This window comes from Pseudopontixanthobacter vadosimaris, from assembly GCF_012979275.1.
Lineage (GTDB): Bacteria > Pseudomonadota > Alphaproteobacteria > Sphingomonadales > Sphingomonadaceae > Pseudopontixanthobacter > Pseudopontixanthobacter vadosimaris.
Genome location: NZ_JABASZ010000002.1, coordinates 1 through 97,824, shown reverse-complemented (window position 1 = coordinate 97,824; position 97,824 = coordinate 1). Strand labels below are relative to the sequence as shown.

General features: G+C 64.0%; 100 protein-coding genes. 50 read left to right on the top strand and 50 right to left on the bottom strand.

From position 1 onward, the window contains the following. The coding region (xseA, locus tag HG250_RS00505) for an exodeoxyribonuclease VII large subunit (protein ID WP_170001756.1) at nucleotides 1–1,171 on the bottom strand (1,171 nt) is incomplete at its 3' end. Here xseA and purD point away from each other — a divergent pair. After that, entirely contained in the window at nucleotides 1,170–2,471 is a 1,302-nt protein-coding gene (purD, locus tag HG250_RS00500; RefSeq protein WP_170001754.1) for a phosphoribosylamine--glycine ligase, read from the top strand. The two genes, xseA and purD, sit on opposite strands and share 2 nt — an antisense overlap. Before the next feature lie 46 nt (nucleotides 2,472–2,517). On the opposite strand, the gene HG250_RS00495 is transcribed toward purD, so the two are convergent. After that, entirely contained in the window at nucleotides 2,518–3,513 is a 996-nt protein-coding gene (locus tag HG250_RS00495) for an adenosine kinase (RefSeq protein ID WP_420821297.1), read from the bottom strand. 150 nt (nucleotides 3,514–3,663) lie between these two features. Here HG250_RS00495 and HG250_RS00490 point away from each other — a divergent pair, with 150 nt between their 5' ends. Together HG250_RS00490 and HG250_RS00485 are read left to right on the top strand one after the other, a co-directional pair. Beyond that, nucleotides 3,664–4,365: an EI24 domain-containing protein gene (locus HG250_RS00490; RefSeq protein WP_170001750.1), complete on the top strand. Its 702-nt coding sequence runs from the start codon at nucleotides 3,664–3,666 to the stop codon at nucleotides 4,363–4,365. Continuing rightward, nucleotides 4,358–4,807, top strand: a complete 450-nt coding sequence (locus tag HG250_RS00485) for a hypothetical protein (protein ID WP_170001748.1) — start codon at nucleotides 4,358–4,360, stop codon at nucleotides 4,805–4,807. Before HG250_RS00490 ends, HG250_RS00485 begins: the two co-directional genes overlap by 8 nt. Nucleotides 4,808–4,809: 2 nt before the next feature. On the opposite strand, the gene HG250_RS00480 is transcribed toward HG250_RS00485, so the two are convergent. From HG250_RS00480 to HG250_RS00435, 10 genes are all read right to left on the bottom strand, one after another. Beyond that, complete coding sequence (locus HG250_RS00480) at nucleotides 4,810–5,094, bottom strand: hypothetical protein (protein ID WP_170001746.1); 285 nt, start codon at nucleotides 5,092–5,094, stop codon at nucleotides 4,810–4,812. A gap of 85 nt (nucleotides 5,095–5,179) precedes the next feature. After that, nucleotides 5,180–5,533: a HesB/IscA family protein gene (locus tag HG250_RS00475; RefSeq protein WP_170001744.1), complete on the bottom strand. Its 354-nt coding sequence runs from the start codon at nucleotides 5,531–5,533 to the stop codon at nucleotides 5,180–5,182. A 44-nt stretch (nucleotides 5,534–5,577) separates the two neighbouring features. Further along, nucleotides 5,578–6,102 (bottom strand): SUF system Fe-S cluster assembly protein, encoded by a 525-nt coding sequence (locus HG250_RS00470; RefSeq protein ID WP_170001742.1) that lies wholly within the window; start codon nucleotides 6,100–6,102, stop codon nucleotides 5,578–5,580. Next, nucleotides 6,102–7,325, bottom strand: coding sequence for an aminotransferase class V-fold PLP-dependent enzyme (locus HG250_RS00465; protein ID WP_170001740.1), 1,224 nt, complete (start codon nucleotides 7,323–7,325; stop codon nucleotides 6,102–6,104). Before HG250_RS00465 ends, HG250_RS00470 begins: the two co-directional genes overlap by 1 nt. Then, nucleotides 7,322–8,077, bottom strand: coding sequence for a SufD family Fe-S cluster assembly protein (locus tag HG250_RS00460; RefSeq protein ID WP_170001738.1), 756 nt, complete (start codon nucleotides 8,075–8,077; stop codon nucleotides 7,322–7,324). Before HG250_RS00460 ends, HG250_RS00465 begins: the two co-directional genes overlap by 4 nt. Continuing rightward, nucleotides 8,077–8,820 carry a Fe-S cluster assembly ATPase SufC gene (gene sufC / locus HG250_RS00455; RefSeq protein ID WP_170001737.1) on the bottom strand — a complete coding sequence of 248 codons (744 nt, stop codon included), beginning with the start codon at nucleotides 8,818–8,820 and terminating at the stop codon, nucleotides 8,077–8,079. Before sufC ends, HG250_RS00460 begins: the two co-directional genes overlap by 1 nt. A 47-nt stretch (nucleotides 8,821–8,867) precedes the next feature. Next, a complete protein-coding gene (locus tag HG250_RS00450; RefSeq protein WP_170001735.1) occupies nucleotides 8,868–9,389 on the bottom strand; it encodes an endonuclease domain-containing protein in 522 nt (173 codons plus the stop codon). Next, a complete protein-coding gene (sufB, locus tag HG250_RS00445; protein ID WP_170001733.1) occupies nucleotides 9,386–10,921 on the bottom strand; it encodes a Fe-S cluster assembly protein SufB in 1,536 nt (511 codons plus the stop codon). Before sufB ends, HG250_RS00450 begins: the two co-directional genes overlap by 4 nt. Then, nucleotides 10,918–11,400, bottom strand: a complete 483-nt coding sequence (locus HG250_RS00440; RefSeq protein ID WP_170001731.1) for an SUF system Fe-S cluster assembly regulator — start codon at nucleotides 11,398–11,400, stop codon at nucleotides 10,918–10,920. The genes sufB and HG250_RS00440 overlap by 4 nt, the downstream gene beginning before the upstream one ends. Nucleotides 11,401–11,530: 130 nt before the next feature. Continuing rightward, a complete protein-coding gene (locus HG250_RS00435) occupies nucleotides 11,531–13,354 on the bottom strand; it encodes a DUF885 domain-containing protein (RefSeq protein ID WP_170001729.1) in 1,824 nt (607 codons plus the stop codon). A 430-nt stretch (nucleotides 13,355–13,784) separates the two neighbouring features. On the opposite strand from HG250_RS00435, the gene HG250_RS00430 reads away from it, so the two are divergent. The 3 genes from HG250_RS00430 to HG250_RS00420 all read left to right on the top strand — a co-directional run bounded on the left by HG250_RS00430 (nucleotide 13,785) and on the right by HG250_RS00420 (nucleotide 18,533). Next, nucleotides 13,785–14,855 carry a quinone-dependent dihydroorotate dehydrogenase gene (locus tag HG250_RS00430; protein WP_170001727.1) on the top strand — a complete coding sequence of 357 codons (1,071 nt, stop codon included), beginning with the start codon at nucleotides 13,785–13,787 and terminating at the stop codon, nucleotides 14,853–14,855. 10 nt (nucleotides 14,856–14,865) lie between these two features. After that, complete coding sequence (ggt, locus tag HG250_RS00425; protein WP_170001725.1) at nucleotides 14,866–16,623, top strand: gamma-glutamyltransferase; 1,758 nt, start codon at nucleotides 14,866–14,868, stop codon at nucleotides 16,621–16,623. Between the two features lie 62 nt (nucleotides 16,624–16,685). Beyond that, entirely contained in the window at nucleotides 16,686–18,533 is a 1,848-nt protein-coding gene (locus HG250_RS00420; protein WP_170001723.1) for an AMP-dependent synthetase/ligase, read from the top strand. Here HG250_RS00420 and HG250_RS00415 read toward each other — a convergent pair. The 4 genes from HG250_RS00415 to HG250_RS00400 form a co-directional block, all read right to left on the bottom strand. Next, nucleotides 18,530–19,063 (bottom strand): hypothetical protein, encoded by a 534-nt coding sequence (locus HG250_RS00415; protein ID WP_170001721.1) that lies wholly within the window; start codon nucleotides 19,061–19,063, stop codon nucleotides 18,530–18,532. The genes HG250_RS00420 and HG250_RS00415 overlap by 4 nt on opposite strands. Before the next feature lie 56 nt (nucleotides 19,064–19,119). Then, nucleotides 19,120–19,647, bottom strand: coding sequence for a hypothetical protein (locus HG250_RS00410; RefSeq protein ID WP_170001719.1), 528 nt, complete (start codon nucleotides 19,645–19,647; stop codon nucleotides 19,120–19,122). A gap of 94 nt (nucleotides 19,648–19,741) precedes the next feature. Beyond that, nucleotides 19,742–20,779 carry a sulfur carrier protein ThiS gene (gene thiS / locus HG250_RS00405; RefSeq protein WP_170001717.1) on the bottom strand — a complete coding sequence of 346 codons (1,038 nt, stop codon included), beginning with the start codon at nucleotides 20,777–20,779 and terminating at the stop codon, nucleotides 19,742–19,744. A 17-nt stretch (nucleotides 20,780–20,796) separates the two neighbouring features. Beyond that, nucleotides 20,797–21,186: a MerC domain-containing protein gene (locus HG250_RS00400; protein WP_170001715.1), complete on the bottom strand. Its 390-nt coding sequence runs from the start codon at nucleotides 21,184–21,186 to the stop codon at nucleotides 20,797–20,799. 131 nt (nucleotides 21,187–21,317) lie between these two features. On the opposite strand from HG250_RS00400, the gene HG250_RS00395 reads away from it, so the two are divergent. The 3 genes from HG250_RS00395 to rpsI all read left to right on the top strand — a co-directional run bounded on the left by HG250_RS00395 (nucleotide 21,318) and on the right by rpsI (nucleotide 23,685). Then, nucleotides 21,318–22,433 (top strand): COX15/CtaA family protein, encoded by a 1,116-nt coding sequence (locus tag HG250_RS00395; protein ID WP_170001713.1) that lies wholly within the window; start codon nucleotides 21,318–21,320, stop codon nucleotides 22,431–22,433. A 137-nt stretch (nucleotides 22,434–22,570) separates the two neighbouring features. Then, complete coding sequence (rplM, locus tag HG250_RS00390; RefSeq protein ID WP_170001711.1) at nucleotides 22,571–23,050, top strand: 50S ribosomal protein L13; 480 nt, start codon at nucleotides 22,571–22,573, stop codon at nucleotides 23,048–23,050. Further along, nucleotides 23,050–23,685: a 30S ribosomal protein S9 gene (gene rpsI, locus HG250_RS00385; RefSeq protein ID WP_420821296.1), complete on the top strand. Its 636-nt coding sequence runs from the start codon at nucleotides 23,050–23,052 to the stop codon at nucleotides 23,683–23,685. The genes rplM and rpsI overlap by 1 nt, the downstream gene beginning before the upstream one ends. A gap of 79 nt (nucleotides 23,686–23,764) precedes the next feature. Here rpsI and HG250_RS00380 read toward each other — a convergent pair whose 3' ends face one another. The 6 genes from HG250_RS00380 to HG250_RS00355 all read right to left on the bottom strand — a co-directional run bounded on the left by HG250_RS00380 (nucleotide 23,765) and on the right by HG250_RS00355 (nucleotide 29,507). Next, nucleotides 23,765–24,622, bottom strand: a complete 858-nt coding sequence (locus HG250_RS00380) for a metallophosphoesterase family protein (RefSeq protein ID WP_170001709.1) — start codon at nucleotides 24,620–24,622, stop codon at nucleotides 23,765–23,767. Continuing rightward, entirely contained in the window at nucleotides 24,615–25,481 is an 867-nt protein-coding gene (locus HG250_RS00375) for a diacylglycerol kinase family protein (RefSeq protein WP_170001707.1), read from the bottom strand. Before HG250_RS00375 ends, HG250_RS00380 begins: the two co-directional genes overlap by 8 nt. 64 nt (nucleotides 25,482–25,545) lie before the next feature. After that, nucleotides 25,546–25,821, bottom strand: a complete 276-nt coding sequence (locus HG250_RS00370) for a hypothetical protein (protein WP_170001705.1) — start codon at nucleotides 25,819–25,821, stop codon at nucleotides 25,546–25,548. A gap of 38 nt (nucleotides 25,822–25,859) precedes the next feature. Next, entirely contained in the window at nucleotides 25,860–26,651 is a 792-nt protein-coding gene (locus HG250_RS00365) for a LytR/AlgR family response regulator transcription factor (RefSeq protein WP_170001703.1), read from the bottom strand. After that, nucleotides 26,635–27,906 carry a sensor histidine kinase gene (locus tag HG250_RS00360; protein WP_170001701.1) on the bottom strand — a complete coding sequence of 424 codons (1,272 nt, stop codon included), beginning with the start codon at nucleotides 27,904–27,906 and terminating at the stop codon, nucleotides 26,635–26,637. The genes HG250_RS00365 and HG250_RS00360 overlap by 17 nt, the downstream gene beginning before the upstream one ends. A gap of 77 nt (nucleotides 27,907–27,983) precedes the next feature. Beyond that, nucleotides 27,984–29,507 carry a fumarate hydratase gene (locus HG250_RS00355; RefSeq protein ID WP_170001778.1) on the bottom strand — a complete coding sequence of 508 codons (1,524 nt, stop codon included), beginning with the start codon at nucleotides 29,505–29,507 and terminating at the stop codon, nucleotides 27,984–27,986. A 146-nt stretch (nucleotides 29,508–29,653) separates the two neighbouring features. On the opposite strand from HG250_RS00355, the gene HG250_RS00350 reads away from it, so the two are divergent. From HG250_RS00350 to HG250_RS00330, 5 genes are all read left to right on the top strand, one after another. Beyond that, nucleotides 29,654–30,259, top strand: a complete 606-nt coding sequence (locus tag HG250_RS00350; protein WP_240956815.1) for a protein-L-isoaspartate O-methyltransferase family protein — start codon at nucleotides 29,654–29,656, stop codon at nucleotides 30,257–30,259. Nucleotides 30,260–30,261: 2 nt separating this feature from the next. Next, nucleotides 30,262–31,794 (top strand): TolC family outer membrane protein, encoded by a 1,533-nt coding sequence (locus HG250_RS00345; protein ID WP_170001699.1) that lies wholly within the window; start codon nucleotides 30,262–30,264, stop codon nucleotides 31,792–31,794. A 50-nt stretch (nucleotides 31,795–31,844) separates the two neighbouring features. Further along, entirely contained in the window at nucleotides 31,845–32,396 is a 552-nt protein-coding gene (locus tag HG250_RS00340) for a DUF2497 domain-containing protein (RefSeq protein ID WP_170001697.1), read from the top strand. A 74-nt stretch (nucleotides 32,397–32,470) separates the two neighbouring features. Further along, nucleotides 32,471–34,672, top strand: coding sequence for a S9 family peptidase (locus tag HG250_RS00335; RefSeq protein WP_170001695.1), 2,202 nt, complete (start codon nucleotides 32,471–32,473; stop codon nucleotides 34,670–34,672). 23 nt (nucleotides 34,673–34,695) lie between these two features. Then, nucleotides 34,696–35,130 (top strand): (2Fe-2S) ferredoxin domain-containing protein, encoded by a 435-nt coding sequence (locus HG250_RS00330; RefSeq protein ID WP_170001774.1) that lies wholly within the window; start codon nucleotides 34,696–34,698, stop codon nucleotides 35,128–35,130. A gap of 3 nt (nucleotides 35,131–35,133) precedes the next feature. On the opposite strand, the gene HG250_RS00325 is transcribed toward HG250_RS00330, so the two are convergent. Further along, a complete protein-coding gene (locus tag HG250_RS00325; protein ID WP_170001693.1) occupies nucleotides 35,134–35,442 on the bottom strand; it encodes a hypothetical protein in 309 nt (102 codons plus the stop codon). A gap of 132 nt (nucleotides 35,443–35,574) precedes the next feature. On the opposite strand from HG250_RS00325, the gene HG250_RS00320 reads away from it, so the two are divergent. From HG250_RS00320 to xth, 3 genes are all read left to right on the top strand, one after another. Beyond that, the gene (locus HG250_RS00320) at nucleotides 35,575–36,006 is read left to right on the top strand and encodes a CBS domain-containing protein (RefSeq protein ID WP_170001691.1); all 432 of its coding nucleotides are present in this window, start codon (nucleotides 35,575–35,577) and stop codon (nucleotides 36,004–36,006) included. Nucleotides 36,007–36,061: 55 nt separating this feature from the next. Next, complete coding sequence (erpA, locus tag HG250_RS00315) at nucleotides 36,062–36,391, top strand: iron-sulfur cluster insertion protein ErpA (RefSeq protein WP_170001689.1); 330 nt, start codon at nucleotides 36,062–36,064, stop codon at nucleotides 36,389–36,391. A gap of 78 nt (nucleotides 36,392–36,469) precedes the next feature. Further along, on the top strand, nucleotides 36,470–37,249 hold the full coding sequence (gene xth / locus HG250_RS00310; protein WP_170001687.1) for an exodeoxyribonuclease III: 780 nt from the start codon (nucleotides 36,470–36,472) through the stop codon (nucleotides 37,247–37,249). 29 nt (nucleotides 37,250–37,278) lie between these two features. Here the strand turns inward: xth and HG250_RS00305 are convergent, their stop codons facing one another. The 10 genes from HG250_RS00305 to HG250_RS00260 all read right to left on the bottom strand — a co-directional run bounded on the left by HG250_RS00305 (nucleotide 37,279) and on the right by HG250_RS00260 (nucleotide 43,965). Continuing rightward, nucleotides 37,279–37,983 (bottom strand): cell wall hydrolase, encoded by a 705-nt coding sequence (locus HG250_RS00305; RefSeq protein WP_170001685.1) that lies wholly within the window; start codon nucleotides 37,981–37,983, stop codon nucleotides 37,279–37,281. A gap of 193 nt (nucleotides 37,984–38,176) precedes the next feature. Continuing rightward, on the bottom strand, nucleotides 38,177–38,524 hold the full coding sequence (locus HG250_RS00300) for a DUF1491 family protein (RefSeq protein ID WP_170001683.1): 348 nt from the start codon (nucleotides 38,522–38,524) through the stop codon (nucleotides 38,177–38,179). Further along, the gene (locus tag HG250_RS00295) at nucleotides 38,525–38,986 is read right to left on the bottom strand and encodes a PaaI family thioesterase (RefSeq protein WP_170001681.1); all 462 of its coding nucleotides are present in this window, start codon (nucleotides 38,984–38,986) and stop codon (nucleotides 38,525–38,527) included. Then, entirely contained in the window at nucleotides 38,976–39,437 is a 462-nt protein-coding gene (locus tag HG250_RS00290; RefSeq protein WP_170001679.1) for a PTS sugar transporter subunit IIA, read from the bottom strand. The genes HG250_RS00295 and HG250_RS00290 overlap by 11 nt, the downstream gene beginning before the upstream one ends. A gap of 127 nt (nucleotides 39,438–39,564) precedes the next feature. Next, complete coding sequence (gene hpf, locus HG250_RS00285) at nucleotides 39,565–40,164, bottom strand: ribosome hibernation-promoting factor, HPF/YfiA family (protein ID WP_170001677.1); 600 nt, start codon at nucleotides 40,162–40,164, stop codon at nucleotides 39,565–39,567. A 50-nt stretch (nucleotides 40,165–40,214) separates the two neighbouring features. After that, nucleotides 40,215–40,934 carry a DNA polymerase III subunit epsilon gene (dnaQ, locus tag HG250_RS00280; protein ID WP_170001675.1) on the bottom strand — a complete coding sequence of 240 codons (720 nt, stop codon included), beginning with the start codon at nucleotides 40,932–40,934 and terminating at the stop codon, nucleotides 40,215–40,217. 83 nt (nucleotides 40,935–41,017) lie between these two features. Further along, nucleotides 41,018–41,614, bottom strand: coding sequence for a dephospho-CoA kinase (coaE, locus tag HG250_RS00275; RefSeq protein ID WP_170001673.1), 597 nt, complete (start codon nucleotides 41,612–41,614; stop codon nucleotides 41,018–41,020). After that, nucleotides 41,611–42,468: a shikimate dehydrogenase family protein gene (locus HG250_RS00270; protein ID WP_170001671.1), complete on the bottom strand. Its 858-nt coding sequence runs from the start codon at nucleotides 42,466–42,468 to the stop codon at nucleotides 41,611–41,613. Before HG250_RS00270 ends, coaE begins: the two co-directional genes overlap by 4 nt. Beyond that, the gene (locus HG250_RS00265) at nucleotides 42,465–43,049 is read right to left on the bottom strand and encodes a Maf family protein (protein WP_170001669.1); all 585 of its coding nucleotides are present in this window, start codon (nucleotides 43,047–43,049) and stop codon (nucleotides 42,465–42,467) included. The genes HG250_RS00270 and HG250_RS00265 overlap by 4 nt, the downstream gene beginning before the upstream one ends. 19 nt (nucleotides 43,050–43,068) lie before the next feature. Next, complete coding sequence (locus HG250_RS00260) at nucleotides 43,069–43,965, bottom strand: pyruvate, water dikinase regulatory protein (protein ID WP_170001667.1); 897 nt, start codon at nucleotides 43,963–43,965, stop codon at nucleotides 43,069–43,071. A gap of 383 nt (nucleotides 43,966–44,348) precedes the next feature. On the opposite strand from HG250_RS00260, the gene hemE reads away from it, so the two are divergent. The 3 genes from hemE to rho all read left to right on the top strand — a co-directional run bounded on the left by hemE (nucleotide 44,349) and on the right by rho (nucleotide 47,324). Further along, nucleotides 44,349–45,374 carry a uroporphyrinogen decarboxylase gene (gene hemE, locus HG250_RS00255; protein WP_170001665.1) on the top strand — a complete coding sequence of 342 codons (1,026 nt, stop codon included), beginning with the start codon at nucleotides 44,349–44,351 and terminating at the stop codon, nucleotides 45,372–45,374. A 75-nt stretch (nucleotides 45,375–45,449) separates the two neighbouring features. Next, nucleotides 45,450–45,893, top strand: coding sequence for a CopD family protein (locus tag HG250_RS00250; RefSeq protein ID WP_170001663.1), 444 nt, complete (start codon nucleotides 45,450–45,452; stop codon nucleotides 45,891–45,893). Between the two features lie 165 nt (nucleotides 45,894–46,058). After that, nucleotides 46,059–47,324, top strand: coding sequence for a transcription termination factor Rho (rho, locus tag HG250_RS00245; RefSeq protein WP_170001661.1), 1,266 nt, complete (start codon nucleotides 46,059–46,061; stop codon nucleotides 47,322–47,324). A 179-nt stretch (nucleotides 47,325–47,503) separates the two neighbouring features. Here the strand turns inward: rho and HG250_RS00240 are convergent, their stop codons facing one another. Together HG250_RS00240 and HG250_RS00235 are read right to left on the bottom strand one after the other, a co-directional pair. Then, nucleotides 47,504–49,120, bottom strand: a complete 1,617-nt coding sequence (locus tag HG250_RS00240) for an FMN-binding glutamate synthase family protein (RefSeq protein ID WP_170001659.1) — start codon at nucleotides 49,118–49,120, stop codon at nucleotides 47,504–47,506. Between the two features lie 5 nt (nucleotides 49,121–49,125). Then, complete coding sequence (locus HG250_RS00235) at nucleotides 49,126–49,821, bottom strand: dienelactone hydrolase family protein (RefSeq protein WP_170001657.1); 696 nt, start codon at nucleotides 49,819–49,821, stop codon at nucleotides 49,126–49,128. A gap of 108 nt (nucleotides 49,822–49,929) precedes the next feature. Here HG250_RS00235 and HG250_RS00230 point away from each other — a divergent pair, with 108 nt between their 5' ends. The 9 genes from HG250_RS00230 to HG250_RS00190 all read left to right on the top strand — a co-directional run bounded on the left by HG250_RS00230 (nucleotide 49,930) and on the right by HG250_RS00190 (nucleotide 60,380). Beyond that, complete coding sequence (locus HG250_RS00230; RefSeq protein ID WP_170001655.1) at nucleotides 49,930–50,202, top strand: DUF6489 family protein; 273 nt, start codon at nucleotides 49,930–49,932, stop codon at nucleotides 50,200–50,202. Nucleotides 50,203–50,215: 13 nt separating this feature from the next. Continuing rightward, nucleotides 50,216–51,490 carry a tRNA uridine-5-carboxymethylaminomethyl(34) synthesis GTPase MnmE gene (mnmE, locus tag HG250_RS00225; RefSeq protein WP_170001653.1) on the top strand — a complete coding sequence of 425 codons (1,275 nt, stop codon included), beginning with the start codon at nucleotides 50,216–50,218 and terminating at the stop codon, nucleotides 51,488–51,490. A gap of 90 nt (nucleotides 51,491–51,580) precedes the next feature. After that, on the top strand, nucleotides 51,581–53,434 hold the full coding sequence (gene mnmG / locus HG250_RS00220) for a tRNA uridine-5-carboxymethylaminomethyl(34) synthesis enzyme MnmG (protein WP_170001651.1): 1,854 nt from the start codon (nucleotides 51,581–51,583) through the stop codon (nucleotides 53,432–53,434). Further along, entirely contained in the window at nucleotides 53,431–54,063 is a 633-nt protein-coding gene (gene rsmG, locus HG250_RS00215) for a 16S rRNA (guanine(527)-N(7))-methyltransferase RsmG (RefSeq protein WP_170001649.1), read from the top strand. The genes mnmG and rsmG overlap by 4 nt, the downstream gene beginning before the upstream one ends. Then, complete coding sequence (locus HG250_RS00210) at nucleotides 54,060–54,836, top strand: ParA family protein (RefSeq protein WP_170001647.1); 777 nt, start codon at nucleotides 54,060–54,062, stop codon at nucleotides 54,834–54,836. The genes rsmG and HG250_RS00210 overlap by 4 nt, the downstream gene beginning before the upstream one ends. Continuing rightward, complete coding sequence (locus tag HG250_RS00205) at nucleotides 54,833–55,825, top strand: ParB/RepB/Spo0J family partition protein (protein WP_170001645.1); 993 nt, start codon at nucleotides 54,833–54,835, stop codon at nucleotides 55,823–55,825. Before HG250_RS00210 ends, HG250_RS00205 begins: the two co-directional genes overlap by 4 nt. Before the next feature lie 189 nt (nucleotides 55,826–56,014). Continuing rightward, the gene (locus HG250_RS00200; protein ID WP_170001643.1) at nucleotides 56,015–56,593 is read left to right on the top strand and encodes a DUF4402 domain-containing protein; all 579 of its coding nucleotides are present in this window, start codon (nucleotides 56,015–56,017) and stop codon (nucleotides 56,591–56,593) included. A gap of 186 nt (nucleotides 56,594–56,779) precedes the next feature. Next, nucleotides 56,780–57,616, top strand: coding sequence for a fimbrial biogenesis chaperone (locus HG250_RS00195; protein ID WP_240956814.1), 837 nt, complete (start codon nucleotides 56,780–56,782; stop codon nucleotides 57,614–57,616). A 79-nt stretch (nucleotides 57,617–57,695) separates the two neighbouring features. Continuing rightward, entirely contained in the window at nucleotides 57,696–60,380 is a 2,685-nt protein-coding gene (locus tag HG250_RS00190) for an MSCRAMM family protein (RefSeq protein WP_170001641.1), read from the top strand. A gap of 32 nt (nucleotides 60,381–60,412) precedes the next feature. Here HG250_RS00190 and HG250_RS00185 read toward each other — a convergent pair whose 3' ends face one another. Further along, entirely contained in the window at nucleotides 60,413–61,186 is a 774-nt protein-coding gene (locus HG250_RS00185) for a glycine zipper 2TM domain-containing protein (protein ID WP_170001639.1), read from the bottom strand. Between the two features lie 104 nt (nucleotides 61,187–61,290). Then, nucleotides 61,291–61,773, bottom strand: a complete 483-nt coding sequence (locus tag HG250_RS00180; RefSeq protein WP_170001637.1) for a GAF domain-containing protein — start codon at nucleotides 61,771–61,773, stop codon at nucleotides 61,291–61,293. Nucleotides 61,774–61,836: 63 nt separating this feature from the next. Here HG250_RS00180 and HG250_RS00175 point away from each other — a divergent pair, with 63 nt between their 5' ends. Then, the gene (locus HG250_RS00175) at nucleotides 61,837–63,273 is read left to right on the top strand and encodes a PQQ-dependent sugar dehydrogenase (protein ID WP_170001635.1); all 1,437 of its coding nucleotides are present in this window, start codon (nucleotides 61,837–61,839) and stop codon (nucleotides 63,271–63,273) included. Nucleotides 63,274–63,285: 12 nt separating this feature from the next. Here the strand turns inward: HG250_RS00175 and HG250_RS00170 are convergent, their stop codons facing one another. Continuing rightward, nucleotides 63,286–64,113 (bottom strand): DUF815 domain-containing protein, encoded by an 828-nt coding sequence (locus HG250_RS00170; protein ID WP_170001633.1) that lies wholly within the window; start codon nucleotides 64,111–64,113, stop codon nucleotides 63,286–63,288. 30 nt (nucleotides 64,114–64,143) lie between these two features. Beyond that, the gene (locus HG250_RS00165) at nucleotides 64,144–65,886 is read right to left on the bottom strand and encodes an acyl-CoA dehydrogenase family protein (protein ID WP_170001631.1); all 1,743 of its coding nucleotides are present in this window, start codon (nucleotides 65,884–65,886) and stop codon (nucleotides 64,144–64,146) included. Nucleotides 65,887–65,934: 48 nt separating this feature from the next. Between HG250_RS00165 and HG250_RS00160 the strand changes: the two genes are divergently transcribed. After that, a complete protein-coding gene (locus HG250_RS00160; protein WP_170001629.1) occupies nucleotides 65,935–66,876 on the top strand; it encodes an L-threonylcarbamoyladenylate synthase in 942 nt (313 codons plus the stop codon). 4 nt (nucleotides 66,877–66,880) lie between these two features. Here HG250_RS00160 and HG250_RS00155 read toward each other — a convergent pair whose 3' ends face one another. From HG250_RS00155 to HG250_RS00130, 6 genes are all read right to left on the bottom strand, one after another. Next, nucleotides 66,881–67,210: a hypothetical protein gene (locus HG250_RS00155; RefSeq protein ID WP_420821295.1), complete on the bottom strand. Its 330-nt coding sequence runs from the start codon at nucleotides 67,208–67,210 to the stop codon at nucleotides 66,881–66,883. A gap of 138 nt (nucleotides 67,211–67,348) precedes the next feature. After that, entirely contained in the window at nucleotides 67,349–67,882 is a 534-nt protein-coding gene (locus tag HG250_RS00150) for a CarD family transcriptional regulator (RefSeq protein WP_170001627.1), read from the bottom strand. 250 nt (nucleotides 67,883–68,132) lie between these two features. Further along, complete coding sequence (locus HG250_RS00145; protein WP_170001625.1) at nucleotides 68,133–68,993, bottom strand: YihY/virulence factor BrkB family protein; 861 nt, start codon at nucleotides 68,991–68,993, stop codon at nucleotides 68,133–68,135. Further along, nucleotides 68,990–69,328 carry a ferredoxin FdxA gene (gene fdxA / locus HG250_RS00140; RefSeq protein ID WP_170001623.1) on the bottom strand — a complete coding sequence of 113 codons (339 nt, stop codon included), beginning with the start codon at nucleotides 69,326–69,328 and terminating at the stop codon, nucleotides 68,990–68,992. The genes HG250_RS00145 and fdxA overlap by 4 nt, the downstream gene beginning before the upstream one ends. A gap of 21 nt (nucleotides 69,329–69,349) precedes the next feature. Further along, nucleotides 69,350–69,676, bottom strand: coding sequence for an RNA-binding S4 domain-containing protein (locus HG250_RS00135; RefSeq protein WP_338103805.1), 327 nt, complete (start codon nucleotides 69,674–69,676; stop codon nucleotides 69,350–69,352). A 41-nt stretch (nucleotides 69,677–69,717) separates the two neighbouring features. Beyond that, a complete protein-coding gene (locus HG250_RS00130; protein ID WP_170001766.1) occupies nucleotides 69,718–72,378 on the bottom strand; it encodes a helicase-related protein in 2,661 nt (886 codons plus the stop codon). Between the two features lie 222 nt (nucleotides 72,379–72,600). Here HG250_RS00130 and HG250_RS00125 point away from each other — a divergent pair, with 222 nt between their 5' ends. The 4 genes from HG250_RS00125 to HG250_RS00110 are packed head-to-tail and all read left to right on the top strand — an operon-like array spanning nucleotide 72,601 to nucleotide 76,463. Beyond that, entirely contained in the window at nucleotides 72,601–74,268 is a 1,668-nt protein-coding gene (locus tag HG250_RS00125; protein WP_338103804.1) for a peptidoglycan DD-metalloendopeptidase family protein, read from the top strand. A gap of 44 nt (nucleotides 74,269–74,312) precedes the next feature. After that, complete coding sequence (gene hemB, locus HG250_RS00120) at nucleotides 74,313–75,308, top strand: porphobilinogen synthase (protein WP_170001621.1); 996 nt, start codon at nucleotides 74,313–74,315, stop codon at nucleotides 75,306–75,308. Continuing rightward, nucleotides 75,301–75,876 carry a GNAT family N-acetyltransferase gene (locus HG250_RS00115; protein ID WP_170001619.1) on the top strand — a complete coding sequence of 192 codons (576 nt, stop codon included), beginning with the start codon at nucleotides 75,301–75,303 and terminating at the stop codon, nucleotides 75,874–75,876. The genes hemB and HG250_RS00115 overlap by 8 nt, the downstream gene beginning before the upstream one ends. Further along, on the top strand, nucleotides 75,873–76,463 hold the full coding sequence (locus HG250_RS00110) for a gamma carbonic anhydrase family protein (RefSeq protein WP_170001618.1): 591 nt from the start codon (nucleotides 75,873–75,875) through the stop codon (nucleotides 76,461–76,463). The genes HG250_RS00115 and HG250_RS00110 overlap by 4 nt, the downstream gene beginning before the upstream one ends. A 51-nt stretch (nucleotides 76,464–76,514) precedes the next feature. Here the strand turns inward: HG250_RS00110 and HG250_RS00105 are convergent, their stop codons facing one another. The 4 genes from HG250_RS00105 to HG250_RS00090 form a co-directional block, all read right to left on the bottom strand. Next, nucleotides 76,515–78,134 (bottom strand): cisplatin damage response ATP-dependent DNA ligase, encoded by a 1,620-nt coding sequence (locus tag HG250_RS00105; RefSeq protein WP_170001616.1) that lies wholly within the window; start codon nucleotides 78,132–78,134, stop codon nucleotides 76,515–76,517. A 16-nt stretch (nucleotides 78,135–78,150) separates the two neighbouring features. Next, nucleotides 78,151–79,170, bottom strand: coding sequence for a ligase-associated DNA damage response exonuclease (locus tag HG250_RS00100; protein ID WP_170001614.1), 1,020 nt, complete (start codon nucleotides 79,168–79,170; stop codon nucleotides 78,151–78,153). 56 nt (nucleotides 79,171–79,226) lie between these two features. Beyond that, entirely contained in the window at nucleotides 79,227–81,605 is a 2,379-nt protein-coding gene (gene clpA / locus HG250_RS00095; protein ID WP_170001612.1) for an ATP-dependent Clp protease ATP-binding subunit ClpA, read from the bottom strand. Nucleotides 81,606–81,813: 208 nt separating this feature from the next. Continuing rightward, a complete protein-coding gene (locus tag HG250_RS00090) occupies nucleotides 81,814–82,017 on the bottom strand; it encodes a DUF1192 domain-containing protein (protein ID WP_170001610.1) in 204 nt (67 codons plus the stop codon). Nucleotides 82,018–82,108: 91 nt separating this feature from the next. Here HG250_RS00090 and HG250_RS00085 point away from each other — a divergent pair, with 91 nt between their 5' ends. From HG250_RS00085 to HG250_RS00075, 3 genes are all read left to right on the top strand, one after another. Next, nucleotides 82,109–83,128, top strand: a complete 1,020-nt coding sequence (locus HG250_RS00085) for a zinc-binding dehydrogenase (protein ID WP_170001608.1) — start codon at nucleotides 82,109–82,111, stop codon at nucleotides 83,126–83,128. A 164-nt stretch (nucleotides 83,129–83,292) separates the two neighbouring features. Then, nucleotides 83,293–84,063 (top strand): DUF1013 domain-containing protein, encoded by a 771-nt coding sequence (locus HG250_RS00080; RefSeq protein WP_170001606.1) that lies wholly within the window; start codon nucleotides 83,293–83,295, stop codon nucleotides 84,061–84,063. A gap of 81 nt (nucleotides 84,064–84,144) precedes the next feature. Then, nucleotides 84,145–85,854 (top strand): long-chain-fatty-acid--CoA ligase, encoded by a 1,710-nt coding sequence (locus HG250_RS00075; protein WP_170001604.1) that lies wholly within the window; start codon nucleotides 84,145–84,147, stop codon nucleotides 85,852–85,854. Nucleotides 85,855–85,878: 24 nt separating this feature from the next. Here HG250_RS00075 and HG250_RS00070 read toward each other — a convergent pair whose 3' ends face one another. Next, on the bottom strand, nucleotides 85,879–87,033 hold the full coding sequence (locus tag HG250_RS00070) for a M23 family metallopeptidase (protein WP_240956813.1): 1,155 nt from the start codon (nucleotides 87,031–87,033) through the stop codon (nucleotides 85,879–85,881). 249 nt (nucleotides 87,034–87,282) lie between these two features. Here HG250_RS00070 and HG250_RS00065 point away from each other — a divergent pair, with 249 nt between their 5' ends. The 12 genes from HG250_RS00065 to HG250_RS00010 form a co-directional block, all read left to right on the top strand. Beyond that, nucleotides 87,283–88,323, top strand: a complete 1,041-nt coding sequence (locus tag HG250_RS00065) for an aldo/keto reductase (protein WP_170001602.1) — start codon at nucleotides 87,283–87,285, stop codon at nucleotides 88,321–88,323. A gap of 7 nt (nucleotides 88,324–88,330) precedes the next feature. Further along, nucleotides 88,331–89,011 (top strand): nicotinate-nucleotide adenylyltransferase, encoded by a 681-nt coding sequence (locus HG250_RS00060; RefSeq protein ID WP_170001600.1) that lies wholly within the window; start codon nucleotides 88,331–88,333, stop codon nucleotides 89,009–89,011. A gap of 146 nt (nucleotides 89,012–89,157) precedes the next feature. Next, on the top strand, nucleotides 89,158–89,514 hold the full coding sequence (rsfS, locus tag HG250_RS00055; RefSeq protein WP_170001760.1) for a ribosome silencing factor: 357 nt from the start codon (nucleotides 89,158–89,160) through the stop codon (nucleotides 89,512–89,514). Between the two features lie 35 nt (nucleotides 89,515–89,549). Beyond that, on the top strand, nucleotides 89,550–89,969 hold the full coding sequence (locus tag HG250_RS00050) for a 23S rRNA (pseudouridine(1915)-N(3))-methyltransferase RlmH (RefSeq protein ID WP_170001598.1): 420 nt from the start codon (nucleotides 89,550–89,552) through the stop codon (nucleotides 89,967–89,969). A gap of 49 nt (nucleotides 89,970–90,018) precedes the next feature. Then, on the top strand, nucleotides 90,019–91,266 hold the full coding sequence (locus HG250_RS00045) for a murein hydrolase activator EnvC family protein (protein WP_170001596.1): 1,248 nt from the start codon (nucleotides 90,019–90,021) through the stop codon (nucleotides 91,264–91,266). A 127-nt stretch (nucleotides 91,267–91,393) separates the two neighbouring features. After that, nucleotides 91,394–92,731, top strand: a complete 1,338-nt coding sequence (locus HG250_RS00040; RefSeq protein ID WP_170001594.1) for a S41 family peptidase — start codon at nucleotides 91,394–91,396, stop codon at nucleotides 92,729–92,731. A gap of 18 nt (nucleotides 92,732–92,749) precedes the next feature. Further along, the gene (locus HG250_RS00035; protein ID WP_170001592.1) at nucleotides 92,750–93,232 is read left to right on the top strand and encodes a disulfide bond formation protein B; all 483 of its coding nucleotides are present in this window, start codon (nucleotides 92,750–92,752) and stop codon (nucleotides 93,230–93,232) included. A 116-nt stretch (nucleotides 93,233–93,348) separates the two neighbouring features. Beyond that, nucleotides 93,349–93,861: a demethoxyubiquinone hydroxylase family protein gene (locus HG250_RS00030; protein WP_240956816.1), complete on the top strand. Its 513-nt coding sequence runs from the start codon at nucleotides 93,349–93,351 to the stop codon at nucleotides 93,859–93,861. Nucleotides 93,862–93,983: 122 nt separating this feature from the next. Next, nucleotides 93,984–94,571 carry a hypothetical protein gene (locus HG250_RS00025; protein ID WP_170001590.1) on the top strand — a complete coding sequence of 196 codons (588 nt, stop codon included), beginning with the start codon at nucleotides 93,984–93,986 and terminating at the stop codon, nucleotides 94,569–94,571. A gap of 61 nt (nucleotides 94,572–94,632) precedes the next feature. Then, nucleotides 94,633–95,754, top strand: a complete 1,122-nt coding sequence (wecB, locus tag HG250_RS00020) for a non-hydrolyzing UDP-N-acetylglucosamine 2-epimerase (protein ID WP_170001588.1) — start codon at nucleotides 94,633–94,635, stop codon at nucleotides 95,752–95,754. 77 nt (nucleotides 95,755–95,831) lie between these two features. After that, nucleotides 95,832–97,121 (top strand): UDP-N-acetyl-D-mannosamine dehydrogenase, encoded by a 1,290-nt coding sequence (gene wecC / locus HG250_RS00015; RefSeq protein ID WP_170001586.1) that lies wholly within the window; start codon nucleotides 95,832–95,834, stop codon nucleotides 97,119–97,121. 155 nt (nucleotides 97,122–97,276) lie between these two features. Further along, on the top strand, nucleotides 97,277–97,824 hold a 548-nt coding region (locus HG250_RS00010; RefSeq protein ID WP_170001584.1), incomplete at its 3' end, for a nucleotide sugar dehydrogenase.

Below are 97,824 nucleotides of genomic sequence, written 5' to 3'. Positions count from 1 at the left end.
CGGGGGTGACGCGCGCACCGCTCCACCGCGCCCGCAGCAGCGGTGCGCTCAGCCTGGCGCTGTCGCCCTGCAGCTTCTCGCGGGCCTGCGCGGCGCGGTCCATGAGGCCGCGCTTCAACCGTTCCGCCAGATCGTCCAGGCGCTGTGTCTGCCCCTGCAACAGAGATTCGGGCCGGGGCAGCCTGCCGACGCGGGCCTCCAGCCTCTCGCGTCCCAAGGCGACGGGGCGCAGGGCGCAGCGTTTCTTGCGATGGGCCAGATCGCCGATCACCGCCTGCAATTCGGCTTTTACCGGAACGGCGATTTCCGCCGCGGCCGTGGGAGTCGGTGCGCGTCGATCGGCGGCATGGTCGCACAGTGTCGTATCGGTTTCATGCCCGACCGCGCTGATGATCGGGATCGTGCTTTCGGCAATGGCGCGGACGACCGCTTCCTCGTTGAAGCCCCACAGATCCTCCACCGATCCGCCGCCGCGCGCCACGATCACGATGTCGGGCCGCGGCACTTTTCCGCCTGGCACGAGGCCTGAAAAGCCCCGCACGGCATTCGCCACCTGCTCCGCCGCGCCCTGCCCCTGCACCAGCACCGGCCAGACGAGCACATGGCTGGGAAAGCGGTCAGCAAGGCGGTGCAGAATGTCGCGAATCACGGCACCTGTCGGCGAGGTGACGACGCCGATCGTCTGCGGCAGGAACGGCAGCGCCCGCTTGCGTGCAGGATCGAACAGCCCTTCGGCCTCCAGCCGCAGCCGGGTCTTTTCCAGCAGGGCCAGCAAGGCACCTTCGCCCGCGATCTCCATGCTGTCGATCACGATCTGGTATTTGGACCGGCCAGCATAGGTCGTGACCTTGCCGGTGGCGACCACCTCGATCCCGTCTTCCGGCACGAAAGGAAGCGCCCCGGCGGCCCCCTTCCACATCACCCCGTCGATCACCGCCTTGTCATCCTTCAGCGCGCAGTAGAGATGCCCCGATGCTGCCCGCTTCACGCCCGACAGTTCCCCGCGCAGGCGCACATGGCCGAACCTGTCCTCCACGGTGCGTTTCAGCGCGGCGGAAATCTGGGTGACGGTCAGCGGCTCGGCGTTGTCGCCCCGGCGCGGGCGCGCTACGAGCCCCTGCTGGCCCGGTTCACCATCGGGACCGGTTGCGAAAAGCGGAGGCTGAGGCATGAATATCCTGTTGCTGGGTTCGGGCGGGCGCGAACATGCGCTGGCATGGAAGCTGGCGCAATCCCGTTTGCTGGCGAAGCCGGGAGATAGGCTGTATGCCGCACCGGGCAACCCCGGCATCGCCGATCATGCCGAATTGGTTAATTTGGACGTTACAAACCATGGCAGCGTGGTTCGTTTTTGCGCCGATAGACGAATAGGGCTTGTGGTTGTCGGGCCCGAAGCACCGCTGGTGGACGGACTTGCCGACACCTTGCGCGCCGCAGGTGTCCGCGTATTCGGCCCCTCGGCCGCTGCCGCGCAGCTTGAAGGCAGCAAGGGATTCACCAAGGATCTGTGCGCCCGTGCCGGCATCCCCACCGCCGGCTATGTCCGGGTGAAGAACCTGCAGGATGCGCTGGCGGCGCTCGACGGCTTCGCCGCGCCTTACGTGCTGAAGGCCGATGGGCTGGCCGCGGGCAAGGGTGTCGTCATCGCGGAAGACCGGGCCGATGCCGAGGCTGCTCTGGGTGACATGTTCGACGGCAAATTCGTCGATTCGGCATCCGGCGCGGGAGCGGAGGTGGTGATCGAGGAGTTTATGAAGGGCGAGGAAGCGAGCTTCTTCGCGCTGACCGATGGGGCCAGCATCATGGCTTTCGGCACGGCGCAGGATCACAAGCGGGTGGGCGAAGGCGACACCGGGCCGAATACCGGCGGCATGGGCGCCTACAGCCCCGCCCCCGTGCTCGACGCCATGCGCCGGGGCGAGGCGCTGGAGCGGATCATCGCGCCCACGGTGCGCGCCATGGCCGATGCGGGCATGCCCTATTCGGGCGTGCTCTATGCCGGGCTGATGCTGACGGACGAGGGGCCGAAGCTGATCGAATATAATTGCCGGTTCGGCGACCCCGAATGCCAGGTGCTGATGATGCGACTGCAATCCGATCTCGGCGAATTGATGCTGGCTTGCGCCGAAAACCGCCTGTCGCGCAGCGAAGCCGCCCGCTTTTCCGCCGATACCGCGCTGACGGTGGTCATGGCGGCGGAGGGTTATCCCGGAACGCCGCAGAAGGGCGGCACCATCCATCTGGCCGAGAAGGAGGCAGAGGGTGTGAAGATCTTCCACGCCGGCACTGCGCGCGGCGCAGAGGGCGATCTCGTTGCGAATGGCGGCCGGGTGCTGAACGTCAGCGCCAGGGGTGCGAATGTCACCGCCGCCCGGCAGAAGGCCTATGAAGCGGTCGACGCGATCCAATTTCCCAGCGGCTTCTGCCGGCGCGACATCGGCTGGCGGGAAATCGCGCGCGAGGCGGGCTGAAACCCGCCGCGCCCGACGCCGCTTGCAACAGGGGCGGCATGGCTCGTCAGGCGAATCGCTTCGCCACCAGGCTCTTCAGATCGGCTTCGGGCCGCGCGCCGTAATGCGAGATGATTTCGGCTGCCGCGAGTGCGCCCATGGTCAGGCATTCTTCCGGGCTGCGTCCGCTGGCATGGCCCGCCAGGAAACCGGCCGCGAACAGATCGCCCGCGCCGGTCGTGTCGACGACCTCGTCAACGGGTTCGGCATCGACGCGGCAGGTCTTGCCCTCTGTCACGACGACCGCGCCGTTCGCGCCACGCGTGGCGACCAGAACCGGCACCTTGCCCGACAGGCTGGAGAGACCGTCATCGAAGCTGTCCTTGCCGGTCAGGGTCGCCAATTCGCTCTCGTTCACGAACAGGATGTCGATCAGCCCGTCTTCGATCATAGCCCTGAAATCATCGCCATGCCGGTCGATGACGAAGCTTTCGCTGGCGGTGAAGGCGACTTTCCGCCCGGCGTCGCGCGCCACGCCGATGGCCCGGCGCATCGCGGCGCGTGGTTCCTCCGGATCCCAGAGATACCCTTCCAGATACAGGATGGCGGCGCTGCGGATGGCGTCTTCGTCCAGCGCGCTGGCGGGAAGATATTGCGATGCGCCGAGGAAGGTGTTCATCGTCCGCTCGCCATCAGGCGTCACGAAGATGAGGCAGCGGCCGGTTGCCGGCTCGCCAGCACGCGTCTCGGTCGCAAAGGCAATGCCGGCGGCGCGGATGTCATGGCTGAACACCTCGCCCAGCTGGTCATCGGCCACCTGACCGATGAACTGGCATTTCATGCCCAGCGCGGCCAGCCCGGCCAGCGTGTTTGCGGCAGATCCGCCCGAGATCTCACGCGCGGGGCCCATCGCGTCATAAAGCTGCGTCGCGCCATCGGCATCCACCAGGGTCATGCCGCCACGGTTCAGCCCCAGCTTCGCGATCAGCGCATCGTCGCAAGGCGCCATCACGTCGACAATGGCGTTGCCGATGGCAATGACGTCGTACTCGGGCGCGTCGATGTCAGGCTGGCTCATGCAAATTCCTCCGGTCGATCTGAAATCAGCGCCCGCCTAGCCGCTTGGCCGGGTATCGCCAATAGGCTGCGGCCGGCTTCGATGATCGCAGGGCGATTGACTTGGCCGGGCGGGCGCTCGAATGGGATACCCACCATGACGTCGCTGCCATCCTCCTTCGGCCTGGCCCTGTCCCAATTGGGCGATCCGCGCATTCTGCGGGTGCTGGTGAAGAGTGTCCTTGTCACGCTGACCCTTTTCATCCTGCTGGGCGTGAGCGGCTACTATGCACTTTCCGCAGTGCTGGCGGGCTGGGGCGTGGATGGCAGCAGCACCATCGGTGCGTTGGTCGCGCTGCTGCTGACCATAATCGGCGGATGGCTGCTGTTCCGGCTGGTGGCACTCGCGGTGCTGCAGTTCTTCGCCGACGAAGTGGTTCTTGCCGTGGAACAGCGCCATTATCCGGAGCATGGCTTGACCGCCCGGCGGATCGGCTTCGCAGAGGAACTGAAAAATTCCGCCCGATCAACCCTGCGGGCCGTGCTGGTCAACCTGGCGGTCCTGCCATTCGCCCTTGTCCTGCTTGCCACCGGCATCGGTACTGCGATATTGTTCCTGCTTGCAAATGGCTGGCTTCTCGGGCGCGAATTGCAGGACATGGTCTGGCTGCGGCATCGGCGGGACAGGAGCGCAACCGCACCTATCCCGGCGATTTCCCGTTTCCTGCTCGGCCTGACGGTGGCAGGGTTGCTGGCGATTCCCTTCATCAATCTGCTGGCGCCGATCCTGGGGGCGGCGGCCGCAACTCACCTCGTCCACCGCCGGGTCCACCGCCGGAAAAAGGTTCCAGATGCCTGAATTTGCCGCCCGCTCCAGAATTCTTATCCTCGGCCTGCTGCCGGCGCTTGCCGCTTGCGCGACCGCAGTCCCGCAGGCCGGCCAGCCGCAGGGTGCGACGCGGCCCGGGGTGCGGGCGCCGGCGGTTCGCATACCGCCGACTCAGCCCGCTCCCTCGGCGACCGGATTTCGCTCCGCCAAGGTGATGAATTTGCCGGGTCTGGACGGGATCATCGGTGCCGAGCGCGCAGGTCTGCTGTCACGTTTCGGTCAGCCGCGGCTCGATGTCGTCGAAGGCGATGTCAGGAAGCTGCAATTCGTCGGCACGGCGTGCGTGCTCGACATCTTCCTCTATCCGCCCGCACCGGGTGCGGAGCCGCGCGCGACCTATGTCGATGCGCGTCGGTCGAGCGACGGGCTGGATGTCGACCGCGCCGCCTGCGCCGCTGCGCTTCAGCGCTGAACTTACTGGAATTCGAATAGATTGCGGCCATCGGCGGCGACAATCCTCTGCGGCCGTCGCTTGGCCTTCAGTTCAGCCTTGCCTTTGACGATGCGCAGAGTCGCACCCCGTGTGACCTGCACCACTGCCCGGGCACTGGCGATCCGCGGCACTTGCCGCAGCACCTTCTTCACCTTGCTCGCGTCGCTTCTGCTGGCGCGCGCGTTGTCGACCGAAACGGCAGCATTAGCCTGCGGCGAAAACAGGGCGGCGGCACAGGCGGCCACCGACAGGAGAAAGGTTCTCATGCCGGTTTAACGTAGGAAAACGGCAATGTTTCCAGTTATTTAAAGTAAGCGCTGTATTAACCACCAGGACGAGTGGAAAGCCTGGTCAGACCATGAAACTTTCGCCGCAACCACATGCGCCCTTGGCGTTGGGATTCTCAAAAGTGAACCCGGCCGTGAAATCGTCCTCCACCCAGTCCATGACCGATCCGACGAGATAGAGCACGCTGGCACCGTCGATGTAAAAGGTACCTCCCGGCGTCACGATCTTCTCGTCGAACGGGGCTTCCTCGGTGATGTAATCGACCGAGTAGGCGAGGCCGGAACAGCCCCGGCGCGGCGTCGAGAGTTTCACGCCCACCGCATCATCGGGCGCTTTCGCCATCAGATCGGCCACGCGCTGTTCCGCTGCCGCAGTCAGCGTCAACGCTGCGGGGATGGACCGGGTTTTCGTAGCCATTTCGGTTAGCTCCTTCTGCTCCTTGCGCGCCTGATCGGTGACAATCACAGCATCCCGAGCTCGAGCCGCGCCTCGTCGCTCATTTTCTGCGGATCCCATGGCGGATCCCAGACGAGGACGACTTCGGCATCGCGTACACCCGGCACGCTGCCTGCGCGCAATTCGACCTCTGCCGGCATGGATTCGGCCACGGGGCAATTGGGCGTGGTCAGGGTCATCGACACCACCACGTCGCTGTCCGGCGACACGTCGACCCCGTAGATCAGACCCAGATCGTAGATGTTGACCGGGATTTCGGGATCGTAGATTTCCTTCAGCGCTTCGATGACTGCTTCATAAAGCGGGCCGCCCGGCTCGCCTGCGGGCGTGACCTCCGGCTTCTTCTGGAGAAATCCCTCAAGGTAATCGCGCTTGCGCTCCATCGTCTGACGCGGGCTTTCCACCTCGTCATCAATGACGTCCGACACGCGGGCGCGCGGCGGCTTCGGCGGCGGCTCGGGGGGCGCGATGACCTGCTCGTTCGGGGCAGGCGCCGCGATGTATTCCTTCTTCTCTTCAGACGGTTCCATCAGCCGAAAATCCTCCTGGTCCGTTCGATGCCCCGAAGCAGTGCCTCGACATCGCTTTCGTCGCTATAGAGGCCGAAACTGGCCCGCGCGGTGGCCGGAATGCCCAGATGATCCATCAGCGGCTGCGCGCAATGATGGCCGGCACGGATGGCGACGTTCTCTTCATCCAATATAGTGCCCAGATCATGCGGATGAACCCCATCGATCAGGAAACTGACGATCCCGGCGCTGTCTTCCGGGCCGAACAGGCGGATATCGTTCATGGGGCGCAGGCCTTCGCGCAAGTGGGCGACGAGGGCGTACTCATGCGCCGCGATCTCTTCCATGCCGATCGCCTCGACATAATCGACCGCCGCTGCAAAGCCGATCGCCTCGGCAATGGCGGGCGTGCCCGCCTCGAACCTTTGCGGCGGGGGGGCATAGGTGCTGCCGGTGAAGGTTACCTTCTCGATCATCGCACCGCCGCCTTCCCACGGCGGCATGGATTCGAGCAACTCGCCGCGTGCCCAGAGCGCGCCCACTCCGGTTGGGCCATAGAGCTTGTGCGAGGAAAAGACGTAGAAATCGCATTCCAGCGCGGCGACATTCACGGCCATGCGCGGCACCGACTGGCACCCGTCGAGCAGCAGTTTCGCGCCCACCGCATGCGCCAGATCCGCAGCGCGCCGCGCGTCGAGAGTCGAACCCAGCACATTGGACACATGCGCGAAGCTGACCAGCTTGTGATCGCGCGTCAGCATCTTTTCCGCCGCGTCCAGATCGATGCGGCCATCGCCGGTGATCGGGCAGACATCGATAAGCGCGCCGGTGCGCGCCGCCAGCAATTGCCACGGAACGATGTTGGAATGATGCTCCAGCTGCGAAAGCAGGATGCGGTCGCCGGCGCGCAGATTGGCCGCGCCCCAGCTTTGCGCGACCAGGTTGATCGCCTCGGTCGCGCCGCGCGTGAAGACGAGTTCGTCCTCCGCCCCGCCCACGAATTCCGCCACGCGGCGGCGAGCGGCTTCGTAGCCCAGCGTCATCTGTGCGCTGCGGGAATAGACGCCGCGGTGCACGGTCGCGTAATCGCGCCCCAGAACCCGCGCGACCGTGTCGATCACTGCCTGCGGTTTCTGGCTGGTCGCCGCCGTGTCAAGATAATGCCACGGCTTGCCATGGTCGGTGACCAGGCCGGGGAAATCCTGCTTCCGGTCAATTGCCTGTGTCTCAACCGCGATGTTCATGCCCGCTCGCCCAGCGCATCCAGCGCCAACTCGAGCAGGCGTTCCCGCTCCGCTTCATCGCCAAGCGCAAGGAACGCATCTGCCAGAAAGGCACGAATGAGCAATTTCTGCGACAATTCGGGCGGGATTCCGCGCGCCGCCATGTAGAACCGCGCCGCTTCGTCCAGCTGGCCCACCGTCGCGCCGTGATTGCATTTCACATCGTCGGCAAAAATCTCGAGCTGCGGCACGGCATTGGCGCTGGCGCCCTTGTTCAGCAGCAGGGCCTTGAAATCCTGGCCTGCATTCGTTTTCTGCGCATCGCGGACGACGTCGATGCGGCCGAGGAAATTTCCCGTGCCGCTGTCCCAATGCACGCTGCGGACGGTCTGGTTCGATGTCGCACCCGGTTCACCATGCGCGACGCGCGTGACGAATTCCCGCGTGGTGTCGCCGCCGCCCAGGGTCACGCCGCCGAATTCGAAATGCGCGCCCGTCGCCAGTCGCACGACGATCTCCACGCGGCCCAGCCGCCCCCCGGCATTTACCGCGAACAATTCGCAGCGCCCGCCTTTGCCGATCCTGACGCGCAGGCGCCGCAGATCCGTCCCGCTGGCGGCATCGATGACGATGCTTTCGCAGACGCTTTCCCCGGCAGCGACATCGATGTCGCGCCAGTTCTCGAAAGTGTCCTGGTCAAGGCTGGCGAGCGCCTCCACATCGGAATAGCGCCAGTCCTCGTCGCGGCGGGTGGGGGACAGGGCCGGTTCCATCAGGCCGCCACCGCCTCATAGCCTTCGCTTTCCAGCGTCAGCGCCAGATCGGCACCGCCCGTCTTCACGATGCGGCCTTTCGCGAGCACATGCACGAAATCGGGCTTCACCACCTCCAGCAGGCGCTGGTAATGGGTGATGAGCAGCACCGCCTTGTCAGGTGCGCGCTGCATCGCGTTGATGCCGTCACCGACGATCCGCAGCGCGTCGATGTCGAGGCCGCTGTCGGTTTCGTCCAGCACCGCCATTTTCGGGCCGAGGATGCCCATCTGCACCATCTCGGCGCGCTTCTTTTCGCCGCCGGAGAAGCCGACATTCACGTTCCGCTTCAGCATGTCCATGTCCATCTGCAGCAGCGCGGCCTTCTCGCGCGCCAGCTTCAGGAAATCGCCGGCGGACAGCGGTTCCTCGCCCCGGCTCTTGCGCTGCGCGTTCAGCGCCTCGCGCAGGAACTGCACATTGGATACGCCGGGAATCTCGACCGGGTACTGGAACCCGAGGAACAGGCCAAGCGCGGCGCGTTCATGCGGGTCCATGTCGAGCAGATTCTTGCCCATGAAGCTGACCGATCCGTCCGTCACCTGGTAACCGGGTCGTCCGCCCAGCACATAGGCGAGCGTGGATTTGCCCGCACCGTTGGGGCCCATGATGGCGTGGATTTCGCCCGCATTCACCTCAAGCGTCAGTCCGTTCAGGATCTGCGTTCCGCCAACTTCGGCGTGGAGATTGTCGATTTTCAGCATGTCTGTTCCAAATGTATCTTCTTGTTTCGCCCGTTCCCGTTCCGCGATCAGCGGATGGATCCCTGGCGATTGAAGTCGCGGCGCGGCGCGGCCTGGCTGCGCTCGCCGCTACTGGCCGGGCCGGCAATCTGCGGCCGTTCGAACGGCGCGCGCAGTTCGGTCAGGATCTCGTCGCAAACCGCGTCTGTCTCCTCCATCACCCGCTGTTCGGTGAAACGCATCACCCGCACGCCCACAGCCGTCAGCTTGCGATCGCTCAATGCCTCGATCGCGGCCTGCGCTGCATCGGGCGAGGTAATCTCCACCACCAGCCAGCGCGGGCGGCAGGCGAAATCGACAATGGCCGATCCCATCACCACCTGCGGGCGGAAGTTGAAGCTGCCGAGCTTCGAATCCTTCAGCCGTTCCCATAGTTTGGCCTGCGCGCCGGTGGGGTTGCGGCGCATATCGCGGGCGCGTTCCTTCAACGCCTTCGCCCGCGCATCCGAAATGTTCCAGGCGCGGATCGCATCCTGCGGCGACATGGACCCATCGGACCCGCCTGCGCCAAGCGTCAGGACCGGCTTCATCCGACGCTCCCTTCGAGGCTTATGGCGAGCAGCTTCTGCGCTTCCACGGCAAATTCCATCGGCAGCTGGCGCATGACATCCTTGGCAAAACCGTTGACGATGAGCGCCACGGCCTCTTCCTCGTCCAGCCCGCGCTGCGTGGCGTAGAACAGCTGGTCGTCCGAAATCTTGCTGGTCGTCGCCTCATGCTCGATCTGGGCGGAGGGATTCTTCACCTCGATATAGGGCACGGTATGCGCGCCGCAGCGATCGCCCAGCAGCAGCGAATCGCATTGCGTGAAATTGCGCACATCGTCGGCATTCGGCCCGACGCGGACCAGACCGCGATAGGTGTTGTCGCTCTGCCCCGCGCTGATACCCTTGGATATGATGGTGGAGCGCGAGCCCTTGCCATTGTGGATCATCTTGGTGCCGGTATCGGCCTGCTGGTGATTGTTCGTCAGCGCGACGGAGTAGAATTCGCCCACGCTGTCCTCGCCATTCAGCACGCAGGAGGGGTATTTCCAGGTAATCGCGCTGCCGGTTTCCACCTGCGTCCACGAAATCTTCGACCGGTCGCCCTGGCACAATCCGCGCTTGGTGACGAAATTATAGATGCCACCCTTGCCGTCCTTGTCGCCAGGATACCAGTTCTGGACGGTGCTGTATTTGATCTCCGCATCTTCCATCGCGACCAGTTCGACCACGGCGGCATGGAGCTGGTTTTCATCGCGCATCGGCGCGGTGCAGCCTTCCAGATAGCTGACATAGCTGCCCTTCTCGGCAACGATCAGCGTGCGTTCGAACTGGCCGGTATTTTCGGCATTGATGCGGAAATAGGTCGACAGTTCCATCGGGCAGCGCACGCCTTCGGGAATGTAGACGAAGGTGCCGTCGGAAAAGACCGCGCTGTTCAGCGTCGCGAAGAAATTGTCGCGCTGCGGCACCACCTTGCCCAGCCATTTGCGGACGAGATCGGGATATTCGCGGATCGCCTCGCTGATCGAGCGGAAGATGACCCCCGCCTTTTCGAGTTCCGCACGGAAAGTGGTGGCGACGGACACCGAATCGAACACCGCGTCCACGGCCACTTTCCGCGCACCTTCGACACCGGCCAGAACCTCCTGTTCGGCGATGGGGATGCCCAGCTTGTCATAGACGGCCTTAATCTCGGGATCGAGTTCGTCGAGGCTTTCCAGCGACGGTTTCTTGCGCGGTTCGGCGTAATAGAACGCATCCTGATAGTCGATCGGGTCGACCTTCAGCTTGGCCCAGTTCGGCGCTTCCATGGTCTGCCACAGGCGGAATGCCTTCAGACGCCAGTCGAGCATCCATTCGGGTTCGTTCTTCTTGGCCGAGATGAAACGGACGGTATCTTCATTCAGGCCCTTGGGCGCGAAATCCTGCTCGATGTCGCTGGAAAATCCGTAGGCATAGGTTTCCTGCGCCCTGGAGGCATCGCGCGCGGCCTGATCCTGCACCGGCTTTTCCGCCCGGTCGTGACGGACAGCAGTGTCGTTCCCGGTATCGAGCAGAGTGGCATGTTCGTTCATCGTGTCATTTCCATCCCGGCGGGCGAACCGCCATGGCTTCGCGCGGAAGGCGCGGGTGCGTTGAGATCGGCGAGGCGAGTCAGCGGAATGCCGGCAAGGGCATCGCGCATGACGGCATTCACCATCGGCCAGTGCGGGCGGACGGCGCAGCTGTCCTCCATGCCGCAATCGCGTTTGCCACTTTCCGCCGTGCCGCTCTCGACGCAGGCGGTCAGCGCGATCGGTCCCTCCACGGCCTCGACGATATCGGCAAGGGTGATGGCAGCAGCAGGCCGCGCCAGTTGCAGCCCGCCCTTCGCGCCGCGCAGCGACCTCAGCAGCCCGGCCGCAACCAGCCGGCTGACCAGTTTCTGCACCGTGGGTGCGGGAAGGCCCGTTTCCAGCGCCAGTTCCGCGGCGGAGATGCGCGCGAAGCCGCAATGACGCGCGGCGGCGCTCATCACGACCACGGCATAATCCGCGAGATTGGAAAGACGCATGTCACCCTTCCGGTGAAATCAGAGCAAATCGCTCCGATTTCACCTAGGAAGGGGTGGGCAGCCTTTCAATGACAATCGGCTTGTTGCGAGTCGTTAGCATTTCTGCGGGTTTGCGGGTCTATGCTGATCCTCAGGCCCGCTCGGCAGCGATATAGGCCTCGACATTCTCCTCCAGAATATCGAGCGGCACCGGACCCGACTTCAGCACCGCATCGTGGAATTCGCGAATGTCGAACCGGTCGCCAAGCTGGGTACGGGCACGTTCGCGCAGTTCCATGATCTTCAGCTTGCCGATCATATAGGCCGTCGCCTGGCCCGGATAGACGATATAGCGTTCGATGGCCTTGCGGATGTCGCCATCGGGATTGGGCGTGTTGGTCTTCAGATATTCGATAGCCCTCTCCCGGCTCCAGCGCTTGGAGTGGATGCCGGTGTCGACCACCAGCCGCGCCGCCCGCCACAATTCCATGCCCAGGCGGCCGAAATCGGAATAGGGATCGGTGTAGAAACCCATGTCCTTGCCCAATTCTTCCGAATAGAGGCCCCAGCCTTCGGAATAGGCAGTCACCCCGCCGAAGCGGCGGAAAGGCGGCACATCGCCCAGCTGCGTCTGGATCGACAGTTGCAGGTGATGGCCGGGAAGCCCCTCGTGATAGAACAGGGCTTCCAGTTCGTTCCTGGACATGTCCTCGAGGCGGTAGAGATTGACGTAATAGGTGCCGGGGCGCGATCCGTCGGGTGCCGGACGCTGATAGAACGCCTTGCCCGCGCTCTGTTCGCGGAACGCCTCCACTGCCTTCACCTGCAGCGGGTCGGTCGGCAACACGCCGAAATAGCGCGGCAGCACGGCCTTGATCGCTTCCTCCTTCTCCTGCACCTCCGCGAGGTAATCCTCGCGATTGTCGTAGAAGAATCGCGGATCGGTCCGCACGAATTCGAAAAATTGCTGCAACGTGCCGGTGAAGCCGACCTGCTGCATGATGGCGCGCATCTCGCCATGAATCCGGTCGATCTCGCGCAGACCTATGTTGTGGATCTGGTCCGCCGTCAGATCGGTCGTGGTGTAGTTGGACAGCAAGGCATCGTAATAAGCTGCGCCCTGCGGGAAGCGCCAGACGCCGTCCTCCGTCCCGGCCGTGGCCTGCTGACGCTGCATTTCGGCAAGCAGGCGGCGATAGGCAGGCGCGGCCGAGCCGGTCCAGGCCGCAGTTGCCTGCGAGATCAGATCGGCCTTGGCATTGTCCGCAATCGACAGCTTGCCGACCTTGGCCGCGAAATCCTCCAGCACCGCGTTGTCCGTGTCGGCGCTCAGCAGATTGTTCACATCGGAAATGACATAGGGATAGACCCACTTCGGCGGCATGACGCCAGCGGCGGCACGCTCCCGCGATTCGGCGATCAGCGTATCCAGACCGGGGCCGATGCCCTGTATGCGGCTGATGTAATCGCGCGCCTGATTTTCGTCAGCGATCGAATGGATGTTGATGAGGAAAGCCGGCAGCTGGCTCTGCGCCCCGTTCATCTGGTCGAACACATAACCATATTCACGATAAGGGAAAGTGGCCGCGCTGCGCTGCGCCATGGCATCGAACAGCCGGTAGCTGAGCGCATCCTGTTCCGGCAATGTGCGGGGTTCATAGGCGCGGCGCATCGCGTCGGCGGAGTTCTGCAGCAGCCGTTCCTCGCGCAGTTCGGCAGCGTCGCCGAATTCGCCCCAGCGGCCGTAATCCTCGTCGCGTATCCCGCGGTAGGCCTTGGCCAGCGGCGACAATTCCAGCTGCGCTGCATCGTAACGTTCGAAAAACGTGCCGATTTCGGCCGCCGGACGAACGACGGGTGTGCCGGTATCGCTGGCGGCCACGGGCGCGACCAGCGGCGCATCCGTGGCGGGCGGCACCGTGGCGCAGCCGGCCAGGGCTAGCGCCAGTGCGGCCGTGGAGATCGCGGGAGACATGGCGGGACGACAGGATTTCAGGGGCAAGACATTCTCCAAAAGGATTTTTCCTGGTCACTGTCTGCCAAAGCCGAAGCTGTTTGGCCAGCGGCCTCGGGCGATCTGTTCGCCCGCCGGCTAGTCCGGGTCCCGGTCAGCGGCGATCCTTTCATCCGGCAAACCCACCTTCACTTCGCGCATGTTCGGCGGATGAAGCACTTCACGCAGGATTTCCCATCTCTGTGTCGAGCCCTTCGGGTCGCACAGTCTCATTAGCCTGATTCGTCCGGCAGCGATTGTATGGAATCGACAATTCTGCCGGATTGCATCCGATCTCGACCTAACGGGGCAGATCGATATGCGACCGGGCGGGCGGGTAAGCGGGAGGGCGGGCGGCCGGGCAGGCTCCGGCATTCTCGACATCGCGCGGCGCAGCCCGCATAGGCGGCACATGTTCTACAGCTTGCTGCGCCCCGCCTTGTTCAGGCTCGATCCCGAACGGGCTCACACTCTCGCCCTGCGCGCGCTGCGCCTGCGGCCGCCCGGCCCCCGCGCATCGGCGGGCAGACTTGCCACCAGGGTCGCGGGCCTGTCTTTTCCCAATCCGGTCGGAATGGCGGCGGGATTCGACAAGGACGCGCTCGTGCCCGACGAATTGCTGGGCCTCGGCTTCGGCTTTGCCGAGGTGGGGTCGATCACGCCGCTGCCCCAATCCGGCAATCCGCAGCCCCGCCTGTTCCGGCTGACGCCCGACCGGGCGGTGATCAACCGCATGGGGTTCAACAATGGCGGGGCGGAGGCTGCGGCCGAGCGGCTGCGGGCGCGTGCCGCAGCGCAGGAGTCCGGATCGGGCATTCGCGGCGGCGGCATCGTCGGCGTGAATATCGGCGCGAACAAGGATTCATCCGACCGGATTGCCGATTACGCACATATGACGCGGATCATGGCGCCGCTGGCATCCTATCTGGCGGTCAATATCTCCAGCCCCAACACGCCGGGACTGCGCGCCTTGCAGGACGAAGGCGCGCTGACCCGCCTGCTGGATGCGGTGATCGCCGCCCGCGACGACACCATGCACGAGACTTCACGACCTCCGATCTTTTTGAAAGTCGCGCCTGACCTCACCCCCGCAGATGTGGATGCGATCGCCCGTATCGCGATGGACAGGCGGCTCGGTGCGCTGATCATCGCCAATACGACGCTGTCGCGCGACAGGCTTTCCGGCCCGCACAGGAGCGAGTCCGGCGGTATGTCGGGCGCTCCATTGCGACAGCTGGCGCTGGAACGGCTGCGCGATTTCCGCAAGGCGACCGGGGGCGACCTGCCGCTTGTCGGCGCAGGCGGCATCGGCAGCGCGGAAGACGCGTGGGAGCGCATTCGTGCCGGGGCCAGCCTGGTCCAGATCTACAGCGCGATGGTGTATGAGGGGCCGGGGATCGCCCGCGGCATCGTGAGCGGGATCGAACGCCTGATGGAGCGCGATGGATTCCAGACGATTGAAGCTGCGGTGGCAAGCGAGTAGCAGGCGGAGCATGTTTCGCTTTTCCGCCACCGCATTCGCCATTCCGCTGGCACTGTCCGCCTGCACGGCCATTCCGCCGGTCATCTCCGCTTCGCCCGCCGACCGTGCCGATTCAGTCGTCGCGGCCGAGGGGACTGTCAGCGCAGCCGACCCGCGGGCGGAAGATGCGGGGCGCGTGATACTGGCGCAGGGCGGCAGCGCGAGCGATGCCGCCCTTGCCATCATGCTGGCGCTGACCGTGGTGGAACCGCAGAGCAGCGGGATCGGCGGCGGCGGCTTCATGCTGCACGGAACGCAAGGCGGCGCGATCACCAGCTTCGACGGCCGCGAAACCGCGCCTTCTGCCGCGTCCCCCGACTGGTTCCTCGCGCCGGGCGGACAGCCGCTGCCCTTCCGCGAAGCCGTGCTGAGCGGATTGAGCGTCGGCGTGCCCGGCAATATCGCTCTCGCTGCAAAGGTCCACGCCCGTTTCGGCAGGCTTGCATGGGCGGATCTGTTCGCGCCTGCGATCGCGCTCGCCCGTGACGGTTGGGTGGTGAACCGCCGGCTGGAAAGCTCGCTGCGCGACAATGAAACGCGCGGAAGTGCCGATGCTGCTGGCCGCGCACTGTTCTACGATGCCGCCGGAGAGCCGGTATCTGCCGGCACGCGCATCACCAATCCCGCGCTCGCAGCGACGCTGGAGCGAATCGCGCAGCTTGGCCCGCAGGCTTTCCATGAAGGCGCGCTTCCCGAAGCGCTGGCCGGGAAAGTCGCCGCGGCGACGCCCCGCCCTGCCGGGATGATTGCTGCCGACATTGAAACCTACCGGGCAAAGGAGCGTGCGCCCGTCTGCGGCTTCTACCGCGCCTATCGCATCTGCGGCATGGGGCCGCCCTCTTCGGGGGGCATCGCGGTGCTGGCCATGCTCAAGCAGCTGGAGCGCTTCGACATGGGGCAGCTTGGTCCCCGATCGCCGACCGCCTGGCACCTGTTCCTGGAATCGCAGCGCCTCGCCTATGCGGACCGTGAACTCTATCTTGCCGATCCCGATTTCGTCCCGGTTCCGACTGCCGGCCTGACCGATTCCGCCTATCTGCGGACCCGGGGCCAATTGATCGACCCGGACATCGCGTTGGCGGAAGCCCTACCCGGCACTCCGCCATCTGCACCGCAGGCGCAGGCCGATGGGAACGAAGGGGAAGAGAACGGCACGTCGCATTTCGTCGTGGCCGATGCGCGTGGCGACGTGGTGAGCTACACCTCGACAGTGGAAGGTGCTTTCGGTTCGGGGTTGGTGTTCGGCGGGTTCTTTCTCAATAACGAACTGACGGACTTCAGCTTCTCGCCAGAAATCGGCGGCGCGCCCGTCGCCAATCGCGTGGAAGGCGGAAAGCGCCCGCGATCGTCGATGGCGCCGACGCTGGTCTATGACCCGCAAGGTGCGCCGTTCCTGCTGATCGGGGCGGCAGGCGGATCGACCATTCCGGTGCAGGTCGCCCGTTCGATCGTCGGCATCCTGGATTTCGGCCTGCCGCTGGAGGATGCGCTCGGCCTGCCGCTGATCATGGCCTATGGCGATACGGTCATCATCGAGGACGATACCGCGCTGCTGGGGATGATCCCCGCCCTGCGCGCGCTCGGCCATGATACCATCGTCACCCGCACGCCGCCGCTGAAGGCCAATGCCGCGTTGCGGACCGAACAGGGGTGGCAATCGGCCCGCGACCCGCGCCTCGAGGCCATGCTCGCCACGGAGCCGTTACCGGCGGGCGCCGACGCGGAGTGAAACTTGCCGCGCGGGAACGGGGTGGCTAACACCCGCCGATTCCAGCCGCGACAGACGGCGGAATGGAGCAGGAGATTCCAGTGCAGCTGGCCGATTTCGACACTTTCCCGAACCTCGTATCCCTGTTCCTCGACCGGGCGGAGCTGCGCGGCGACCAGCCGTTCCTGGTGGCGAAGAAGGATGGCGAATGGGTTCCGCTCGGCTGGAACGAGGTGGCGGACCAGGTCTGCCTGCTGGCGCAGGGCTTGCGCGACATGGGGCTGGTGGACGGCGACCGGGTGGCGCTGATCTCGGAAAACCGGCCGGAATGGTGCATCGCCGATCTCGCCATCATGGCGGCGGGATGCATCACGGTGCCCGCCTACACCACCAACACCGAACGCGACCATGTGCATATTCTCGACAATTCGGGCGCACGGGCAGTTATCGTCTCCAATGCGAAGCTCGCGAAACCGCTGCTACCGGCCATCATGCGCACCGGCATCGCCGAACATCTCATCCCCATGGAAGGCCTGCGACCCTACCAATCGGGCGGGTTGCGCTTCCATGACTGGACGGCGCTCACCACAGGCGATGCGGCACCTGCCCGCGCGGCGGTTCGGGGCAGGCTGGCGACGATCGGGCGCGGCGATACCGCCTGCATCATCTATACCAGCGGCACGGGCGGTGCGCCGCGCGGAGTGATGCAGCATCACGGCGCCATCATGTGCAACGTGCATGGCGCCGCCGAGATCATCGCGCAGGATTTCAAATGGGAGAAGGAACGCTTCCTCAGCTTTCTGCCCCTGTCCCACGCCTATGAACATACCGGTGGGCAATATCTGCCGCTGGGGCTGGGCGCCGAAATCTATTACGCCGAAGGTCTCGACAAGCTCGCCAGCAATATCGAGGAAGTGCAACCGACCATCATGGTGGTGGTGCCCCGCCTGTTCGAAGTGCTGCGGACGCGCATCCTCAAACAGGTGAAGCAGCAGGGCAAGGCGGCCAATCTCCTCATGGATCATGCGCTGCGGATCGGCGCCAGCCGGGCGAAAGCCGGGCGGACGCCGTTGCTGGACAGACCGATGGATGCCGTGGTCGGCGCGATGCTCCGCCCGAAGATCCGCAGGAAATTCGGCGGGCGGCTGAAGGCCATGGTCTCGGGCGGCGCGCCGCTCAATCCCGAAGTCGGCACCTTTTTCGATGCGATGGGCCTGACGCTGCTGCAAGGCTACGGCCAGACCGAGGCCGGTCCCATCATCAGCTGCAATCGCCCGTCGGCCGGGGTGGCCATGGACACGGTGGGCCCGCCCCTGCGCGGCGTGGAGGTGCGGATCGCCGAGGACGGGGAAATCCTGTGCCGCGGCGAATTGGTGATGCATGGTTACTGGCAGAACCCCGCCGAAACCGGGCGGGTGCTGCAGGTGGACCCTGCTACCCCCGGCGAAGCCCCGTGGCTCCACACCGGTGATATCGGCCATTTCGACGGACGGGGCCGCATCAGGATCACCGATCGCAAGAAGGACATGATCGTCAATGACAAGGGTGACAATGTCGCCCCGCAGAAGATCGAGGGCATGCTGACATTGCAGCCCGAAATCGGCCAGGCGATGGTGGCGGGCGACCGGCGGCCTTACCTCGTCGGATTGATCGTGCCCGATGCGGAATGGACGCAGGAATGGGCAGCGGCAAACGGGCAGCCCGTCGATTTATCGGCGCTGAAGGAACTGCCCGCCTTCAGGGCAGCAGTCCGTGCCGGGATCGACAGGGTGAACAAGGAATTGTCGGTCGTGGAACGGGTGCGGCAATTCGCCTTCGCGGATGAGGAGTTCACGATCGACAACGAACAGATGACACCCAGCCTGAAGATCCGCCGCCACAAGATCCGCGACTTCTATGGCGACCGGCTGGACGCATTGTACAAGCGTTAGGTCGGCAGGTCTTCCTTCGCCAATTTCCTGTTCCGGCAATCGGCCCTGATCTGGCCGAGCTGGCTGCGCAGGTCGTTCTGCAGCTTTTCGAGCGTCACCAGGTGCGCGAGCATGTCCTGCCAATCTAGCGGTCCGTAGCTGCGCGCCTTTTCTTTTCCACCTGTGAAATCGCTATGACGCAGGATCGCCTTGCCTTGAGCAAACTCGAAAACTCCATGCGCGAGCGCGCAGCGTTGATCGAGTAGTTTCTCCCACTCCGCAAGGCGTCCACGCACTGCCTTCCCGCCCCCGTTCAGCTCGTGCTGTTCGATCAGACGGGACAGAACGTTGAGGCGTGCTCTCGCACCCACATGGCGAGCATTCTTTGGAAGGATTACTCCTGCACTCTCGATCGCCAGCAAGGCTTCGTGAACAAGAACCTCGCACCGGGCGAAAAGATTGAGCATTGCTCCGCGCCAGATGGTGGCAACGTGGATCAGTTCGGCGGGACTTGGTGGCTTGCCGAGGGGCAAAAGTAGAGGCGCGTTCATTCAGCAGGATTGACATACGACCGGTTAAAGAGCGGTTGCTGCCGAACGGCCTCGGCCTACACTTCTTCCAGGGCAATGAATTTGGGGAAGAAGCCCGGCTCGCGGTTCGACCAGCCCGGCGCGGTGGCGGCGGTTTCGCTGATGGATTGCAGCAACTGGCGGCGCCAGGCCGGGCGAATCTGCGGCAGTGCGGCGGCCCCGCAGAACGCCGGGGGAAGCCAGGGCCGCGCCTGTGCCCCCAGCAGCCGTTCGTACAGGAAGCGGAAGGCGGAGAAACAGGTCAGGCGTTCCTGCACCAGATCTCTTGCGGCAAGGACGATCAGCCGGCCGAGAAAATCTTCCATGGCGTGGCCCTCGCCATCGAACGGAATGGCATCGCGCAGTTCCTGCAGCGTCTGATAGGCAAGTAGCTGGCGGCGGATGTCACGGTTTTCATCGGCATCGCGGGCCCAGCGCCTGCACGCATCGTCACGGCAGAGCGCGACATCCAGACTGCGGCGGATGTAGCGTTGTTCCGCTGGCGTGAAGCCTGCAAATTCCTGCATCTCAGCGATCGTCAGCGAATAATTACCGGTCGTCCCCATGATCCCGCTCCATCATTGCAGGATCAGTGTCGCCGCATATGGTTAACGGATGGTAATCATGGTCCCGCGCCGTTCCCGAGGTGGGTGAAGCGCTCTAGATCAGTCCGGCGAGCGGGCTGCTCGGATCGGCATAGCGGCGGGTGGCCATTCTGCCCGATCTGTAGGCCTCGCGCCCGCTCTCGACCGCCAGCCGCATCGCGCGGGCCATGCGGATCGGATCTTTCGCTTCGGCGATGGCGGTGTTCATCAACACCCCGTCGCAGCCCAGTTCCATCGCCACTGCGGCATCGCTGGCGGTTCCGACGCCGGCATCGACCAGCACCGGAACGCTTGCCCCTTCGACGATCAGGCGGATGGTCACCCGGTTCTGGATGCCGAGGCCCGAACCGATGGGAGCACCCAGCGGCATGATGGCGACCGCGCCGGCGTCTTCCAGCTGCTTCGCGGCAATCGGATCGTCGGCGCAATAGACCATGGGCAGGAACCCTTCGCCAGCGAGCACTTCCGTCGCTTTCAGCGTTTCGCGCATGTCGGGATACAGCGTGCGCGCCTCGCCCAAAACTTCCAGCTTCACCAGATCCCAGCCGCCCGCCTCGCGCGCCAGGCGCAGGGTGCGGATCGCATCCTCGGCATTGAAGCAGCCGGCCGTATTCGGCAGATAGGTGATCTTCGCCGGATCGATGAAGTCGGTCAGCATCGGCGCCCCCGGATCGGACACGTTCACGCGGCGCACGGCCACGGTGACGATCTCTGCGCCGCTCGCTGCGACAGCCGCCGCATTCTGTTCGAAATTGCGATATTTGCCGGTGCCGACAATGAGCCGGGAGCGGAATGTCCGCCCCGCTACGGTCCAGCTGTCGTCATCCGGCGCCTGTGCCTGCCCGCCGCCGACAAAATGGACGATTTCCAGCACATCGCCATCGGCAAGCGCCACCGCATCTAGGGTGGAACGCGGCGCGATCTGCCCGTTATGCTCCACGGCCACCTTTGCCGGGTCGAGGTCCAGTTCGCGCGCCAGTTCCGCAACGGTCTGTGCAGCGGTCTGCCGACTGTCCCCGTTGACGGTGACGGTCTTCGCCCCCGCGGCGAGTTTGGCGGAGGTTGGCGGCGAGGCTGGGTCTGGAGCGTTCATGCCCGGCGAGATAGCGTTCAATGTGCCGCGCGCAAGTTCAGTATGTGGCCCAGCGACACCAGGACCACGCCGATGATCGTCAGCACCGCCTCCTCCACCCCATGCGGAACGGCCAATGCCCCGCCCATGAAGGAAAGACCGGTCATGGCGGTAACGAAAGGCGCGGCGCGGCGATGGCGCAGCGCGCCCCAGCCGATGGCCACGGCGGCGATGATCAGCGCCACTGCAAGGCCGAAGCGGTGAATCCACGGGGCGAAAAGAAACTGCCCGCCGAGGCCCAATGCCGACACGATCACGATGCTGGCAACGCAATGCACCGCGCACAGACCCGACAGCCAGATGCCCGCGCGGTCCATGCGCCTTCTCGCCCCGCCAAATCCGCGGGCTGACTTGCCGGCATCGTTCATACCGCCCGTGTATGTAATAATGTAACATCGCGCAAGAGCGGAAATCCGCTGGAGCGATTATCTCGGCCGGGGGTTGAACACGGCCAACGAAGGCCCTTGCGCTTTGGCCGGGGCGTCCGCAATTAGGCGGCATGGCTGCCTACCACGTTCCTGCCGACCATGCGGAGCCTTCGGGCAACACAGCCGGCACATCCGGTCTGCGCCCCGCCGCTCTTGCGAACTGGCTGTTGGCGGTCGCCGTGCTGGTCGTCATCATGGTGGTGATCGGCGGCATCACACGCCTGACCGAATCGGGGCTGTCGATCACCGAATGGAAGCCGGTGACCGGAACCCTGCCGCCGCTGAGCGAAGCTGCCTGGCAGGCGGAGTTCGCCGCCTACCGCCAGATCGGCGAGTATCGGCAGGTGACAGGACCGGCGGGCATGACGCTGGCGGATTACAAGTTCATCTATTTCTGGGAATGGGCGCACCGCTTCATGGGCCGTCTGATCGGCCTCGCCTTCGCGCTGCCGCTGGCATGGTTCTGGATTCGCGGGGCGATCCCGGCAGGATATAGGCCGCGCCTCGTGGCCCTGCTGGCGCTGGGCGGGCTGCAGGGCGTTTTTGGCTGGTTCATGGTCCGGTCGGGACTGTCGGTGCAGATGACAGATGTCAGCCATTTCTGGCTTTCAATTCATCTGCTGACCGCGCTGTTCACGCTTGCCGGGCTGGTCTGGACGGCGCTGGATCTGCGGCTGCTGGCGAAGGGCCGTTCCCGCGCCAGCCTGACCGATTTTTCCGCCGCAGTCGGCGTGATCCTCTTCGTGCAATTGTTGCTGGGAGCGTGGGTGGCCGGCCTAAACGCCGGACTGGCTTCGGACAGCTGGCCGTTGATGCAGGGCGGTTTCCTGCCGGAATATGACGGGTCGCGCGGGTTCTTCCATGCGCTGACGCATGATCCTTTCCTGCTGCATTTCGCCCATCGCTGGTGGGCCTTCGCTGCTGCGATTGCCCTGTTCCTGCTGGCGCGCCGCGCAAAGGCGGGCGGCGCGCGAGCGGCGTCCGTCGCGGTGAACGCCCTGCTCGGCGTGCAGATCCTGCTCGGGATCGCCACCGTGCTGTCAGGCGTGGCCCTGTGGCTGGCGGTAGCGCACCAGATGGTCGGCGCATTGCTGGTGGCGGCGACCGCCTGGGGCGCTCATGCCGCCGGGCGGCAGAGGGGTGAAGCAGGCAGATATCCCGGTGCCGCGATGCCGGCGACAGTATAGAGGTATCATTTTACCTTTCCCGAGACGCGCTGTCAGCTTGACTTTGCGGGCAAAGACGCACAGATCGCCGCCATCTCGCGAAAGGCTGCAGGGCCGAATCGCAAGCGTAATTTCGCAAATCAGGGAATATCTGGCCCATGAAGGCTCTCAGCAAGACCACCCGGTCGATCAAACCGGCAGAGGTCGAAAAGAAATGGCACATCATCGACGCCGAAAACCTCGTCGTCGGCCGCCTGGCCGTGGTGATCGCCAATCACCTGCGCGGCAAGCACAAGCCGAGCTTTACGCCGCATGTCGATTGCGGTGACCATGTCATCGTCATCAATGCGGACAAGGTGCGTTTCACCGGCAACAAGACGACCGACAAGGTCTATTACAAGCACACCGGCTATGTCGGCGGGATCAAGGAAACCACGCCTGAGAAGGTGCTGGAAGGCCGCTTCCCCGAACGCGTGCTGGAAAAGGCCGTGACGCGGATGATCCCGCGCGGTCCGCTTGGCCGTGCCCAGCTGAAGGCCCTGCATCTCTATGCGGGAACCGAACATCCGCATGATGGCCAGCAGCCCGAAACGCTCGACGTTGCCTCGATGAACCGCAAGAACAAGGTGTCCGCATAATGGCCGACGAAAACACCACCACGGACACGCCCGACACCAAGGGCGAAACCAACGGCGCCGCACGGCCTGCCGCAGTTCCGCCCACCACGGCAGATACGGACACGCCCGGCACCAAGGGTACTACGGTTACCGATCTGTCCGACCTCAAGAGCATCGCCGGCGACACGCCCGATGCCGTCATGACAGATGGCGAAGCCGCCGAACCGCGCGCGCCCACCATGCCGCTGCGCGAGCAGGAGCTGGACCAGTACGGCCGCGCCTATGCTACCGGCCGCCGCAAGGATGCGGTCGCCCGCGTCTGGCTGAAGCCCGGCAAGGGCAAGATCACGATCAATGGCCGCGAGCAGGAGGTGTATTTCGCACGTCCCACGCTGCGCCTCGTCATCAACCAGCCCTTCGCCATCACCGACCGTGAAGAGCAGTATGACGTGATCGCCACCGTCTCGGGCGGCGGTCTGTCCGGTCAGGCCGGGGCGGTGAAGCATGGCATCAGCCAGGCGCTGACCCGTTACGAACCCGCATTGCGCGCCACGGTGAAGGCCGCCGGCTTCCTCACCCGCGACAGCCGCGTGGTCGAACGGAAGAAATATGGCCGCGCCAAGGCCCGTAAGAGCTTCCAATTCTCGAAGCGCTGATCGGCCTTTCGATACGCAAACAAAAAAGGGCGGCCTTCGCGGGCCGCCCTTTTTTCATGTCACCCAATCTGTGCTGCGGTCAGTGAACCGGCGGATCGGTGCGCGGCACACGTCCGGCAGGCGCGACCGGCTCGCCCGGACGGCGCGGCGGAGTCGCGTCTTCGGGCACATCGAGAATCCGCATCGCGTCATTGGCGATGTTTTCCATGTTGCGAACCTCGACATGCAGCCCGGATGCGTCGATGCGCAATTCGTTGAAACTCTGCGGCGTGGACCTGACCCGTTTCGACAGGGTGCCGGCGCCGATCATCCGCACCGGACCATGGATCGTCTCCTGAACCAGGTCGAAGGCATCGTGCACATGGCCGGACAGCACGGCCAGCACATCGCGCTTCGCCAGTTCGGTCAGCGCCTTCTGGCCGTGCTTGGTTAGCGCAGTCCCCTGCGTGCCGACTTCCACCAGCGGGTGGTGCACGGTCACCAGCGCCTGCTTGCCCTCGGGAAGGGCATCGATCGCCGCCAGCGCCTTTTTCAGCGCGCCGCTGGTCACCCAGCCTTTCGACCAGTTGAAGCGCGGCTGCGCGCGCACCGCGGTCTTGAGCGGAACCACGGCAATGCCCGGCAGGTCGAGCGCGCGTTCGACGACGGCCTCCATCCCCTCGAACCTCTTGTAGGGATCGAAGAAGCGTTCGATCACGTTGAAATAGGGCATGTCGTGATTGCCCACCTCGACGGTGACCGGCACATCCAATGTCGTGATCCATTCGCGCGCGGCGGCGAATTCCCGGTGCCGCGCCCGCATCGTCAGATCGCCGGTGATCAGGACCGCGTCGGGCCTGCGTTCGGCGATCTCGCCCTTGACCCAGTCGAGTGCGACATTGCTCTCGAGCCCGAAATGGATGTCGCTCAGGTGAAACAGCAGTGTATCGTCAGCCATTGCGCGGCCCAAGCAGATCGACCCGCAGCCGTGCAAGCGAAAACGATTCCTCCGGCGCGCCAGTCGACCGCTCGCCATCGGTCATCAGCGGCAGCGGTTTCCCGCCAATCGATCTGAGCGTGACGGAAGCGACGGGGCCAAGATCGTCATGCGGGCCGTCGCGGAAATCCCGTTTCAATATGGCCAGGCCCTGCTGCAGATATTCGCCGATCCCTTCGGCACCATAGCCTTCCACCTTCAGGCCGCCGCCGCCCGGAACCAGCCGGACGCCGGGATAGCCGTCTTCGCGCCCCATGGAAGGCTCCGTCACCTGTACCCAGGGGCCGGCGGCACTGCGTTCGGCGGCATCGATGGATTTCGACAGAACCTCGCCCAGATTATGCTCGCGCATCTCCTCGCGCACATCGGCCCAGCGCGCACCCGGCCCGGCGACCAGTTCCGCCAATGCCGTAACATTCCGGCCCCTGACGCAGTCGAGCCGCATCGGCGCGAGTTCGCCTGCATCCAGTGAATGCAGGATCGCCAGCGGATCGCATTGCGGGTATAGCCGGTGGCACAGAAGATTGGCGGTGCCGCCTGGCAGGGCGAGGATCGCCCCGTCCCATCCGGGCGCGCCGTCTGCGGCCTCCAGCCGGGTGATCGCACCGTTCAGCGTTCCATCGCCGCCGTGAATGACCAAATGGGTCAGCCCTGCGGCCGCGGCGGCGGCAGCATTGGGCAGATCGTCGTTCGAACAGTCCAGAACGCGTTCCGGCGTCATCTCCATTGCGGCAAGCCGGTTGCGTATCTGCCCGATCAGCGCATCGTCATGGCTGCCGCTCGCCTTGTTCACGATCAGCCAGGTGCGTCTTGTGGTCATATCGGAACAGCGAACAAGGCGGCTGCAAGGTTCCCGCCGCATCGGCAGGGTATCGCAGTCCGGCTCACATTCGCTTCGTCACGATAGACCAGGCAGCAAGACCGTTCATCGCCGTATAGATGGCATAGCCCCAGACCGCACCGCCCCAGCCGTCCTCGGCTGCCAGCATGACCCCGACCAGAATGGCATATTCGACGGCCAGCATGATCTTGCCGCTGCGATGGCGGGCAAGGCGGGGCATCCGGTCAAGTGCGGGGTGCCCGCTTTCGGTCACCGCCTTCTGCAGCGCGAAGTTCACGATGCCCAGAATGAAAGGCAGCAGCAGTTCCATGTCCGCCATTCTTGCGGCTTGGTCCCGTTTTTGCAAAGGTAATGCGATCAGCGGCCCGCCATCGCCTTGACGCCGGGCAGATAGGTCCGGCCGATCCGCAGATCGTCGCCATTGTCCAGTTCCACGCTCCAGACACCCAGCCCGTCATGGCGCAGGCCGCGGATCGTGTCCCGCCGCAGGATGGTGGAACGATGGATCCGGATGAAGTCCCGCGGGTTCAGTCGTTCCTCCAGCCCCGCGATCGTCTTCAGCAGCAGGTAGCTGGTCGTGCCGACATGCAGGCGCACGTAATCGCGTTCGGCATCGATGCGGGCGACTTGCGCGATATCTATTCGCAGCAGTTCGCTGCGATTCGGCACCCATAATTCCTGCAGCCAGCTTTCGCCGCTTTCATCCTGCGCCGCCCCGCGCGGCATTTCCGACCGGCGCGCGATCGTGCGGGCGACGGCACGTTCCAGCCGTTCGGCCGAGACCGGTTTCAACACGTAATCCACGGCATCGAGGTCGAAGGCCTCGACGGCGAATCGGTCATGCGCGGTAACGAAGACGATCGCGGGCGGGGGTGCGGCGGGCACCTGCGCGCCCGTTTGCTTGCGCTTTTCGCCTGCCAGATGGCGAGCGACATCCAGCCCGCCGAGCTGCGGCATCGTCATGTCGAGCAGCACCAGATCGGGCGCGAATTCCACCATGCGATCCAGCGCCTCCGCCCCATCTGCGGCGTCGCCGACGATATCGATACCGCCGATCCTCTCGCAGATGATCCGCAGCCGTTCCACCGCCAGCGGCTCATCGTCGACGATGAGCGTCCGCAGCCGCTGCCCTTCATCCCTTGCGGCCATGCATCGCCCCTCCATCGAGTGTCAGCGGCAGAAAAAGTTCGGTCAGATAGCCGCCGCCTTCCAGCGATCGCGATTGCAGCGAGGCGGCATCTCCGAAACGGGCCTGCAACCGGTCGCGCACATTGGCGAGGCCGATGCCGAAGCCTTCGCGGCCCTTCCCGCCCCCGCCTTCACCATCGTCGCGCACCGCGATCCGCAGCACCTCGGCCTCGCGCCGTGCGGAAACGGTGATCGTCACCGGCCGGCGATCCGGCGCAACGGCATATCTGACCGAATTTTCCACCAGCGGTTGCAGGATCATGCCGGGAACGGGTGCCGCCGCAAGTTCGCTGGGCAGATCGAAAACCGCGCGCAGCCTGTCGGGGAAGCGCACCGCCTCGATCTCCAGATATTGCCGCTGCAGGTCGAATTCCTCCGCCAGCGCGACGTCCATCGTCGGCTCGTCAGTCAGCGAATGCCGATAGAAGCGCGAGACGGCCTGGATCATCGCTTCCGCCCGGTCGGAGCGGCCCGTCATTACCAGCGCGGACAGGGAATTCAGCGTGTTGAACAGGAAATGCGGATTCACCTGATAGCGCAGCGACCGCAATTCGGCAGCCTTGGCCGCCCGGCGGAACCTGCCCTCGCGCCGTTCCGCCATGCGCGCCTGCGCACCTGCCAGCAGCGCGTAATACAGCGCCGCCCAGGCCAGCAGCAGAAAATAGCGGCCCAGCGCCACGTCCGTCAGCTGGCGCCAATTGTCCAGCCTGCCGTCCGCCGGGGCCAGAGTGATGGTGCGGGCGGACAAATCGCTATTCTGCGAGGTGCCTCTTTCAGGAAGGTAGGGAATTTCGGCAAGAAGGTTGCCGGTCTGGTCACGGTAGATGCGGACCCCCTGTTCGGCTCCCATCTTGGCGATCAGGCGCGCCTCCAGTTCGGCAAAGGCCATCTGGTTGGTCTGCGCGATCAGGACGGCGGCCGGAACCGCCATCACCAGTGCCGCGACGATCTTGATGAACAGCGACCGGGTATCGAAGGCGCGCAGGACGATCCACAGAACCAGCGTCACGACCATGCCGGCCGCGCAGACCAGCACCCGCGCGGCGAGCAGTTCGCCCTGCAGATCGAGGCCGATGATCGCCCCGCGAAGTGTCGTGATGACAAAATAGCACAACCACAATCCGAAGACGCTGGCGAGCACATGGACCAGCGGAACCCGCGCTTCGGAGTCCGGAGCAGCCTCTTCGTAAAGCAAGGCGGGGCGTGGAGCATGCATGATGGCCCGACCCTACAGGTAGCGGCACCCTGCGCCAGCCCCGTCATCGACGCGGCTGGCCCGTTGGTCGAACAGGTTCAGCCTGCCAGCAGGCCTTCGCTGGCGATGCGTTCGCGCCAATAGGCCGGGGCGAGCGTGTGGACATTGTTGCCCGCGCTGTCGACGGCGACGGTCACCGGCATGTTCTCAACCGTGAATTCATAGATCGCTTCCATGCCCAGATCCTCGAAAGCGACGACTTTCGCTTCCTTGATCGCCCGGCTGACCAGATAGGCCGCCCCGCCCGTCGCCATGAGATAGGCGACCTTGAACCGGCTGATTACCTCGACAGCGTCGGCCCCGCGTTCCGCCTTGCCGATCATGGCGAGCAACCCCAGATCGAGCATGGTTTCGGTAAACTGGTCCATCCGCGTCGCGGTCGTGGGGCCGGCGGGGCCGACGATCTCGCCCATCACCGGATCGACAGGCCCGACATAATAGATGGCGCGGCCCCGGAAATCGACCGGCAGTTCCTCGCCTGCCGCCACCATGTCGCGGATACGCTTGTGTGCTGCATCACGCCCGGTGAGCATCTTGCCCGACAGCAGCAGGCGATCGCCATTCTGCCACCCCTGCACCTCTTGCGGCGTCAGATTGTCGAGATCGACTCGCTTGGCCGCAGCATCGGGCTGCCAGTTCACATCGGGCCAATTATCGAGGTCCGGCTTTTCCAGATAGCTCGGTCCCGAACCGTCCAGCGTGAAATGGGCGTGGCGTGTCGCGGCGCAATTAGGGATCATGGCGACCGGCTTCCCCGCGGCATGGCAGGGCCAGTCGAGGATCTTGACGTCGAGCACGGTGGACAGTCCGCCCAGCCCCTGCGCCCCGATGCCCTGCGCATTCACCGCATCGAAAATCTCGATCCGCAGCTTCTCGATATCGTTCGATGGCCCGCGCGCCTTCAGCTGGGCCATGTCGATCGGCTCCATCAGCGATTTCTTGGCCAGCTTCATGCAATGTTCCGCCGTGCCGCCGATGCCGATGCCGAGCATGCCGGGCGGGCACCAGCCCGCGCCCATCGACGGGATCTGCGCGACCACCCAGTCGACGATATTGTCGGACGGGTTCATCATCTTGAATTTCGACTTGTTCTCGCTGCCGCCGCCCTTGGCCGCCACGTCGATGTCGACCCGGTTGCCCGGCACCATCTCGACGCTGAGCACGCAGGGCGTGTTGTCGCGGGTGTTGCGGCGGGTGAAGGCCGGGTCGGCCAGGATCGAGGCGCGCAGCTTGTTCTCGGCGAAATTATAGGCGCGGCGGACCCCGTCATCGACCACGTCCTGCAAGCTGCGGCGTGAATCCAAGCGGCAATCCTGCCCCCACCTGACGAACACGTTGACGATCCCGGTGTCCTGGCAGATCGGCCGGTGCCCTTCGGCGCACATCCGGCTGTTGGTCAGGATCTGCGCGATCGCGTCCTTGGCCGCGGGGCCCTGCTCGGCCTTGTATGCATCGCCAAGCGCGCGGATGTAATCCATGGGGTGATAATAGGATATGAACTGCAGCGCGTCGGCGACACTGTCGATCAGGTCGTCCTCGCGGATGATGGTGCTGCTGGTCATGCCGTTCATCGAATGCTCGCTCCTGCCGGTCGAAGGGGAAGCCCCATAGTCCGAAGGAGCCTCTAGCGTCAAAGCGCTTGGAAGCCACGGTCTTCACGCCTATGGATGTTGACCAAGTGTGTTGTTGCTATAATACGGCTAATCCTATGACCCAGATGGACTTCGGCGCCGCCCGGCGCGCCATGATCGACAGCCAGTTGCGCACCAGCGGGGTGAACGCACCTTTCGTGCTTGACCGCATGGGCACGCTGCCGCGCGAGGATTACGTGCCGGACCATGCCCGCGGATTCGCTTATGTGGACAGGGCCGTGCCACTGGGCGGCGGGCGCTTCCTTGCTCCCGCGCTGTTCCATGGAACGATGCTGGAAGAAGCGAAACCGCGCCTTGGCGACCGGACGCTGGTGGTGGACGGCGGCAGCCATTACCTGCCCGATCTGGTCGCCACGCTGGTCGGATCGCTCGAGACCATTTCGGCCGACGAAGCCGCCGCGCTCGCGCAAACGGGTGCCGATGCAGGGGCCGGGGGCGAATATGATCTGCTGCTGGTGGACGGCGCGGTGGAAAAGCTCCCCGACGCCCTGATCGCGCAGGTCGGGGACAATGGCCGGGTCGTCACCGGCCTCGTCAGGGACGGCGTGACCCGCCTCGCCATCGGGCGCAAGGTCGCGGGCCATGTCGCGCTGCTGCCGCTTGCAGAAATGGGCATTCCTCATTTGCCGCAGTTCGACGTCGCCAGGGAATGGAGCTTCTGAGAATGCAGCGCGACGCATCGGGGGGTGTGCGGCTGGATGGTGTGCCCTCGGGCCGGACCGGAAGGACATCCTGGCGCCTTGCCCTGCTCGGCGCAGCTGCTGCCCTGCCGACGTCCGCATCGGCCGATACGCTGCGCGAAGCATTGTTGCAGGCCTATCTGACCAACCCGACGCTGGAAGGCGCCCGTGCGCAGCAGCGGGTGACGGATGAAAACGTCGCCATCGAAAAAGCCGCCAGCCGCCCCGACGTGAGCGCGACCGGGCAGTATATCGAATTCCTGAAGCAGAATTCCACCAGCTTCACCGCGCCGGAACGCTCGATCGGCGCAGGCATCGACCTTGGCGTTCCGATCTATTCGGGCGGCGCGATCAAGAACAGCATCCGGGCCGCCGAAACCCGTGTCGATGCCGGTCTGGCTGACCTTCGCGGCACCGAAAGCGCGATCTTCACGCAGGTCGTTGCAGCCTATATGGATGTGATCCGGGCAGAAGCACTGGTCGGGCTGGCCGCGAACCAGGTCGATATTCTCGGCGTCAATCTGCAGGCGACCAGCGACCGCTTCGAAATCGGCGATCTTACCCGCACCGATGTCGCCCAGTCGCAGGCGCGGCTTGCGCTTGCCGAAGGCGATCTGCGGTCGAGCCGCTCGAATCTGATCGCCGCGCGGGAAACCTATATCCAGCTCGTCGGCGAAGCGCCCACCAATCTCCAGCCGCCGCCGCCGCTGCCCAATCTGCCCGACAGTGTCGCCCGGGCGGTGGAGACCGCGCTGGACAGCAATCCCGACCTGATCGCCGCCGAAGTACGGGCGAGGGCGGCAGGTTACGACATCGACGTGGCAGGCGCAGGCCGCCTGCCACGCGTGTCGGTTTTTGCCGGCGGCGATTACACGAATTACCTCGGCACCCTGGGCGACCCGGGCATCGGCGCACCGGTAGGCATTCCGCAGGTCGCCACATCCGCGCAGGCCGGGATCCAGTTTTCGCTTCCGCTGTATCAGGGCGGGCTGCCCGCCGCGCGGGAGCGGCAGGCACAGGCGCTGGCCAGTGCGGCGCTGGAGCAGGTGATCCTGGTGGAACGCGACGTGATCGCGCAGGTGCGGTCGGCCTTCGCCAGCTGGCAGGCGGCGCTCGCCATCGTCGAATCATCCCAGGTGGCGGTCAGTTCGGCCGATCTCAGCCTGGAAGGCGTGCGGGCGGAAAACACCGTCGGCAATCGCACCGTGCTCGACATCCTCGATGCCGAGCGCGAACTGCTGACCGCGCGGGTGGAACTGGTGACGGCACGGCGCAACGCCTATGTCGCAGGGTTCAGCCTGCTGGCCGCGATGGGTCTGGCCGAGGCCCGCGATCTCGGGCTCGACGATGCAGGCGTGCTCTATGATCCGCTGGTGAATTACGAACGCGCGCGCAACAGCTGGTGGGATTGGGACCGGCAGCCCGATCCGGTTACCCAGTCGACACGAACCGTTGACATACCGGCGCCGGACGCGGAAATTCCCGCCGAATCGGAACCGGCCGACGCCATCTACTGACAGGCGCTGCTGGAACATCGGGGCGACAGGCTGGAATGGGGAACGGGCAAATGCAGCATAATGGCGACGCTTCGGTCGAGGAAATCCTGGAATCGATCAAGAAGGTCATCGCCCGCGACAACCGCGCCGACGCCGCTGAAATCCGCAACCGGCGCGAACGGGCAGGTATTGCGCGCAACACGCCAGAACGCTCCGCTACCCCCGATGTCGAACCAGCCGATGCGGAGGAAGCGGAGGAGATCCTCGATCTGGTCGAGGCCGATCTCGTCGATGAGGATGCGGAAGCCTTCGGTCCGTCAGCCGAAGATGATGCCTTTGCCGCAAACCGTGCGGACGACAGCGACTCAGCCAACGATAGCGACGAACCCCTGATCAATGCCGGCGGCAGCGCGTCGATGCGCGACAATTTCGCCGCCCTTGCCATGCTGGCGCAGCCCGGTGCCGCCCCGCAGATCGTGCGGAGCGGCGAAACTTCGCTGGAGGGGCTGACGCGCGAACTGCTCCGGCCGATGCTGGCTCAGTGGCTCGACGACAATCTGCCGCCGATGGTGGAACGGATGGTGCAGGCAGAGATCGCGCGCATCGCCGGCAAACGCTCCTGAGAGCGGCAGCCCAGCAAGAAACCTTCGCGCAAAAAAACTTTGCCGGAGCCGCATCCCGCTCTATTCCCCGGCACATGAAGAAATCGCACGGGCTCGCTCCCATCGTTCTGGCCGCCTGTGCGGTCACCGCTCCCGCCTTCGCGCAGCAGACCGGCCCTGCCTCGCAGCAGGACAGGCCCGCCATGACGGCGCAGGATCTCGTCACCCTGCCGCGCCTCGGCGGCGTCGCCCCATCGCCCGATGGCCGGCTGGCGATCTATGCGGTGACGACGACCGATCCGCAAAGCTTCGAACGAAGCACCGCCTTCAAGGTCAAGTCGCTGGTCGATATCGGCGCTGCTCCGGTCGATCTGGCGCTGCCGAAAGGCGCCTCCTCCCCGGTTTTCGGACAGGACGGCTGGCTGTATTTTCTTGCCCCCGGCAGTTCCGCATCAGGGGCTGGCGGAGACGATGACGAAGCGGTGCAGCAGGTCTGGCGCGGCAGGCTATCTGTCAGCGGCACCCTTTCGGACCTGGCGCTCGTCACCGATGCGGTGGGCGATGTCGGGGGTTTCATCCTCTCGCCCGATGGTTCGCGCATCGCGCTATTGGGCGATTTTGCCCGCGAATGCGCCAGTTTCGCATGCGAGACATCCGGCGCTACCCATCTGCCCGGCCCCGGCAGCGGACGCCTTTACGATTCCAGCGTTGGCTTCGTCCGGCACTGGGACGCGTGGGAAACCCCGGGCGTCCATGGCCGGGTCTTCGCCTATGATCTGGTGAACGGGCGGACAGTTGGCAACGGAATCGCCGCAGACGGACCGGCACCTTCTGCTTCTCGGGCCGCGCCGGGAACGGCGGTCCTGATCGGCGACACGCCGACCAAGCCGTTCGGCGGGACGGAGGAAGTCGCTTTCGCCGCCGATGGATCGAGCCTGTTCTTCGCTGCCCGGCAGGCCGATGCGGTGGAACCGCGCAGCACCAATATCGACATCTATTATTCCGACCTGTCCGGCGGCGCGCCGGTCAATCTTACCGCGCAGAACGAAGCCACCGATACGCTGCCCGCCCCCAGCCCGGACGGTAAATGGCTGGCCTATACCGCCATGGCGCGTCCCGGTTACGAAGCGGACCGCCTGGTGGTCCATCTTCGCGACCTGCGGACCGGACAGACCCGCGCCTTGACCGATGGCTTCGACCGCAGCTTCGGATCGCTTGCCTGGACGCCCGATTCGCGCTGGATCGTGGCCACGGCGCAAGACACGCTCGACACGCCCGCCTTCCGCATCGACCCGCGCAGCGGCGCGGTCGAAAGGCTGGACCTGATGGCCGGCAACGAAGCGCATATTGGTAATGTCATGCCGCTTCCCGGCGACCGCCTGCTGTTCACCCGCGATTCGGTCGGCGCGCCGGCGGAACTGTTCCTGTCCGAAGGCTGGGGTCAGGCCGAACCGGTCACCGATATCGCCACCAGCATCGTCGGGCAGCAGGCGGCGGTCAGCACGAGGCGGTTCAGTTTCGCCGGAGCCGATGGCGACACGGTCTGGGGCCAGATCCACAAGCCCGAGACAAGCGCCGCGGCGCGCCTGCCGGTGATCCTCTACGTTCACGGCGGGCCGCAGGGGTCGTTCAACGATGGCTGGTCCACCCGCTGGAACCCGCGCGTTCTGGCAAGTCAGGGCTATGCGGTGGTCTCCGTCGATTTCCATGGATCGACCGGGTACGGGCAGGCCTTCACCGACAGCATCAATCGCGACTGGGGCGGCAAGCCTCTCGTCGATCTCCAGCTGGGGCTGGCGGCCGCGCTGGCCACCGACAGCCAGATCGACGGTTCTCGCGCCTGCGCCATGGGTGCTTCCTACGGCGGCTACATGATGAACTGGATACAGGGGCAATGGCCCGAACGCTTCGACTGCCTGGTCCAGCATGACGGCGTCTTCGACTTGCGGGCGATGTATTACGAAACCGAGGAACTGTGGTTCATCGAATGGGAGCATGGCGGCGACGTGGGCCCGCGCGCTTATTACGAAGACCCCGCAATCTACGAAAGATGGAACCCTGCCAATTACGTGCAGAACTGGCAGACACCGATGCTGGTCATCGCGGGCGAGCAGGACTTCCGCATTCCTTATACGCAGGGGCTGGCGGCCTTTACCGCGCTGCAAAGGCGCGGCGTGGAAGGCGAACTGCTCGTCTTTCCCGATGAAAACCACTGGGTGCTGAAACCCGCAAATTCGCTGCAATGGCACAATACGGTGTTTGCCTGGCTCGATCGCTGGCTGAAGCCGGATGAGTGACACGCCCGAGATCGAGTCTGAAAATGCAGGATGGTGACGCGCGTTCCTGCGGCAAGGAGCTTGCCGATGCGCAACGCTGTCTCGCCAAGCTGGGCGGCGGTGCCATACGGCGCCACATCTTCCTCTGCGCGCTGCCGACAAAGCAGAAATGCTGCAGCCGCGAAGAAGGCGAGCGGGCCTGGAAATATTTGAAGAAGCGGATGAAGCAGCTCGGCCTCGTCGGTCCGCTCAGAGCGGGCGAAGGAGGCGTCACGGGAGGGGTCCAGCGAACCAAGGCCGATTGCCTGCAGATCTGCACGGCGGGGCCGATCGCCGTCGTGTGGCCGGACAATGTTTGGTATCATCATTGCGACGAGATAGCGCTGGAGCAGATCATCCAGCAGCATCTTATCGGCGGACAGCCGGTCGAGGAATTCCGCCTTCATCCGCAGGGCGCCACCGGACCGGCGGACGATTGAACCCTATCGGTCCCGGTCTTTCCAGCCGTCGCTGTCGCTGAGCCGATCGTCCACGGTTTCGTCATGGCCGGTACCGCTCGACAGGAAGACCAGCCCCATCAGCGCCGACATCAGCAGCATGGCAAGGCCGATGCCCAGCCCGGCGGCGATGTAGAAATGGACCGAGACGAAACCATTATAGGCATAGAGGATGCCGAGAGAAATGACGACGGTCGCCGCGGTCACCGCCACCATGAAGCGCATCAGGCGCTTGAACCGCGCCCAGGCGAAACCGGCATGCGCTGCATCTTCAAGGGGGCTCTTGCGGGTCACGGGACCGTGATGAACCCCTCCCCCGCCCGATGCAAGTCCCACAGGCTGGCGCACCGGCGCGGCGCGGCACGATTTGGCGTTTGGCGAGAGGCATGGCATTCTGCACCTGCCGATGCTGGAGGAGACCGGGAAATGGACATCAACAGATTGCTCAGGGGCCGCGATCCGGCCGCTATCATCCGCTGCGACGTGAACACGCCGGTGCGCGATGTCGTCGCCTTGCTGGCCGGCAAGCGGATCGGCGCGGTCCCGGTCATGGAACATGGCCGTGTCGCAGGGATCTTTTCCGAACGCGACGTTCTCTACCGCCTCGCCGACGAAGGGGCGCCCTGCCTCGACCGCAGGGTGTGCGAAGTGATGACATCGCCGCCCATCACGGTGGAACCCTCGACCACTACGGATGAAGCCATGGCCCTGATGACCCGCCGCCGCATCCGCCATCTGCCCGTATGCGACAGCGGCCGTATGTGCGGCTTCGTCTCGATCGGCGATCTGGTCAAATCGCGGATGGATGTTGTCGAGGCGGAAGCGCAGGATCTTCGCACCTATATCCAGACGGCCTGACCGGCAGAATGGCTCACCGCTTGAGGACCGCGGCGCCGCATCCTATATCGGCACCATGGCCGATCCCCTGACCCTGTCCCCCGCCGCCGCACAGCGCGTGGCCCTGATCGCCGAGAAACAGGCGAAACCTGCTATCCTGCGCCTGTCGGTCGAAGGCGGCGGCTGTTCGGGATTCCAGTATAAATTCGCGCTGGCCGACGATGCCGATGCCGATGATTCCGTCAGCGAGCGGGACGGTGTGCGGCTGGTGGTCGATCCCGTCAGCCACGATCTGGTGGCCGGAGCGGTGGTGGATTACGTCGAATCGCTGGGCGGCGCGGCGTTCCGGGTGGAAAACCCGATGGCGGCGGCAGGCTGCGGCTGCGGCTCCAGCTTCGGAATCTGATCGGCGGCCCCTCATCCGACCGGCGAATCGGTCGATAGCGCTGGTCAAACCCTGCCCGCTTCCATAGGCATCGCGGGCATGAAGATCGCCAGTTTCAACATCAACGGCGTGAAAGCGCGCCTGCCACGGCTGCTCGAATGGCTGGAGGAAACCCGCCCGACGGTCGCCTGCCTGCAGGAAATCAAGAGTCCGGATGAAAACTTCCCGGCCGAGGAATTCGCAAAGATCGGCTATCACGCCATCTGGTACGGGCAGAAAAGCTTCAACGGCGTGGCGATCCTGGCCGATGGGGTGACCCCTCAGGAAACGCAGCGTGGGCTGCCGGGCGATCCGGAGGATGACCACTCCCGTTATCTGGAGGCCGAGGTGAACGGCGTACGCGTCGCCTGCATCTATCTGCCCAACGGCAACCCGCAGCCGGGGCCGAAATTCACTTACAAGCTGCGCTGGATGGAACGGCTGCAGGCGCGGATGCGCGAATTGTGGGCGATGGAGATCCCATGCGCCGTGGTGGGCGATTACAACGTCGTGCCGCAGGACAAGGACATCTGGTCACCCGCCGCTCTGGCGGATGATGCGCTAATGCAACCCGCCTCTCGCGATGCCTATGCCCGCCTGCTCGCCGATGGGTGGACCGACGCCATCGATACGCTGAACCAGCGCGGCGGTGTCTGGACCTTCTGGGACTATCAGGCCGGCGCCTGGCCGCGCGATCACGGGTTCCGCATCGATCATCTGCTGCTGTCCCCCGAACTGGCGGACCGGCTGGAGGCCGCCGGCGTAGACAAGGCGCATCGCGGGCGCGAAAAGGCCAGCGATCATGCGCCGGTGTGGGTCAGGCTGGCGGACAAGGACTGACTTTCGCACAGCGCATGGGGCTGCCGCATTCAACGATAGAAAATATGCGTATCGATCGTGGCGCGCGCGATCTTGCTGCGGCTCCAGCTCGGCTTCACATATTTCGCGTGGAAATACAGCGAATCGTCGGCCGGGCTGTCCCAGGTGCCTTCATGCGCGATCATGGCGATGGCCTTGGCCTTGTTCCAGGCGCTGGATGACCGTTTGATGCTCGGCATCTTGCCACCCTTCACGAAAGAGAATTGCGACCGCTGGTAGACCACGCCGCAATAGCTGGAGGGAAAGGCCCGGTCTTCCGCACGATTGATGATGACCTGCGCCACGGCAAGCTGGCCGTCGAGCGGTTCGCCGCGTGCTTCGAAATAGACGGCACCGGCGAGGCATTCCATCTCCGGCGACAATTCGCTCTGGCGCGGCATTTCGCTCACCAGTTCATGCAGGGAACCCGCATCGATATTGGCGGAAGTGGCTTCGGGTTCAGCGTCCTGTTCCGTCGCTTCGGAAACGGGCTGGACGATCTCTTCGGAGATGAAGACCGGGGCGGCGACGGGAACGCGTTCTACCGTGAGTTCGGTCTCGGGAAGCTGGAGCTGCACGGTCTTTTCGGCATCTTGCGCGAAGGCACCGGAACCATTGGCAGCGAAAAACGTAAGGGTTAAAGTGGCAGCGGCGGCTGCGACGGTTGCACTGAAAGTCTTTTTGCGAGCAGTCTTGATACGCGAAGTATGGCTCATGTTTTCCGTAACTTACGGCGGTGAGCGGACTGACACAGGCGGGAACCGTTTGCTTGGTGCAAATCTGTAACTGGTTCTTCGGGCCTGCCGGCCACTCCCCGTCTGCGCGCTGACCCGGTGACCCCATTGCCGCCCGTGCCGCCTACGCCGTAGGAAGTGGCGCCGAATTAGTCTCATTGGATACTAAGTCAAGTTAACCGGGCGCGCCTGCGATGAAGCGTTCCGGGTTCGGGACATCCAGTTCAATGATCCAGCAATCGCGGTCCTGCTGCCTTCTGCGGCGCAGATATTCGTCAAATTCCTGTTTATTATCAGTCTCTTGGCATCTTGCGACCCGGTACGGTCGCTGGCCGTCCGGCGATGGCATGCGTTCCCACAAACGGCCGGTTTGCGGCGAATCCATGGTTAAGATCAGGATAGTGCCAGCGTCTCTTTCGCCCTTGGCAATCACCGTTGCGAATCCACCGGCGGCACTGACCGAGCGGATCAGACCGGCGATTTCCAGGTGGGCAGGCAGGCGCGAATCCGTCGAACCGGACATTTATCGCGCATAGCCATCGAGGCCCGACAATGCGATTCGCGACCGCATGAAGGTGCCCGTACCGCGCCCGATCTCATCGCCATCTTCATCGGTGAGCCGCGATTCAGCGACCAGCACCCGTTTGCGCCCGCTGACCCAGCGCCCTTCGGCCACGACCTTTCCCCCGCGCACCGGCTTCGTGAAATGCAGATTGAAACTGGTGGTAAGAAGAAACCTGTCCGTCACCAGCGTGTTGGCCGCATAGAATGCCGCATCGTCCAGCATCTTGAAATAGATGGTGCCATGCGCCGCGCCCGCTGCATGATAGACATTCTCCGAAACGGAAAACACCAGGCGCGACCGCCCCTCGCCCGGAATATGCAGCTCTGACGGAAACAGCGTGTTGACCGGCGCTGCATTATACAGCCGTTCGAGCGCCCGGTAATGCGACGAAGCGCCGTCGGGGATCGGTTCAGGCGGCATCGCGGTCGGTCGCATTGGCGATAAGGGCGTAAAGGGCTTCGGCGTCGGGCGCTTCCACCATGGCGCGATGTGTGGCATCGCTGCGGACTAGGCGAGAGATCGCGGCAAGCGCGTGGAGATGCGCCACGCCCGCATTTTTCGGAGAGAGCAGGCCGATGACGAGATCGACCGGCAACCCGTCCGCCGCCGCGAAATCGACAGGCTGCTCCAGGCGCAGCAGCGCCGCCGTGGGGCGGCTGACCGCATCCGAATGGGCATGGGGAATGGCGACGCCGCGCCCGAAGCCGGTGCTGCCAAGCGCTTCCCTCGCCAGCAGATCGTTCAGGATCTCTGCCTGATCCAGATCGTAGGCCGCCGCAAATTGCCCCGCCAGCCGCTGCAACACGACCGCCTTCTCATCTGCAGCGGCGCTTTCGACCGCTTCGGGCACAAGTCTGAAAATCGCGGTCATCGTCTCGCTTCAGGCACTATCGGGCATGACGCGGATGCGCGCCTTTCGCAGGGCGATCGCATCCGCCGAAATCAACGCGGCGCCGGCTCTATCCCGACGGTTGGCTATTCTACCGCCAGCGCAGCAATCATTGCGGTTCGACCCAGCCGATCGACCCGTCCTCGCGCCGATAGACCATATTGTGCCGGCCGCTACCCGCATTCTTGAACAAGAGCGCGCCGGTGTCCCGCAGATCGAGCATCATGACGGCGTCCGCCACGCTGGTTTCGGGAATGTCGACCCGCGTTTCCGCGACGATCAGCGGGGCATCACCCTCTGCATCATGGCCGCCGTCATCGGCGCCATCCGCATCGTCATGCTGCGATTCGGAGAAAGGAGCGAAAACGGTATAGGCCGCATCTTCCATCTGCATGGCGTGGTCCGCCTGTTCGTGGCGATCCTTCAGCCGCCGCTTGTAACGGCGCAATTGCTTGTCCAGCTTGCCTGCCGCCTGTTCGAACGCCTGATGCGCCTCATGCGCCTCGCCGCGGCTTTTTACCGTCAGTCCCTGCCGCACATGCATGACGATATCGCAGGTAAATGCTCCTTGCGGCCCCTTGCCGAAAGTGGCGTGGGAAGACAGACCGCCACGAAAATATTTGTCGACCATCGCGTTCAGTCGGTCCGAGGCGTGATCCTGCAGCGCAGCGCCGGTTTCCATCTGGTGACCCGAAACGCGAATATCCATAATCTAGGCTCCTTCGGTACGATGCGACCCAGTGTTTTCGGCCTGGCTGTTCAGGCACCCCAGAGGGGTGAGTCCATCTGACTTATAAACGCTTCGTGACGCGCAAGTTCCGCCGCGCTGGCCAGATGCGGGCGCGGTTCGCGGCGAGGGCGGGAAGGGCGGCCGCTCTCACGGTGGAGCGGTGCCGGTGCATTATCGCCGCGAGCGCCTGCGGAGTGCAGCCCGGCCGAGCTCGCAGCCGCGAGTTCCAGCCCGATCTGCCGCCCGCCAGTCAGTTCGACATAGACCTGCGCCAGCAATTCCGCGTCGAGCAATGCGCCATGCTTCACCCGGTGGCTGCGATCGATGCCGTAGCGCGAGCAGAGCGCATCGAGCGAGAGCTTTGCGCCCGGATGGCGTTTTTTCGCGATCGCCACCGTATCGATCATCCGGGTGAGGCAGATCGCCGGCTGGTTGCACAGGCCGAGTTCCGCATTGAGGAAACCGAAATCGAACCCGGCATTATGCGCGACCAGCGGCGAATCGCCGATGAAATCGATCAGTTCCGCCGCCTTGTCACGGAAGAAGGGCTTGTCCGACAGGAACACCGCCGACAGTCCGTGGACCGCCTCGGCCCCGGCAGGCATGTCGCGTTCGGGATTGTAATAGCAATGATAGGTCGCACCGGTCGCAACCCGGTTGACCATTTCGATGCAGCCGATTTCCACCATCCGGTCACCGCTTTTCGGGTCGAGGCCAGTGGTTTCGGTGTCGAATATGATTTGGCGCATATCATCATATAGCACCAAGCCGCGCTGTCTTGGCAAGGGCGGTGAAAGGGGGACGGAAGCGGTCTGCCTCAGGGCCGCAAATCTCAGCAGCAGCCCTTCGATCCGGCAATCAGCCGACGCACCGCTGCTTCCGTTTCAGCGAGGCTGGTGCCGGTGTCGATCACGTGGTCGGCCTTCGCCCTTTTCTCTGCATCGGGCATTTGCAAAGCGAGTATCTGCGCGAATTTCTCCGGTGTCATGCCGTCGCGGGCAAGCACACGGGCGCGCTGTATCTCTGGCGGGGCGGACACCACGATGATGCGGTCGACCTGATCCGCGCCGCCTCTTTCGAACAGCAGCGGAATGTCGAACAGCACCATCGGCGCGGCGGCATGTTCCAGCAGGAAGGCCTGCCGTTCGGCGGCAACGGCGGGATGGATGATGGCTTCCAACCGGGCGAGGGCGGCGGCATTTCCGAACACGCGTTCGCCCAGATATGCCCGGCGAACCCCATCCGCATCCGTGCTGCCGGGGAAGGCAGCCTCGATCTGCGGAATCAGCGCGCCGCCCCGGCCCTGCATGGCGCGCACCGCCGCATCGGCATCGAAGACCGGAACGCCTTCGGCGGCGAACATCGCGGCAACGGTGGATTTGCCCATGCCGATGGACCCGGTGAGGCCGAGGATGCATGGCTTGCTCATGCCGCCAGCATCGCGCACAGATCGCCATCGGTCGTGCGATCGGGCGCCTGCCCGAAGAACAGGGCGAAAGCCGCCGCCGCCTGCCCGATCAGCATCGACAATCCGTCAACTGTTCGAAAGCCGGCCGCCGCGCCTTGCTCAAGGAAGGGCGTGCGCGGCGGGCTGGTGACGATGTCATAGACGATACTGCCCGGCGGTGCGTGCGAGAAGTGAAAGTCGAGCGGCGGCTGACCGATCATGCCGAGCGGGCTGGCATTGACCACCAGGTCGAGAAGCTGGCTGCGATCGTCGAAGGAGAAATCGGTAGCCCCGGCGAAATGCGACAGCGGCACCGCATGGTGATCGCCGCCGGGTGCCAATTCGTCCAGCAGCGCCCGCGCCTTCGCCGGATCGCGTCCGGCAAGCACCAGCGTGAAGTTCCGGTCTGCCAGCGCGGCGACGATGGCGCGCGCAGCGCCTCCCGTGCCCAGGATGCGCGCCATGCGGAAAAGATGGGGCTGGCGCAGATCGGCGGCTAGCGGTTCCAGGAATCCGGCGGCGTCGGTATTGTGGCCGGTGAGGCTGCCGTCCGGTCCGCGAACGATCGTGTTCACCGCCCCGATTTTCCGCGCCAGCGGATCGAGCCGGTCGCAGAGCGGCAGCACTGCCTGCTTCAGGGGCATGGTGACATTGCAGCCGCGCCAATTCACATCTGCGCGGCGGACGGAAAAATATTCCGTCAGTCTCTCCGGCATCATTTCCGTGGCCCCATATCCGGCGTCGATGCCCGCGCGCTCCAGCCAGAAATTGTGGATGGCGGGTGATCGGGACTGGTGGATCGGACTGCCGATCACCTCTGCGAAGGGGCGTCTCATGCGGGCAGAACTCCTTCTGCCCGCAAGGCGGCGAGCACCGGCACCAGCGGCATGCCCAGCACGGTGAACATGTCGCCGCGAATGTCGGCGAACAATTGCACGCCCGGTCCCTCGATGCGGAAAGCACCCGCACAATGCCCGATCGCCGGCCATTCCCCATCGAGATAGCCCGCGATGAAATTTTCCGACAATTGCCGCACCTGCAATTCTGCCAGCGCGCCATGCGTCCAGATTGTCGCTCCATCGCGCAGCAGGGCGGCCGCGCTGTGCAGATGCATCAGCCTGCCCGAAAAGAAGCGCAGATGGTCGGCTGCCTCCGCCCGGCTCGACGGCTTGTCGAACCGCCTGCCGGCGACGCTGACCAGGGAGTCGCTGCCAAGGACCAGCCGCCCCGGTAGGCGCAGCGCGGCGCTGCGGGCTTTTTCCACTGCCAGCACGGTGGCTATCTCGGCAGCACTGGAATTGCCGAGCCGGGCTTCTACCGCACGTTCATCCACATCGGCAGGGACTGCTTCGAAGGCGACACCGGCCGCCCGCAGCATCTCCTGCCGCGACGCGCTTCTAGAGGCGAGTACGAGCATGCTCAGCTTGCCGAAATCGTCATATCGGCTTGGTTCCGGTCTCGCCCTGCCGGTCGTTGCGGCGACGTTCGTTGTAGATCTTGATGATGGCGGCCGCGGTTTCCTCGATCGAGCGGCGGCTGACATCGATCACCGGCCAGCCATTGTCGGCGAACATGCGACGGGCGTAGCGCAGTTCCTCGGTCACGCTGTCATTATCGACATAGGCGGTTTCGGTGCGCTCGTTCAGCGTCAGCAGGCGATTGCGGCGGATCTGCACCAGCCGGTCGGGCGAGGTGGTCAGGCCGACGACCAGCGGCTTGCGCAGGCCGTACAGGGCTCTTGGCGGCGGGCTTTCCGGCACGATCGGAATATTGGCGACCCGGTAGCCGCGATTGGCGAGATAGATGCTCGTCGGGGTCTTCGAAGTGCGCGATACTCCGGCCAGCACCATTTCCGCCTCCTCCCATTCCTCCCAGGCGATGCCGTCATCATGAGCAATGGTGAACTGGATGGCCTCCACCCGCTGGAAATAGGCCTCGTCCATCAGATGCTGGCGTCCGGGGCGGCCATGCGCCTCCTGCCCCAATTGCGCCTCCAGCGCCTCGGTCACCCGGTCGAGCACCGGGACGGCGGGCAGGCCGAGGCGGCGGCAATGCGCTTCAAGCGCCTCGCGCGTTTCGGTATTCACCAGCGTGAACAGCACCAGCCCCCTGTTGGCGGCGAGGTCGCTGACGATCCGGTCGAGATGCTGGCGCGAGCGCACCATGGGCCAGAAATGCCGGATGACATCCGCATCTTCGAACTGGGCGAGAGCGGCGTTGGCGATCATCTCCAGCGTCTCGCCGGTGGAATCGGACAGCAAATGGAGGTGAGTCTTTCCCGCGGCCGTATCCTCCGCGACCGCTTCGCCCGCAACTGGCTGGTTGTCATGCATGGGCAATTCCTGCTGCATACCTCGTGCCTCCCGCTCGGCGCACCGGGCAGCGCATGGGCGCAGGCATCGGGCCCACCCCCCCTGTGGATAATTGTCGGTATAAACCACGGGACAGGGGCGTGGACAAGCGGAAGGGCCGATTTCATGCCCGCTACCGGCGTCTCTGCCGTCTGGTTGTGGACAGGTTCGCTGGCTTGCCCACAGGCTGTGGACAGCGTGGACAGTTCCGGTTTGACTCAAGCGAGGGCAGGATTCGCAGACCGGCAAGCCCCCTGTTCAGCCGGGGAGAATTCGGGCAGAGCCGCTTCGTCCCCGCTTTCCACAGGGCCAACAGACTCCAACAATCCTTTTAAGACTCTTTATTATTTTGGACAGGAACCGAGATGCCCGGTCTTCTTCTCGACACCTTGCGCGGACATCGCGCCGATCGCGTGCCGCTGTGGCTCATGCGGCAGGCGGGCCGCTATCTGCCGGAATACCGCGCTCTGCGCGCCGACAAGGGCGGCTTTCTCGACCTCTGCTACGATGCCGAAGCAGCGGCGGAAGTGACCGTGCAGCCGATCCGGCGCTTCGGTTTCGACGGGGCCATCCTGTTTTCGGACATATTGATCGTGCCTCATGCCATGGGGCAGAAGCTGGAATTTCTCGCCGGGGAAGGACCGCGCCTGTCCCCCACCCTGCTGGAAACCACGCTGGATGCCCTTGAAGCGGTGCCAGAGCGACTCGAGGCGATCTATGCCACCGTGGCCAGGGTCCGCAGCCTGCTCGCACCCGGGACGACGCTGCTGGGTTTTGCCGGAAGCCCCTGGACCGTGGCCACCTACATGATCGCGGGCGAAGGCAGCCGCGACCAGCACGATGCGCGGGCGCTCGCCTATCGCGACCCTGCGCGGATGCAGGCGATCCTGGACGCGGTGGGCGATCTGACGGTGGAATATCTCTCCGGACAGGTGAAAGCGGGCGCGGAAGCGGTGCAATTGTTCGACAGCTGGGCTGGCAGCCTGGCGCCCGATGAATTCCGCCGCTGGGTCGTCGCCCCCAATGCGCGCATCGTCGAGCGCTTGCGCGGCCTGCATCCCGATCTGCCGATCATCGGCTTTCCCAAAGGCGCGGGCGAGAAATTGCCGCTCTATGCCGCGGAAACGGGAGTCGATGCCCTGGGGGTGGACGAGACCATCGACCCGGAATGGGCGGCGCGCCACCTGCCGGCCGCCATGCCGCTGCAGGGCAATCTCGACCCGCTGCTGCTGCTCGCCGGCGGGCGGGCGCTGGAAGAGCGGATCGACACGATCCTGCGCGCTTTTGCCGGGCGTCCGCATGTGTTCAACCTCGGCCACGGGATCGACCGTCGCACGCCCATCGCCCATGTCGAAAGGCTGGTCGACAAGGTGCGCGGCTGGCGAGGGTAGCGCCGCCGTGCAGCCCTTATCTCCAATCCGATGGAATTGCTGGCGCTGCGGCGCCGTCTTGCGTAAACGGCCAGCATGCAGGAAATTCTCGCCATGCTTTATTTCTGGCTGAAGGCCGGTCACCTCATCTTCGTCATCTTTTGGATGGCGGGCCTGTTTATTCTGCCGCGCCAGCTGATCTACATGCATGCAGCGCCCGCCGGGTCGGACGAGGAGGCGCTGTGGGCATCGCGCGGGCGCACCCTGCGCAAGATGATCCTGATCCCCAGCCTGATCGTCGTCTGGGTGCTCGGACTGATCCTGGCCGTGACGATCGGTGCGTTCGAGCAAGGCTGGTTCCATGCCAAGCTGCTGCTGGTAATCCTGCTGACGGCCTATCACGGATGGCTGACGGGCGTGGCGCGGAAGATGGCGGGCGGCGCGCGGCCACTGACCGAGAAGGCCCTGCGCCTGTGGGGCGAGGTGCCGGCCGCTGCCGTGGCGCTGATCGTGGTGCTGGTGATCGTCAAGCCGTTCTGACGGGCAGCAGCCGCTATCTGCAAAGTGGATTGACCGAAGCCTTGCTGCGGCGTAGTTCCGCAGCCGATCCGGATAGGGAGTTCGCGCCTGCGGCGCTGTTCCCGGGTTCGCTTTCCCCAAGCCCCACGACCCGCCGGCCCGCATTCTCCTGTCTGGAAAATATCTATGCATCTCAAGGATTTGAAACAGAAACCGCCCGCCGATCTCGTGCAGATGGCGGAAGACCTCGGCGTCGAGGGCGCTTCCACCATGCGCCGACAGGATCTGATGTTCTGCATCCTGCGCGAACTGGCGGAGGATGAGGAATATGAAGAGGACATCATGGGCATCGGCACCATTGAGGTGATGTCCGATGGTTTTGGCTTCCTCCGCAGCCCGGAAGCGAATTACCTCGCCGGTCCCGACGATATCTATCTGTCGCCGAACCAGGTCCGCAAATGGGGTCTGCGCACCGGCGATACGGTCGAAGGCCAGATCCGCGCGCCCCGCGAGGGCGAACGCTATTTCGCGCTGACCAAGCTGACGAAGGTCAATTACGACGATCCCGACCAGGTGCGTCTGCGGACCAATTTCGACAATCTCACGCCGCTCTATCCGGATGAGAAACTGTCGCTCGACACGCTCGATCCCACGGAAAAGGACAAGAGCGCGCGGGTGATCGATATTATCAGCCCGCAGGGCAAGGGCCAGCGCGCGCTGATCGTCGCGCCGCCGCGCACCGGCAAGACCGTGCTGCTGCAGAACATCGCCAAGGCGATCACCGACAATCATCCCGAAGTGTTCCTGCTGGTGCTGCTGGTCGATGAACGGCCGGAGGAAGTCACCGACATGCAGCGCAGCGTGAAGGGCGAGGTCATCTCCTCCACCTTCGACGAACCCGCGCAGCGCCACGTGCAGGTGGCCGAAATGGTGATCGAGAAGGCCAAGCGTCTGGTCGAGCACAAGAAGGACGTGGTCATCCTGCTCGATTCCATCACCCGCCTGGGCCGTGCCTACAACACGGTGGTCCCTTCCAGCGGCAAGGTGCTGACCGGCGGCGTCGATGCCAATGCCTTGCAGCGCCCCAAGCGCTTCTTCGGCGCGGCCCGCAATATCGAGGAAGGCGGTTCGCTCTCCATCATCGCCACCGCGCTGATCGATACCGGCAGCCGGATGGACGAGGTGATCTTCGAGGAATTCAAGGGCACCGGCAATTCGGAAATCGTGCTCGACCGCAAGGTTGCGGACAAGCGCATCTTCCCGGCGCTGGATGTGGGCAAGTCCGGAACCCGGAAGGAAGAACTGCTGGTCGAGAAGGACAAGCTGTCGAAGATGTGGGTGCTGCGCCGCATCCTCATGCAGATGGGCACCATCGATTCGATGGAATTCCTGCTCGACAAGATGAAGGATTCCAAGACCAACGAGGATTTCTTCGCGACCATGAATCAGTAAAGCCAGGCGCCAGGCGTTAACCGGCAGGGAGGGTTTTCCTGTTATCCAGCGCAAATGACGCGGCTACGCGTCGGCATCGCGGCTGAACTTCGGGCGGTGGTTCCACGCAGCCTGCCGCTTGCCATTCGCCGCAAGATGCCGGATTTCGCCGGCATCGCGTGGCCGCCCGACGGGGCGGTTTAGTTCGCCATGTCGAAGCTGCCGGCCTGCGCCGCCTGCCAGTAGCGGGCATATTGCGTGCCTTCGGGCGCGCTCAGCAGCTCCCCCTCCTGCAGGAAATTGTAGAACCCGTCCATCGGCCCGGATTGCACGGTATTCAGCCTCTCGCTGATGTGATGCGGTTGAATCTGCCAGGGATTATCGAGACCCATCGCCACCACGATTTCGCGCAATCCATGCAGCGTCTGGCGCTGGAAACGCGCCACGCGCGGCCCCTTGTCCGCCACCACCAGCCCGCGCTCACGGGTCGGATCCTGCGTTGCCACCCCGGTGGGGCAGGTATCGTCATGACAGCGCATGGATTGCACGCAGCCGAGCGCGAACATGAAGGCCCGTCCGGCATTGCACCAATCGGCGCCGAGGCCGAACTTCATTGCCATGCCGGCGCCGGAATGCACTTTGCCCGCTGCGGCAACCTTCACCTCCTGCTTCAGACCCGATCCGACCAGCGCATTGCGCATCAGGATCAGACCTTCGCGCAGCGGCATCCCCATCCGATTGGACAGTTCGAGCGGGGCGGCGCCCGTGCCCCCTTCGGCCCCGTCGACGGTGATGAAATCGAGGCGAATGCCGGTCTCCAGCATCGCTTTCATGATCGCGAACACCTCATGCGGTTGTCCGACGCAGAGCTTGATACCCACCGGCTTGCCGCCCGACAGATCGCGCAACCGGGCCGCCCACTCCAGCATTCCGGCCGGCGTGGAAAATGTCGAATGCGCCGGCGGCGACACGCAATCCTCGCCCGGTTTCACGCCGCGGGTCTCGGCTATTTCGCGCGTGACCTTGGCGCCGGGCAGCACTCCGCCATGGCCGGGCTTCGCTCCCTGGCTGAGCTTGATCTCGATCATCTTGACCTGGTCCAGTGACGCGCTTTCGGCGAACTGGTCGGGGTTGAAGCTGCCGTCGGAGTGGCGACACCCGAAATAGCCGGAGCCGATTTCCCAGACCAGATCGCCACCATGCGATAGATGATAGCGTGACAGCCCGCCTTCGCCGCTGTCGTGATAGAAATTGCTCATCGCCGCGCCTTGGTTGAGGGCGAGTATCGCGTTCGCCGAGAGCGAGCCGAAACTCATCGCCGAGATGTTGAGCAGTGCCGCGTCATATGGCCGGGAACACTGGCTGCTGCCGACCCGGCACCGCCACTCCTGCGGTGTTGCCGCATTCGGAACGATCGAATGGGCGAGCCACTCATATTCCTCGGAATAGACGTCGAGCTCCGTCCCGAAAGGATGGGAATCGAGCTGCCCCTTCGCCCGCGCATAGACCAGCGCCCGCTCGTCATGGTTGAAGGGCCGCCCTTCGAGATCGCCCTCGACGATGTAGGAATGCAAATAGGGCCGCAGCGTCTCCATCAGCCAGCGGAAACGCGCCACCAGCGGAAAATTGCGCCGCAGCGTGTGTCGCTTCTGAAAGAAATCGAAGACAGCGATCAGAAGCAAGGGAACGATGATGAGCAGGGTCCAGCGCGCCGGACCCCAGAAACAGGCTGCGACGGCAAGGATCAGCAGGATCGCCGGGGCGGCAAGGCGCGTGGTCAGATTGGCGGAACCGGGAAGCGGTGTAAATTTCTTCATGCCGTTCAGCCGAGATGCTTCGCGAAGAATTCCTCGGTTCGCTGGTCTGCCAGTCTTGCGCCTTCCTCGTCCCGGCGCTTGCCGAATTCGGTGGCGAAGCCGTGATCCAGCCCCGCATAATCGTGCAGGGTTACCTTGGGATGATCGTCGAGGCCGTCATGCATCGCATCTTGTGCGGCAGCGTCCACGAACCCGTCTTCGGTCGGGATATGCAGCATCAGCGGATTGGAAATGGCGTGTTTCTCCCGCAGCAGATTGTCCACGCCGACGGCATAATAGCCGACGGTCGCATCGGAATCGGTGCGCGCGGCCGTCATGAATGCCAGCCTGCCGCCGAGGCAGTAGCCGACCGCGCCGACTTTCGCGCACCCTTGCGCACGGGCATATTTGATCGTCGCCTCGATATCGCGGACGCCCTTGTCCTGATCGAATTTGTTCATCAGCCCCAGCGCGCGCTGGAATTCCGGCTCGACATCCGGGTCGAGTTCGATGCCGGGCTCGAGCCGCCAGAACAGATCCGGCGCGATCGCGAGATAGCCCTGTTCCGCCAGCCGGTCGCATTTGCGGCGGATCCCGGCATTTACGCCGAAGATTTCCTGTATGACGATGATGGCGGCCCGCGGCTTGTCGGCCGGCCGCGCGACATAGGCGCTGAATTCGCCCGAGCCATCTAGTGTCTCGATGCTTACATTGTCAGTCATGCATTACTCCTGTCGGTAATCTTGATAGGCGGGAGGCGTTATCGCTTGCGTAGTGCGATGATGGAACCCAGTTTAAGGGGTGTTATCAGCATTAACGGGAGAGCGGGGATGAAGGTCCATGTCGAGATCGATTGCACACCGGAAGAGGCGCGCGCCTTCATGGGATTGCCGGATGTAAGCCGGGCCAATGATATCTATGTCGATACGATCAGCCGCGCGATGAAAGGCGTGAGCAACCCAGAACAGGTGCAGGAATATGCCCGCCAGCTGGCGCCCATGGGGCAGATGGGCCTGATGATGTTCCAGAAATTCATGGAAAGCAGCGCTGCCGCTGCCGAAGGCGCGCGAGGATCCGCCGACAAGGCGAAGCAGAAAGACTGATCATCCGCGCCGCATGGACACGATTTTTGCACTTTCCAGCGGGCTTCCACCCGCCGGCATCGGGGTCATCCGGATCAGCGGGCCCGCAGCTTCATCGGCGCTTATCGCTCTCGCAGGTCGGGTGCCGGAGGCGAGACGGGCAAGTCACGCCAGCTTCAGGAATGCGGAGGGCCTGCTGCTCGACAGGGGGTTGATGCTGTTTTTCCCCGGCCCGAAGACTGCTACGGGTGAAGATCTGGCCGAAATGCATTGCCATGGGGGGAGGGCAGTAATCTCAGGGGTTCAGGCTGCATTGGCCGCACTGCCGGGCTTGCGCGCGGCAGCACCTGGTGAATTTACACGCCGGGCTTTCGCCAATGGAATTGTCGATCTTGCCGAAGCCGAAGGGCTGGGTGACCTCCTGTCCGCGGAGACGGAACTGCAGCGCCGCGCGGCCATGGCGATGGTCGAGGGGCGACTTTCGCATCGCTGCGAACGGTGGCGCGAAACCATCCTGTCGCTCTCCGCACAGGTCGAAGCCGTTCTCGACTTTTCCGATGAGGACGACGTGTCCGAATTGCCGCCCGAGCTTGGCGATACACGAAAGAAACTCGGCGACGAAATGCGGGAATGGCTGGAGAAGCCTTCGGCCGAACGCCTGAAGGAAGGTGTGAAAGTGGTGCTTGCAGGTCCGCCGAACGCCGGAAAATCGACACTTTTCAACCTGTTGACGGACAGTGATGCGGCAATCATCACGCCAATCGCGGGAACCACGCGCGACGTGCTTGAACGGCCGGTCTCGATTGCCGGCGTTCCGATCGTGTTCATGGATACTGCCGGATTGCACGAGGCATCGCAGGACGAGGTCGAACGCATCGGGATTGCCCGGGCGGAGCAGGCCCTTGCCCGGGCTGACATCGTCCTGTGGCTGGGAACCGAAGGCGAGGGGCCGGAAAACGCCATCGAAGTCGCCTCCTGTTCGGATCTGCCGGGTGGTCCTGCCAAGAGCGCTTCGTGCCATTTTGTGTCGGGCAGGACAGGAGATGGCGTCGACGCGTTGCGGGACGAGATTGCGACCGCCGCAAAGAAGCTGTTGCCCAAAGCTGGTGAAGTGGCGCTGAACAGCCGCCAGCGCGCGCTGATCGGGAACGCCTACCATGCTTTGAAAAATACGGAAGCGGCAACGGACTTGCTTCTGATCGCGGAAGAATTTCGGCAAATGCGTCTTTCGATGGATAGCCTGCTCGGACGGACTTCTACGGAAGATATGCTGGACAGCTTGTTTGGGAGCTTCTGCATCGGCAAATAAGTTTCACGGGAAACAAAATTGGTGCACCATGCCCCAGTTCCACGTGAAACAGGATCTTTGATGAACTTTAGTGGTTGTAAGCGATCGGGCATGATGAATTTCGACGTTCTGGTAATTGGTGGCGGGCACGCCGGGGTGGAGGCGGCATCGGCCGCCGCCCGCATGGGCGTGCAGGTGGGGCTGGTCACTTTCGACCGCAAGACGATCGGCGCTATGAGCTGCAATCCCGCTATCGGCGGGCTGGGCAAAGGCCATCTCGTTCGTGAAGTGGATGCTCTTGATGGGGTGATCGGCCGCGCCGCAGATGCTGCAGCCATCCATTATCGCATGTTGAACCGATCGAAAGGCAGTGCGGTCTGGGGGCCGCGCGCCCAGGCCGATCGTAATCTTTACCGGCGGGAAGTGCATCGCCTGCTCGCGCGTCAGCATGAAATTACGATTGTGGAAGGCGAAGCAGCCGAACTGATTCTTGGTGGGGGCAGGGTTGTCGGACTCGTTCTTGCCGATGGTTCAACCTTGAAGGCAGAAGCGGTGATCCTCTGCACGGGGACTTTCCTGGGCGGCTGCATGTTCAGGGGAGAAGAGCGTTTCGAAGGTGGTCGGATCGGGGAGAATGCGGCCCGCATTCTTGCGAAACAGCTGCGCGAAGCCGATCTGCCGATGGGACGGTTAAAGACCGGAACGCCGCCCCGGCTGGACGGACGAACGATCGATTGGTCACGGCTGGAGAGCCAGCCGACCGACCGCGAGCCATGGACAATGTCTCCGCTGACCGGATCGCGCCTGAATCCGCAGATATTCTGCGGCATCGCGCGCACGAATCAGGCAAGCCATGACATCATTCGCGCCAACCTCGGCAGGTCTCCCCTGTTCGCCGGGGCGATCGAAGGGACAGGTCCGCGTTATTGTCCTTCTATCGAGGACAAGATTCACCGGTTCGGCGATCGTGACGGGCATCAGGTTTTCCTCGAACCTGAAGGTCTGGACACGCATTTCATCTACCCGAACGGGATCAGCACCTCTCTGCCGGCGGATGTGCAACTGGCCATGTTGCGCGAGATGACCGGGCTGGAACGGGTGCGGATCGAGGTACCGGGCTATGCGGTCGAATATGACTATATCGACCCGCGCGCCCTGACCTCCGCACTGGAGGTGAGAAGCATGCCAGGCCTGTATTGCGCCGGTCAGATAAATGGCACGACCGGCTATGAGGAAGCTGCTGCGCAAGGTCTGGTCGCAGGGATGCATGCTGCGGCGGCTATTCTTGGAACGGCGGCTGTGCCCCTCAACCGTGCCAATTCCTACATGGCGGTCATGGTCGATGATCTCACCCTGCAGGGCGTGGCCGAACCTTACCGTATGTTGACCTCGCGGGCGGAATACCGCCTTCGGCTCCGGGCGAATAATGCAACCACCCGTCTCACCGGCTGCGGCATCGAAGCCGGTCTGGTGCGCGGCGAACGTAAGGCCTGGTTTGAAGAGCGTGAATCCGGCCGGCGCATTCGCCGCGAGTTCTTCGATACGCCGGTTCATTCTGCCGGTTTAGCTCTCCGAGGGGTCAAGGTCCGCAAGGATGGTGGGCGCCGGCCGATCGCCGAGTGGCTGCGCTTCAACGAGATTACTCTGGATGATTTCAGGCCGGAGATCCCTGCGCATCTGAATGCGGGAGACGAATTGATGCAGGAGATGGCCGAAGATGCGACCTATGCACCCTATCTTGCGCGACAGGATGCGGAATTGCGCGATCTTCATCATGCTGAGGCGCTGTCGCTGGCGGCTTCCTTCCCTTACGAGGCGATTCCTGGCCTTTCCAACGAAATGAAGGAAGTGCTGACGCAGGCCAAACCCGCAAACCTCGCAGCGGCGGGGCGGGTTAGAGGCATCACTCCGGCTGCCCTGTCAGCCGTTCTCGTTCATGCCCGCATGATCGGTTCAGGTGCATGATCGCAAGCGAAGATGACGCTCGTGCATTCGTCGCGAAGAGGTGCTCGGCGGAGGCATTCGCCGTGCTGGAAAGCTATGTGGAGCATCTCAGGAGGGAGGCTGAAAACCAGAATCTGGTTTCCCGGAACTCTCTTGATGCCGTCTGGTCCCGCCATATTGCGGATAGCGCCCAACTGCTCGATCATGTTCCACGTGGAAACACGAATTGGCTTGATTTAGGATCGGGCGCAGGACTGCCGGGATTGGTAATCGCCATCATGCGGCCCGACATCGCGGTTACGTTGGTGGAAGCTCGCCGAAAACGGTCTGCATGGCTCGAATATCTATGCGCCACACTTGCAACATGTGCCCCCAGGATAATCGGTGCCAAACTTGAATCTGTGCTAGATGAGCGTTTCAATGTAATCAGCGCACGCGCCTTTGCGCCGCTGCAGAGGTTGCTTGATCTTGCGGGCAGGTTTGCGGATGAGCGAACGATTTGGCTACTGCCGAAAGGACGATCTGCGGTAGAGGAACTTGCATCGCTCGCACCAGAAGCGCAGAAGGGGTTTCACGTGGAACCATCGATTACCGACGATCACGCGGGTATTTTAGTCGGTAATTACAGGGTGCCGGAAAGGAAGTCATGATTGTCATAGCCATTGCGAACCAGAAAGGTGGGGTGGGAAAGACCACCACTGCCATCAATATCGCGACGGCCATGGCGGCAACCGGTTGGCGGACCCTGCTGATCGATCTCGACCCGCAGGGTAATGCATCGACCGGCCTCGGCCTGGGCAGGGACCAGCGCGAAACATCAAGCTACGATCTTCTGGTGAACGAGAGTAACTTGGCTGAGTGCATTGTTCCTTCATCCATACCCGGCCTGGATGTCGTGCCAGCTACCGTCGATCTTAGCGGTGCCGAGGTAGAACTGGTCTCGGTAGACGATCGCACCGGGCGATTGCGGAATAGCCTTCGACCGCATCGCGGACATGATATCTGTTTCATCGATTGCCCGCCGTCCCTGGGCCTGCTGACCCTGAATGCCCTGGGAGCAGCGGATACGCTGATGGTTCCGCTCCAATGTGAATTCTTCGCGCTCGAAGGGCTGAGCCAGCTTCTGCAGACGGTCGAGCGTGTACAGCAGCGGTTCAATCCGGAGCTTGGGATCATCGGCATCGTTCTCACCATGTTCGACAGGCGTAATCGCCTGACCGATCAGGTATCGGACGATGTGCGGGATTGTCTGGGGTCGCTGGTGTTCGATTCGGTGATACCGCGCAACGTGCGCCTGTCGGAAGCGCCAAGTCATGGCATGCCGGCTCTGGTCTACGATCATTCCTGCGCCGGTAGCCGGGCGTATATCGCGCTGGCTCGCGAATTGATCGGGCGACTGCCGGAACAAAGGAAGGCTGCATGACCACGCAGGCAACAGACCCCATCCGCTTTTCCGTTCCCGAACGGTCATCGGGGGACGCAAAGAAGCGGAAGCTCGGCAAGGGTCTCGGCGCGTTGCTGGGTGAAAGCCGGCGCGAAGAACCGCTCGTGCGAAATGCGTCCGACGCCGGCGGATCTGCAACCGGGCAGGGCGAGGGCGCCGATGGGACCGGAGGTCTGGCGATGCTCGCGATAGCTTCCATTGAACCCCTGCCGAATCAGCCCAGGCGCCATTTCGATCCTGACGCGCTCGATGAACTGGCAGCGTCGATTCGCTCGCGCGGCGTGATCCAGCCCATCATCGTCAGACCCCTGGCGGGTGGACGATATCAGCTGGTGGCTGGCGAACGGCGGTGGCGCGCAGCGCAGAAGGCCCAGTTGCACGAGATCCCGGCGCTGATCCGCAAACTCGACAAGCGTGAGATCATGGCGCTCGCCCTGATCGAAAACATCCAGCGAGAGGATCTGAACCCGATCGAAGAGGCGCGGGCCTATCAGCATCTGGCGGAAGAGGAAGACCTCAAACAATCCGATATCGCCAGGCTGGTCGACAAGTCGCGCAGTCACGTGGCCAATCTGCAGCGGCTGTTGCAATTGCCCGACGCAATCATCGACATGGTGGAGGAGGGCGCGCTGTCCATGGGTCATGCCCGCGCGCTGATCGGGCACGACGACGCTGTCGCGCTGGCAAGACGCGCTGTCGACCAGAAACTGTCGGTACGCGTGATCGAACGTCTGGCCAAAGGGGGGAGCGACAGCGAATCGGCACGCCGACAGGCGCGGCCCTCCTCCCGCGACCCTGCACAGGATGCGGATATCGCGGCGGTACAGGCCCACCTTGAGGAATTTCTCGGCCTCAGTGTACGAATCAACGCGAATGGTGATCTCAAATCAGGCCAGGTGACGATTCGCTATCGCACGCTGGACCAGCTTGACCTGGTCTGCCAGCGGCTGACGGGCGGCGATATCTGACGCAAGCGGAGAACAGCAGGTATCAGAATGGTTAATGAAATACCCTTTGCCTGTTAACCATACTCGTGAGTGAAAGTTGAACCTGGGGATCGTACCTAGTCCTGGCGAATGGGGACTTCCCGTTCCGCGGGGCATCCCGGGATGTTCCGTCACCGGCCGAGAGGCTGCATAAACAGGGACACCAATTCCATGAAAAACTTGATTCGCGTCGGTGCCGCCGGAACTGCCATGGTCATCGCAATGGGCCTGAGCCCTGCCGCAATGGCCGCCGCAACGGCGAACAGCAACGCAACGGTCGAAATTCTGAAGCCTATCCAGCTGGAAAACATTTCCGGTCTCGATTTCGGCGCGATTGCCGTGAACACTGCAGGTACCATCGCCCTGTCGACCGACAATGTCGCCAATTGCACCGGCGGCATCGTGTGCACCGGCACCACACAGATATCCGAATTTCGTGTGTTCAACGGCACGGCAGGCAAGACCGTAACGATCACGATGCCCAACAATCTGGATCTGGTCAGCACGGCTGCCGTAAACCCCGCGTCGCCTACAGCCGCGGAAAAGGTGGAATTGTCGAATTTCACCACCAATGCAGCATCGCGATCCGTCACGGTCAATGGTAATACCGCCACTGTTCGTGAAGTGACTCTCAGCAACAATGCGGCTGCCGAAGCCAATTTCAAGCTGGGCGGTACCTTGAACTTCGACGGTAGCGAAGCGGCTGGCACTTATAACGGCACCTTCGGCGTCACCGTCGAATACAGCTGATTCACAGTGCTGCCGGCCGCTTGGCCGCAATCCGCTTCAGGGGCCGCTCCGCATTTTGCTGGAGTGGCCCTTTTCCTGGCGTGCAAACGACTGCTTTAAACAATCTTAACCATGACATTGTAGGTTCTACCTAATGTCTTGGAGGATGCCGTCGAAGTTCTCCAAAGAAATGGAGAATGAAGAGCCATGAGATTCTCGATATTCCGCACACGAGCCGTCCTGGCGCTGCTTGCCGCTGTCTTCGCGGGCACGGGCATCCTCGCACCCGCTCTTGCCCAGGGCGATCTGCTGGTGGCACCAACGCGCATCATCATGGACGGTCGTCGCGGAACGGAGGTAATTCTCAGCAATATCGGCAGTGAGGAAGCGACATACCGCATCGGTCTGGAGCTACGCCGGATGACGCCGGAGGGAAACCTGATCGAGGTTTCACGTGAAAACGGGAATGCTCATGAACTCGCCGCGCTGGACATGATCCGCTATGCACCGCGGCGCATCACCCTGCCACCGGGTCAGCCCCAGTCGGTTCGTATCGGTGCCCGGCCAGGGGCGGATTTGCCGGATGGCGAATATCGTGTTCACATGTCATTCTCGGGCATACCCAAGACGCCAGAGCTTGCCGGGCCTGGGGAACAGGCTGAAGGGATCAGCATCCGCCTCACGCCCATTTATGGCGTGACCATCCCCGTCATGGTGCGCCACGGGCGATTGGAGGCGCAGATTGCCATTTCCGGGGCTCGCCTGATACAGCAGAGCGACGGAAGCACTGTCGATCTGGTGCTCGCCAGATCCGGCGGGAGTTCCGCCTATGGTGAATTGCACGTAATGGCCCAAGGCTCCGACGAACCCGTCGCATTGGCCCGGGGCGTGGCCATCTATGCGGAACTGGACGAACGCCGCGTCTCCATCCCGCTTTCGCCCGAGCAGGTCGCGCAGCTCAACGGACCTGTCCGGATCGAATATCGCGAAATGCCCGAAGCCGGGGGCGCCCTGCTAGCCGCGATCGATACGACGCTGAACTGAACGAGCCCTTCGCAGCAAGTCAGAACGCCGCGTGCCGTCTTTCCTGCGAAGGCTCCTGATTGCTGCGGCAATGATGGTCGTGGCTCTCGGCGCCTGCGGAACGGCGGTGGCCCAATCGCCTGACTGGCAGGCAAATGACGATGATTTCCTGCTTCTGCAAATTACCGTGGGGCAGTACCGCCTGACCGACGATGTGCGGGGCTACCAGATGCCCGCAGGAATCTGCCTCGACCTGGCCGATGTCGTTCGCGCTCTCGACATGCCGCTCCGCATCGACCGAAAGTCGCGCCGCGCAACTGGATGGCTGTTCAGCGAAGACCAGACGTTCACTCTCGATCGCGACAGCGGTAGGGTCGTGACAGGAAACAACAGGGTGCCGATCGACGGGGCCATCGTGGATACGCCCGAAGGCTGGTGTGTGCGCGTGGCCAGCCTGTCCAGCTGGTTCGGGCTCGAACTGGAACCGGATCTGTTCAACTCAGCCATTCGCATGACGAGTGCAGAGCCACTTCCCTTCATCGAGGCGATCAATCGCAAGAATCGTGCGGCGCGGCTGCCGGCCAGGCGCAAGGATTTCGATCTCGGCCGCTTTCCCCGTGCCGATACCGAATACCGGATCTGGCGGACACCATCGGTCAACGTCGTGCTCTCGGCCGGCGTCAACGGCGGGGCGGGGCGGAAATTCTCCTCGAACCGGCGGGCAGAAGCCTATCTCGCCGGGGAAATCGCTGCCGCCAGTGTGACCGCGCGCATTTCGACCGATCAGGATTTCGTGCCGCAGACATTACGGGTCCGCGCGTTCCGCAACGCCCCAGACGGCGGCCTGCTCGGCCCGCTCGATGCGACACAGATCGCGGCAGGCGATGTCGAGACCTTGTCTGGCCAGCTGACCGGACAGACCAGCGTCGGGCGCGGCGCCTTCATCAGCAATCGGCCGCTGGGCAGCAGCGCGCGTTTTGCGGCGACGACCCTCCGTGGCACGCTGCCGACGGGATGGGATGCCGAGCTCTATCGCAATGGGCAGCTGATCGCCTTCCAGGGCGATACCGAGGATGGACGATATGAATTTCTGGATGTCGACCTGTTTTATGGCGGCAACGACCTGGAGGTCGTCCTGTACGGCCCTCAGGGGCAGGTCCGCCGCGAGAGCGTCAACCTGCCCGTGGGGTTCAACCAGATCGAACCCGGTCAGACCTATTATTGGGCAGGGATAGTCGAAAAGGATCGCGACCTCGTCACGTTCGGGCGATCAGGCGATGTCGCCAATGCCCTGCAACCTGGCGGCTGGCGCTGGGGTGCCGGCGTCGAGCACGGCATCGACAAGCGAACCAGCGTGTCACTGGGTGCGCATAGCCTGCTGCTGGCAAACCGCCGCCGGCATTATGTCGAGAGTACCGTCTGGCGAACCTTTGGCGCGATGCAGGCGGAGCTCGTTGCCGCACATGAGGTGGGCGAGGGCGCTGTTTTCCAGGGAAATGCGCTTGGGCGGATCGGCAGCGTCAATCTGGGTGCTTCGGCCGTATGGAAGACGGGCGATTACCTGAGCGATTTCGTTTCAGAAGATCTGGATTACCGCTTCGGGGTGCAGGCGGATATGTCTTTGCAACTGGGGGGTTTCAGCCTGCCCTTCCAGTTTGGCGCGGGACAGGCGGTGGAACGAGGCGGCGAGCGGATCACCGAGTGGCAGATCGCGACCGCCTTGCGGGCGGGACGGATCAACCTCGGGGCCGAGCTTGAGCGTGAGACGCGGGACGATCCTGCGCGCAGCATTCCCGATACCGGTACACGCCTGCAATTGCTCGCCAATACCGTGATCAGGAAGTTTCGCCTGCGCGGCAACGCAGGCTTCGACCTGTCGGAGGGCACCGGCCGGTTCGATTTCGCGCAACTTTCGCTCCAGCGCGACCTGACCGAGGATTCGGAATTGCGGGCGCAGGTGGAATATCTCGGACCCAGCGATCTGGCGCGGCTGAGCCTTGGCTATACCCATCGTTTTTCCAAGTTCGCCCTGCGAGCAGATGCGACTTACGCAAGCGACGGCGGCATCGGCGCAAATCTATCGCTGGCCTTCAGCCTCGGGCCCGACCCGATCGGCGGTGGTTTCCGCGTCAGCGAAAGCAAGTTCGCGCGGAACGGGCAAGTGCAGGTGACGGTCTTCCGCGATGAGAACGGGGACGGTGTCCACTCGCAAGGCGAAGATTTGCTGCCAGGAATCGGGGTAGAGGCGGGCTTTCGCCTGACCGGTGCCGTCACCGACGAAAACGGCCGCGCGCTCGTCGATGGATTGCGGCCTCATGCGCCGGTGCTTGTCGGGATCGACGAGGCTTCGCTCGGCGATCCCTATCTGATCCCGCAGACCGAAGGTGTCGTCCTGATCCCCCGGCCGGGCGTGATGGCATCCCTGATGCTGCCGGTATCTCCATCCGGCGAAGTGGAAGGTGTCATCCGGTCGCCAGGGGGTGTGGACCTCGGGGGTGTGATGCTCGAACTGCTGGATCTGCGCGGCAATCCAGTCGCATCCACCATCAGCGAATATGATGGTTTCTTCCTCTTCGACCGGGTGCCTTACGGCACCTATCGTCTGCAGGTGGTCGAAGACAGCGCAAGTAAGTTGCAGGTTCGGCGCGCCCTAGCAGCCGGGATAGTGATCGCGCGCGGCGATGATGTCGCCCGGCTGGGAATCGTCAGCCTGCAATCAGCAGTTTTCCGCCCCCTGACCATGGCAGGCGCAGCCGGGCCGGACCTGCGGATTGAGCCAAACTGAGGACTCGCAGCATGTCTTGCCGATCATGAAAATCAGTCGACAAATTCCTCTGTCACATATTCCCGCACGACCGCGCGCTGCCGTATCGGCACCATGACCGGAACGAGCATCATCGGCTGTCCATAGGGACCATAAAACATCGTACCCTGAGGTGGCTGCACCGGCGCGCCGTAAGGAGAAACAGGCTGGCGCGCATAGTTGCCCGCGGTTCGTTCGAGATAGATCTCGCAATCGTCCAGGCGGTCGCGTCGTCTGTTCTGGTCCAATGCAGACCCTATGGCCGCGCCGGCCAGTCCGCCTGTTCCTGCACCGATCAGCGTTCCCGCCAGGCGATTGCCGCCGGCGATACGATTGCCGACCAACCCGCCCACTGCCGCGCCCAGCACGCCGCCCAAGGCACCGCTCCGGTCGAAACCGTTCCCGTCGAGATAGTTGGCCCGGCAATAGTCCAGCCATGCATCGCGCTCGTAATGGGCGGAATAGGGAATATCCGCAGCAGATTCGCGATACGGTTCGGCAATATAGGGTCGTGTGTAGGGCGCGCCGTATGATGGCGCACCATATGCCGGTGCAGTGTAAGGTGTCGCGCTGTCCTGGCGATTGGGCGTTTTCAGAACCGGGTCATAATCGATCGGAATGTCGCTGGACCGGGCCGGCGCTACATAAGGCTGGTCGAGATTGGCGGGAAGCACGATGATCGGCTCGGCGCCCTGTGCCACATTCGGCGCCATTTCTTGGGCACGAGCGGATCCCGCAATGTATGAAGCCGCCAGCGCGGCGGCAGAAATGGCAGCGCGCATCATCATGATTTTTCCCCTTCGGCGCATCTGTACGCTTAACGGAAATTATACCACGACGGTTCCATCTGCCACTGCCGGCGGTTCCATGTCCCGTTTCGGGGCGCAGCCTGTCAGATCCGGTTGCTGAGCAGCGCTGCCAATGCTTCGATCCCTGCGGCGTCGTCTTCGTCGAAGCGGGCCTTTTCCGGGCTGTCGATATCTATCACGGCAATCACTGCACCGTCGCGGATGATCGGCACCACGATCTCCGACTCGCTCGCCGCATCGCAGGCAATATGGCCGGGAAAAGCGTGAACATCGTCCACCAGCTGGGTCCTGCCGGTCGCCGCCGCCGTGCCGCAGACGCCCTGTCCTGACGCGATACGGATGCAGGCGGGACGGCCGATGAACGGCCCCAGCACCAGGTCGCCATCGATCACGCGGTAGAATCCCGCCCAGTTGATCCTTGGCAGATATTCGCCCATCAGCGCCGCAACATTGGCCATGTTCGCGACGCCATCGCTTTCCCCCTCGGTGAGCGCGGCGGCGGCCTGAACCAGCTGACGATAAAGTTCGGGCCTGGCAAGGCTGGCATCGGGCTGAAAATCGTACATGGCACGGTGCTCTAGCGATCCGCGCCATTGCCGCAAGCGGCAGTGTGCATTATCGCTGCGGGTATGAGAAAATTCCTGATTGTTTTCCTCGTGCTCGTTCTGGCGCTTCTGTTCATCGGTGCATATCTGGCGCAGGGCGACAAGGCGGAATATTCGGTTGCGGCGGTTGCCGGAACGGACCCGGTGTTCGATGAACCGGATGCCGAGATCATCCCTACCGTGAACATTGCGGAGCCGGTCGGCTGGGCCGCGACAGAGGCTCCGATCGCCGCAGAAGGGCTGGCGGTGACGCGCTTCGCCGAAGGGCTGGACCACCCGCGCATCATCTATACCATGCCGAATGGCGATGTGCTGGTGACGCTGACGAATAGTCCCCCGCGCGAAAGCAGCGGTATCCAGGGCTGGATCGCCGGATTGCTGTTTTCCAAGGCAGGAGCGGGAGAGCCCTCGCCCGACCAGCTGATCCTGCTGCGCGACCAGGACGGTAATGGCAGGGCCGACCAGAAATTCCTGCTGAGCGACGATCTGTCCTCCCCCTCGGGTATCGCCTATGCCGATGGTACGCTGTACATCGCCAATCACGACGCCCTGCTGGCTTTCCCCTACGAAGCGGGCGCGACCCGGCTGACTTCCGAACCGCGCAAGCTGATGGACCTGCCAGGTGGCGGCAATCACTGGATGCGGAACGTCATCCTGAATGGTGACAATACGCGTATCTATATCGCCGTCGGTTCCGCATCCAACATTGGTGAAAACGGGATGGACGACGAAGAGGGTCGGGCGGCGATCTGGGAATATAATCTCGAAACCGATCGCCAGCGCCTGTTCGCAACCGGGCTTCGCAACCCCAACGGCCTCGCCTTCAATCCCTGGAGCGATGAATTGTGGGTCACGGTGAATGAACGCGACATGCTCGGTTCGGACCTCGTGCCCGATTATCTGACCAACGTGCCGGTCGGCGCGCAATACGGTTGGCCGTGGGTCTATTTCAAGGACATGGTGGACGAGCGGGTCGACGCGCCGATGCCGGCCTTCCTGACCGAATATGCCCGCTATCCCGAATATGCGCTGGGTCCGCATGTCGCGGCACTGGGGCTGGTCTTCACCGAGGAAGGCAGCCGGCTCGGCACACTGGGGCAGGGCGCGTTCATTGCCAGGCACGGTTCGTGGAACCGGGTGCCGGCATCGGGCTATGACGTCGTGTTCGTGCGCTTCGACAATCTCGGCAATCCGCAAGGCAAGCCCGTTCCGGTGCTGACCGGATTCCTCAACGACGATGGCGAAGCGCGGGGCAGGCCGACCTGGGTGGAATGGTCGCGGCAGGGTGCCCTGCTGGTCAGTGACGATACGGCCGGCATCATCTGGAGCGTTACCGCGCCGGGCAGTACCCCCGCACCGGCAATCGAGAGGGTGCAACGGGAGTCACTACGTCCCCAGCGCGAGCTGCGCGGCGATCCCAGTGCAGTGTTCGAGGAAGAATATCAGCGCGAAACCCGCTGACCGGATAAGAGCCTACAGCCGCAGATTCGCGCGGCCGGCCAGTTCCACGACGAATTGCCATGCGGTGCGGCCCGACCGCGCGCCGCGCTGGCGGGCCCATTGCAGCGCATCGTCATCCGTCCATCGCAAGTTCAGCGGAGCGGCATATTCTGCCACGATGGCGAGGTAAGTCGCCTGGTCGCAGGCGTGAAAGCCCACCGAAAGGCCGAACCGATCGGCAAGGGCAAGCGTATCGTCGAGCGCATCGCGCCGGTGCATGGCTTCGGCCTCCGTTTCGCCGTCACTCACGCGCGACTGGATAATCCGGTGGTTGGTCGTGATGGCGAGACGCACGTTGGCGGGCCGGGCTTCGATCCCGCCGTCGAGCAGGCTACGCAGCTGCCGGGGGCCAATGGCGTCAGTCCCGGAAAACGCCAGATCGTCGAGGAAAATCAGGAAGTTCCGCTCCACAGCGCCAAGTTCCTGGAACAGCTGCGGCAGCGATGAAAGCGCATCGCCTGCCGTCTGAACGATGGCGAGCCGCGAAGGCTGATCCTGCTGCGCGCTGATCGTCGCGGCGCGCAGCAGAGCGGATTTGCCCATGCCGCGCGCGCCCCACAACAACATGTCATGCGCAGCGACACCTGCGGCAAGGCGCTTCAGATTTTCGGCCACGGCGCGCTTCTGCCGGTCGATGCCCCGCAACTGGCCCAGCCGCGGAGCGACGATGGCGGCAATCGGATGCGCCGACCGGCCGGTCCACGCATAGGCAGGCGCGGCCGACCAGTCGGTTTCGGATACACGCGGCGGTGCCAGGCGCTCGACAGCAGCGATCAGTCGCTGAAGTTCTTCACCATTCATGTCCACGCCATATCCCTTCACAGGCGCGCTTCAGCCGATCAGCTGGCTGGCATCGAGCTTGTAGAGCAACGAAGCACCGTCCGCCGCGGCGGATTTGAGGCCGGCAGCTTCGGGTACGATATGGTCGATGAAATAGCGCGTGGTCACATCCTTCACCTCGCGCAGGGTCGGCGCTGCTCCGCCATCCACCGCGCGTTTCTGGCGCAGCAATTGCCAGCCCGCGATGGCTACGGCGCACATGGTGGTGAAGGGAACGCTGCCCGCAAGTCGGTCGTCCAGGCTCGCCTCCTCCCGCATCCATGCGGCCACGGCGGCGCAATCGCCAGCCAGCGCGAAGAGGGCGGGTTCATCTGCGCAGTCGCGCGCCATATCCTCGAGGAGCGAAGTGAACACCCCTCCGCCTTCCATGTTCAGCTTGCGGGTGACCAGATCGGCTGCCTGGATGCCGTTGGTGCCCTCATAGATCGGCGCGATCCGCGCATCGCGGTAATGCTGCGCCGCACCGGTTTCTTCCACGAAGCCCATGCCGCCGTGGACCTGGATGCCGATGCTGGCGACTTCCACGCCGGTGTCGGTGCCCCAGGCCTTGATCAGGGGTACCAGCACCTCGGCACGGCGCGCGGCGACGACATCGCCCAGGGTGCCGCGGTCGACCTGTCCGGCCGTGTAATAGAGCAGGGCACGCATGGCTTCGGTCAGCGATTTCATGCGGATCAGCATCCGGCGCACGTCGGGATGTTCGACGATAGCCACGGGGCTGCGGTCGTCCGATCCGGCGCGGGCCGACTGGATCCGTTCGCGGGCGTAATGCTGCGCCTGTTGCAGGGCGCGTTCGGCAATCTGCACGCCCTGGTTGCCCACGTTGATTCGGGCCGAATTCATCATCGTGAACATCGCGCGAAGGCCGCCATGTTCGCCGCCGACCATCTCACCGATACATTCGTCATTATCGCCATAGCTCATCACGCAGGTGGGCGAGGCATTGATACCCAGCTTGTGCTCCAGGCTGACGCAGCGCACATCATTGTCCGCACCGGGCGAACCATCGTCCTTCACATGATATTTCGGTACCAAGAAGAGGCTGATGCCCCGGCTGCCCTCAGGCGCATCGGGCGTGCGGGCCAGCACCAGATGAATGATGTTGCGCGCCAGCTGGTGGTCGCCCCAGGTAATATAGATCTTCTGCCCCTTGATCCGGTACTTGCCCGCATGTTCTCCATCCTCGATGGGTTCCGCCGTCGTCCGCAGCGCGCCCACGTCGCTGCCCGCCTGCGGTTCGGTCAGGTTCATCGTGCCCGACCATTCGCCGCTGACGAGCTTCGGCAGATATTTTGCTTTCTGCGCCTCGCTGCCGTGATGATCCAGCGCGTCGATCGCGCCCACCGACAGGATCGGCAGCAGGGTGAACGCCATGTTGGCGGCGCCGAGGTTTTCGAGAACGTTGCACGACAGGGTGAACGGCAGGCCCTGACCGCCATGCCCGGCAGGGGCCGCAATCGCGTTCCAGCCCTGTTCGACATAATGGTCATAGGCTTCGGCGAAACCGTCCGGCAGGCGAACTACGCCGTTTTCGAGCCGCGCGCCCTCGATGTCGCCGATGCGGTTGAGCGGTGCGAATTCGCCCGCTGCAAAGGCGCCGACGCCTTCCACGATGGCTTCGACCAAATCGTCCTCTGCCGCGGCGAAGCGTTCGCTCTGCGCGAGTTCCGCGATCCCGGCATTGGTTCGAATGGCGAGGAGCTGGTCCTCGATCGGCGGCGTGTACGGTGTCACTGGCGGTTTCCCTTGGCTTTTGTCGCTGCCAACCTATAGCCCCCCGGCATGGGCGGCAAGCACGCTACGGAATGGCTGGAGACGGATGCGGCAGGGGTGGTGCGGGCCGCCGGGTTGCTGTCTGCCGGGCGCTGCGTCGCATTGCCGACGGAGACTGTTTACGGCCTTGCCGCAAGGGCGGATGATGCCGAGGCTGTAGCCGCCATCTACCGGGCCAAGGGCCGGCCGGATTTCAACCCGCTGATCGTGCATGTGTCCGATGCCAGCCGCGCAGCCCGGCTGGCGCATCTCGACCATCATGCGCAGATGCTGGCTACCCGGTTCTGGCCCGGCCCGCTCACCATGGTGCTGCCGCTGCGTGACGGCGCAGGCATCGCGCCAGCGGTCACGGCGGGCCTTGCCACCATCGCCCTTCGCGTGCCCGCTCATCCGGCCATGCGCGCGGTCCTGCACGCAAGTGGGCTGGCGCTTGCCGCCCCGTCCGCCAACCGCAGCGGGTTTATCAGCCCGACCACGCCGCAGCATGTTGCCGCCACTCTGGACGGACGGATTGCCGCCATCATGGATGGCGGTGCCTGTAACAGCGGGGTGGAATCGACCATCGTCGCCTTGCGAGACGAGGGTTGGTCGCTGCTCCGCCCGGGGCCGATCGCCCGCGATAGTCTGGCGGAACTGCTGGGCGATCCCCTGCCGGGCGGGGTACAGGGGATCGAAGCCCCGGGGCAGATGACGAGCCACTATGCGCCGGGCAAACCGATGCGCTTGAATGCGAGTGAAGCGCAGGGCGACGAATATCTGATCGGGTTCGGCGCAGTGACTGGCGATTGCACGCTGTCGGCCAGCGGTGATCTGGCAGAGGCGGCAGCGCGGCTGTATGCGTGCCTGCATGACGCGGCGGCAGCATCGCAGCCAGTGATCGCCGTCGCGCCGCTTCCGCAAGATGGGCTAGGCGCGGCTATCAACGACCGCTTGCGGCGGGCTGCGGCCTGAGGCTCTAGTCGCTTTCGAGCGGCACCGCCGGGAGAAGTGAAATGATTTCAGCATAGATGGCCCTTGCTTCTGCACAGGCCCTCGTATCGCCGCCATTGCATCGATCGAGCAGGCCGTCGTAGCGGCGTTGCAGCATCCCGAGCCGCTCTTCACGCCGACGGATTTCGCGCCCGCGCTTCTGATCCGCTTCCGATTGACTGGTTGTCGTTATATCGACGGCCTTGCCGGCCGCACGCACTGGCAGGGTCGCAACGTCCCACGCAGTCTTGGCGAGGCAACCCTGCAGCATCGTCGCTGCCCCCACCAGCAGCAGAAGGCGGGCCGCATGGGTCACGCGAAAGGGCCTGCCCGCCACAACAGCCGAAATAGGCGGCGAAAGCATGTCAGCGGGTAATGCCATCGTAGCGAACCTCGTCACGAAAAGGGCTGCCTGGAAGGCAGCCCCTTGCTTGTCTCAAAAAAACTAGGCGGGTCACTCAGCTTCGTCGGAGCCGTAATATTGCGGCGCATGCTCGCGTAACACCTCGAGGATCTTTTCCAGCGCCGCAGGTTCGTCGGTCTTTTCCATTGCGGCCAGCTCGCGGGCCAGACGGCTGGAGGCCGCTTCGAATATCTGGCGCTCGGAATAGGATTGTTCCGGTTGATCCTCGGGGCGGAACAGATCGCGCGTCACCTCGGCGATGGACACCAGATCGCCGGAATTGATCTTCGCTTCATATTCCTGGGCGCGGCGGCTCCACATCGTGCGCTTCACCTTGGGCTTGCCCTTCAGCGTTTCCATCGCTTCCTTCAGCGTCTTGTCGCTGGAAAGCTTGCGCATGCCGATGGATTCGATCTTGTTGGTGGGAACGCGCAGGGTCATGCGTTCCTTTTCGAACCGCAATACATACAGTTCGAGCTGCATTCCGGCGATTTCCTCGTTCTGCAATTCCATGACACGGCCAACGCCATGCTTGGGGTAAACGACGTAATCGCCAACTTCGAAGGCCGGGGCTTTCGTTGCCATAAACAATCCTTATTTCAGCGGAAACGCAGACCTGATCTGAACGACATCCCTCAATCCTGCGGTGTGGCAGGTCATCGGAAAATCGAGCCAGTGGGGCGGAAGGGGCCTGCCTTTCGATTCGGTCCGCATGCAATCCGGGCGTCACCCCGGTGCAAGTGCGATGCGGTTGCAGCATTATATAGCAGATTTGCAACAAAATTGCCATAGCCGCAAATCATCACGATGCGGCCATCGCCTTTGCAAACGGCGCCTAGCCGTTTTCTGCTACGCCCGGGCGCTCTTTCCGTTCGGCTGGTGCGTTCAATTCGGCACCGATCAGCAGGACATAGGCTGTGAGATACAGCCATGTGAGCAGCACCACGACCGCGCCCAGCGAGCCATAGGTCGCATTGTAACTGCCGAAATTAGCGACATAGATCCCGAACAGAACGGTGAGCAGCATCCAGGCTACGCCGAAGAAAACGGCGCCCGGAAGCTGATGGTGCCAATGCGGCGCTTCGCGATCGGGAGCGTAGCGATACAGCAGCAGGGCGCTGCCGACCCCGGCGCCGCAGATCACGAGATAACTCGCCAGCTTGCCCGCGAAACCTTCGAGAAAGCCGGTGGCAGCAACCGCCCCGCCGACCAATGCGAATCCGATGATGGCACCCAGCGTCATCAGCAGGGCCAGCAGATTGCGCTTCAGGAAGCTGCGCCTGTCGTCGAGATCATAGGCGATATCGAGCGCCAGCATGACTGATCCCGCTGCCTTGCGCGCGCCGAACAGCGCCACGGCCAGAGCGATGAGCAGACCCAGCCCTTTCTTGCCCGCTTCGCTTTCCGTGACGCTTTCCAACTGATCGATAATCAGGCCGGCGGCGGTCTGCGGCAGCGCCCCCGCAATGGTCTGTGCATGGCGAGCGACGGTTTCGGCATCGACGACCAGGCCATAGATCAGCACCATCGCCGCAAGCAGCGGAACGATGGCGAGGAAAGTGTAATAAGCGACTCCAGCCGAGATCAGCCCGGCATTGTCCCTGCCTGCCTCTGTCCCTGCCAGCTTCAGCGCCGCGAACCAGCCCTGCGGATGATCGTTACCGGTCGCGTGCTGCTTGTCGGAATGCGCCGTCAATCGCCTTCACCCGGTTCGCCGGTGAAATATTTTTCGAACTTGCCTTCCTCGCCCTTATGCTCGTCGGCATCGGCGGGGGGTTCTTTCTGCTGCGTGATGTTCGGCCATTCGGCAGAGAATTTGGTATTCAGCTCCAGCCACTTCTCGAGATTGTCCTCGGTGTCGGGCAGGATGGCTTCGGCCGGACATTCCGGTTCGCAAACGCCGCAATCGATGCATTCGCTGGGGTTGATCACCAGCATGGTATCGCCTTCATAGAAGCAATCGACCGGGCAGACTTCCACGCAGTCGGTATATTTGCATTTGATGCAGGCGTCGGTGACGACATAGGTCATGGCGAAGTGCCCTTCGGTAATTTACGGTGCAGGATGTGCTATGCCGCTCTTTTCGTTCGGGTCAAGGTCGCGATAGCAGGCCTGCGCCTCGTGCGGGGGGCCACGGCGGGCGGGCAGACGTTCGATGGTGACGACCCGGATGCATCGCCCCAGCGGCAGCGTGATGATGTCGCCGATACCAACCGGCTGGCTGGTCCGGGTGACGCGCTGACCGTTGCGGCGGATCTGGCCGGCGGCGACAAGCTCCTGCGCGCGGCTGCGGGTCTTGACGAAGCGAAGATAGCAGAGCAGCCGGTCGATACGCACGGGCGCATCGACATCGGCGCAATTCCTGTCAGGCGCCTTCACGCGGGCCCATGCATCGTTACAGGGATCATCGCATCACTCCATCAGCGGACCAGATCTGCCAGCGCCGCGAATGGGCTGTTCGGGTCGGGCAGGCGCTGCGGTTTGGCCTTGTCCGGTGCCTCATGCCTGCTGCGCATACGCTTGCCGGCGGCTTTCCCGCTGCCTTTTTTCGCAGCCTCATCGCCTTCTTGCCCCCTTCCATTCCGACCGTCGCGGGATCGATGATGCGGCGGATTCCGGCGGGACGCCGGCCGCCATTCCCAGCTGTCGGGCCGCGGCGGGCCGAGATGCCCTTCGGCAAGAGGTGCAGCCCTCTGCACCCGGAAACCAGCCCCGCCGACAAGACCCCGATAATTTTCAGGCGTCAGCCCGGTGGAGGTCGGAAGCGCCGAGTCGATGACGAAACGGCGCTTCCCCGCTTGTTTGGCCCTGTCATTCGCTCCGCGCGCATCATGTGCGGCCTTGAGCAGCTTCTCGGCGATATCGACGCGGATGGCCTGCTCACCCGCCGGACGGTAGCCTGCCGGCAGGCGTCCTTCTCGGGCGATCACGGGCTGCATGGCTTCCGACAAGGGGCGCGTGTCGATCCCGAGATTATGCAGTAATTGGCGCGGCGCGGGTTTCAGAAGATCGCGTGCGAAGATGTCGAGCGCGCCGAAGGTGACGCCAAGCCTTCGAAGAAAGGGCCGCATATCCTTGGGCAGATGTTCGACCCCGGCTTTTTCCCGGCTGACATAGCCATGCCCTTCGATAAGATTCAGCAGCAGGGCGCGCGCTTCCGATCCCGCATCAGGGTTGCGGGCCGCCACCCGCAACTTTTCGAGAGGTTCGAGGGGGGCGAGGTGGGCCACCAGCCATTCCCGCAGCGCCGCCAGCAGTTCGCCATGTGCAGCCTCGGGCAATTGCGCGAGATCGCGGGCTGGCGAGAGGATGGGCGCGATGATGGTTTCGCTTGCCGTGACCGTCGCCAGTTCATAACCGTTCCAGCGGATCGCACCGCCGGTCAGTTCCAGTTCGCCCATGCGGTTCTGCACCAGATCCTGCGCACGCTTCGCCAGGATCCGGGGCAGGGCTTTCTCGGCTGCCGCCAGCAGCATCTTGCGATCCCCGTGGCTGGTCGCATGATCGACGCTGAAGCGGAAGCCGTCGAGCCTGCCGATGGGCTCCCCCTCCACCGTCATGGTGCCGTCGTCGTTCAGTTCGACGGGCAGCAACGAAGCATCCTGTCCCATGGCCTTCATCAGTATCGCCGTCCTCCGGTTCACGAATCGTTCGGTCAGCCGCGCGTGCAGCGCATCGGACAGGCGGGCTTCCGCTGCCCTGGCACGTGACGCCATTTCGTCACGCGCCAACACCCAGTCCGGCCGCTGGCAGATATAGGCCCAGCTGCGGATCGCCGCGATGCGCCCCTGCAGCGTATCGATATCTCCCTGCACATTGTCCAGTTCCGAAATGCGCGCGGCGACGAAATCGGCCCCGAGATAACCGCCGCGCAGATCCTGCCACAGGCGCGCGACGAAGCGGGCATGCACCTCCGGCCCGTGCTGACGGAAATCGGGCAGGCTGCAGACTTCCCAGAAGCGGCGCACGGATGCGGCGCCGCGAATATCGCCGCCGAGCGGTTCTTCGGACAGGCGTTTCAACACGGTCAGGTCGATCGCCTCGGGCGGGCGGACCAGTTCGGGATCGCCGGGGATCGCCTCCAGATCGGCGATCAGCGTGCCGAGGCTGTCGAAGCGCGGCTGTGCCTCGCGCCAGAACAGCCGGGTCAGCGGTGCGAAACGATGCTCCTCGATCGCGTAGATTTCCTCGTCGGTAAACTCGGCCGATGCGGCGGGCGCTCCCCGGCTGCCGTCCATGCCTGCGCCCATACCGGACAGCACCCCAAAGGTGCCGTCGCGCTGGTGCCGGCCGGCGCGCCCGGCGATCTGCGCCATTTCGGACGGTAGCAGGCGGCGCTTGCGGACGCCGTCGAACTTGGCGAGGCTGGCGAAGGCGACGTGATTGACGTCGAGGTTGAGGCCCATGCCAATAGCGTCGGTGGCGACGATGTAATCGACCTCGCCATTCTGGAACAATTCGACCTGGCGGTTGCGGGTCGCGGGGCTGAGCGACCCCATCACCACGGCCGCGCCGCCGCGAAACCGCCGCAGCATTTCGGCCATGGCATAGACCTGTTCGGTGCTGAAGGCGACGATGGCGCTGCGCGGCGGCAGGCGCGACAGCTTGCGCGCGCCGATATGTTTCAGGGTGGAGAAGCGCGGACGGGTCGTGATTTCCGCCTTCGGCAGCAGGCTGCGCACCAGCGGTTCCAGCGTCGCTGCACCCAGCAGCATGGTTTCCTCCCGCCCGCGCGCGTTCAGCAGCCGGTCGGTGAAGATGTGCCCTCTTTCGCGGTTGGCACCCAGTTGCGCCTCGTCCAGTGCGACAAAGGCGCGGCCGCCGCCGTCGCGCGGCATCGCTTCCGCCGTGCAGCAGAGATAACGCGCATCCGGCGGTTCAATCTTCTCCTCGCCGGTGATCAGCGCCACCTGGCTTTCGCCCTTGATCGCGACGACCCGGTCGTAGACCTCGCGCGCCAGCAGGCGCAGCGGGAAGCCGATGGCACCGCTGGAATGGGCGCACATACGCTCGATGGCGAGATGGGTCTTGCCGGTGTTGGTCGGCCCCAGGACCGCCTTCACCACGGCATCGTCGGACATTCGCGGGTTCACGTGGCTGAATGTGGCATCGACCGGCCCGTGCCGCAACCACCCGGCGCAGGAAATCACCGCATCGCCGCGGCTGTAGGGCGCTGTTAACTTTAATGCCTCACATTCGCGAGGTGATTGGCTCCAGGCCAGGTTTCTGCGAAGGGCCGGATCAGATCGGGCCGCCTGGATTGCCGCAGATCGGCAGGAGGGTGCAAGGGGGACGGGACGCGAGTGTACAGGCCGAATGACGAGGACGGGTTCGACACTGCGCTGGCCGCGCAGGATGCTGGCGGCATCGATGCGCCTGCTGCCGCCCTTTCGAATGCGCAGATCGATCGCGACTTCTGCCAAAGCGAGAGGCATGGCGACGACACGGGGCAGGCCAGCACCGCCCGGCTGCGGCGGCAATACGGCGTTCGCGACCGTTTCGAAGCCTGGCGACTCGGGGTCTCGTCCCGCGCCGACACCATGGACATTGCGCCCGATCTCGCCCACGACATCGGCAGTGCACGCTGGTTCCGGGGCTTCGGCACGATGCTGGCGCTGGGCGCCGCGGCTTTCGCCTTTTGGCCCGATTTCGCCCCGCTGCGGGCCGCTCCGCCGATAAACATCGATGCGCCGTCACGCGATGAATATCGCAGCCAGATGATCATGCCGCTGGCTCTCGGGGCCGATAGCGGACGGCACATGGGTGCGACCGACGCCGTGACGCCATTGCAATCCGCACCCGAACGGCCGCGCGTGGAACTGCTGGCGACGCTTGCGCGCGGGGACAGTTTCGCCCGGATGCTGCAGCGATCGGGAGTCGGTTCAACCGAGGCGAATCGCGTCGAAACCATGATCAGCCGCGCCCTGCCGGCCAGTGAAATTGCCGATGGAACCCGTATCGATATCGTTCTCGGCCGCCGCCCCGCCGCAGGCGAAGCGCGCCCGCTGGAACGGCTATCCTTCCGCGCCCGCTTCGATCTCGAACTCGGTATCGTGCGGAATGGCGGCAATCTGTCGCTGGAACGCACAGCGATCAGGGTGGACGATACGCCGCTGCGCATTCGCGGCACCGTCGGAGACAGCCTGTACCGTTCCGCCCGAGCGGCCGGTGCACCGGCCAGTGCCGTGCAGCAATATCTGCAGACCTTAACCGCTCAGAGCGAGCAGGCCGAGGATCTTCGGCCCACCGACACATTCGACATGGTCCTGTCTCACCGCCGCGCGGCCACGGGCGAACGGCAGGCCGGGCAGTTACTCTATGCGGGCCTCGAGCGTGGCGGCGATCCCGTGAAGCAGTTGATGCGCTGGGGCGACGATGGGAAATTCTACGAAGCATCCGGCGTGGGCGAACAGCGCAGCGGCATGGTCGCGCCGGTGCCGGGGCGCATTTCCAGCAGTTTCGGCATGCGGCGGCACCCGATCCTCGGCTATCGGCGGATGCATTCGGGCATGGATTTCAAGGCGCGGCATGGCACGCCGATCGTGGCGGTTTCCGATGGCACGGTCACGGGCGCCGGACGCATGGGCGGTTGCGGCAATGCCGTGCGGGTCAATCACGGCGGCGGATTGCAGACCCGCTATTGCCACATGAGCCGCCTTGCCGTCAGCGGCGGACAGGCGGTGCGCCGGGGGCAGGTCATCGGCTATGTCGGCTCGACCGGCCTGTCAACCGGGCCGCATCTGCATTACGAAATGTATCGCGGAGGCCGCGCCATCGACCCTGCCAGCGTCAGCTTCGTCACCCGGGCGCAGCTTTCGGGCAGCGATCTCCGCCGCTTCCGCGAATCGCTGGCCCGGCTGAAAACCGTCACGCCCGGCGCGGCGCTGGAACCACTGGTGTCGGCAGCGCCGGTCGATACGGCACCGAAACGCGAGATCGAACGGCTGGAAGGCCCGCGCCCAATCGGCTGAACGGCCGCATTGCGAAGCGGGCGCGGATGCGGCAGATGCGGGGCATGACCGCAAGCTATCCCAATATCCGCATGCGCCGAACCCGCTCGAGTGGGTGGAGCCGCAATCTCCACCGTGAGATCCAGCCGCGCGCCGCCGATCTGATCTGGCCGCTTTTCGTTACCGAAGGAAAGGGGGTCGAGGAACCCGTCGCGTCGCTTCCGGGCGTTTCGCGCTGGTCGGTGGATCACGTCATCCTTCGCGCCAGGGAAGCGGTCGAAGCCGGTATTCCCTGCATTGCCCTGTTCCCCAACACGCCGCCAGCCCTGCGCAGCGAAGATGGTGCAGAGGCGCTGTCGCCCGACAATCTGATGTGCCGGGCAATCCGCGCGGTGCGCGATGCCTGCGGACAGGATATCGGCATTCTGACCGATGTCGCGCTCGACCCCTATACCAGTCACGGGCAGGACGGGCTGCTGGACAAGACCGGCTATGTCACCAATGACGATACCGTGGCGGTGCTGGTCGACCAGGCATTGAACCAGGCGGCGGCGGGGGCCGATATCGTCGCTCCGTCCGACATGATGGACGGCCGGATTCGCCAGATCCGCATGGGGCTGGAGATGAACGGCCATAACAATGTGCAGATCATGGCCTATGCCGCCAAATTCGCCTCAGCCTTCTACGGCCCCTTCCGCGATGCGGTAGGATCGGGCGGGCTGCTGAAGGGCGACAAGAAAAGCTACCAGCTCGACCCGGCCAATGCCGAGGAGGCGATGCGTGAGGTCGCGCTCGACATCGCAGAGGGAGCAGACAGCGTGATGGTCAAGCCAGGCCTCGCCTATCTCGACATTGTCCTGCGGGTGAAGCAGCAATTTGCCATGCCGGTCTTCGCCTATCAGACCAGCGGCGAATATGCGATGATCGAGGCCGCAGCTTCTGCCGGAGCTGCCGATCGCGATGCGGTGCTGCTGGAGACGCTTACCGCGTTCCGCCGCGCCGGGGCCACAGGCGTCCTCACCTATCATGCGCTCACGGCCGCGCGCCTGCTGAATGGTTGAGTTCCACGTGGAAACTGACCGGCTACGCTTGCGCGAATTTCGCGGCGATGCAGATTGGAGGGCTTTCTTCCGCCATACCAATACGCCGCAGGTCATGCGCTGGCTGGCGGGGGTGATGGATGAAGATGGTGTGGCGGCACAGCGCCAGAGAGTCGAGGCCTGCCTTGCAACCAACGGCTTCTGCTTCTGGCTTGTCGAACGGTTGGACGATGGCGGCTGGCTGTCGGGTGAAGTGCTCGGCTTCTGCGGCTTGAAGCGCGCCGATGCACCGGGCAGCAGTGTTACGGGCGAAATGGAGATCGGCTGGCGCTTGCGTGCCGATGCCTGGGGCAGGGGTTATGCAAGAGAGGCTGCAAGGGCGGCACTGGCTGCCAGCTTCGGCCGACTCGGCGCCGAACGCATCGTCGCGCTGACCCTTGCGGAAAATACATCTAGCTGGGGTCTGATGAAGCGGCTCGGCATGGTGCGGCGCAGCGATCTCGACTATGCGGATGAACGCTACGATCCGCCGTTCCGCGACACGATCGTCTACGCCATCACGCGCGAACAATGGGAGAATGCGCCATGAGCAGCAACGCCGCCGGACACGACCGCCGCACCGATGTTTCCATCATCACCATCCACGGCAAGAGCCCGAAGATCCACGACAGCGCTTTCATCGCGCCCGGCTGCCGCATCATCGGCGATGTGGAGATCGGTGCCGATGCGAGCATCTGGTACAATTGCGTCATCCGTGCCGAAGTGAACCGCGTGGTGATCGGTGCGCGCAGCAATGTGCAGGACGGCAGCGTGGTTCATTGCGATGGCCCTGAACCGGGCGTACCTGATGGGTTCCCGACCATCATCGGCGAGGACGTGCTGATCGGCCATCTCGCCATGGTGCATGGCTGCGTGCTGGAGGACCGCGCTTTCGTCGGCCTCGGTACGATCGTGATGAACGGGTGCCGCATGGAAAGCGATGCCATGCTGGCGGCGGGCGCGATGCTCACGCCAGGCAAGACGATCCCGGCGGGCCAGCTTTGGGCCGGGCGTCCGGCCAAGTTCCTGCGCGATCTGCCCGACAAGGCGAAAGCGGGGATGCAGATGGGCGTGGCCCATTATGTCGAGAACGGCCGTGCGCACGCGGCGGCGCTGGCAGAGTTCAGCGGCGACTAGGGCCGCGTAACGGACGGCGGAAGTTGCGCGGCGCAACCGGCGCATGCCAGCTCAGTCGCGGATCAGGCCCTTCAGCGTGTCGATCCTGTCCGCTTCATGGGCGGGCTTGTCCCAGCGGATGCGGTGAATGCGCGGGAAGCGCATCGCCAGCCCGGATTTATGACGCTTGCTCTCATGCACCGAGTCGAAGGCGACTTCGAAGACGAGGATCTTCTCCGTCTCGCGTACCGGGCCGAACCGGTTGATTGTATTCTGCCGCACATGGCGGTCGATCTGCTTCAGCTCCGCATCGGTAAAGCCGGAATAGGCCTTGCCGACCGGCAGCAGTTCCGCGCCCTTGTCGGGGTCGCCATCCCAGCAGCCGAAAGTGTAATCGGAGAAGAAGCTCGACCTCTTGCCGCTGCCGCGCTGCGCATACATCAGCACGCAATCCACCAGCAGCGGGTCACGCTTCCACTTGTACCACAGCCCGGTCCGCCTCCCTGCGACATAGGGGGAATCGCGCCGCTTCAGCATCAGGCCTTCGATCGCATCGTCGCGCGTGCTCTCGCGTATCTCGGCCAGATTGTCGAAACTGTCGGCGGCGATGATGCTGCTGATGTCGAAGCGATCGGCGGGCAACCGCGGCAGGAATGCTTCGAGCCGGTCGCGCCGCGCCGTCCAGGGCAAGCCGCGCAGATCCTCGCCCTCGATCATCAGCGCATCGTAGAGGCGCACGAAGGCAGGGCTTTCGCTCAGCATCTTCTTCGACACCGTCTTGCGCCCAAGCCGCTGCTGTAAAGCATTGAAGCTGGCGGCCCCGCCCTGGGTGCGTTCATTCGCCTCGCCCCCCTGATGGCTGCCGCGCACCAGCAATTCGCCATCCAGAACCGCCGGAATCTCGAGCGCTGCGACCATTTCGGGGAAGGTCGCAGAGATGTCATCCCCCGACCGGGAATAGACGCGGGTTTCGGCGTCTTCGCCAAGGCCCGCGTGGACGAGCTGCACCCGGATGCCGTCCCATTTCCACTCCGCCGCATAATCATCCATGTCGACGACCGCGTCTTCCAGCGGATGCGCGAGCATGAAGGGGCGGAACAGCGGCAAGTTCTCGGTATCGGGCGCTTCGCCGCCTTCGGCCCAGGCGAATAATTCGGCAAAGGGCGGGGCAAGGCCGTGCCAATATTCCTCCACTTCGTCGACCGACACGTCGAAGCCCTGCGCGAACGCCACCTTGCCCAGCCGCGCCGAAACCCCGATCCGCATCGCACCGGTCGCCATCTTGAGCAGGGCGTAGCGGCCCGAGGAATCGAGCCGGTCCATCAATCGGGGCAGCTCGGCCTGCACATTGCCGCGCGTCATGCCGGACAGCAGCGACACCGCTTCAGCAACGCCCGGTGCCACGTCCCTCTGCCCCAGCGGTTCAGGCCACAGCAGGCTGGCGCATTCGGCAGTGTCGCCGACGAAGTCGCGGCTGAGCGTCCACAGGACCGGATCGACCCGATCCTTCATCATGGTGCGGATGGTGGAGGACTTCACCGCGCTGAAATCCAGTCCGTCGGTCAGCGCGGCAAGTGCCCAGCCGCGGTCGGGGTCGGGAGTCGCACGAAGGTAATCCGCGATCAGCGCCAGCTTGGCATTGCGGCTGCCGGTATAGACCAGCCGGTCGATCAGGGCGGCGAATTCCTCCACGCCTCAGCCCGCCCGCTCAATCATCTTCATCCTCATACCCCACCATGGACAGGGCGCGGGCGCGGCGCTGCGTCAGCTGGCACCAGCGCAGCAGCGCCTCCTCGCGCCCGTGCGTGATCCAGGTTTCCTGCGGATTCACCTCCTCGATCGTGCGGGTCAGTTCGTTCCAGTCGGCATGATCCGAAATCACGAGCGGCAGTTCCACATTGCGCTGGCGGGCGCGCTGGCGAACCATCATCCAGCCGCTGGCCATGGCGGTGATCGGGTCGGGCAGGCGGCGGCTCCACCGGTCGTTGAGGGCGGAGGGCGGACAGATGATGACGGATCCGCGCATATCGTCCTTCGCCTGATCGGCGACGAGCGCCAGCGCACCGAGATCGATGCCGAAATCTTCGTACAGACGGCACATTTTCTCCATCGCGCCATGCAGGTAGATCGTGTCGCGATGGCCCGCAGCCCGCAACTCGGCAATCACGCGCTGCGCCTTGCCAAGGGCATAGGCGCCGACCAGCACGCAGCGGTCGGGGTTGTCGTTCAACGCGCCGAGCAGTTTCGCCATTTCATCCGCGATCGGCGGGTGTTCGAAAACGGGAAGGCCGAACGTGGCCTCGGTTATCAATATGTCGCAAGGGGTGACGAGGAAAGGCGGGCAGGTCGGATCGGCGCGCCGCTTGTAATCGCCGGTGACGATCACCTTTTCCCCGGCATGTTCCAGCAGGATCTGCGCGCTGCCCAGCACATGGCCCGCAGGGATGTAGGTGGCATCCACGCCGCCCGGCAGGCGGATCGTCTCGCCATATTCGACCGGAGACGTATCGCCGCCCGCCGGACCTTCGCCGGTTTGATAGCGCAATTTCATGATGGCGAGCGTTTCGGGTGTCGCCACGGTCTGCCCATGCCCGCCGCGGGCATGATCGGCATGGCCATGCGTTACCAGCGCCTTGTCCACCGCTTTCGACGGATCGATCCAGCAATCTGCCGGGCCAACATGGATGCCGTGCGGGTCGGGTCGAATCCAGGAAAAAGGAAGGCTCACCGTGTCCAAATGAACGGCGAGCCTTCCCTGTTCCTCAATCCCCGGTGCCCGCGAGACTATTCGGTGCTTTCGCCATCGCTCACATCCGCGGCATCGCCGGAGCCTTCGGCCATGTCGCCTTCCTCCTCCGGTTTTTCCGCTGCCGCCTTGCGCTTCTTCTTGCGGGTCGGCTTCGGCGGGGCGGGGGTCAGTTCGAAATTGGGCTTGCCGTCCTTCATGCTGACATGGACCTCGCCGCCATCCGACAGCTTGCCGAACAGCAGTTCCTCGGCCAGCGGCTGCTTGATCCTGTCCTGGATCAGGCGGCTCATCGGCCGTGCGCCATACAGACGGTCATAGCCCTTGTCCGCCAGCCAGTCGCGTGCATCGCTGTCGAACTGGATGTGGACGTTCTGTTCCGCCAGTTGCAGCTCCAGCTGCAGCACGAATTTGTCGACCACGCGGCTGACAGTGCTGCGGCCCAGATAGGCGAAGGGCACGATGGCATCGAGGCGGTTGCGGAATTCGGGCGTGAACATCCGCTTCACCGCTTCCTCGCTGGCATCTTCCTTGGACACGTCGCCAAAACCGATGCCGCTGCGCGCCATGTCGGCAGCGCCCGCATTCGTCGTCATGATCAGTACGACATTGCGGAAATCGACCGTCTTGCCGTGGTGATCGGTCAACCGGCCATTATCCATCACCTGCAACAGGATGTTGAACAGGTCGGGATGCGCCTTCTCGATCTCGTCCAGCAGCAGCACGCAATGCGGGTTCTGGTCGACGGCATCGGTCAGCAATCCGCCCTGGTCGTAACCGACATAGCCCGGAGGCGCGCCGATCAGGCGGCTGACCGAATGGCGCTCCATATATTCCGACATGTCGAACCGCTTCAGTTCGATGCCCATGATGCTGGCCAGCTGCCGCGCGACTTCGGTCTTGCCGACGCCCGTGGGGCCGCTGAACAGGAAGGAACCGATCGGCTTGTCCGGATCGCGCAGGCCCGCCCGGCTCAGCTTCATGGCCGTGGCAAGGCGGTGCACGGCGGGATCCTGGCCGAAGACGACATGCTTCAGGTCGCGCTCCAGATTTTCCAGCGCCTTCTTGTCGTCGCTGGAGACGGATTTCGGCGGGATGCGCGCCATGGTCGCGATGACCTGCTCGATCTCGCGCGCAGTGATCTTCTTCTTCCGCTTGCTGGGCGGCACGAGCATCTGCATCGCGCCGACCTCGTCGATCACGTCGATCGCCTTGTCCGGCAATTTGCGGTCGTTGATGTAGCGCGCCGACAGTTCCACCGCCGTCTTCAAGGCGTCCGAGGTGTATTTCACCTTGTGGTGATCCTCGAATGCGGACCGCAGCCCGTTCAGGATCTTCACTGTATCCTCAACCGTCGGTTCGTTCACGTCAATCTTCTGGAACCGGCGCAGCAGCGCGCGGTCCTTTTCGAAATGATTGCGGAATTCCTTGTAGGTGGTCGAACCGATGCAGCGGATCGTGCCGCCGGACAGCGCGGGTTTGAGCAGGTTGGACGCATCCATCGCCCCGCCGCTGGTCGCGCCCGCACCGATGACGGTGTGGATTTCGTCGATGAAGAGCACCGCTTCCGGCATTTTCTCGAGTTCGTTGACGACCTGCTTCAGCCGCTCCTCGAAATCGCCGCGATAGCGGGTACCGGCCAGCAGCGCGCCCATGTCGAGCGAATAGATGACCGCGTCCTCCAGCACTTCGGGAACGTCGCCTTCGACGATCTTGCGCGCAAGTCCTTCGGCGATGGCAGTTTTGCCAACGCCGGGGTCGCCGACATAGAGCGGGTTGTTCTTGCTGCGGCGGCAGAGGATCTGGACGGTCCGGTCGACTTCCGGGCCGCGGCCGATCAGGGGATCGACCTTCCCGTTCTCCGCCTTCTCGTTCAGATTCACGCAGAACTGGTCGAGCGCGGTTTCCTTCTTGTTCTTTTCGTCCTTGGCAGGCTCGCCATCCTCGGCGCCCTGCGGCGCGCGCGGATCGCTCTTGCCGCCCTTGCCGATTCCGTGGCTGATGAAGCTGACCGCATCGAGGCGGCTCATGTCCTGCTGCTGCAGGAAATAGACGGCATAGGAATCGCGCTCGGAAAACAGGGCGACCAGAACGTTCGCGCCGGTGACAGTATCCTTGCCGCTCGACTGCACATGCAGGATCGCGCGCTGGATCACGCGCTGGAACCCGGCAGTGGGCTGCGGGTCGCCGCCATCGTCGCTCTTCAGCGATTGATATTCCTGGTCGAGATATTGCTTCACCACGTCGGACAGTTCGGCAATGTCGACGCCGCAGGCATTCATGACCTGCACCGCTTCCTCATCCTCGACCAAAGCGAGGAGGAGATGTTCGAGCGTGGCATATTCATGGCTGCGGCTGGACGCGTTGGTCAGCGCGGCGTGGAGCGTCTTCTCGAGGTTCTGGGCGAAACTTGGCATCAATCATCTTTCGTGCAGAGGGGCATCGTGGGTTCCGGCGCCGGGCCGGGTGGGCAGATCATGCCCCGATGCAGTGAACGCAGCCTATATGGGGCGCGATTTCGCGATTTCGAGAGCGAATTGGGCAGCTTGTCCGGTGCCGTGACTAGTGCCGGTGCCAGCTGCGGGAGCAGGCGCATGGCCGTCCCGAATGCCGCCGGCACCGGCATCACCTGTCCGGCGCCTTGAAGAACGCTTCCGCGGCCGTGCGATGCGCCTGCGCCTTGTCCGCATGCGCATTCGTGCGGACGATCTCCGCCTCCAGCGCGGCGATGCGCTCGGCCAGTTCTTCCTGGCTGTAAGGGGACAGATCCTCAGCCTTAAGCTGGCTGGCATGGTCGCCCTTGCGGCGGGGCAGGTCGGCTTCGTCCATCGGAATGGCAGCATCGCAATCTATCGCGCTTGCTGTCAATGGCTGCCGCCGCTAATCCTCAGGTAGGGCATTGGGGCAACAGGGGCAGATAATGATCGACGCAGCACAGGATCGCGTGCCGGAACGCATGCCCGTGGTGCACTATGACGCTCCGGGTGGCCCCGAGGTGCTGAAACTGGCCGAGATGGACGTGCCGAAGCCCGGCGCGGGCGAAGTTCTGGTGAAGGTTCAATTCGCCGGGGTAAACCGCCCCGACGTGATCCAGCGCAAGGGGCACTATCCGCCGCCGGCAGGCGCCTCGCCGCTGCTCGGTCTCGAAATTTCCGGCACCATCGCTGCGCGCGGCCCGGATGTCGATTGCCTGATGCCCGGTCAGGCGGTCTGCGCCCTGGCGCCGGGCGGCGGCTATGCCGAGTATTGCATCGTGCCTGCCGGCCACTGCCTTCCGGTGCCGGATAGCCTGACGATGGAACAGGCTGCTGCGATCCCCGAAACCCTGTTCACCGTCTGGCACAATGTATTCGAGCGCGGCTGGGCAGGCGAGGGCGAGACGCTGCTGGTCCACGGCGGCACCAGCGGGATCGGCACCATGGCGATCATGCTGGCGCGGCAGTTCGGGCTGACGGTCGTCGTGACCTGCGGAACCGACGACAAATGCGCCCGCGCGCTGGAAATCGGCGCGCATCATGCAATCAATTACAAGGCGCAGGATTTCGTGGCGGAGGTAAAGGGGCTGACAAATGGCAGGGGCGTCGATCTCGTGCTCGACATGGTGTCGGGCGACTATGTCATGCGCAATCTGCAATGTCTTGCCGAGGATGGCCGCCACGTGACGATCGCGGTCCTGGGCGGGATGCAGGCGGACATCAACATGGCCGTTATCATGCAGAAACGGCTGACGCTTACCGGATCGACGTTGCGGCCCCGGTCGATCCAGTTCAAGACGCTGCTGGCGGACGAAATTTCGAAAAATGCCTGGCCCCTGTTCGGCGACGGGACGCTGGCGCCGATCATGGACCGGACCTTCCCGCTTGCCGAGGCTGCCGCAGCCCACGCCTACATGGAATCGGGCGACCATATCGGGAAGATCGTGCTCTCTGTCGGTGAGTAGCGTCTGCCGCTTCGCCGCCGCCCTCGGTAAAGACCTTGCCGTTATCGGCGCAATAGCGTAAATCCTACCCGGAAGGCCGCTCCGCAAGGGGCGGCCCTTATATTTTCAGCGCGCTTTCCGGCAGGTCTTTGCCGCCGCGCGACCGACAGGCAGAAAGAACGATCATGGCCAAGCAACCCACCCCCCTGATGCCGCATGCGACCGCCACCTGGCTGATCGACAACACCGCGCTTGGCTTTGAACAGATTGCGGAATTCTGCGGGCTGCACATTCTGGAAGTGCAGGCGATGGCCGACGATCTCGCCAGCAGCAAATATACCGGTCGCGACCCCGTTCATTCGGGCGAGCTGACGCAGGAGGAAATCGAGCGCGGCCAGCAGGATTCATCCTATGTCCTGAAGATGCAGAAGGCGCCGATCGAGGTGACCCGCACCAAGGGGCCGCGCTACACCCCCGTTTCCAAGCGTCAGGACAAGCCGGACGGCATTGCCTGGATCCTGCGCAATCACCCCGAGGTTTCGGACGCGCAGATCGGCAAGCTGATCGGCACCACGCGCAACACCATTGGCGCGATCCGCGATCGCAGCCACTGGAACATCCAGAACATCCAGGCGAAGGATCCGGTCACCCTGGGCCTCTGTTCGCAGCGCGAACTGGATGCGGTGGTCGCCAAGGCTGCAAAGAACATCAAGACCGAAGAGGGCGAGGAAGTGCCCGCCGTTATCGATTCCGGCAGCGACCGCGAACGCCTGATCCAGGAATTGCGCGCCGAGCGCGAGGCCCAGACCAAGGCAGCGGGCGAGGCTGCACAGGAGGCCGAGGCTGCGGCATGGCTGGAACGCCGCCGCACGGAAGGCGCCGCCGAACCGGAAAATCCGCATGATGACGCGAGCGGGAACGCGCCCGAAAGCAATCGCGAGATCGACGAAGGCTAGGCTTCCCGGCAAGGACCCGCAGTAGCAGGCCAGCCCTGCAAAACACTTGCCGGACAAGGGCCGATCCGGCATTGCACTTACATGAATGTAAGCAGAGAAAGCTCCTCATCGTCCGGACCTGCGACTCCCGAACATCCGCAACCTGCCGATTACGGGCATCCCGTGCCCTGGAACACGGATTTCAAGGCGTTCTCGCTGCCGGAAATGTTCGCACGCACGGCCGCGCGCACCCCGCACGCCCATTGCGTCGATTTTCTCGGCCGCCGCTATTCCTATGTGCAGCTGCTTGCAGAAGCGCGGCGTTTCGCATCCGGCATCCAGGCCATGGGTATCGAGAAGGGCGACCGTGTCGGCCTGTTCCTGCCGAACGTCCCGATCTACGTCTCTGCCTATTACGGAGCGATGCTGGCCGGGGCGACGGTAGTAAATTTCTCGCCGCTTTATACTGCGGGCGAACTGAGTGCGCAGGTCGAGGATTCAGGCACCCGCCTGCTTGTCACGCTGGATGTCCCCGCACTGCTGCCGACCGCGATGGAGGTGATTGACAATTCCTCGCTCGAACGGCTCGTCGTCGGGCGACTGGCCGACTTGCTGCCGGTGACGAAGGGCCTGGCGCTGCGGACCCTGGGCCGTCGTCAGGCCGCTGCCATCCCGGATCGCGGCGATGTGCGGCACTGGCGCGATTGCCTGCAGGATCGCGATCCGAGGCCAGTCACGATCGACGCGCGAAGCGATCTGGCCGTCCTGCAATATACCGGCGGGACGACCGGCGTGCCGAAGGGCGCGATGCTGACCCATGCCAATCTGTCGATCAACGCGCAGCAGGTGCAGGCGCTGGACCCGTTTCCGGAGGACCGCGACATGATCATGGGCGTGCTGCCCCTGTTCCATGTCTTCGCCAACACCTGCGTGCTGAACCGCACGGTTCTGAAGGGCGGCTGCATAGCGATGCTGCCGCGCTTCGATGCAACACAGACATTGAAGACAATCGATCGCGTTCGCCCCACCGCCTTTTCCGGCGTGCCGACGATGTACCAGGCGCTGCTCGACACTCCGCGCATCACGAAAACGGATTTTTCGTCCTTGCTGATCTGCATTTCCGGTGGTGCGGCGCTGCCTGCGCCGGTCCGCGACCGGTTCGAGGAAGTGAGCGGCGCGCGGCTGGTAGAAGGCTATGGTCTGACCGAGAGTGCCGGCGTGGTTTCCGTCAACCCTTACGAAGGACAGCGCAAGCCCGGCACCATCGGGCAGCCCGTGATGCAGACGCGCCTGCGCCTGCGCGACAAGGAAGACGCCACTAAGCCGGCACCGCCGGGGGAACCCGGTGAGATCGTGATCCGCGGCCCGCAGGTCATGAAGGGTTACTGGAACCGCCCCGACATGCAGGCCAGCGCCTTCGTCCGCATCGATGGCGAGGAATGGCTGCGTACCGGCGATGTGGCGACGATCGATGCCGAGGGCTTCGTGAAGATCGTGGACCGTACGAAGGACATGATCTCCGTAGGCGGTTTCAAGGTCTTCCCGAGCCAGGTCGAGGACGTGCTGGTCGAACATCCTGCGGTAAAGGAAGCGCTGGTGATCGGCGTGCCTGACGATTACCGCGGCGAGATGCCCAAGGCGTTCGTCACCCTGAAGACCGGTGCGAACGCTGGTGAGGGCGCACTTGCGGAATGGCTGAATGCGCGCATCGGAAAGCATGAACGCGTGAAATCCGTGGCTATTCGCCCGGAACTGCCCAAGACGATGATCGGCAAGCTCGACCGAAAGGCCCTGCGCGAACAGGAACTGTAAACCTGCGCTGCGCCTTCTGTTCCGTCAGGCGCCGCGCGCTTTTTCAAGAACGTCTGGTGCGGCTTCCAGAAAGGGCCGGGGATTGACCGCGCGGCCGTGAATGCGGACCTCGAAATGCAGATGCGGTCCGGTGGATCGCCCGGTGCTGCCGATCGCCCCGATGATTTCGCCTGCCTCTACTGTCTGTCCGGGCCGGGCGTTGAAACGTGACATATGGGCATAGCGCGTCATCAGGCCATTGCCATGTGTGATCTCGACGACCTTGCCGTACCCTGATTTCATGCCGATGAAGCTGATGCGGCCGTTCGCCGCCGCATAGATCGGTGCGCCGGTCGGCCCCCGGAAATCGAGGCCGCTGTGCATCGCGCCGCTGCCACTGAACGGGTCGCTGCGGAAGCCGAAGCCGGACGAGATTGCATCCATGCTGGCCGGCATTGCCTGCGGAATGGACTGCAAACCGCGCTCCAGCGCCGCCATGCGCGCAACTGAAAGGCCCAGCTTCTCGAACCGGGGATCGAGATCGGCCGATTCGAGCGGACCACCCATCGCCGTGCGCTGCTCGCCGCGAAGAATGGCGTCGGGGTCGAGGCCGAGCTGCCGAATGGCGACGGTTGCCCTTTCCGACCGGCGGTCGGCATAGGCGGTAAGGCGATCAGCGAAATCGATCTGCCGCGCCTCGATCCGGGCGAGCATCGTTGCTTCCGGCAATATGGCACTGATCTTTGCCGCTGTCCGTGCTGCGTCGCCGGCCTGTTCCGCACCTTCGCCTGCGGGCGATTCGCCATCCGCCTTCAGATCTGCGGGCAGCCTTTCGACCATCTCCTCGATAAATTTCTGCCGTTTTGCCAGATCGCTGGCGACCGCGTCTATATCATCGCGATAGGCGTCGACGGTTTCCCGTGCATCTTCCGCCGCGGCAGCGCGCGACAGCAGGAGGGAGCGATCCGCTTCGGCGCGGTTCTGCGACGATATCATTACGCCGAGCGACCCAAGCAAGACCAGCAGCGCCAGCAGCAAGGCAGCTGCGATGCCGATCTGCACACGTGAGGAAAGTGTCACGAATCGGACCTGCCCTTGCGACCGCATGATGAATTCGCGGTCGGGAAACAGGTTCGGAAATCGGCGGCCTGCGCCGCCTGCATTGGTGATCATGTTCAAGACGACCAAATTTCCCGTCATTATTTTCTGGCGGCCCGCTAGCAAGGCTTGTTTGCTGAATCGAATCCGGGCGCGCGATTCAGGGGTGAGCCGAGACCGTGTCAGGGTGAAACGAAGTTCCTGAACGGATATTAATCCGATTTCACGGGAACCGATGCCTATTCGGGCAGTTTATCCGGGTTCTTCACGACCTCGCGATGCCGATCGCCTCGGCAGACTGCCGGGCCGGTCCGCCAGGCATTGCGGCTCCCCGGCACAAAGGCTTCTTTCATGCGTTACAACCGCCTTGGCCACACCGGCCTGTTCGTTTCCGAACTCTGCCTTGGCACCATGACCTTCGGCGGCAAGGGGATGTGGACTGCCATCGGTACTCTGGACCAGTCCGAATCGAACATGCTGGTGACATCGGCCATCGATGCCGGGGTCAATTTCATCGATACCGCGAATGTCTACTCCAATGGTCTGTCCGAACGGATTACCGGGCAGGCGCTGAAGGATTGCGGGATCGCGCGTCACGATGTGGTGCTGGCCACCAAGGCACTCGGCCCGATGGGCGAGGGCGTCAACGACCGGGGCGCCTCGCGCCACCACCTGATGAACCAGGTGGATGCGAGCCTGCAGCGGCTGCAGACCGGCCATATCGACCTGTACCAGATCCACGGCTGGGATCCGGCGACGCCGATGGAGGAAACGCTGCGGGCGCTCGATGATATCGTGCGGTCAGGCAAGGTCCGCTATATCGGCGTGTCCAATTGGGCGGCTTGGCAGATCGCCAAGGCGCTCGGCCTGTCCGAACGGCAGCGGCTGGAGAAGTTCGTGTCGCTACAGGCCTATTATTCGCTGGCCGGGCGCGACCTGGAGCGCGAGATCGTGCCGATGCTGGAGAGCGAGGGCGTGGGCCTGATGGTCTGGAGCCCGCTTGCAGGCGGATTCCTTACGGGCAAATATACACGCAGCGGCGATGAGGAAGGTCGCCGCAAGGAGTTCGACTTCCCGCCGATCGACAAGGACAAGGGTTTCGATGCGGTCGAGGTTATGCAGGCAATTGCCGGTGAAAAAAGCGTGACCGTCCCGCAGATCGCCCTGGCCTGGCTGCTGGCCAAACCCTTCGTCAGCAGCGTGATCATCGGTGCGCGCAAACCCGATCAGCTGAACGACAATCTGGGCGCGACCTCCGTCAAACTGTCGCCCGAAGACATGACACGCCTTGATGCCGCGGCGCCGCCGGCACCCACCTATCCCGGCTGGATGATCGAGCGGCAGGGCGAATATCGCCGGGACGCCATGGCCGGTGACCGACCGAAGCACTGAACGGCGAATGGCGGCACGACTGACCGGACTGCTTGGCGGAAGTTTCAACCCCGCGCATGGCGGGCACCGGCGCATTACTTGGTTCGCGATGGCGGAGCTGGGGCTGGACGAGGTCTGGTGGATGGTCAGCCCCGGCAATCCGCTGAAGCCGAAGAAAGGCATGGCGTCATTGCACGCCAGAGTGCGGTCGGCGCAGGTCCATGCGCGGCGCGCCCCGATTCGCGTCACCGCCGTGGAGCGCGAATTGGGCACCCGTTACACCGTGGACACGCTGCGCGCCCTTGCCATGCGCTGGCCGAAGCGGGAATTCGTCTGGCTGATGGGCGCCGACAATCTGGCGCAGTTTCATCTCTGGAAGGATTGGCGCGAGATCGCGCGGATGATGCCGATTGCGGTTATCGCCCGGCCCGGTTATGATGCCGCCGCCATCGCGAGCCCGGCGATGGCATGGCTGCGGCGCTATCGAGTGTCGTCCGCCAGATTCAGACAAGCGGGCGGATGGGGCACACCGGCTCTGATTTTGATGCGTTTCGATCCCGATCCCCGTTCGGCAACGGCCCTGCGCCGCGCCGATCCCGATTGGGCAACGCGCCGGCCGCCATCCGACACCACATTGCTTCGCGATGCCGTGACCCGGCGTCTCATTCCCGTTTCAGGCGGCCCGGCCCGGTCCGGCGCGCCCGAATGACCTCAGGAGAAAATCGACCGCCGATGAACCAGGCGAACACCCCGTCCGACGAGAACGGCCCCGCACCCGGTGAGGCCGGCGCGCCATCGCCTGGAGCTGCGCCCGCAGGCCAGGCAGCCAGTCGCCATGGCCGCGCACCCACGCGCATGAGCGCGGAGGAGAAGGATGCGATGCACAAGCTTGTTCTCGATCAGCTGGAGGACGATCAGGCGCAGGATGTCGTTTCGATCCCGCTGGAAGGCAAAAGCTCGATCGCCGATTTCATGGTGATTGGTTCCGGCCGGTCGACCCGGCAGGTCGCCTCCATGGCGCAGAAACTGGCGGAAAATTTGAAGAAGGCAGGCTACGGTCCGGTTCGGCTGGAGGGTCTGCCCGCCGCCGACTGGGTGCTGGTCGATGCGGGCGACGTGGTCGTTCACCTGTTCCGGCCCGAAGTGCGCAGCTTCTACAATCTGGAACGCATGTGGGCCTTCGGCGACGCGCCACCCGTCGGCGACAGTTGACCGATCGCCTGTAACGCGAGGAAGGGAGCGCCGGCGTGCTGCTGCATGTCATTGCCAGGGGCAAGATCGCCCGCTCGCCCGAAGCGGAACTGGTCGCGCGATATGAAAAGCGGATGGCGTGGCCGCTGCGTCTGACCGAATTGCCCGACAGCGGCGGGCGTGTCCCCGAAGCCGTGCCGCCGTCGCGCAACGTGGTTCTGGATGAACGCGGCAAGACCCTGGGGTCGGAGGATTTTGCGGCGATCCTGGGCGGCTGGCGAGACAACGGCATCCGCGAGGCGCGCTTCCACCTTGGTGCTGCCGACGGTTTCTCCAGCGCCGAACGCAGCCGTGCCGATCTGATCCTGTCGTTCGGTGCGGCGACCTGGCCGCATCTTCTGGCCCGCGCCATGCTGCTGGAACAGCTCTACCGCGCGACCACCATCCTTGCCGGACATCCCTATCATCGTGCGTGATGGCCAGCCTTGCCCGGGCATTCGGACAGGGAGATTCGCTGTCCTGACAATGCTGTCGGCGGCGCTGCTCGGCATCGCAGTTACCGGCCTTACAGGATCGCAATTACTGGCTCAGGCGGGCGACCGTGCAAGCGCAGCTGCATACGATGATACGCAGGATGCCCGTGCGGCGCTGAACCGCGCCCGCGCGGCGGCTGGCGAAGCGCGCCGGCGGGGTGCAGTGCTGGACCGGAGGGCGCGTTCGGCCACATTGGCGGCAGAGCGTACCGCGAATGAGGCCGCTGCGCTTGCCGCCAATATCCAGGAAGCGGAAGCGGGCATCGCCATCGGCACGGCACGGCTGGCCCTGATCGATGCGGAACGCCGCATGCTGGGGGAAAGACTGGCGAGGCGGCAGAAGCCGCTCATCCGCCTGACCGCCGCATTGCAGAAAATGGCGCGCCGGCCGCTGGCCCTGTCGGCCCTGCGACCCGGTTCGCTGCAGGAGACCGTCTATCTGCGGGCGATGCTGGAAACGACGATACCGCGGGTTCGGCAGCGTACCGCGGCCTTGCGTGCCGAGATTGCCCGCGGCGAAAATCTGGCAGCGCAAGGGCGCACGGCCCTCGCGGTTCTGCGCGGACAGGAACGGGCGCTTGCCAGGCGGCGGCAGGAACTCGCCGGCCTCGAGACACGCCAGCGCCTTACGTCGCGGCAGGCGGTCGGCGATGCGGACAGGGAAGAGGAACGTGCGCTGGCGCTGGCGGAGGAGGCGCGCGACCTGGACACGTTGGTGGAACGATTGGATGCGGCCGGTGCGCTGCGTCGGCAATTGGCCGCCCTGCCCGGGCCAATCATGCGCCCGGCCCGGCCGCAGGCATCGGAAGTCGTGGCGGCAGATACTGACGTCGGGCCGCCTCGTTCAGGGCCTCCCGTTCCTGCGGCGACTGCGCCGCCCCTGGGATACCAGCTGCCGGTCCAGGGCAGGGCGGTGGCGGGCTTCGGCTCGATAGGTGACGGCGGTATGCCCCGCCGCGGCATTTCGCTGGCCCCGATCGGCGGCGCGCAGATCGTGGCTCCTGCGGCGGGCAGGGTCGCCTTTGCCGGACCGTATCGTGGTTACGACAATATCGTGATCCTGGAACATGCCGGGGGCTGGACGAGCCTCGTTACCGGACTCGCCCGGACCGATGTGAGCGTGGGGGAGGCGCTGGTGGGAGGCACCTCGCTCGGCACGGCGGCTGCGCGCAGGCCCATCGTCATGCTGGAACTGCGGCGGGGCGGTGTGCCGGTCAATCCGCTCGATCATCTCGACTGAGGCGAATGATGAAGGCACGCTGCGGCCTCTTGCAAGCGGGCCATCCATCCTCATCTGGTATTCAGGCCTGCTTGCCTATAGGCATGGGCCGGATTCGAAAGCCCGATCTGAAAGAGTGCCACGCTTCATGAACCTCGCCGCTCTTGCCCGCTCCGCCGCACTCGTCACCGCCGTGGCCCTCATCCCCGCCACGACCGCAGGCATGGCGCAGGTGGACGGGCGCGCAGGGCCGGAATTTTCGAAATTATTCGCCACCTATCAGCGAATCAAGGCGAGCTATGTCGAACCCGTCGACGACGAGAAGCTGATTCGCGGCGCGATCGACGGCATGCTCGCCAGCCTCGATCCGCACTCCGCCTATCTCGACGGATCGGATCTGGAACGGCTGGAGACGATGATCGACGGCAATTATTCAGGCCTCGGCCTGTCCGTCATCATGGAAGACGGCGCGGTGAAGGTCATCTCGCCCTTCCGCGGCAGCCCGGCCGACCGGGCCGGGCTGAAGGCCGGCGATTACATCACCCATCTGGACGGCGAACTCATCTATGGCGGCGACCTCGACGATGCGGTCGCCCGGATGCGCGGCAAGGCGGGCACCGATATCCGCCTGACCATCTTCCGCACCGGACGCGAGGAGCCCTTCGACGTCAAGGTGACGCGCGGCGTCATCGAACTCGAACCGGTCACGCATGAATTGATGCCGGGCAATCTCGGCGTCATCACCGTCAATGAATTTTCCCGCGATGTCGGCAGCGACGTCTTCGCCGCCTGGGAAAGCATGCAGGCGCAGGCGACCGGGCGGATCAACGGGTTGATCCTGGACATGCGGTCGAACCCCGGCGGTTCGCTGGATGAGGCGGTGGCCCTGTCCGACCTGTTCCTGGATGAAGGTCAGATCGTCTCGCAGCGCGGCCGCGCGCGTGGCGAAACCATCATGTATGATGCCGAGAGCGTATTCCGCGGCCAGATTGCGCAGGGCGTGCCCATGATCGTGCTGATCGATGCCGGTTCGGCGAGTGCGTCCGAAATCGTCGCGGGTGCGCTGCAGGACCATCGCCGCGCGGTGATCATGGGGGATCGCAGCTTCGGCAAGGGCAGCGTGCAGACTCTGTTGCCGCTGACCCGCAACAGCGCGCTGAAACTGACGACGGCGCGGTATTTCACGCCTTCGGGTCATTCGGTGCAGGAAGGCGGCATCAAGCCGGACATTGCCGTGCCGCAGATTTCCGATCCGGACCTTGCCCGGCGGGCAAAATTCCGCCTGCGCGAATCCGATCTGCGCGGCCATCTGGTGAACGAAGCGGGGCTGAAGGACGAGGCACTGGAGCAGGACGCCATCGCCGATCCGCGCTTCCAGCAGACGGCGGAAGAATTGAAGGAACAGGGGATCGAGGATTTTCAGCTGCATTATGCCTTGCAGACCCTGCGGCGCACGGCACCCAATGCGGTGGCCCGCCGGCGGTAAGAACCGGGGAGGCGCATAATGATCGACACACCCTCGGCCCTCCTCGCCCGCAGGCTGGCGTTCGGCGTACCCGCGCTGGCGCTGGGCGGGGCGTATCTGGCGCAATTCGGCTTCGGGCTCTATCCTTGCGAGATGTGCTGGTGGCAGCGTTATCCGCATTTTGCGGCACTTGGCCTTGCCTTCGTATCGCTGGTGGCCGCACCGCCCCGCCTGTGGGTCGCCTTCGCAGGAATCGCCATCATATCGTCGGGGATCATCGGCGGATTCCATGCCGGGGTCGAATATGGCTGGTGGGAAGGGGTGACCGCCTGCACCGGCCCGGCGGCCGCTTCGGGGAGTAACGCGCTCGACGCCATCATGAATGCGCCGCTGATTCGCTGCGACATGGCACCATGGACCTTTGCAGGCGTTTCGCTGGCGGGTATGAATTTCCTGCTCTCCACATTCGGCGGCCTGTGGATCCTGTGGCTGCTGGCCAGACGCAAGGTGCTCGATCTGTGAACGACATGAACAGGACCATGGCCGTGACGCCGCCGGCCGCGCCGGCTTCCGAACATGCGGGCATCGCGGCGGCCCGCGCCCGCGCCGGTATCGACAGGAAAACCGATGTCGGACGCATGATCCGCGTCGATCAGGCCGGTGAATATGGGGCCACGCGCATTTACGCGGGGCAACTTGCCGTCATGGGCGATCGCGCTCCGCATTCAGCGGAGATTACCGCCATGGCGAGCGAGGAGGACCGGCATAATGCCGCATTCAACGCGCTGATGACCCGGCGCGGGGTCCGCCCGACCATGTTGCAACCGTTCTGGTCCGCCGCCGGTTACACACTGGGAGCGGTGACGGCCCTGCTGGGGCCGGAAGCGGCCATGGCCTGCACCGCTGCGGTGGAGGAGGAGATCGACCGCCATTATTCCGACCAGCTCGACGAGCTGGAGATGCATGGTGCGGGTGCAGGCAGCACCGACCCCGAACTTTCCGGCATGATCGAGGATTTTCGCGAGGACGAACGCCAGCATCGCGACACGGCGCTTGCCCATGGGGCGGAAAAGGCGTTCGGCTATCCGCTGCTATCCGGTGCCATTCGCCTCGGCTGCCGCGCAGCCATTCGCCTGGCGGAACGCATCTGAACGAGGGCAGCCGATTACGGTTGCACGCTCTGGAACGGCGGGCCATTCCGAACGCTTCATAAACGGTTCAGTGCATCAGGTGCCTGTTGCCAAATCGACGAACGCCAGAAACGAGTATTGCCATGAAACGCCTGATAACCACAGCTTTGCTTGCCGCGACATTCGGCTTTTCCGCGCCTGCAATGGCGCAGACTGCCGCGGATGGCGTCGTGGGGACGGGCGAGGAACAGTACCGCATGGTCATCGTCTATGGCGACGATGAGGTGCCTGCCGCCGTTGGCGAGGAGATCGTCGTCGTCGCCCGCCTCCCGGAGGCCGACCGCTTCCGCATTCCGGAAAACCTGCGCTTCAGCGACGACCCGGCGAATGAAAGCTGGGCGCAGCGGGTCGAGAGGCTGGAGATGATCGGCGATTTCGGCACGCTTTCCTGCTCGACTGCGGGTGCCGGCGGTTTCACCGGCTGCACGCAGGAATTGATCCGCCGCGCCTATGGCGAGAGGGAAACCGCCGATTCGGTGCGGTTCGGTCAGCTGATCGCCGCCGCGCGTGCCGAACGCCTGTCCGCCATCGATAGCGAGGCTGCGGCGGAACAGGAGCGGGTGGAACAGATCGAACGTGAATATATGCAACGCCTGGAAGCGGAGCGGGAGGCCGAACTGCCGGTCGATGCCGCGCCGGAGAACAATCTCGCCGCTCCGCCGCAGGGCTGAAGCGGGTAGAGGCTACCAGACCTTTCATGCCTGTTAACCGGCAGTCGTTAAGGCTTGCTGCATGAAGCTGCCGCGCAAGATTCTCAGCGTTTTCGGGACTCGTCCCGAAGCCATCAAGATGTTTCCGCTGTGTCATGCGCTGGCGGCGGATGAACGGTTCGATGCGCGCATCTGCGTGTCGGGCCAGCATCGCGGCATGCTGGACCAGGTGCTGGAAATCGCGAATATTCGCCCGGATCACGATCTCGACCTGATGAAGCCCGACCAGTCGCTGGATGCGCTGACGGCAAAGCTGCTTACCGGCATCGGAGCGATACTGGACATCGAACAGCCGGACATCGTGGTGGTTCAGGGCGACACCGCGACCGCCATGTGCGGCGCGCTCGCAGCCTATTATCGCAAGATTCCCGTCGCTCATGTCGAGGCGGGATTGCGCAGCGGCGATATTCACCATCCCTGGCCCGAAGAAGCGAATCGCAAGATCGTCGGCAGTTTCGCCCGCTGGCACTTCGCTCCGACGGAAACCGCCGCTGCCGCGCTCAGGCGCGAGAATGTCGATCCCGGCGCCATTCACGTCACCGGCAATACGGTGATCGATGCACTGCACTGGATAACGGCGCGCATCGCTGACGAGCCGGAACTGGCAGCAGGCCTCGCGCCGGTCGCGCAGCGATTCGCAGGTCGCCGCGTCATCGGGGTGACCAGCCACAGGCGGGAAAATTTCGGCGATGGCATGGCCGCCATCGCCGCCGCGATCCGCGAGATTGCCGAACTGGACAATGTGGCGATCATCTTCCCCGTCCACCTCAACCCCAATGTTCGCAGGATCATGGCGGCAGAGCTGGACGGGCTTGACAATGTCGCCTTGCTCGAACCGCTGGATTATCCGCATTTCGCCCGCCTGCTCGATATTGCGACGCTGATGCTGACCGACAGCGGCGGCGTGCAGGAAGAGGCCCCCGCGCTGGGCAAGCCCGTACTGGTCATGCGCGAAACCACGGAAAGGCCCGAGGGTGTAGAGGCCGGAACGGCGCGGCTGGTCGGCACCGACCGGCAGCGCATCGTCGCTGAAACCCGGCGGCTGCTGGGAGATCCGGAGGCCTATGCCGCCATGGCCCGGGCGCATAATCCGTTTGGCGATGGCAAGGCTTCACGCCGCATCGTGGACGTGCTGGCCGGCTGAGCCCTGAAGCGTTACTGCAATCTTTACCCTCGCAGCGCTATGGCGTTCAGCACTGAAAAGAAAAACGGAATTGTAAGATGCGCGGCGAGAGCAAACCTGAAGTCTGCGTGATCGGCCTTGGCTATATCGGGCTGCCGACGGCGGCGATCATCGCGCGGGCCAATTGCCCCGTCACCGGTGTCGATGTGTCGCAGCAGGTGGTCGACACCATCAATCGCGGCGAAATCCATATTGAAGAGGTGGATCTGGACGGGCTGGTACAGGGCGTCGTGCAGCGCGGCCTGCTGAAAGCCAGCACGAAGATGCAGGCTGCGGATGTCTTCGTGATCGCCGTGCCGACTCCGTTCATGAAAGACGGCGATCACACGCCCAATCTATCTTATGTGATGAGTGCAGCGGATGATGTGGCCACCGTTCTGAAGAAGGGCGACACGATCATCCTCGAATCCACCTGCCCGGTGGGTACGACGGAACAGATGCGCGACCGGATCGCCGCGCTGCGTCCCGACCTGGCGATGCCGGGGCTTGCCGCCGGCACGCCGGACGTGGCCATCGCCTATTGCCCCGAACGGGTGCTGCCCGGACGTATTCTCGAGGAACTGGCGAATAACGACCGATCCATCGGCGGCATCACCCCGCGCTGCGCGCGCAAGGCGCTGGCCTTCTACAAGCGATTCGTGCGCGGCACCTGCGTCACCACTGATGCGCGTAGCGCGGAAATGTGCAAGCTGGTCGAAAATGCCTATCGCGACGTGAACATCGCCTTCGCCAATGAATTGTCGATGATCTCCGATGCGATGGGGCTGGATGTATGGGAGGTGATCCGCCTTGCGAACCGGCATCCGCGCGTGAATATCCTGCAGCCCGGGCCGGGCGTGGGCGGCCATTGCATCGCGGTTGACCCCTATTTCATCATCCACGGCGCGCCCGACCAGTCACCGCTGATCCGCACCGGGCGTGCCGTCAACGATGCCAAGATGCGCCATGTGATCGAGAATGCGGCGCGTCTGGTCGGCGACAATCCCGGCCTGAAGGTCGGCTGCCTCGGCCTCGCCTTCAAGGCCAATATCGATGATTTCCGCGAAAGCCCGGCACGTCTGGTAGCCGCCACGCTGGCGCGGCGCTTCGGTGACAGGATCGCTGTCGTCGAACCCTATGCCGAAAGCCTGCCGCAAGAATTCGCCGGCACCGGCGCGGCGCTGGTCGATATCGACACGGCCCTGGAGGAATGCGGTATCCTGATCGTGCTGGTGGACCACGATCTGTTCCGCGCGATCCCTGCCGAGGAACGCAGCCGTGCGCTGATCTACGACACGCGGGGTATCTGGCCTGATTTTCGACAGCATACCAGCGCTGCGAATCTATAGGGGTTCTGGCAGTTTGGCCGCAGTTGGATGGCAAATGTGGATTAGGGTCGCACCGGTCGCTTGACGGCGGTGGTTCTGGAGGGGACAAGCCGGCGCTACATCCAGGCCGTCGAGAATGACGGCGATATTCGTATTGAAAGCAGGAGTTCCCGTTAATGAAGATCGCGATGGTAGGATCGGGCTATGTCGGCCTAGTCTCGGGGGCATGTTTCGCAGATTTCGGCCATGATGTCGTCTGCATCGACAAGGACCAGACCAAGATCGACCGCCTGCACCAGGGCGTGATGCCGATCTACGAACCCGGGCTCGATGCGCTGGTCGCGGCCAATGTCGCAGCCGGGCGGCTGTCCTTCACCACCGACCTTGCCGACGGGATCGAGGGCGCACACGCGGTGTTCATCGCGGTCGGCACCCCCGCCCGCCGGGGCGACGGCCATGCCGATCTGTCCTATGTTCACGGCGTTGCCGAAGAAATCGGCACGCATCTCTGCAACGATACCGTCGTCGTCACGAAATCCACCGTTCCGGTCGGCACCGGCGATGCGGTGGAACGGATCATCGCCGAAAGCGGCGCTGCGGGCGAGCGCGGCCACCGGGTTGCGGTCGTCTCCAACCCCGAATTCCTGCGCGAAGGTGCGGCCATTGCGGATTTCAAGCGACCCGACCGCATCGTGATCGGGACCGATGACGAGTTCGGGCGCGA

Coding starts and splice junctions, on each gene's coding strand:
- purD (WP_170001754.1), top strand. CDS start 1,170: ATGAATATCCTGTTGCTGGGTTCGGGCGGGCGCGAACATGCGCTGGCA.
- HG250_RS00490 (WP_170001750.1), top strand. CDS start 3,664: ATGACGTCGCTGCCATCCTCCTTCGGCCTGGCCCTGTCCCAATTGGGC.
- HG250_RS00485 (WP_170001748.1), top strand. CDS start 4,358: ATGCCTGAATTTGCCGCCCGCTCCAGAATTCTTATCCTCGGCCTGCTG.
- HG250_RS00480 (WP_170001746.1), bottom strand. CDS start 5,094: ATGAGAACCTTTCTCCTGTCGGTGGCCGCCTGTGCCGCCGCCCTGTTT.
- HG250_RS00475 (WP_170001744.1), bottom strand. CDS start 5,533: ATGGCTACGAAAACCCGGTCCATCCCCGCAGCGTTGACGCTGACTGCG.
- HG250_RS00470 (WP_170001742.1), bottom strand. CDS start 6,102: ATGGAACCGTCTGAAGAGAAGAAGGAATACATCGCGGCGCCTGCCCCG.
- HG250_RS00465 (WP_170001740.1), bottom strand. CDS start 7,325: ATGAACATCGCGGTTGAGACACAGGCAATTGACCGGAAGCAGGATTTC.
- HG250_RS00460 (WP_170001738.1), bottom strand. CDS start 8,077: ATGGAACCGGCCCTGTCCCCCACCCGCCGCGACGAGGACTGGCGCTAT.
- sufC (WP_170001737.1), bottom strand. CDS start 8,820: ATGCTGAAAATCGACAATCTCCACGCCGAAGTTGGCGGAACGCAGATC.
- HG250_RS00450 (WP_170001735.1), bottom strand. CDS start 9,389: ATGAAGCCGGTCCTGACGCTTGGCGCAGGCGGGTCCGATGGGTCCATG.
- sufB (WP_170001733.1), bottom strand. CDS start 10,921: ATGAACGAACATGCCACTCTGCTCGATACCGGGAACGACACTGCTGTC.
- HG250_RS00440 (WP_170001731.1), bottom strand. CDS start 11,400: ATGCGTCTTTCCAATCTCGCGGATTATGCCGTGGTCGTGATGAGCGCC.
- HG250_RS00435 (WP_170001729.1), bottom strand. CDS start 13,354: ATGTCTCCCGCGATCTCCACGGCCGCACTGGCGCTAGCCCTGGCCGGC.
- HG250_RS00430 (WP_170001727.1), top strand. CDS start 13,785: ATGTTCTACAGCTTGCTGCGCCCCGCCTTGTTCAGGCTCGATCCCGAA.
- ggt (WP_170001725.1), top strand. CDS start 14,866: ATGTTTCGCTTTTCCGCCACCGCATTCGCCATTCCGCTGGCACTGTCC.
- HG250_RS00420 (WP_170001723.1), top strand. CDS start 16,686: ATGGAGCAGGAGATTCCAGTGCAGCTGGCCGATTTCGACACTTTCCCG.
- HG250_RS00415 (WP_170001721.1), bottom strand. CDS start 19,063: ATGAACGCGCCTCTACTTTTGCCCCTCGGCAAGCCACCAAGTCCCGCC.
- HG250_RS00410 (WP_170001719.1), bottom strand. CDS start 19,647: ATGGGGACGACCGGTAATTATTCGCTGACGATCGCTGAGATGCAGGAA.
- thiS (WP_170001717.1), bottom strand. CDS start 20,779: ATGAACGCTCCAGACCCAGCCTCGCCGCCAACCTCCGCCAAACTCGCC.
- HG250_RS00400 (WP_170001715.1), bottom strand. CDS start 21,186: ATGAACGATGCCGGCAAGTCAGCCCGCGGATTTGGCGGGGCGAGAAGG.
- HG250_RS00395 (WP_170001713.1), top strand. CDS start 21,318: ATGGCTGCCTACCACGTTCCTGCCGACCATGCGGAGCCTTCGGGCAAC.
- rplM (WP_170001711.1), top strand. CDS start 22,571: ATGAAGGCTCTCAGCAAGACCACCCGGTCGATCAAACCGGCAGAGGTC.
- rpsI (WP_420821296.1), top strand. CDS start 23,050: ATGGCCGACGAAAACACCACCACGGACACGCCCGACACCAAGGGCGAA.
- HG250_RS00380 (WP_170001709.1), bottom strand. CDS start 24,622: ATGGCTGACGATACACTGCTGTTTCACCTGAGCGACATCCATTTCGGG.
- HG250_RS00375 (WP_170001707.1), bottom strand. CDS start 25,481: ATGACCACAAGACGCACCTGGCTGATCGTGAACAAGGCGAGCGGCAGC.
- HG250_RS00370 (WP_170001705.1), bottom strand. CDS start 25,821: ATGGCGGACATGGAACTGCTGCTGCCTTTCATTCTGGGCATCGTGAAC.
- HG250_RS00365 (WP_170001703.1), bottom strand. CDS start 26,651: ATGGCCGCAAGGGATGAAGGGCAGCGGCTGCGGACGCTCATCGTCGAC.
- HG250_RS00360 (WP_170001701.1), bottom strand. CDS start 27,906: ATGCATGCTCCACGCCCCGCCTTGCTTTACGAAGAGGCTGCTCCGGAC.
- HG250_RS00355 (WP_170001778.1), bottom strand. CDS start 29,507: ATGACCAGCAGCACCATCATCCGCGAGGACGACCTGATCGACAGTGTC.
- HG250_RS00350 (WP_240956815.1), top strand. CDS start 29,654: ATGACCCAGATGGACTTCGGCGCCGCCCGGCGCGCCATGATCGACAGC.
- HG250_RS00345 (WP_170001699.1), top strand. CDS start 30,262: ATGCAGCGCGACGCATCGGGGGGTGTGCGGCTGGATGGTGTGCCCTCG.
- HG250_RS00340 (WP_170001697.1), top strand. CDS start 31,845: ATGCAGCATAATGGCGACGCTTCGGTCGAGGAAATCCTGGAATCGATC.
- HG250_RS00335 (WP_170001695.1), top strand. CDS start 32,471: ATGAAGAAATCGCACGGGCTCGCTCCCATCGTTCTGGCCGCCTGTGCG.
- HG250_RS00330 (WP_170001774.1), top strand. CDS start 34,696: ATGCAGGATGGTGACGCGCGTTCCTGCGGCAAGGAGCTTGCCGATGCG.
- HG250_RS00320 (WP_170001691.1), top strand. CDS start 35,575: ATGGACATCAACAGATTGCTCAGGGGCCGCGATCCGGCCGCTATCATC.
- erpA (WP_170001689.1), top strand. CDS start 36,062: ATGGCCGATCCCCTGACCCTGTCCCCCGCCGCCGCACAGCGCGTGGCC.
- xth (WP_170001687.1), top strand. CDS start 36,470: ATGAAGATCGCCAGTTTCAACATCAACGGCGTGAAAGCGCGCCTGCCA.
- HG250_RS00305 (WP_170001685.1), bottom strand. CDS start 37,983: ATGAGCCATACTTCGCGTATCAAGACTGCTCGCAAAAAGACTTTCAGT.
- HG250_RS00300 (WP_170001683.1), bottom strand. CDS start 38,524: ATGTCCGGTTCGACGGATTCGCGCCTGCCTGCCCACCTGGAAATCGCC.
- HG250_RS00295 (WP_170001681.1), bottom strand. CDS start 38,986: ATGCCGCCTGAACCGATCCCCGACGGCGCTTCGTCGCATTACCGGGCG.
- HG250_RS00290 (WP_170001679.1), bottom strand. CDS start 39,437: ATGACCGCGATTTTCAGACTTGTGCCCGAAGCGGTCGAAAGCGCCGCT.
- hpf (WP_170001677.1), bottom strand. CDS start 40,164: ATGGATATTCGCGTTTCGGGTCACCAGATGGAAACCGGCGCTGCGCTG.
- dnaQ (WP_170001675.1), bottom strand. CDS start 40,934: ATGCGCCAAATCATATTCGACACCGAAACCACTGGCCTCGACCCGAAA.
- coaE (WP_170001673.1), bottom strand. CDS start 41,614: ATGAGCAAGCCATGCATCCTCGGCCTCACCGGGTCCATCGGCATGGGC.
- HG250_RS00270 (WP_170001671.1), bottom strand. CDS start 42,468: ATGAGACGCCCCTTCGCAGAGGTGATCGGCAGTCCGATCCACCAGTCC.
- HG250_RS00265 (WP_170001669.1), bottom strand. CDS start 43,049: ATGCTCGTACTCGCCTCTAGAAGCGCGTCGCGGCAGGAGATGCTGCGG.
- HG250_RS00260 (WP_170001667.1), bottom strand. CDS start 43,965: ATGCATGACAACCAGCCAGTTGCGGGCGAAGCGGTCGCGGAGGATACG.
- hemE (WP_170001665.1), top strand. CDS start 44,349: ATGCCCGGTCTTCTTCTCGACACCTTGCGCGGACATCGCGCCGATCGC.
- HG250_RS00250 (WP_170001663.1), top strand. CDS start 45,450: ATGCAGGAAATTCTCGCCATGCTTTATTTCTGGCTGAAGGCCGGTCAC.
- rho (WP_170001661.1), top strand. CDS start 46,059: ATGCATCTCAAGGATTTGAAACAGAAACCGCCCGCCGATCTCGTGCAG.
- HG250_RS00240 (WP_170001659.1), bottom strand. CDS start 49,120: ATGAAGAAATTTACACCGCTTCCCGGTTCCGCCAATCTGACCACGCGC.
- HG250_RS00235 (WP_170001657.1), bottom strand. CDS start 49,821: ATGACTGACAATGTAAGCATCGAGACACTAGATGGCTCGGGCGAATTC.
- HG250_RS00230 (WP_170001655.1), top strand. CDS start 49,930: ATGAAGGTCCATGTCGAGATCGATTGCACACCGGAAGAGGCGCGCGCC.
- mnmE (WP_170001653.1), top strand. CDS start 50,216: ATGGACACGATTTTTGCACTTTCCAGCGGGCTTCCACCCGCCGGCATC.
- mnmG (WP_170001651.1), top strand. CDS start 51,581: ATGATGAATTTCGACGTTCTGGTAATTGGTGGCGGGCACGCCGGGGTG.
- rsmG (WP_170001649.1), top strand. CDS start 53,431: ATGATCGCAAGCGAAGATGACGCTCGTGCATTCGTCGCGAAGAGGTGC.
- HG250_RS00210 (WP_170001647.1), top strand. CDS start 54,060: ATGATTGTCATAGCCATTGCGAACCAGAAAGGTGGGGTGGGAAAGACC.
- HG250_RS00205 (WP_170001645.1), top strand. CDS start 54,833: ATGACCACGCAGGCAACAGACCCCATCCGCTTTTCCGTTCCCGAACGG.
- HG250_RS00200 (WP_170001643.1), top strand. CDS start 56,015: ATGAAAAACTTGATTCGCGTCGGTGCCGCCGGAACTGCCATGGTCATC.
- HG250_RS00195 (WP_240956814.1), top strand. CDS start 56,780: ATGAGATTCTCGATATTCCGCACACGAGCCGTCCTGGCGCTGCTTGCC.
- HG250_RS00185 (WP_170001639.1), bottom strand. CDS start 61,186: ATGATGATGCGCGCTGCCATTTCTGCCGCCGCGCTGGCGGCTTCATAC.
- HG250_RS00180 (WP_170001637.1), bottom strand. CDS start 61,773: ATGTACGATTTTCAGCCCGATGCCAGCCTTGCCAGGCCCGAACTTTAT.
- HG250_RS00175 (WP_170001635.1), top strand. CDS start 61,837: ATGAGAAAATTCCTGATTGTTTTCCTCGTGCTCGTTCTGGCGCTTCTG.
- HG250_RS00170 (WP_170001633.1), bottom strand. CDS start 64,113: ATGAATGGTGAAGAACTTCAGCGACTGATCGCTGCTGTCGAGCGCCTG.
- HG250_RS00160 (WP_170001629.1), top strand. CDS start 65,935: ATGGGCGGCAAGCACGCTACGGAATGGCTGGAGACGGATGCGGCAGGG.
- HG250_RS00150 (WP_170001627.1), bottom strand. CDS start 67,882: ATGGCAACGAAAGCCCCGGCCTTCGAAGTTGGCGATTACGTCGTTTAC.
- fdxA (WP_170001623.1), bottom strand. CDS start 69,328: ATGACCTATGTCGTCACCGACGCCTGCATCAAATGCAAATATACCGAC.
- HG250_RS00130 (WP_170001766.1), bottom strand. CDS start 72,378: ATGTCCGACGATGCCGTGGTGAAGGCGGTCCTGGGGCCGACCAACACC.
- hemB (WP_170001621.1), top strand. CDS start 74,313: ATGACCGCAAGCTATCCCAATATCCGCATGCGCCGAACCCGCTCGAGT.
- HG250_RS00115 (WP_170001619.1), top strand. CDS start 75,301: ATGGTTGAGTTCCACGTGGAAACTGACCGGCTACGCTTGCGCGAATTT.
- HG250_RS00110 (WP_170001618.1), top strand. CDS start 75,873: ATGAGCAGCAACGCCGCCGGACACGACCGCCGCACCGATGTTTCCATC.
- clpA (WP_170001612.1), bottom strand. CDS start 81,605: ATGCCAAGTTTCGCCCAGAACCTCGAGAAGACGCTCCACGCCGCGCTG.
- HG250_RS00090 (WP_170001610.1), bottom strand. CDS start 82,017: ATGGACGAAGCCGACCTGCCCCGCCGCAAGGGCGACCATGCCAGCCAG.
- HG250_RS00085 (WP_170001608.1), top strand. CDS start 82,109: ATGATCGACGCAGCACAGGATCGCGTGCCGGAACGCATGCCCGTGGTG.
- HG250_RS00080 (WP_170001606.1), top strand. CDS start 83,293: ATGGCCAAGCAACCCACCCCCCTGATGCCGCATGCGACCGCCACCTGG.
- HG250_RS00075 (WP_170001604.1), top strand. CDS start 84,145: ATGAATGTAAGCAGAGAAAGCTCCTCATCGTCCGGACCTGCGACTCCC.
- HG250_RS00070 (WP_240956813.1), bottom strand. CDS start 87,033: ATGACGGGAAATTTGGTCGTCTTGAACATGATCACCAATGCAGGCGGC.
- HG250_RS00065 (WP_170001602.1), top strand. CDS start 87,283: ATGCGTTACAACCGCCTTGGCCACACCGGCCTGTTCGTTTCCGAACTC.
- HG250_RS00060 (WP_170001600.1), top strand. CDS start 88,331: ATGGCGGCACGACTGACCGGACTGCTTGGCGGAAGTTTCAACCCCGCG.
- rsfS (WP_170001760.1), top strand. CDS start 89,158: ATGAGCGCGGAGGAGAAGGATGCGATGCACAAGCTTGTTCTCGATCAG.
- HG250_RS00045 (WP_170001596.1), top strand. CDS start 90,019: ATGCTGTCGGCGGCGCTGCTCGGCATCGCAGTTACCGGCCTTACAGGA.
- HG250_RS00040 (WP_170001594.1), top strand. CDS start 91,394: ATGAACCTCGCCGCTCTTGCCCGCTCCGCCGCACTCGTCACCGCCGTG.
- HG250_RS00035 (WP_170001592.1), top strand. CDS start 92,750: ATGATCGACACACCCTCGGCCCTCCTCGCCCGCAGGCTGGCGTTCGGC.
- HG250_RS00030 (WP_240956816.1), top strand. CDS start 93,349: ATGATCCGCGTCGATCAGGCCGGTGAATATGGGGCCACGCGCATTTAC.
- HG250_RS00025 (WP_170001590.1), top strand. CDS start 93,984: ATGAAACGCCTGATAACCACAGCTTTGCTTGCCGCGACATTCGGCTTT.
- wecB (WP_170001588.1), top strand. CDS start 94,633: ATGAAGCTGCCGCGCAAGATTCTCAGCGTTTTCGGGACTCGTCCCGAA.
- wecC (WP_170001586.1), top strand. CDS start 95,832: ATGCGCGGCGAGAGCAAACCTGAAGTCTGCGTGATCGGCCTTGGCTAT.